This window comes from Niastella vici (assembly GCF_002077945.1).
GTDB classification, from domain to species: Bacteria; Bacteroidota; Bacteroidia; order Chitinophagales; family Chitinophagaceae; genus Niastella; species Niastella vici.
The window spans coordinates 173015-288357 of sequence record NZ_LVYD01000002.1; the positions used below are offsets into that span (position 1 = coordinate 173015).

General features: G+C 46.0%; 74 protein-coding genes and 1 riboswitch (1 of these 75 cut by a window edge). Of the genes, 16 read left to right on the forward strand and 58 right to left on the reverse strand.

Annotated features, from left to right (window positions below; genetic code table 11):
- Positions 1–332 precede the first annotated feature (332 nt).
- The 5 genes from A3860_RS04205 to A3860_RS04225 form a co-directional block, all read right to left on the reverse strand.
- On the reverse strand, positions 333–1520 hold the full coding sequence (locus tag A3860_RS04205; protein ID WP_081145306.1) for a TlpA disulfide reductase family protein: 1188 nt from the start codon (positions 1518–1520) through the stop codon (positions 333–335).
- Between the two features lie 11 nt (positions 1521–1531).
- Complete coding sequence (locus tag A3860_RS04210; RefSeq protein ID WP_081145307.1) at positions 1532–2941, reverse strand: RagB/SusD family nutrient uptake outer membrane protein; 1410 nt, start codon at positions 2939–2941, stop codon at positions 1532–1534.
- 28 nt (positions 2942–2969) lie between these two features.
- A complete protein-coding gene (locus tag A3860_RS04215; RefSeq protein WP_081145533.1) occupies positions 2970–6530 on the reverse strand; it encodes a SusC/RagA family TonB-linked outer membrane protein in 3561 nt (1186 codons plus the stop codon).
- Positions 6531–6796: 266 nt separating this feature from the next.
- On the reverse strand, positions 6797–7996 hold the full coding sequence (locus A3860_RS04220) for a FecR family protein (protein ID WP_081145308.1): 1200 nt from the start codon (positions 7994–7996) through the stop codon (positions 6797–6799).
- 89 nt (positions 7997–8085) lie between these two features.
- The gene (locus tag A3860_RS04225; protein WP_081145309.1) at positions 8086–8682 is read right to left on the reverse strand and encodes an RNA polymerase sigma factor; all 597 of its coding nucleotides are present in this window, start codon (positions 8680–8682) and stop codon (positions 8086–8088) included.
- 263 nt (positions 8683–8945) lie between these two features.
- Between A3860_RS04225 and A3860_RS41465 the strand changes: the two genes are divergently transcribed.
- Positions 8946–9092 (forward strand): hypothetical protein, encoded by a 147-nt coding sequence (locus A3860_RS41465; RefSeq protein ID WP_173820161.1) that lies wholly within the window; start codon positions 8946–8948, stop codon positions 9090–9092.
- A 51-nt stretch (positions 9093–9143) separates the two neighbouring features.
- Here A3860_RS41465 and A3860_RS04230 read toward each other — a convergent pair whose 3' ends face one another.
- Positions 9144–9632 (reverse strand): GNAT family N-acetyltransferase, encoded by a 489-nt coding sequence (locus A3860_RS04230; RefSeq protein WP_081145310.1) that lies wholly within the window; start codon positions 9630–9632, stop codon positions 9144–9146.
- 426 nt (positions 9633–10058) lie between these two features.
- Between A3860_RS04230 and A3860_RS04235 the strand changes: the two genes are divergently transcribed.
- The gene (locus A3860_RS04235) at positions 10059–10793 is read left to right on the forward strand and encodes a hypothetical protein (protein WP_143773933.1); all 735 of its coding nucleotides are present in this window, start codon (positions 10059–10061) and stop codon (positions 10791–10793) included.
- Positions 10794–10930: 137 nt separating this feature from the next.
- On the opposite strand, the gene A3860_RS04240 is transcribed toward A3860_RS04235, so the two are convergent.
- A complete protein-coding gene (locus tag A3860_RS04240; protein WP_081145312.1) occupies positions 10931–11776 on the reverse strand; it encodes a metallophosphoesterase family protein in 846 nt (281 codons plus the stop codon).
- 99 nt (positions 11777–11875) lie between these two features.
- Positions 11876–13915: a glutaminase family protein gene (locus A3860_RS04245; RefSeq protein WP_081145313.1), complete on the reverse strand. Its 2040-nt coding sequence runs from the start codon at positions 13913–13915 to the stop codon at positions 11876–11878.
- 235 nt (positions 13916–14150) lie between these two features.
- Between A3860_RS04245 and A3860_RS04250 the strand changes: the two genes are divergently transcribed.
- Positions 14151–16745 (forward strand): cation-translocating P-type ATPase, encoded by a 2595-nt coding sequence (locus tag A3860_RS04250; RefSeq protein ID WP_081145314.1) that lies wholly within the window; start codon positions 14151–14153, stop codon positions 16743–16745.
- Here the strand turns inward: A3860_RS04250 and A3860_RS04255 are convergent.
- From A3860_RS04255 to A3860_RS04265, 3 genes are all read right to left on the reverse strand, one after another.
- The gene (locus A3860_RS04255) at positions 16730–17818 is read right to left on the reverse strand and encodes a sialidase family protein (RefSeq protein WP_081145315.1); all 1089 of its coding nucleotides are present in this window, start codon (positions 17816–17818) and stop codon (positions 16730–16732) included. The two genes, A3860_RS04250 and A3860_RS04255, sit on opposite strands and share 16 nt — an antisense overlap.
- Before the next feature lie 2 nt (positions 17819–17820).
- Positions 17821–18570, reverse strand: a complete 750-nt coding sequence (locus A3860_RS04260) for a hypothetical protein (RefSeq protein ID WP_081145316.1) — start codon at positions 18568–18570, stop codon at positions 17821–17823.
- Between the two features lie 374 nt (positions 18571–18944).
- Positions 18945–19160: a hypothetical protein gene (locus A3860_RS04265; RefSeq protein ID WP_081145317.1), complete on the reverse strand. Its 216-nt coding sequence runs from the start codon at positions 19158–19160 to the stop codon at positions 18945–18947.
- Between the two features lie 86 nt (positions 19161–19246).
- On the opposite strand from A3860_RS04265, the gene A3860_RS04270 reads away from it, so the two are divergent.
- Positions 19247–19879 (forward strand): phosphoribosyltransferase, encoded by a 633-nt coding sequence (locus tag A3860_RS04270; protein WP_081145318.1) that lies wholly within the window; start codon positions 19247–19249, stop codon positions 19877–19879.
- Here A3860_RS04270 and A3860_RS04275 read toward each other — a convergent pair.
- The 10 genes from A3860_RS04275 to thiS form a co-directional block, all read right to left on the reverse strand.
- Complete coding sequence (locus A3860_RS04275; protein WP_143773934.1) at positions 19876–20229, reverse strand: HPF/RaiA family ribosome-associated protein; 354 nt, start codon at positions 20227–20229, stop codon at positions 19876–19878. The genes A3860_RS04270 and A3860_RS04275 overlap by 4 nt on opposite strands.
- Positions 20230–20431: 202 nt before the next feature.
- The gene (locus A3860_RS04280; protein ID WP_081145320.1) at positions 20432–20989 is read right to left on the reverse strand and encodes a flavodoxin domain-containing protein; all 558 of its coding nucleotides are present in this window, start codon (positions 20987–20989) and stop codon (positions 20432–20434) included.
- Positions 20990–21009: 20 nt separating this feature from the next.
- A complete protein-coding gene (locus tag A3860_RS04285) occupies positions 21010–21849 on the reverse strand; it encodes a universal stress protein (protein WP_081145321.1) in 840 nt (279 codons plus the stop codon).
- Positions 21850–22043: 194 nt separating this feature from the next.
- The gene (thiH, locus tag A3860_RS04290; protein ID WP_216823372.1) at positions 22044–23174 is read right to left on the reverse strand and encodes a 2-iminoacetate synthase ThiH; all 1131 of its coding nucleotides are present in this window, start codon (positions 23172–23174) and stop codon (positions 22044–22046) included.
- Positions 23158–23931, reverse strand: coding sequence for a thiazole synthase (locus tag A3860_RS04295; protein WP_081145322.1), 774 nt, complete (start codon positions 23929–23931; stop codon positions 23158–23160). The genes thiH and A3860_RS04295 overlap by 17 nt, the downstream gene beginning before the upstream one ends.
- Entirely contained in the window at positions 23912–24553 is a 642-nt protein-coding gene (locus A3860_RS04300) for a thiamine phosphate synthase (protein ID WP_081145323.1), read from the reverse strand. The genes A3860_RS04295 and A3860_RS04300 overlap by 20 nt, the downstream gene beginning before the upstream one ends.
- Positions 24547–25302 carry a hydroxymethylpyrimidine/phosphomethylpyrimidine kinase gene (locus A3860_RS04305; RefSeq protein WP_081145324.1) on the reverse strand — a complete coding sequence of 252 codons (756 nt, stop codon included), beginning with the start codon at positions 25300–25302 and terminating at the stop codon, positions 24547–24549. Before A3860_RS04305 ends, A3860_RS04300 begins: the two co-directional genes overlap by 7 nt.
- Positions 25303–25305: 3 nt before the next feature.
- Positions 25306–25923, reverse strand: a complete 618-nt coding sequence (locus tag A3860_RS04310) for a thiamine phosphate synthase (protein ID WP_216823373.1) — start codon at positions 25921–25923, stop codon at positions 25306–25308.
- Positions 25924–26083: 160 nt separating this feature from the next.
- Positions 26084–27970, reverse strand: a complete 1887-nt coding sequence (gene thiC / locus A3860_RS04315) for a phosphomethylpyrimidine synthase ThiC (RefSeq protein WP_081145326.1) — start codon at positions 27968–27970, stop codon at positions 26084–26086.
- A gap of 172 nt (positions 27971–28142) precedes the next feature.
- A complete protein-coding gene (gene thiS / locus A3860_RS04320) occupies positions 28143–28346 on the reverse strand; it encodes a sulfur carrier protein ThiS (RefSeq protein WP_081145327.1) in 204 nt (67 codons plus the stop codon).
- 70 nt (positions 28347–28416) lie between these two features.
- Positions 28417–28511, reverse strand: a riboswitch (TPP riboswitch).
- 333 nt (positions 28512–28844) lie between these two features.
- Between thiS and A3860_RS04325 the strand changes: the two genes are divergently transcribed.
- From A3860_RS04325 to A3860_RS04340, 4 genes are all read left to right on the forward strand, one after another.
- Positions 28845–29675 carry a LamG domain-containing protein gene (locus A3860_RS04325; protein ID WP_081145328.1) on the forward strand — a complete coding sequence of 277 codons (831 nt, stop codon included), beginning with the start codon at positions 28845–28847 and terminating at the stop codon, positions 29673–29675.
- 389 nt (positions 29676–30064) lie between these two features.
- Positions 30065–30436: a hypothetical protein gene (locus A3860_RS04330; RefSeq protein ID WP_143773935.1), complete on the forward strand. Its 372-nt coding sequence runs from the start codon at positions 30065–30067 to the stop codon at positions 30434–30436.
- Positions 30437–30637: 201 nt separating this feature from the next.
- On the forward strand, positions 30638–32935 hold the full coding sequence (locus A3860_RS04335; protein ID WP_245843471.1) for a TonB-dependent receptor: 2298 nt from the start codon (positions 30638–30640) through the stop codon (positions 32933–32935).
- A gap of 151 nt (positions 32936–33086) precedes the next feature.
- The gene (locus A3860_RS04340; protein WP_081145331.1) at positions 33087–34649 is read left to right on the forward strand and encodes a hypothetical protein; all 1563 of its coding nucleotides are present in this window, start codon (positions 33087–33089) and stop codon (positions 34647–34649) included.
- Between the two features lie 140 nt (positions 34650–34789).
- Here the strand turns inward: A3860_RS04340 and A3860_RS04345 are convergent, their stop codons facing one another.
- Positions 34790–35698 (reverse strand): AraC family transcriptional regulator, encoded by a 909-nt coding sequence (locus tag A3860_RS04345; RefSeq protein ID WP_081145332.1) that lies wholly within the window; start codon positions 35696–35698, stop codon positions 34790–34792.
- Between the two features lie 113 nt (positions 35699–35811).
- On the opposite strand from A3860_RS04345, the gene A3860_RS04350 reads away from it, so the two are divergent.
- The gene (locus A3860_RS04350; protein ID WP_081145333.1) at positions 35812–38151 is read left to right on the forward strand and encodes a DUF5703 domain-containing protein; all 2340 of its coding nucleotides are present in this window, start codon (positions 35812–35814) and stop codon (positions 38149–38151) included.
- A gap of 20 nt (positions 38152–38171) precedes the next feature.
- Entirely contained in the window at positions 38172–38867 is a 696-nt protein-coding gene (locus A3860_RS04355; RefSeq protein WP_081145334.1) for a hypothetical protein, read from the forward strand.
- Positions 38868–39000: 133 nt separating this feature from the next.
- On the opposite strand, the gene A3860_RS04360 is transcribed toward A3860_RS04355, so the two are convergent.
- The 17 genes from A3860_RS04360 to A3860_RS04440 all read right to left on the reverse strand — a co-directional run bounded on the left by A3860_RS04360 (position 39001) and on the right by A3860_RS04440 (position 69994).
- The gene (locus tag A3860_RS04360; protein WP_081145335.1) at positions 39001–41019 is read right to left on the reverse strand and encodes an aceric acid hydrolase; all 2019 of its coding nucleotides are present in this window, start codon (positions 41017–41019) and stop codon (positions 39001–39003) included.
- 16 nt (positions 41020–41035) lie between these two features.
- On the reverse strand, positions 41036–44509 hold the full coding sequence (locus A3860_RS04365; RefSeq protein ID WP_081145336.1) for a glycosyl hydrolase: 3474 nt from the start codon (positions 44507–44509) through the stop codon (positions 41036–41038).
- A 142-nt stretch (positions 44510–44651) separates the two neighbouring features.
- Positions 44652–45998 carry a bile acid:sodium symporter family protein gene (locus A3860_RS04370; protein WP_081145337.1) on the reverse strand — a complete coding sequence of 449 codons (1347 nt, stop codon included), beginning with the start codon at positions 45996–45998 and terminating at the stop codon, positions 44652–44654.
- 136 nt (positions 45999–46134) lie between these two features.
- Positions 46135–46794 carry an aspartate/glutamate racemase family protein gene (locus tag A3860_RS04375; protein WP_081145338.1) on the reverse strand — a complete coding sequence of 220 codons (660 nt, stop codon included), beginning with the start codon at positions 46792–46794 and terminating at the stop codon, positions 46135–46137.
- Between the two features lie 29 nt (positions 46795–46823).
- A complete protein-coding gene (locus tag A3860_RS04380) occupies positions 46824–48158 on the reverse strand; it encodes a four-carbon acid sugar kinase family protein (protein ID WP_081145339.1) in 1335 nt (444 codons plus the stop codon).
- A gap of 128 nt (positions 48159–48286) precedes the next feature.
- Positions 48287–49531: a ribulose-bisphosphate carboxylase large subunit family protein gene (locus A3860_RS04385; RefSeq protein ID WP_081145340.1), complete on the reverse strand. Its 1245-nt coding sequence runs from the start codon at positions 49529–49531 to the stop codon at positions 48287–48289.
- Between the two features lie 3 nt (positions 49532–49534).
- A complete protein-coding gene (locus tag A3860_RS04390; protein ID WP_245843472.1) occupies positions 49535–51727 on the reverse strand; it encodes an alpha-L-rhamnosidase-related protein in 2193 nt (730 codons plus the stop codon).
- Positions 51728–51775: 48 nt separating this feature from the next.
- Positions 51776–53356 (reverse strand): sodium:solute symporter, encoded by a 1581-nt coding sequence (locus tag A3860_RS04395; protein ID WP_081145342.1) that lies wholly within the window; start codon positions 53354–53356, stop codon positions 51776–51778.
- Between the two features lie 36 nt (positions 53357–53392).
- Complete coding sequence (locus tag A3860_RS04400; RefSeq protein WP_081145535.1) at positions 53393–54460, reverse strand: Gfo/Idh/MocA family protein; 1068 nt, start codon at positions 54458–54460, stop codon at positions 53393–53395.
- A gap of 104 nt (positions 54461–54564) precedes the next feature.
- A complete protein-coding gene (locus A3860_RS04405; RefSeq protein WP_081145343.1) occupies positions 54565–56436 on the reverse strand; it encodes a right-handed parallel beta-helix repeat-containing protein in 1872 nt (623 codons plus the stop codon).
- A 21-nt stretch (positions 56437–56457) separates the two neighbouring features.
- The gene (locus tag A3860_RS04410) at positions 56458–57345 is read right to left on the reverse strand and encodes a sugar phosphate isomerase/epimerase family protein (RefSeq protein ID WP_081145344.1); all 888 of its coding nucleotides are present in this window, start codon (positions 57343–57345) and stop codon (positions 56458–56460) included.
- A gap of 28 nt (positions 57346–57373) precedes the next feature.
- Positions 57374–58762, reverse strand: coding sequence for a DUF4974 domain-containing protein (locus tag A3860_RS04415; RefSeq protein ID WP_173820163.1), 1389 nt, complete (start codon positions 58760–58762; stop codon positions 57374–57376).
- A 118-nt stretch (positions 58763–58880) separates the two neighbouring features.
- Positions 58881–62672 carry a family 78 glycoside hydrolase catalytic domain gene (locus A3860_RS04420; RefSeq protein ID WP_081145345.1) on the reverse strand — a complete coding sequence of 1264 codons (3792 nt, stop codon included), beginning with the start codon at positions 62670–62672 and terminating at the stop codon, positions 58881–58883.
- 7 nt (positions 62673–62679) lie between these two features.
- Positions 62680–65472: a glycoside hydrolase family 2 protein gene (locus tag A3860_RS04425; protein WP_245843473.1), complete on the reverse strand. Its 2793-nt coding sequence runs from the start codon at positions 65470–65472 to the stop codon at positions 62680–62682.
- 14 nt (positions 65473–65486) lie between these two features.
- Positions 65487–67037: an MGH1-like glycoside hydrolase domain-containing protein gene (locus A3860_RS04430; protein ID WP_081145346.1), complete on the reverse strand. Its 1551-nt coding sequence runs from the start codon at positions 67035–67037 to the stop codon at positions 65487–65489.
- A 106-nt stretch (positions 67038–67143) separates the two neighbouring features.
- The gene (locus A3860_RS04435) at positions 67144–68994 is read right to left on the reverse strand and encodes an exo-alpha-sialidase (protein ID WP_081145347.1); all 1851 of its coding nucleotides are present in this window, start codon (positions 68992–68994) and stop codon (positions 67144–67146) included.
- Positions 68995–69160: 166 nt separating this feature from the next.
- Positions 69161–69994: a glycoside hydrolase family 43 protein gene (locus tag A3860_RS04440; protein ID WP_245843474.1), complete on the reverse strand. Its 834-nt coding sequence runs from the start codon at positions 69992–69994 to the stop codon at positions 69161–69163.
- On the opposite strand from A3860_RS04440, the gene A3860_RS41470 reads away from it, so the two are divergent.
- Positions 69993–70196, forward strand: a complete 204-nt coding sequence (locus A3860_RS41470; RefSeq protein ID WP_173820159.1) for a hypothetical protein — start codon at positions 69993–69995, stop codon at positions 70194–70196. The genes A3860_RS04440 and A3860_RS41470 overlap by 2 nt on opposite strands.
- On the opposite strand, the gene A3860_RS04445 is transcribed toward A3860_RS41470, so the two are convergent.
- The 8 genes from A3860_RS04445 to A3860_RS04480 all read right to left on the reverse strand — a co-directional run bounded on the left by A3860_RS04445 (position 70187) and on the right by A3860_RS04480 (position 87663).
- Positions 70187–71575: a glycoside hydrolase family 140 protein gene (locus A3860_RS04445; RefSeq protein WP_245843475.1), complete on the reverse strand. Its 1389-nt coding sequence runs from the start codon at positions 71573–71575 to the stop codon at positions 70187–70189. The two genes, A3860_RS41470 and A3860_RS04445, sit on opposite strands and share 10 nt — an antisense overlap.
- Before the next feature lie 58 nt (positions 71576–71633).
- A complete protein-coding gene (locus tag A3860_RS04450; protein WP_081145350.1) occupies positions 71634–74759 on the reverse strand; it encodes a DUF6298 domain-containing protein in 3126 nt (1041 codons plus the stop codon).
- 210 nt (positions 74760–74969) lie between these two features.
- Positions 74970–76622: a polysaccharide lyase gene (locus A3860_RS04455; protein WP_081145538.1), complete on the reverse strand. Its 1653-nt coding sequence runs from the start codon at positions 76620–76622 to the stop codon at positions 74970–74972.
- A 592-nt stretch (positions 76623–77214) separates the two neighbouring features.
- Positions 77215–79179: a RagB/SusD family nutrient uptake outer membrane protein gene (locus tag A3860_RS04460; protein ID WP_081145351.1), complete on the reverse strand. Its 1965-nt coding sequence runs from the start codon at positions 79177–79179 to the stop codon at positions 77215–77217.
- Between the two features lie 34 nt (positions 79180–79213).
- Positions 79214–82564, reverse strand: coding sequence for a SusC/RagA family TonB-linked outer membrane protein (locus A3860_RS04465; RefSeq protein WP_081145352.1), 3351 nt, complete (start codon positions 82562–82564; stop codon positions 79214–79216).
- A gap of 167 nt (positions 82565–82731) precedes the next feature.
- Positions 82732–83442, reverse strand: coding sequence for a DUF3826 domain-containing protein (locus A3860_RS04470; protein WP_216823374.1), 711 nt, complete (start codon positions 83440–83442; stop codon positions 82732–82734).
- Positions 83443–83980: 538 nt separating this feature from the next.
- Complete coding sequence (gene galB / locus A3860_RS04475; protein WP_081145353.1) at positions 83981–86410, reverse strand: beta-galactosidase GalB; 2430 nt, start codon at positions 86408–86410, stop codon at positions 83981–83983.
- Positions 86411–86559: 149 nt separating this feature from the next.
- Entirely contained in the window at positions 86560–87663 is a 1104-nt protein-coding gene (locus A3860_RS04480; protein ID WP_081145354.1) for a glycoside hydrolase family protein, read from the reverse strand.
- A gap of 179 nt (positions 87664–87842) precedes the next feature.
- Between A3860_RS04480 and A3860_RS04485 the strand changes: the two genes are divergently transcribed.
- Positions 87843–89258: a hypothetical protein gene (locus tag A3860_RS04485; RefSeq protein ID WP_081145355.1), complete on the forward strand. Its 1416-nt coding sequence runs from the start codon at positions 87843–87845 to the stop codon at positions 89256–89258.
- Positions 89259–89372: 114 nt separating this feature from the next.
- Here A3860_RS04485 and A3860_RS04490 read toward each other — a convergent pair whose 3' ends face one another.
- Together A3860_RS04490 and A3860_RS04495 are read right to left on the reverse strand one after the other, a co-directional pair.
- Entirely contained in the window at positions 89373–92966 is a 3594-nt protein-coding gene (locus A3860_RS04490; protein ID WP_245843476.1) for a malectin domain-containing carbohydrate-binding protein, read from the reverse strand.
- Positions 92967–92974: 8 nt separating this feature from the next.
- On the reverse strand, positions 92975–95794 hold the full coding sequence (locus A3860_RS04495; protein ID WP_081145356.1) for a glycoside hydrolase family 95 protein: 2820 nt from the start codon (positions 95792–95794) through the stop codon (positions 92975–92977).
- Between the two features lie 583 nt (positions 95795–96377).
- Between A3860_RS04495 and A3860_RS04500 the strand changes: the two genes are divergently transcribed.
- Positions 96378–97223 (forward strand): tetratricopeptide repeat protein, encoded by an 846-nt coding sequence (locus tag A3860_RS04500; RefSeq protein WP_143773937.1) that lies wholly within the window; start codon positions 96378–96380, stop codon positions 97221–97223.
- 22 nt (positions 97224–97245) lie between these two features.
- On the opposite strand, the gene A3860_RS04505 is transcribed toward A3860_RS04500, so the two are convergent.
- Positions 97246–97728, reverse strand: a complete 483-nt coding sequence (locus A3860_RS04505; protein WP_081145358.1) for a hypothetical protein — start codon at positions 97726–97728, stop codon at positions 97246–97248.
- A gap of 53 nt (positions 97729–97781) precedes the next feature.
- On the opposite strand from A3860_RS04505, the gene A3860_RS04510 reads away from it, so the two are divergent.
- From A3860_RS04510 to A3860_RS04520, 3 genes are all read left to right on the forward strand, one after another.
- A complete protein-coding gene (locus tag A3860_RS04510; protein ID WP_143773938.1) occupies positions 97782–98243 on the forward strand; it encodes a MarR family winged helix-turn-helix transcriptional regulator in 462 nt (153 codons plus the stop codon).
- 1 nt (position 98244) lies between these two features.
- On the forward strand, positions 98245–98736 hold the full coding sequence (locus A3860_RS04515) for a GNAT family N-acetyltransferase (protein WP_081145541.1): 492 nt from the start codon (positions 98245–98247) through the stop codon (positions 98734–98736).
- Positions 98737–99785: 1049 nt separating this feature from the next.
- A complete protein-coding gene (locus tag A3860_RS04520) occupies positions 99786–100394 on the forward strand; it encodes a hypothetical protein (protein WP_081145360.1) in 609 nt (202 codons plus the stop codon).
- 442 nt (positions 100395–100836) lie between these two features.
- Here the strand turns inward: A3860_RS04520 and A3860_RS04530 are convergent, their stop codons facing one another.
- The 8 genes from A3860_RS04530 to A3860_RS04570 all read right to left on the reverse strand — a co-directional run.
- A complete protein-coding gene (locus A3860_RS04530; RefSeq protein ID WP_081145362.1) occupies positions 100837–101133 on the reverse strand; it encodes a hypothetical protein in 297 nt (98 codons plus the stop codon).
- Positions 101134–101835: 702 nt separating this feature from the next.
- Positions 101836–102273 carry a hypothetical protein gene (locus tag A3860_RS04540; protein WP_081145364.1) on the reverse strand — a complete coding sequence of 146 codons (438 nt, stop codon included), beginning with the start codon at positions 102271–102273 and terminating at the stop codon, positions 101836–101838.
- Between the two features lie 10 nt (positions 102274–102283).
- The gene (locus A3860_RS04545; protein ID WP_081145365.1) at positions 102284–106711 is read right to left on the reverse strand and encodes a DUF6443 domain-containing protein; all 4428 of its coding nucleotides are present in this window, start codon (positions 106709–106711) and stop codon (positions 102284–102286) included.
- 11 nt (positions 106712–106722) lie between these two features.
- Entirely contained in the window at positions 106723–107316 is a 594-nt protein-coding gene (locus A3860_RS04550) for a thioredoxin domain-containing protein (RefSeq protein WP_081145366.1), read from the reverse strand.
- A gap of 11 nt (positions 107317–107327) precedes the next feature.
- The gene (locus A3860_RS04555; protein ID WP_143773939.1) at positions 107328–111041 is read right to left on the reverse strand and encodes a DUF5977 domain-containing protein; all 3714 of its coding nucleotides are present in this window, start codon (positions 111039–111041) and stop codon (positions 107328–107330) included.
- Between the two features lie 353 nt (positions 111042–111394).
- Positions 111395–112792, reverse strand: a complete 1398-nt coding sequence (locus tag A3860_RS04560; protein ID WP_245843477.1) for a hypothetical protein — start codon at positions 112790–112792, stop codon at positions 111395–111397.
- A gap of 479 nt (positions 112793–113271) precedes the next feature.
- Positions 113272–115008: a RagB/SusD family nutrient uptake outer membrane protein gene (locus tag A3860_RS04565; protein ID WP_081145369.1), complete on the reverse strand. Its 1737-nt coding sequence runs from the start codon at positions 115006–115008 to the stop codon at positions 113272–113274.
- Between the two features lie 32 nt (positions 115009–115040).
- A protein-coding gene (locus A3860_RS04570; protein ID WP_216823375.1) for a SusC/RagA family TonB-linked outer membrane protein crosses the window boundary here: on the reverse strand, positions 115041–115343 show its 3' end. It continues 2709 nt past the right edge of the window; 303 of the gene's 3012 nt are visible here — the last part of the coding sequence; its start codon lies beyond the right edge, outside the window; it ends in the stop codon at positions 115041–115043.

Genomic DNA, 115343 nt, shown 5'->3' on the forward strand with positions numbered 1-115343 from the left:
GAGAGGCTGTAATTAGCACTTATTCATCGGCCACAGTGGTGTACATGGGATATACAGGAATACGATCATGCAGTTTCCGGTGTAAATAGTTGTTCATAAAGGGCGTTTTAGGTCTTAAAGGGGTTACAGTTTTCATAGTCTACCGGAAGTGAACGGGGGCGAAAGTACAACAGGACAATAGTATATGCAATAAATTGTATGTGAATTGCAGAAATTTGTATGTGAAATCAGTGTTGGCGGGCCAATTTGCGGACTAAAGTATTGACTTGAAAAAAAAGCGAGCCTTCCGCCAATTGGTGGAAGGCTCGCCCTGAAAGCATTTATACTCCCCTTTAGGGGGCTGGGGGGCTGAGCTTCGTTTTGATCTCTTCCAACGAAACATTTTCGGCTACTACTTTCCCTTCCCCGGTGAGCAGGAACATGGCAGGTATTGCTTTTACATTATACGCATCGGCCAAACCGGCACGGTCGAGGTAACTGTGCCAGGGAAATGCCTCGGCGGTATTGGCTTTCACCCAGTCGGCTTCTTTTTTGTCGATCGATACGCTGATGATCTCTATCCCATTGCTGCTCATTTCCTGGTAGAATTGCTTTAAGGCAGGGATTGCTTTGCGGCAGGGATTACACCAGGAAGCCCAGAAATCGATGACCACATATTTCTTTCCTTTGGCGATGGAAGCAAATGAAACCGGCTTTTGTGCTGAATCTACAAACGCCAGCGAAGGCGCTTTCAAACCAACATAACTTTTAGGATACAGGTCGGCCTGCACAACTTTACCATAATAGCTTTCCTTCGCTTCTTTCGAGAACTGTTCAAAAATAGCTTTCTCTTTTGGGGTGAAATAGTTCAATTGATCCAGCATCAGGAAGGGCCCCCACCAGCTGTCTTTGTTAGCGAGGATCAATCCCTTTATAGAATCCTCAACAGTAGTAAAGAATGCCTTCTCATCGTTAGCAAATTTTTTATAGGCATCCGAAGCAGCCAACTGCTTCTGCAGTGTGGTATCTTTCTTTACCCGTGCCGAATCCAGTTGCGCCAGTATTTCTTTATTATTGTCGTGGTAAGCTTTATACAATGCCTCCAGCCTTTCACGTAACGAAGTCTTGCGCAGGAATTCATCGTGCGCCTTGCTGCCAATAACCTTCAGGTCATTGAACTGATGTGACGTAGAACCATTCATTTCTTTCGCCGTTACACGGCCGGTCACATGAATAGCTGCATTCTCTACCATCACGCGGAACCGGCTGTAATCTTCGCCCGCTATTTTTATGACAAAAATCCGTGGCTCACTAACATTACCGGTGAATACAAATTTGCCGTTCCTCACTATCGTTTCTGCCACTGGTTTTTCGTTCTTATGCGTACCGCCCGGTATCAGTTCTATTTTAGTACCATCGGCCAGTTCTTTGAATTCGCCGGTCAGCGTGTACTTTGCTGCCCGTTGAAAGGCGTACAACGACCCCGCCACCAACAAGGCGGCCATGGCATACCCTACTTTTTTGATTAATGCTTGTTTCATTGATAAGTGTATTATTGGTTTACGTTCTGCTGAATAGTGCCGTTACCGGGGTTCTTGATAGCGCCCAGGGGGAATGGCATGGTGTACAGAGGCGATGCTGGTTTCAGGCTAACCGTAACCCCGTTCTCTGTTTTAGTGTATGTTCTGGCATACAGCGGGTCTTTATTATACCGGCGCAAATCGCCAAACGCTACAATGCCGAAAAGCGTTTCATTCTCTTTGCTGCGGCGGATATAGCCGATCGCTTCCTGTGTGCTGCTGGCTGTTAACGCAACATAACTGGCCGGGAAAATACGTTTCACCCGCACGGCATTCAGGGCAGTCATAGCGCCGGCGAGGTCATTCTTACGCGCCAGGCATTCGGCTTTTATCAGGTACACTTCTGCGGTAGTGATACCGCCTTCATTATACCGGCCGGTTGTTATTCCGTAATAGTATGTATCGGCGCCCACCGTTCTCAATTTCCAGCGTGATGCCAGCTGGGCATCGCCGGTTTCAAAACGGGCAGCCCTGTCTACTCGTAACGGCCAATCCCTTTTACTGTAAATAACTTCCCCATGCATCATGATGTAGTTCTCGATATAATCATACCCTCTGGGTGATGGCAAACTGGGATAAACACCCGCCTGCTCTATCTGCGTTTTATAGGAAGTGTAAAAAGCAGGATAATCGAACAGTTGTGCATTCTGGGCAAGCGCCTGGTCGGCATATGACAGCGCTTTATCATAATCGCTCATTTGCAGGTATACCCGGGCCAGGAAAGCATATGCGGCCCCTTTTGTACCATGTATTATGGTGGCGCCTTTCACCGGCAGGTCGGGAATAGCTTCCGTTACATTTTTGATGATATAATCATACATTTCCTGAATCGTGACCTGTTTAAACGGCGCATTGATATCAGCGCTTTCGATCAGCGGCACAGCCAGTTTGGAAGCTGCATTGGAAGCTTCATACGTATCGGCATAATAGTTTACGAGAATGAAATAATGCATGGCGCGGCCCAGTTTGGCCTGTGCTATCAGGGTGCTTTTATCGGCATCGGTTGCTTCTGTTGCCGACGGCGCATATTGTAAAATAAGATTGAAAGTAGAAATCGCAGCATACGCGGTATAATAGGTGCTTTCATCAGCATTATTCAAACTGACCCTGTTAGCGCTTTCATCCCACATATAGTTGGGCTTCCACAATGTGTAATAATTCAGGTTCGACTGGCTTTCCCAGCGATCATTCAACAGTAACACCGATTGTGTTACCGGCGCCCGGTGGTTTGTGTATTCATCCCTTACAAGGGCCTCAAAATCGGCCAGGGTTGTCGGGATCTTCTGGCCTTTAGGCAATACATCCAAATATTTTTTACAGGAGGAACCCAAACCAACCACTAACAGCAACAGCACAATATTTATAGTTATGTTAGACTTCATAGCCTTTCTTTTTAAAATTGTTTACAGATTAAAACCCGAGGTACAATCCCCATACATAATTTGGCCTGTTATAACCATTTAACAGGTACTTGGCGTTTTTGTCGGCCGCAATGGTGAACGCATTCTCCACATTAAATTGCAACCGCGCGCTTTCAATAAATGCGGGTCTGGTAATACGCGAAAGCAGATTGTAGGCCAGGGAAATATTACGCAGGCGGATGTTACCGGCATTCAGCACATTAATGGATGCCCGGTTATACATATCGTATACACTGGAGCTAAAGCCAGATGCTTCTGCAAACAGGGCTTTGGGCACATCGGTGGTAGCTTCATCGCCTGGTTTCATCCAACGTTGCGTGATGCGTTTGTTCACAGGACCAAACTTGGTCAAATAAGTGCCTGCAATACCGCTGTACTGGTAGCCCAACATAGGCAGATCAGTGGTATTTCTTATTTTATGCCCACCCTCATAAGTGACCAGGAAGGCAAACGTAAAGTTTTTGTAATCGAGCGAGCTGCTGAAGGAACCGCTGTATTTGGGCACGGTGGTACCACTGTATACGATCGACTGTAAGGTGGTTGGTGAAGTAGTGACCTTATCGCCTTTTTCGTTATAAACCTGCGGCAGTCCTTTATCACTTAAACCCGCCCACTGATAACTATAGATCGAGTTGAAAGGATCGCCAACCCGGGGATAGGCATTCGCGTAATCGAGTTGCAGAAAGTATACCGGCGCTTCTACATTCACATAGGTCACTTTGTTCTTGTTAAATGCAATGAGGCTGGTAAGGTTCCATCTCCAGTCTTTTGATTTTATGATATCGGCACTGATAGTAGTTTCGATACCGTTGTTGGTCATTCGACCGTTGTTGATCGTATAGGTAGAGTAACCCCAACCTTCGGTGGGCACACCCTGGGTACTTGCCAGCAGGTCTTTGCCCTGCTTGTTGTAGTAATCTATAGAACCGGTGATGCGGTTGTTGTACATGGCGAAGTCCACCCCGATATTACCGGTGAAAGTGCGCTCCCACGACAACAGCGGATTGGGCCGATTGCTAATAGAGCCTTGCGTACCACCGAGCAGTAAATTGGAGCTGTAATACGCTGTCATATACGGTGCGGAATTTTTGGCAATATTTCCGCCAATACCATACGAGCTGCGCAGCTTCAGGAAGCTAACAAAACCGGGCGTAAAGAAACCTTCTTTATAAATATTCCAGCCAGCACCAACTGACCACAATGGTTTGTTCTGGTATTTTGAATCGGTTCCCCACAGGTTACTGCGGTCCCAGCGAAGGCTACCCGTTAACAGGTACTTATCATTATAGGAGTAGCCTACATTACCATAAAAAGATACAAAACGGTTCACCAGTTCCCGGTCATATCCCAGGTCGCTGGCAGCAAAAGTACCACCCAATAATAACCCGCTGGCGCTGGCCAGGCTGGCAGCATTCACCATAGTATAGTTAAGCACACTGGGATCATAGTTATACTGCGTTTGGTTATTGAGCTCCAGCTTCATGTTCTTTGTTTCGGAACCAAGGATCGCAGTAATATTATGATGCCCGCCAAATGACTTATCAAAGTTCAGCTGCTGGCGATAGTTGTACCCCGTACTCTGCTGCGTTTGCCGGTTATAAATATTTCCATAAGGCAACAGATACTGGAAGCCACTGGCAGCTGTATATTGGGCAAAGCTGTTTACGCGGTTGCGTACATAATAACTATTCTTATCGTACAGCAGGCTATACCGCTCATTGTTGTTCTCGTACTGGAACGACACCTGATAGGTGAGCCATTTTGCAAACTTTATATTCAGCTTTGCATAACTGCGGCTCATAAAGGTTTTGGTATTGCCGATGTTCCTGCTGATCTCATCGAGCGGCGTAATATCCATGTTGTACAACTTGTACGTGTTGATGATGTTCATGGTATTGGCACTCAGGCGCGATGCTGCGGTAGACGTGAAATGAGAACCATCATCATATGCCAACTGATCATAGGGCATATAATTATAACCGGGCAACAACGGGTCGTAGGTTTGTTTTTGCTGATCGATGTATTGCAGATAGGAGCTCAGCTCCAGATCGAGCCATTTGGTGAGGTAGGCGGTGTTACGCAGGTTCACCCCCAGGTTCTTGCTGGCTGAATATTTATCTTCCAGCGCATTGTTGCGATAGGTTACAGAGGTATAAAATGCGTTTTTGTCGCTGGCATTTGCTACGCTGATATTGTACTGCTGCAGGAAGGTATTACGCTTGGCATATTTCGACAAGTCGTCGTAATATTTATACCCGTTTTGCGAAAGCTGGTCAAGCGTGTTGTTCAGGTCCTGCTGACTGGTCTTTCCCGCATAGTAATTAAGATATGCTTTTACACCCTGGTTCTGATATATATTATTGGTGAGCATGTTGTTTGCATAGGTAGCCGCACTGGCGCCCTGTAAATTGGTATTATTGGCCGCCCATTCTTTTTCCAGGTCGACCATATCGGCTGAATTCGCGAGCCGGCCGGTATAATAGTTATAGGGTTGAACCGTAAAAGTGCTGCTGGCACTGACCTGCGGTTTTCCCTTCTTTGCTTTTTTAGTAACGATGACCACTACTCCATTGGCAGCGCGGGCGCCATAGATAGAAGCAGCCGCCGCATCTTTCAGCACGGTGATCTTTTCTATGTCTTCCAGGTTAAGGCCTGGTAAATTTTCTGTCAGTGTATTGCCGTTGTTGGTATACGAAGTATTCTCAACCGGAAAACCATCGATCACATACAGGGGGCTGGTAACACCGTTCATAGAAGTGGTTCCCCGTATAATGCCATTGTTATAACCGGCAACGCGACCTTCGAGCAGGGAACTCAGCGAGCTGAGGCGTTGTTGTTTAAATGAACCGGCGGTAACGGTTGCAAAAGCGCCGGTGGCGCGTTCCTTGCTCAGCGTTTGGTAGCCGGTTGAATAGTTATTGATGACGATGGCATCGAGCGTATCATCGGTCCTTGTCAATACCACTTCAAAATTGATGGCGGTATTGTCGCCTGAAAGGTGTTTCACACCGGGTATTTCATTACCCGACCGCAGCCGGGCAATGGCAATTTCCTTTGTAAGGAAGCCCACTGAGGTGATCTGGATCACGGCATTTTCATTTACCTCGTTCAATGTAAACATGCCGCCTTCGCCGGTGGAAGTACCAATAGCGGTTCCCTTCACCCCCACCGAAGCCCCGGGTACAGGTTGCCTGTCGGGCGAAAACACGATACCCGATACTTTTACATTGTTGATCTGTTGTGCATTCACTGGTGCAGGCGCCCCGGATAAAAAAATGGTTTTGCCCTGAATAGAATATTTCAGGGGCTGGCTTTTCAGCGCCTCTCTCAGGAATTCCTCGAGCAGCATATTTTTTGCCGAAATGGTAACAGGCCTTGTGCCCTTCAACAGGTCTTCATCAAAAAAGAAAACATATCCGGTTTGATCTTTCACCGCATTGAATACATTTTTGAGCGGTACATCTTTACCGGAGAATGTGACCGATTGTGAAAACACCTTTGCGGATACCTGTAAGCAGGTGGCCAGTAAAAGGATTGCCGTGAACTTCATAATGAGCAAAGTTTTGGTAAAAAGCTTCCGCCTTACGCCATGACGGAATAGCGCATCAATTTGCATAGATTTGCATTGTTTGGGTTATGTAATCTTTAGTCCCGATCCCGATAGCTATCGGGACGGGAAAGCAGTCCTCCACAACATACTGCTACAAACTCAAACGCCGGCCAGGATCCCGCCCCAGCGGGATTCTGGCTTTTGTTTGGCAGCACGTTGAACTTTCGTTCAGGCAAGGTTATCGATCATTCAATTAGTGTATTCATTCATTTTTGTCGCACGATCATTGTGCGGCCTTCAATAGAGAATTTGATGCCCAATGATTGCAATCCATTCATTAGTTGAGATAAGGTAAGGTCGTGGGTAATTTCTCCACTGAATTTGCGAACAGGTATTTCGCCTTCATATTTTACCTGGATATTGTACCAGCGCGACAACTGCCGCATTACGGTCTTGAGATCGGCGCTGGTAAAACTGAACAGGCCGTTCTTCCAGGCCATAACCTGTTCAGTCTGTACTGGGATAGGTTGAGATAATTGGGATGATTGGGAAAGGGCGGCCTGTTCACCTGGTTTCAGCATTGACGATTGACCATTCACCATTGACGACACTTTCACCGATCCTTCGAGCAAAGTCACTTTTATAGCGGGCTCGTCGTCATAAGCGTTGATGTTAAAATGAGTACCCAGTACCTGTACTTCCATGGCGCCATGATGTACCCTGAAGGGCATGGCGGCATTATGGGCTACTTCAAAATACACTTCACCGCTTATGTCAACCTTGCGTTCATTTCCAACAAAGGCAACCGGATAGGTAATGGATGAGCCGGCATTGAGCCAGATATGGCTTCCGTCAGAAAGCTTCATATCGATCACTTTGCTGCCCATGGGATTGGTAAGGGTATTGTAAACTATTTCGTTGGCAGAACCATTGTAGGCAATTTGTCCGTCGGCCAGTTTCACCAGCTGCACATTTCCCTCGGTGGCCAGGGAACCGCTGGCGGCGCTGTCGAGATAGATCGTTTTTCCATTTCCCAGCGTAATGGTGGCGCGATTGTTTTGCGGCGCGGCCACATCCTGTTTGTTGGTTGTACCTGTTTCCACAATTTTGGCGGAACCGGAAGGCTTATTTAATAGCCAGTAGCCCGCCATTCCTACAGACAAAATTACTACTGCGGCGGCCACCCAGCGAATAATACTACGCTTATGTAAAGGCACTACTTTTTCTGTTGCCTCAGCTGCATTGGCGCGGGCATACACCTGTTGCAAAACAGGTTGCCACCCTATGGCCGGCGTATCGTTGCCCGCCTGTGACTGCGTCCACAGGTTTTGCAATGCTTCCTGCATGGGGCTTTCATCCTTTAAATCCCTGATGTGTTGCCAGAATTCCTGCAACTCTTCAGGCGTACTTTTGTCGCTCAGGTACTGGTTTACCAGGTATTGCAGCCGGTCGTTTTGTATGCTCATGGCAACAGGTTATACCATTACGACGGCACGAGCGAAGAAAAAGGGCTATCGAATGATTAACTTTTTTTTATTTTTTTTTTGAAAAGGGCCTAAACAAGCAGTAAAAGGCAGGAAAGCGCGGCATTGCCAGGATAATTTTTTTGCAGGTATTCGCTGATTGAGCGGGTGGCCGCCATAATTGTACTTTTGACAGTGTTGCGGGAAAGATGCAGGGCCTGGGCTATTTCTTCATAGGTTAATCCCTGTTCGCGGCTTAGGGTATAAATGAGCTTGCGTTGCGGAGGTAATTGATTTATAGCATTCTGTAAAATGCGGCGGCATTCTTCATCAATGAGCCAGTCTTCGAGCGAGCGTTCGGCCTGATCGCTTAAACGTTGTGCATACACCTGTTGAAGACGGGCATGACGGGCGGTTGTTTTAAAGAAATCCATGGCTTTGTTGTAAGCCACTTTATGCAGGAACCCTTCGAGGCTTTCGATGCGGGGAAGCATTTCCCGGCCAATCCAGAGTTTCATAAATACGTCGACCAGAATATCTTCAGCTACTTCAGCCGCTTTGGTGATGCCCAGCAGGTAGGTGTACAGGCGTTGCCTGTAGGTTTCAAAAATGCGGGCAAAAGCATCCTGATTGCCGGCAGCCGCCTGCTGCAACAGATCCCGCTCATTATATATTGGTTGGTCTGACACTCAGGGCTAAAAATAATAAAATCTTATATGATAGCCGGGCAAAAAATTGGGAGAGCCAAATGAGTGGTGCTGGAAAAAGGGGTTGAAATCCAAATTGTGCGACAAGCTGCCGCAGAAATAATGCTGTCTAAAATAAGCCATTTAAATACATCTATTGATTATAATCAAGTTAGAACCAGTAGCCTTTGTCCTGATCAATAATTTAACCCAATGATTTTTAGAATCCAATTAACCGTTACTTCGCGGGTATAAAATCAACTAGAATGAAAAAACAAAAAGAAACTCAAGTGAAGGTTGATAAAGCTATGAGAGATTATAGCAAGGAGGAATTTTTTGTTAAAAAGATGGAAAAAGCCCGAGAAATTTTCAAAAAATATGGAGTCCCCAAGGAATTCATCACCACCAAGTAAAAGTAGTTAGAAAAAATATAGAAAACCCTCCCAGGGCTTTTTTTATTCCCCCTACTCCACCCCATACCTGTAAAACTTCACATCCACCTCCATCCTGGGAAATTGCACAGGCAATTCAGCGATGGTCACTTCTTTAAAATTATTCTTCTCATAAAAACGATGCGCGGCGAGGAACTTCACAGTTGTGCCGAGATATATTTCGGTATACCCTTTCTCCTGCGCCCATGCAAGCAGGGTATTTAATAACAATTGCCCGGTACCATGTTCTTTGCCGCGGTAATTCCGGTGAACGAACATTTTCCGTAATGCTCCCTGGTGATAACCGATATCTAATAACGAAATGGTGCCAACGACTTTTCCATCGGCAATGGCCAGCCAGAAGTTCCCATTATCTTTCTGATAAAAATCGGGTATCTGCTGCAGATCGGGCTGGTCGGCTGCGGTTATAGGTATATTAAATTCTTCTTGCTGAATTGGCACTATCAGATCAATGACTTGCTGTTTATACTGATCAGTATAAGGTTCTATTCTTATTTCCATTGTTTGTAAATGTACATAAGATCTTTTTACGCCATCCCCAATATCTTAGCTCCTCCTGGCATTTAACGGACCGGTAATGTTATAATCTGCGATAAAATTAAGCAGGCGCAACATTCTTCTTCAGGTTACCATTAAGGCTCATATCAATAATGTTGTAGTACAGGCCGGGGGAAGTCCAGCTCTTATCAGTACAAAAACCACCAAATATTACACCTTATGATAATATAAGCCTATAACCTTATAATTGCTAATTATAAGGTTATAGGCTTATAATTCAAAAAACGTTAGTTGCCGTTACTCATAACCGAAATACAAGAAGTCTTCTGTATTTATTGATAATGATCAAATTAAATGAAGGTATTTGCCGGCTTGGGGTGGAACCAGTTCTAAAGTGAGTATATTAGTTGCTTCATTGTTATCATGGTTATGAGACGACTGCTTTACACGTGGATACTATTTGCCCCTTCCCTTGCGCCCGGCGCGCTTTGTGGTCAAAACATCAGCCTCACTAAATTATTATCGCTGCAAAAAGCTTCCCTCATCAGCATACAGGATTATGTTGAAACCGGCTCCTGGAAGCTAAAAGGCACTACTTCATTAAAAGAGGTTGACAGCAGCATCTTTCAATTGCGCGTGAGACATTTCCTTGATTCCCTGGCCCTCAACCTTAAAAAGGAAGGCAACCCCAATACCTTGCTTTTTCAAACCCAACTGCTTGAAAACACCAAATTCGATGCCCCCGCCTGGATCGAATACCTGAGCCAGGTAGATACCAAATTAAACGCCACTACCCTGTTCACCAATTCCATTACTATCACCCTGCCCAAATTCTATTTATTCAGCACCATCGCCCTGCAATTAAAAAACTACGACAAACATACATTCTCTCATTCCCTCCGTTTCAGTTTCGGCGACCTCGAAACGTTCAGGTCAATCATCAATGAGATCGGCATTCTGCAAATTCCCGAAAAGGATTCTTACGTAATGTATAATGCCCCATTGATAACCCGGGTGTATAAATTAAATGACCAGGTCATCAACCTCACCACCATGAACGCATACACCACCTCCTATTCACTGGAAATTTATTCCCGGTCAGATTACGACTACCTGCACAGCGCCGAGCAGGACCTGAAAGGCAAGGTTGATTTTATTCACTAAACACCCCATCCGGTTCATTCACTTTATTTTACAATTCATGTAACACCGGGTTCCCCATACCGGCCACAAAGCGCCCGCCGCGCCCGAAAAAAAGGGATCGATAAACAATTGATAGAAAAATACTGGTTCAGTTAAGCTCACGCATCAATCTCAACAATGTTCCTATGGGGCAGTATATGTTCGTTCAGTTTGGTTTCGGGATTTAAGATATACGTGGCAATGGTGTTGTCGTGCATTACTTCTACCATGCGGAAGCCTTTATACGTAGTGCCCCAGCTGCCACCGATATGCGAATCGAACAGGAAGGGAATGCCTTCTTTTTCTTTCATATCGTCCTGGTCGTGGTCGTGCCCGTTGAACACCGCCCGAACATTTTTATAATCTTTCAGCAGCGTGATAAACTCCGGACAATCCTTGCCATTGTCGGTCCATTTAACCGGGGTAATATGGATGGCGATAAAGACATTGGGCGCATGCTTGTATTTCTCGAGCTGGGAACGCATCCAGTCAAGGTCTGGACAAAGATATTCGCCCTTTTCATTTGAAGTGGTGGCCAGCAGGAACACCTGCTTGTTTATAACGAACGAATGATTGAATGGCATGTTCCAGGTCTTTTGCCAAACTTCCTCATTCACCATATCATGATTGCCCTGCGTAACATAGTAGGGCATTTTCAATTGATCGAGTTGTTTTTTGGCCAGCGGCAACATGGCCGGGTCGTTATGAATGATATCGCCGTTGATGATACAGGTTTTCAGCCTGTGTAGCTGATGTTGCTGGTTTATATGCTGAACAACGCTGTTATAATCATTTTCCCAGGTGGTTTGGAGTTGCCCAAAATGCCCATCACTCGCCACGGCAAAACGAAACTTCACTTTATCACGTTCACCCGCCAGCGATAAAGCAGAACGATATAACGACTTGCCGTTTGTCAGTAACAGCAACACCGGTGATGTGTTTCTAAGGAACTGCCGACGATCCATGTAAGTTTTTCAGTTTTTGAATTATTCAGTTAATGAGTTTGGTCGCAACCACTTAAGAACTTACGAACTTAATAACTTAATAATTCAATAGCTCATTAATTACTTGTTAAATCTACCTTCCAACATCTTCATAAAATACCCTCCCACTACACTGCGGGCCTGAAACCCAACCTGTTTTCCATCGGTGGTTTCGTGCCAGTCGCTCAGCGGCACCCGGGTTGGCGTAGCTGTAAGATACGTATAAACCGGTTTTATGAGCGCTTCAAAATCGGCCGGTTTGCTGGCCAGCGTAGCCGTCCACAGGATCCAGTCTGACTTGGTATAGGTTTTCCGGCTATCCAGTGGCAGGCCAAAGGTATTTTGTTTGGTGAGATAATACCGCACCTCTTTCTCATACACTTCGGCCGGGAACAAATGCAGTCCTAATATTTTATCCCAGGCCAGGTTGTACTTCTGGCTCCAGGTGTTTTTGTCAGAAAAGGTCAACGCGTAGTGATCGCCATCATTGGCCAGCTTCATCCATTGGGTGACCATGTATTTTGCCATGCTGAGGTACTTTACAGCCGTATCTTTTTCATTCAGCATATCGGCCAGCATAACATAACAACCCAGTGCTACAATGGCTTTTACCGATAAGTTCGCGTTGCGTGCCAGATGGCCGGCAAAATCATCGGTGCACAACTGGTTGGCGGGGTCAAGCCCTTCCCGGCTTAAGTAGTTGGCCCAGGTTGTAAGCGATTTCCAATGCTTTCTGGCATAATTGGCGTTGCCTTCCGCTTTGGCGATGGCAGCAGTGAGAATGATCATATTGCCCGATTCTTCCACCGGCATATCTTCACCATAGGTTTGTCCATTTGCAATGGGATACGTACCCAGATCATGCGCTGCAAATGGTTTGGTGAACTTACCGCTTTCGCTGTAATAAAAAATACCATTCAACATGCCCTTTAACAGGTTGGGATTGTACAGCAGGTACAAAGGCGCCGATGGATAAGTTACATCAACCGTATTTATTGAACCATTGCTGAAATTCTCTTTCGACAGGAATAATAATTCGCCATTAGGGTCTTTTACGATCTTGTGCGCCGCAATACTCTGGCGGTAAGCCGCTATGCACAGTTGCGCATATTTTTCGCCACCGGCTTTTTTGGCATCGTTATATAATTGCTGATCGAAGGCCGTGCATTGTTGCATGATTGTTTTGTAGTCTGCTGCTGCCTGGGCCAGCTCCTTCTCAATAGTGCGGCCTTCGGCCCGCCATACCGGCGGCAGGTTCTGATTAAAATATTGAACGGAATAAATGTCGTCGTAGCCAAGCATAATGAACTGTTCCTTCGCGATATTGTTCGTTTTAACAGGCGGTAAATTCGTACCTAATACCAATTGTTTACCGGCTACTGAAACCGGCTCGCGAACAAGAAACGGCACGGCCACCTCTTCTTCTGAAATAGATTGTTCCGTTTTGGCCAGTTTTGGCGCAGCCATATACAGGTATCCCCAATCGATGCGCAGATCATCGCCTTTCTTCTGTAATACCGGTTGTGCGGCGGAGCCCGCCTGTATCACCTGTAACCCATCGTTGATAAGATATTTTTTAGCAGTAACCTCCTGTTCTGGTTTATTAACACAAGCGTTGGTTGATACACCCAGGTACACCTGCACATCGTGCACCTTGCCATCGTTCGATTTCAGTGTTACCGTAATATAAGATATGGGGCGCGTTAACACCGCCCAATTATTCAATAATAAGGGCGAAGTAAATTGTAACTGCAGATCGACCATACCACAGCTGAACTGGTAGCTGGTTCGCGTGGCTGTAATAGTTACTTTTTTTTGTGTTGCGGCAGCAATAGGTGGCCAGTTTTCTTTTGCCAGATTTTCATTAACTACATCTTCCATCTCCTTTTTGCGCTGCCCCATAAAACGATAGGTAAAACTGTCTACCCTTATCCACCCCGTCAACGGCTGTTCAGCCCCCGTCCAGTGTTTGGTAGAACCGCTAGTGAGGTCATCGGTAAATGACCAAATGCTGAAATAAGGGTCGTGCGTAATTAATGGATAAGCAGGCGCTTTTTGTAATTGCGGATAACTAATAACTGAAAAAAGCAGGAAAACAGGCAGTAAAATGGTATATTTCATATGCAGCACAAATAATTTAGTGTATTGATTTCAATCTTCAGATGACTATAATCAGGCCGGAATATTGCATGTGTTAGTATGCAATTTAGATCAATGGCCTAATTTAAGCGTTCAGCAATTCAAAACTGTAATAATCAGTAATGAAACGTGAAATAAGTTCATCTGGCAGACTCCTTTTATTCCCTGCGTTTCAGAATTTGCTCAATTTGTTACATTTTAAAAATTAATATTATAAATGAACTGGCATACATCCACTATAGAAGCCGTTTTTAAAGAACTGCAAAGCTCCAGGGATGGTTTATTGGCCGATGAAGTTGCTAAACGAATTCAGCAATATGGCCCCAACCAGTTGCAGGAAAAAAAGAAGAAACCGGCGTGGCTGTTGTTTGCCCTGCAGTTCAAGGATGTCATGATATTGATATTGATAGTAGCCGCGGTTGTATCGGCTATAGCCGGTGACATGAAAGATGCCATCGTAATATTGGTAATCATCATCATCAATGCCATTATTGGGTTTGCGCAGGAGTTCCGTGCCGAAAAAGCGATAGACGCCTTAAAGAAAATGGCGGCTGCTCATGTTCGGGTAAAAAGAAATAAACGGGTAGAACAAATTGCGGCAACAGCTCTTGTTCCGGGCGATATAGTATTGCTGGAAGCCGGTGATATGGTGGGCGCAGATCTCCGCATCCTGGAATGCCATTCCCTGAAAATTGAAGAAGCATCACTGACGGGCGAGTCGCATGCCATCGATAAATCGGCCGATCCATTGCAAGCTGAAGATGCCCCCCTGGGCGATCGTATCAACATGGCCTATAAAAGCACGCTGGTAACAGCCGGTAATGGTAAAGGAGTGGTGGTAGCAACCGGTATGCAAACCGAGATCGGAAAAATTGCCGGCATGCTGCAGGAACGTGAAGGCACCACGCCATTACAAAAACGCCTCGCCGACTTCAGTAAGAAATTATCGTTCATTGTACTGGGTATTTGCGTAGTGCTATATTTCATAGGCATACTGCGCGGCGAAAAACCATTGAACATGTTGCTAACGACCATCTCCCTGGCCGTGGCAGCCATACCCGAAGCATTGCCGGCCGTTATTACCATTGCGCTGGCCCTGGGCGCTAAAAAGCTGGTGAAAAAAAACGCATTGATCCGCAAGCTGCCCGCTGTTGAAACCCTTGGCTCTGTAACCTACATCTGTACCGATAAAACCGGTACGCTTACGCAAAATCTAATGACGGTGCAGGACATTTGGCAGCATGATAAATTCGATCTCTCCATTCCCGGGATACAAAAAGAACAGGCGCTGCTGTTGTTGATGGCATTGAACCACGACTCAAAAGAAGATCATAACGACAACAACAAACGAAAAGGCGACCCCACCGAGGTTGCCCTGGTTGAATATGCCAGCAAGCAGGAAGGCTATAACGACAACTGGAAACAACACTTTCCCCGTAAACAGGAATTACCGTTTGACAGTGACCGTAAGATGATGACCACTGTTCATGCAACGAATGGTGCATTTGTAGTGATCACCAAGGGCGCCCTGGAGTCAATATTAAATATCTGCCATACAACAGATCACCAGCCTGTTACCCAACGAAGCGATACCATGGCCGAAGCCGGCCAACGGGTGATTGCCTATAGTTGTAAACTCATAAAACAATTACCATCAGCCGGCGATGCCGTAGCGCTGGAAAGCGATCAACAATTTTGCGGGCTGGCGGGCATGATAGATCCACCGCGGCCCGAAGCCCGGCAGGCCATTGCAGAATGTAAAACAGCCGGCATTGTGCCGGTGCTTATCACCGGCGACCACCCCATAACAGCAGCCGCTATTGCCCGCGACATGGGCATACTGAAACAGGAAGGAGATAAAACGGTCACCGGTGTTGAACTGGGGAAGTTATCCGACGAAGACCTCAATGGTGGCATCACCCAAATGAAAGTATATGCACGCGTATCGCCTCAACAGAAATTGCGCATTGTAAAAGCCTTGCAAAAGCAGGAACAGTTTGTGGCCATGACCGGTGATGGCGTCAATGATGCCCCCGCATTGAAACGGGCAAACATTGGTGTGGCCATGGGCATTACCGGTACCGATGTATCGAAGGAAGCGGCGGACATGATATTGCTCGACGACAATTTTGCCACCATTGTAAAAGCCGTAAAGGAAGGACGGCGCATTTATGATAACATCAGGAAATTCATCCGGTATGTGCTGGCCTGTAATTTTGCTGAGATCCTGACCATTTTTATGGCCCCGGTGGTGGGCTTGCCGATGCCGTTATTACCCATCCATATTTTATGGATCAACCTGGTAACAGATAGTTTGCCGGGCCTGGCACTGGCCAGTGAAAAGGCCGATGCACAGATCATGAACCGGCCGCCACGCAGTCCTGCCGAAGGCATCTTTGCACGGGGCCTGGCAATATATACGGTTTGGGTGGGGGTGCTCATGGCCACCGTAACCCTGGTAACCCAGGCATGGGCCATTTATATTGGTGATGCGCACTGGCAAACCATGGTGTTTACCGTTCTATGCTTTAGCCAAATGGGGCAGGCAATGGTATCGCGCAGCGAATACGATTTCATTTATCGAATGGGCATATTTACCAATCGACCGCTCGTAGGCGCTATTGCGCTTACCTTTATTTTACAACTGGCAATAATTTATCTTCCGGTGCTGAATAAGATATTTAACACAGCCCCGCTTACCTTAATAGAATTAGGATTATGTATGATCCTTTCCACCATCACTTTTCATGCAGTGGAACTGGAAAAATTCATTAAGAAGAAAACAGGCAATAAAGCCTATTCATTTATATAAGAATAGGGATACAACAGCACTTTCCAGCTGGAGCCCCCGTCGGCGGTGATATACAGCTTCTGGCCACCATATATGATACCGTTCTGGTCGTCCTGGAAATGCAGTTTCTTCATATTCTGGAATTCGGAATTGGTGCTGGGCACGGTATTCCAGGTAACCCCGGTATCGATGCTTTTCCAAAGCGTTGAACTGTCCATCCCAAAAATAACCGACTGATTCAGCATAAAGGCATCGGTGAGTTTGAGCTCAGTTGTTGGCTGCTTCCAGGTTTTTCCGCTATCGACCGACATATAAGCCTTGCCAAAATCTTCCGTTGCACACAGCGTACCTTTTGTACCGGTTTGCAAACCTGTGATCACGCGTTTGGCAATTTCTACTGGTGTGCTCCAGGTACGGCCGGTATCGAGTGTTTTGGTAATGAAAGTGGCGTAAGAAGCGTTCCTGTACAGCAACATATAACCGGTTCTGTAATCAGTGAACTTTATGTTAACGGGATAAAAAGCATCGTCGAAATAAACTATGCGGGTGGCCACCTTGGTGGTAAGGTTTAATTTATAGAATTTGCGGCTATCGGCCGTTGTATACGCTTTTTGCTGATAAGCCAGCATCAGGGTATTACTGTCGATAAAGCTGGCGCAAACCAGGTCGGTAGTATAAAAACCGGTGGTGCTGATAACCGGGTTAAATGTTGGCGTAACAGCTGTAAAGGTATTTCCGTAGTCTATTGAATAATACAACACAGGTGCTGCAGAAGTACCGGAAGCTATTACAACCGTATTGCGGTTATAACTATACGGCGCCAGTTTGGTAGTGGGCAGCGACACGCCGTTATAGGAAAAATTCTGGAACTGGTTGCTGGTGGTAAAGAAATTACTCGTGCTAAAACCACGGATAACATTGGTGCTATCGAGCCGCACATTTATTATACTGGCATCCTTTATTAATACCTTGGTTTCCACGTTCAGCAGCGGTGTAGCCGGCACCTGGTTAAAAAGGAACCGGTCCTTATCGCCACAACCCCACACAACCACACCCGTAAGAAAACCCATTATAAAAAAGTATAGTTTCTTCATAGTTATTTTTTGAAATTCAGATTAACGCCTACACTAAGGTTTATTGAACTGCAATCAAATACTTTATGATCGGGTATTGAGTAACCGGCTGCCAGCATTTCCTGCACGAGGTCAGGATTTACTTTCAGATCGGGTTTATAATATTCGTAATTGAGCTTAACATACAGATCACCTGAACGTACGACCATGATACCGGCAGCAAATGAATAACCGGAACCTGTTAATACATTGTGCGTTGTTTTAAAGGGAGCAGTAGCATCTTTATTGGCCACCAGTTGAGTAAGCTGGCTCGATGACCAGTTCTGATCGGCTCTGAACAGGGGGAAAAAAGTATAATTCTTAACCGCAAATGCATTGTATTGCAATTCGAGACCGGCTTTAAAAGTTCGGAACGCCTCTCTTCCGGTTCCACCCCAATTAATGTTCTTAAAATAATATTTCATTCCGCCTACCGGCCGTACCCACAGCTTGTTTTTCAGGAAAGCTGTTTTTACACCAATAGAGGCGTTAACCCCGCCTTTGAAAACATCGCTTAATTCTCTGTTGTTGGGAGATGCAAATCCGGCGTCAATATCAATGGCATACTTCCATTGTTTTTTGACCTTTGGCTTTTTAGCCTGATGAGGTAAAACAACATCCGGGGCAGCCGGAACGGGTTGTTGCGTTGTGGGAGCAGCCTGAGCCTGTGCTGCCTGCTGAATAAACAATACAGAAAAGACCCATAGGATACAACGGATACAAAGGGTTTTCATTGGATATTTTTTATAAACTGCTACAAAATAAAACAAATGGGTACGAACCCGGGGGCTGTACACAATTGCCGCGCCGTACATCTACATTAATAAATATATAAAACCGGCATCAGTAATAGTACTATATGCACGGCCTCCTGTTCAAACGCTGATTACTAGTATTTTGAGCCAGGGCGCAATGTAAAACGCTAATATCCATGCTGGTATTGTAGTGATACTCAATTTCAGGGAGTTTTATTGTGAAATAGAGTAGGTTATGTTGAAAAGGGTACCGGTTTCCAGTTACCGGTTACTGGGTCTCAAATTTATTGCAGGCTGATTACAGGCAGGCTTCCGCATTAAAGGCCTGGTAACCGGGAACCGGGAACTGGTAACTATCCGGTAACCGGCTTATCGCCCTGTTTTCCCGGCCCTTCATCTGGTTCGGGCACAGGGATCTCGCCGGGCGAAGTTCCGCCGGGATCATCCTCAGGTACGATCTCAGGCTCTTCGAACGGACCAGTAGGATTATCGGGAATTATTTCGGGGGTTATTTCCGGCGTTTCAGGATCAGGGACCTCTGGATTATCGGGTTTCTTTTTCTTGGCCATAGTAATTCATTTACACCCTGAAAATGCAAAAGCCATTCCAGCACACCGTAACAAAACAGCTGGCACAATTGTTCCATAAGTAAGATATGGCTAATAGTATGTTCCAGGACCGGATAGACGCAGGCCTGGCATTGAGCCGGCATTTACAACATTACAATCATGTTGATGGTATAACGTTGGCCGTTCCCCGTGGTGGCGTACCCGTAGCTTTTCCGGTTTCAAAAATTTTACATCTTCCCCTGGAGATCATTCTGTCAAAAAAGATCGGTCATCCCATGCACAAGGAATTTGCCATTGGCGCGGTAAGCCTTACGGGGCAGGTTATTGCGCCCAACGCATTTGCCACTGATGAATATATTCAACAGCAAACCGTGAACATCAGGGAGCAATTAAAAGCCATGTACAGAAAGTATATGGGCGATAAGAAACCCACGCCGGTAAATGGCAAAATCGTTATCATTATAGATGATGGCGTGGCCACAGGGCATACATTATTAAGCACCATTGAAATGATAAGGCATGATGCGCCTAAAAAAATAGTAATTGCCGTACCCGTAGCGTCGCAACAGGCTGCAGAAAAATTAAGCGAAGTAGCCGATGAATTTATTTGTACCTGGATACCCGCCCATTTCCGTTCTGTGGGGGAATTTTATGCTGATTTTACGCAGGTGACAGATGAAGAAGTTATACAAATGCTGCATTCACCACCAGGTTCTTAAACTTTTACCGTACTGGTTATTTGATCGGGCAGCCCCTGTTGCAGCCTGGCCTGCTCCTGCACTGCTTTTTCCAACTCTTCTACGGCCAAACAGGCGCTTTCGCCAAAGCTGGCCGATCGCCGATGCACAAACAACGAATCACCATACAAGGTGAGCCTGAGTTCACAGATCTTATTCTCCTGTGGAGCGGCAGCAGCATCATCACGCAGTATAATTTCGGCTTTTACAATATCTTTTATTAGATGAGAAAATGACAGCACTTTCTCTTTCACTGGTTTTAATATGGATTCATTTACTTCAGAATGCGGGGCATGAATCTCAATTATCATTGACTCAAATCGGAATGCCATATAAAATGTTGTATATTCTAAGTTACGAACATAAATGCAATTAAACACGAGCCCATATTGGGGTTTAACAGTAGGCTATTTAATCAACAACAATCACCCTTCCCTTATAACATCATGATACATAATACGTAACATTTTGAGATTTCGAGATTTGGGGATTTTGAGATTTGTCGAAGGCCATGAATTAAAAGAAATCTCAAAATCACGAAATCCCTAAATCAGCAATCTCATCGGCTACCAGGCCCGGCGTATCTGTTTGCAGCGCTTTCAGCGCATTTATAAGCGGAACCGCATTTTCCCGGTTCACCGCATCAAAGCCATATAGCATCCGTTGTTTTTCATCGGGGTCTTTGGTGCTTTTGGCCGCAAACTTCAGCATCAGCTTATCGAGCCAGTTAAGGTCTTTAATGACCACCCGGCCGCGCAGAAAGTGTACAACAATATGCTCACGCAATGCAGCCGGTATATTATTATTGGCGATCTGCTCAAGCACATTTTTCTTATCTGCCGGCGTGGCGCATACGATAAACAGAAAAACTTTCTTATTCTTTAATTGCTCCGCATGTTTCTTTAACCAGCCATGTAACAGTAAGCGACCCTCATATACCGAGCTGCCGATAACCAGTACATCTGCGGCAGCCAGTGTTGGTGTCAATAATTGTTCGGGGGTATACACCGGCCATTTCAATGCCTCACCAATAAACCCGGCATAGTCACGGGTAGCGCCGTATTTCCCTTTATACAATACCAATCCTTTCATAAAATATTTTTTAGCGGGAATTAATAATGTGTAATAAAGAAAGGCAGGTTGATGGCCTTCAAAAGCAATCCGGCAGTAGCGGGTTTAAAAAGTTCCGACAACCAGTTGCGGCCATAGGCACCCATCACCACTATGGTATTTTTTTTGCCAAGGAGGTAGCCGAACAATTCATCAGTTGGTTTTCCCTGCAACACCTGGAAGCCGATGCTTGAGTAATGCATCCGCAGCCATTTTCCCAATTTCTCTTTTTCTGTAACAGGCAATGTGTCGTCCTTATTCACCTGCAATACAATGGCTTTTTTATCGGCCAGCTCGGGGAACAGGTAAGTGAATTGTTTGATGGCAAAAACAGCCGCCCGGCTGCCATCATAGGCAAATACAATTTCATTGATATCTTCCAGGTTCAGCGGCGCCACCAATACCGGGCATTCGGCTTCAGCGAGCACCTCTTTTACAAAACCGGTAGGCGCTTCTTCGAGCTTATCTTCAAACGTCATGTTAGCCTGCATGATCAGGAGGTCGGCAAACCGGCTTTCCTCAATTATAGATTGGGCAGCGAACTGCGTATTGCTGCAAACAACATTACAGCGAACACCCTTCACCGCACAGGTACGCTCAAACTGGCTGATGTGCAGTTCCAGCTTTTCTTTAATGGCGGCCATGCCAGGCAGTTCTTTTACCACCAGGTTTTCAACGTACGGCATCCCAAATGCCATGTTGATCACCTGTTCTTCTTCCCGGTAAGGGGTGATAAAAAAACCGGTGAGCGCAGAATGGGTTTGCGTGGCTATATTACAGGCAAAGTGAATGATCTCGGTGTCAACGTGATCGGCATTTATTGCCAGCAGGATCTTTTTCATGGTCATTTATTTGACACCAAAGCTATCCTGCAAACTATGAGTAAGGGATGATATTTATTAGTTGGGAAGATGATTATGGTCAAAGGGTGAGTGTTGAATCAGTCACCGGTTACCAGTTACCAGGACCTTAATGCGGAATGCCCGCCAATATTTAACCTGCTGTTAATTTGAGCCCGGCAACTGGCAACTGGTAACTAAAAATGTTTCGACAAGGTCTTGTCCCAATCCTTCCACACAGGCTCATAACCTATTGACGAAATAACGCGGGCCATTTCGGCCGGTGTGCGTTCATCCGCTATTTCAAATTGCTCCAGCGATCCGGGCTCAACGGCATACCCACCCGGATTGGTCTTTGATCCGGCACTGATAGAGGTGATGCCCAACCGCATTATATGATCACGAAAGCGGGGATGCTCGCGGGTTGATAATGACAATTCCACTTCCTGGTTAAAGATGCGCCAGGCGCAGATCAGTTGCACCAGCTCGCGGTCAACCATTTCCACTTTCGGTTCCAACCCGCCCGAGAACGGGCGCAGGCGCGGAAAGGAAATGCTGTACTTTGTTTGCCAGTACGTGCGTTCCAGGTATTGCAAATGCAGGGCCGTAAAGAAAGAATCGGTGCGCCAGTCTTCCAGTCCTATCAGTATGCCCAAACCGATCTTGTACACCCCTGCCCTGCCGAGGCGGTCGGGCGTTTCAATGCGGTATTGAAAATTCGATTTCTTTCCTTTGGGATGATGTTTTTTATAATCATCGCGGTGATAAGTTTCCTGGTACACCAGCACGGTGTGCAATCCTTCATTCACCAGCTCGCGGTAATCGGCTTCATCGAGCGGTTGCACTTCCATGGAAATATGCGCAAAATGATCTTTCAAAAGACCGATGGCATTTTTAAAATACGGCACATGCACGGTATGGTTAGCCTCGCCCGTTACCAGCAACACATGCTCATACCCCATCGATTTTATGGCCATGGCTTCCTGCACGATCTCTGTACCCGAGAGTGTTCTGCGGCGCACTTTATTATCGAGACTGAACCCGCAATACGTACAAATATTATTGCATTCGTTGGAAAGATACATGGGCACATACATCTGTATCGTTTTCCCAAACCGCTGCTGCGTTAGTTGTTGACTCAACTGCGCCATCGGTTCCAGGTAAGCTGCCGCTACGGGCGAGATCAACGCCATAAAATCATCGAGCGTTCTGCTTTGCCTTACCAGCGCGGCTTCCACATCGGCAGCGGTTTTGCTGTAAATGCGTTCCCTGACCTCGTCCCAGTTATACTGATCGAATATATTGATAAAACTATCCATGGTATTCATCTAAAAAAGCCGTTAATGGACTACTTGCAATTGCGGTGTTCAAGGGTTTGGCCAGCCGGGCTTCATATGCTATTCGTCCGGCTTCCACTGCCATTTTAAAGGCCCTGGCCATTTGTACCGGTTGACCTGCTACGGCAATGGCCGTGTTCACCAGCACGGCATCGGCGCCAATCTCCAGCGCTTTGGCGGCGTCGGAAGGAGAACCGATACCGGCATCCACCACCACGGGCACTTTACTTTGTTCAATAATGATCTCCAGGAAATCAATTGTTTTTAAACCTTTGTTGCTGCCAATGGGAGAACCGAGGGGCATTACCGCGGCAGCGCCCGCTTCTTCGAGCCGTTTGCATAATACCGGATCGGCATGAATATACGGCAACACCACAAAACCCAGCTTTACCAGTTCCTCGGTTGCACGTAAGGTTTCTACCGCATCGGGCATCAGGTATTTGGGATCGGGATGAATTTCCAGCTTCAGCCAGTTTGTTTGCAAGGCCTCCCGCGCCAGCTGTGCAGCAAATACCGCTTCTTTAGCCGTACGAACACCCGAAGTATTGGGCAATAAGTTTATATGCGCATGTTGCAGGTGACGCAGGATATCATCCTGCGGATTGTTCATATCAACCCGTTTTAACGCCACCGTCACCAGTTCAGAACCCGATGCCAGCAAGGCGTCTTCCATTTGATCGGCAGAACTGAATTTGCCTGTACCGGTGAATAATCTTGAATTGAATGTTTTATTTGCGATCGTTAACATGTTCGTAATTTTTGTTGATCAATGTAACCACAGCGGCTGCATCAACCGCATTGCTCATAGCCCCGGAAACGGCTACGCCATATACACCGGCATCTCTTAAACCAGCTACATCATCGGCCACAATGCCACCGATGGCCACAATGGGCAATTGAAAACCCGCCGCCCGGGCCTGGTCCATTATACGTTGAAAGCCTTCGAGCCCTAAGATGGGACTTAACTTTTCTTTGGTTGCAGTAAACCGGTACGGGCCTAACCCTACATAATCAACGCCTTCATTCACCCGTTGCTTCAGCTGGTCAAAAGTGTTGGCGGTACCGCCCACGATCATTTGCGGGCCCACAATGGCGCGCACTGCATCCACCGGCATATCCTGCAAGCCCACATGAACACCCCAGGCGCCCACGGTTTTGGCTACCTGCGGATAATCGTTGATGATCAGCTTCGAGTTATAGTGGTCACACAGAGCTTTGGCAGTTTTAGCTTGCTCCAGCACTTCTGCTTCAGATTGATTCTTTACGCGCAGCTGCACCAGCTTACAACCTGCCGCCAGCGCTTCTTCAATGGCCGCCAAATGCGTTTTTGCCGCTGTTTGCTGTGAAATGAAATACAAACGTTCTAACATATTGAATGATATCCCAGCAATGACTGGTTACTGTTTAAAAAGTTTTCTACATATTGTTTCGCGCCGCGGCATGCCCCGGGTAAATTTTCTCCCTTCGCCAGCCGGGCAGTAATGGCGGCAGACAATACACAACCCGATCCATGTTTGGGGAATACTTGTTGTACCCCTGCCAACAAGGTGGTGCTGCCAACCGGTTCATACAACGTATCGATGCCCAATGCATCGGGCCGATGCCCGCCTTTTAATAGAACCGCACAAAAAGCAGCGCGGTCCTCTTTTATCAATGGCTCGTCGATGATAGATTGCAGTTGCTGCAACTCATTGTAATTGGGCGTTGCCAGTGTGATGGCCGCCAGTATGGCTTCCAGGTTGTGAAAGGTATTCACCGCATGAAAATCGTAACCGGCGCTTGCTTTCAGCACGGGGTCCCACACGATGTGTATGGCGGGATTGTATTCTTTCAAATATCTGATGATCGTTAGCAGGGTTTCGGGCGAATTGATGATCCCGATCTTGCAGGCCGACACCACAAACTTACTGAGCAGCGGTTCTAATTGTTCAATGATCCGTTCAGCACTCAGCCAGTGAATATTCAAAAAAGTATCATCGTTTTGAACCGTTAAAGCACTGCAAACCCCAAAGCCATACACGCCATGCTGTTCAAAGGTCTTGCAATCAGCCAGCACCCCTGCCCCGCCGCTGGGGTCAAAACCCGCTATTGTCAATACATATGGTCGTAGTGATTGCATTTTTTACGATTGTCCTTTCTTTGATTTGGGACAGAATTGTTGCCGCCAGATCAATTCCTGTTGCTTTTTTAATAATTTAAAATTGTCAACTGCCTTCGCCGGTTCATTCCAGATGATTCCCAATACCGCCGCTCCATCAAAATTCATGTCGGCCACCTTTTCCATATTATCTGCATCGATACCGCCCAGTGCAATCACCGGCACCGGTTTATATTCCTGACTGAGATAAAAACCATCTTCTGCAAATCCTTTATAACCGGGTTTCGACAAACTATCGAACACCGGTGAAAAAAAGGTATACCAGAAATAATGCGATAACGTTTCCAGCTCAGAAAGCTCATGTACAGAAGTGCTCAGCCTATAATCTTCGTCTCTCAGTTGCGACAATCTTGCTGAATCTGTTTCCCGGCGGTGTTCTTCTGTAAAATGCAAGTGGCGAATATCATATTCCTTTGCCAGCTGATGAAAGCTATGCAAGGCAATGCGATCATGATACATAGATGGAATGGCATCGAGCAATGCTCCTATTGCCCGTTCATCTGCATCGGGTTTGCGCAGGTGAAAAATTTCCAGTCCTGCTTCAAACAATTGCTGAATGATGGCCGCTTCACCAGGAAGCATAGTTGGTTGTGATATGACTATTAATGAAAACATAGCGCAACAAAAGGTACAGTTACCGGTTGCCAGTTACCAGATACCAGGGCTTGAATGTCGATCACCCTGCCAGGAGCCGGGGTCTCCGATTTTTTTTGCCCGGTAACCGGAATCCGGTAACCGGTAACTACAAATACAGTTGACTTCCTTTTTCAGCAAACTCCTTTGACTTCTCTTCCATTCCTTTCTGCAACGCATCTGCATCCTGCAAACCGTTCTCTTCAGCATACTCCCGAACATCCTGGGTGATCTTCATAGAGCAGAAGTTGGGTCCGCACATGGAACAGAAATGCGCCACCTTGGCGCCATCGGCCGGCAGGGTTTCATCATGAAATTCCCTTGCCGTATCAGGATCGAGCGAAAGATTGAACTGATCTTCCCAACGGAATTCAAAACGCGCTTTGCTCAATGCATTGTCGCGGTATTGCGCACCGGGGTGTCCTTTGGCCAGGTCAGCGGCATGGGCGGCGATCTTGTACGTGATCACACCATCCTTTACGTCTTTTTTATTGGGCAATCCTAAATGTTCTTTAGGCGTTACATAACATAACATGGCGGTTCCAAACCAACCGATCATGGCCGCCCCAATAGCAGAAGTAATATGATCATAACCCGGTGCAATATCGGTGGTTAAAGGTCCGAGCGTATAGAAAGGCGCTTCATGGCAATGTTGCAACTGCTTCTCCATATTCTCTTTGATCAGGTGCATGGGCACGTGACCGGGTCCTTCGATCATGGTTTGCACGTCGTGCTTCCAGGCGATCTTGGTGAGCTCGCCTAATGTTTCGAGTTCGGCAAATTGCGCGGCATCATTGGCATCGGCCAAGCTGCCGGGACGCAATCCATCGCCCAGGGAAAAGGCCACATCATACGCTTTCATGATCTCGCAGATCTCTTCAAAATGCGTATAAAGGAAGCTCTCCTTATGATGGGCAAGGCACCATTTGGCCATAATGCTGCCGCCACGGGATACAATGCCGGTTACCCGTTTGGCGGTTAAAGGAATATAACGCAACAGCACACCCGCATGAATAGTGAAATAATCAACGCCCTGTTCTGCCTGTTCAATTAATGTATCGCGGAACAGTTCCCAGGTAAGCTCTTCGGCTTTTCCATTCACTTTTTCCAGTGCCTGGTAAATAGGAACGGTACCAATGGGAACAGGTGAATTACGGATGATCCATTCGCGGGTTTCATGAATATTTTTTCCGGTTGAAAGGTCCATGATGGTATCGGCGCCCCAGCGGCAGGCCCACACCGCTTTTTCCACTTCTTCTTCAATGCTGGAAGTAACAGCCGAGTTACCAATATTGGCATTGATCTTCACCAGGAAGTTACGCCCGATGATCATGGGCTCGCTTTCGGGGTGATTGATATTGCTGGGAATGATGGCCCGGCCGGCAGCCACTTCCTGCCGTACAAATTCGGGCGTAATATGTGTTTTAGGTGTATTGGCGCCAAAGCTGTGGCCGGCATGTTGTTGCGCCAGCATGGCATAGCTGCCGTTCAATTGTTCTTTCAACAGATCATAGCGCTGGTTCTCCCGAATGGCGATGTATTCCATTTCCGGTGTAATGATGCCTTTTTTGGCATAATGCATCTGGCTTACATTAGAACCGCTTTTGGCGCGCCGGGGTTTGCGAAGGTGTTCAAAGCGGAAAGCATCGAGCTTATCGTTGTTCAACCGTTCAAGGCCATACGAAGAAGATACCTGTTGCAACTGCTCCGTATCCTGCCGATCGATGATCCATTTCTCACGTAAAGGAGACAACCCCTTCTTTACGTCGATGACCACATTGGGGTCGGTGTATGGACCGCTGGTATCATATACAGTGACCGAGGCATTTTTTTCGGTAGCGCCCTTTTTGCCATGTAAGGCAGTATCGGTGAGCGAGATCTCGCGCATGGCCACTTCCACCCCGGCATGCAATGATCCTTTTACATATATCTTCCGCGAAGCCGGAAAAGGATCGGTCGTTATTTTATTTTGATTAGGAACAGACTCTTTTTTCATAATAATATTTTAAGTCGTGAATTGTGATTGTTGCTGTTACCGGGTACCAGTTACCAGTTTCCAGTTTCCAGGCGAAAAATTTGGGGAGCCCGATTACCTGCAGAGTGCCCGAAATTTAAATCCTGGCAACCGGCACCCTGTAACCGGAAACTGTATTCCATTATCAAATTACTTATCCTCCTTGTGTTGCTCTTATTAACATTACATTATCTGCTTCACATAACATATATGCCGGCCATTCGGTGCTGGGAATAACGGTTTGATCAACCGCTACCGCCAAACCGGCCACCGGTATGCCTAATACCTGGGTAAGCAATTGCTCCAATGAACAGGAATCGGGAATGTCCCTGGATTGTTGATTGATAAGAATGTTCATACCTACGAATTTTAAATACACTTCAGGGAATGAACATGCAGCAAAAGAGAGTAAAAGAGAAAGAAAATAAAAGAAGACTTTCACTTTTCCCTTCGGCAGTACGAACTGCATCAGGTTCAAAGGGTATTATCTCAGTCCGCTTAATGGACACCCCTAAAGTGCCGTAAAGGTAACCAAAAATTGGAATTACAAAACTTTTTTGCTGGCACGGTTATTTTTAGGCCCAAAATCAACGATCCTGTCATATCTGCGTTCATCATGCTGATGTTACTAATTTATAACCCACTGAACACAAAACAGCTATTTAAATGAGAGGACAACAGGTGTACAAATGACATTTTTATTTATCCACTTGAGGTTCCGGGGCATAAAATGAGTTATATTAGTGTACGCTTAAGAGTTACAAGCATAGGAATTAACGATTGCCAATTGTCATTAGAGCCGCATAAAGTGGGCCGATTGACCATTGACCATTCACATTTCACCCAAACAAGTCATATGAAAAAAATGAGACCATTCATCCTGGCCATTCCATTGGCATTACTATTGGTTCAATGTAAAAAAACGATCAAAGAACCCACAACATCCGGCGAAAACAGAACAGGCATCCCCGAAGCTTTTGAAACCGTTATCGACAACACCTTCGCCAATTACACCACGTTTGAACAGTACTGGAATTATTTGTATCCCTGGGGATCCGATCACAATGGCACGGCCCGGATGTATGGCAGTTCAACCGATCACAATCACATTTATCTCGATGCATCGGGCGTGCTCCATATTAAAGCAGCCTACATAACCTGGAATGAAGGCAACAGCAGTTCATCGCCTTACCTGCCCATTCATTATCATTCCGGGGCCATCAATGCCAAATTCCAGGTGCTGGTGAACGACCAGTTCCCCAATTATGAGATCAGGGGAGAATTTCAGGCGCCCTCTGTAAAGGGTTCCTGGCCTGCATTCTGGCTTACCGGCGTAAACAGCTGGCCGCCCGAAAGCGATATCATGGAGTTCAAGGGAAATACCAATGTATGGCAGAATACCTTCCGTACCTCAAGCGATGTATCTTCTATCATTACTAATGTATCATCACCGGGCAGCTGGCATCAGTATCGCATCTGGATGACAAAATCCACTGCCACCGATGTAACCATTCATTACTATATCGATGGCGTTTGGAAAGGCCAGCACACAGGCAATTTCGTAGGCAAGCCCATGTATATCATAATCAATATGCAAATGGAAGGATCAAGTGGTTCGCCGGGCCCCACCGCCGATACCTACCTGAATGTGCGGAATGTGTATGTGGGAAGAACAAGAGCTTTCTAATATCAACCAATACATAGAACACCTGAGAGTCGGGAAGTCAGTAAAGTCCGGAATAAGAAAGTTAGTTACAGAGAGGGTTTCTTTCGAACCTCCGGACTTTCCGACTTTCAGCCCTGGCCTCCATCAGTTTGGCAGTACCCCCCGTCGTTATTGACTGCCACTCTTTTGGTTGCCCTTCGTGTCAGGGTTGCCAGGCTTTCCCGTTTCAATTTCACCGATTACTTAAAAATCTATAACACACTAACAATTACAATCCAAAAGTACATACACCTGAAAATGATGCCCCTGATATAAGACAGGAAATTATATGACATATATCAATAGCTAATCTGATAATTTTCAACCATTTTATTCGTTTACCTGATATCTTTGCCGGAAATTACCGTGTTTTGAACAAATGGTGGACGATAGTATTTTTGATTGGCATGCTGGGGCAAACCTTTAGCAAAGGCCTGATCGTCCTGAATTTCAGGATGAATCAAAAGACTATCGCTGCCACTTTATGTGTGAACCGCACCAAGCCAAGATCCTGCTGCCACGGTAAATGCTATTTAAATAAGCAGCTGAATAAAGACGAGAAATCACAGGACACTCCACTGAATGGTGGCTCCAATCTCAAGTTCGAGGTTGTACTGTATAGTGAAAAGAAAGCCGAAACCATCCACCCTGTTATCAACGAACAACCGGTACATATATCGCGGTATACCGAACCCATCTCTCAAAAGGTAATAGACGCCGTTTTCCATCCGCCGCAACTATAGTTGCGCACCTTACTTCATCTTAACAACACATTCCTGATCTTCCTGTAAGCATTGTATGCCTTTTATTGGCATGCTGTAAACTTTACCTGAATAGGTAAACCTGTTCCTGCTTCGTTCTAATACTTCAACCAACGCATGCCCAGGCATTGGCAGGCTTTTTATTGCCCTGTACAACCTGCGGTATGCACCAACGTTATGACTATGAAACTCTTTATAAACTGTGTGATCGCATTTTTGATCATATTGACAGGCACCCGTTCCTATGCCCAAACCAACTGCACCGGCAAAGTGATCGATGCCGCTACGCATGAACCCGTGGTCAATGCATCTGTGATGATCAGAAACACCACCCAGGGCACTGTTACCAATAATAAGGGAGATTTCAATTTACCGCTTAACAATACCGCGAACGACCTCATTATTACTTCATTAGGCTATCAACCAGTAACAATAATGAACGCTGCCGTCCAGAACCGGTTGCTGATCAACTTACAAACTACCAACAACAGCCTGCAGGAAATTGTGATCAGCGCCAGCAGAACCGCGCAGAAACGCAGTGAAGCGCCGGTAGCCATTGCCACCATCAGCAAGCAAACCATGGAAGACGCCAAAGCCATTCGCATAGATCAGCTGGTGAATAAAGTAAGCGGTGTAAACATGGTAAACCTCGGCAATGAGCAGCATGAAATGAGCATCCGCCAGCCCATGACCACCAAAAGCCTGTTCCTGTACCTCGAAGATGGAATTCCCATTCGCACCACCGGCGTGTATAATCACAATGCCTTACTGGAAATGAACATGCCAGCCGCCCGCCAGATAGAGATCATTAAAGGGCCCTCTTCTTCTTTATATGGAGCCGAAGCTATTGGTGGCGCCATAAATATTATTACACAAGCCCCGCCGGCTGTTTTTACCGGACAGGCAAGTGTACAGGCAACCAATACCGGTTACAAAAGAGCCGAGGTGCAGGTGGGACAAACCTTTGGCAAATTCGGTTTACTTATAAGCGGTTATTATGCCAACCGCCACAATGGTCCTGTTGACCACAGCGATTTTCATAAGACCGGCATTACCCTTCGCGGCGATTACGCCATCAGCGAAAAAACAAAGTGGGTGAACGACATTACGTATGTGAACTATTACAGCGACATGCTGGGCTCGCTCGACAGCGCTCATTTTGCCAATAAAGATTACAGCACACCACAAACATTTACCTATCGCAAAGTGCCGGCCATCCGGTATAAATCTCAATTATTCCATCAATGGAATAGCAACAGCACTACCCAGGTATCGTTTGTATACCGCGATAATTCGGTGCAACAAAACCCCTCGTATCGCGTAAAGAATTCCGCCACCAATCCATCCCTGGCATTCGGAGAAACGAATGAAAGCTCGTTCAATACGTATATGCTGATTGCCCAGCATCAGCAATCATTCAATTTTTTGAACAGCAAATTGATCACCGGTATCTCTGTCGACAACAGTCCATCGAAATACATCAGTAATTTCATCAACATTCAGCGTGACGGCCGCGGCTATTATGTAAGCTATGCCACCACCGACTCTGTGCTTAGTAAGTATACAACCGGCATCAACAACCTGGCTTCCTATATTCATTATGAAGCAGCGCTGGTGAAAGGGTTGAAACTGACTGCCGCCCTGCGGTACGATTTCTATCATTATGATTTTGAAAATGCCCTGCCGCCTTCTGCCTATACCGGCGCGCCTTCCACCAAAAACAATTTCAAACGCTTTTCACCCAAAGTGGGCGCTACCTATAATTACAAAGGCACCGGCCTGTATGCTAATTACAGCGAAGGCTTTGTACCCCCGCAGATCAGCGAGTTGTACACAGGTGTAAAAGTGCCCTACCTGGGCCCCCAAACGTTTTATAATTATGAAGTAGGCGGCTGGTTCTCTTTGTTAAAAAATAAATTGTATGCCGACTGGAGCTGGTACCTGCTCAATGGCACCAATGAGATCATCAGTGTAAAGAACCCCGACGGCTCCACCGAGAACCAGAATGCCGGCAAAACAAAACACACCGGTATTGAATATGGTATCACTTACCGGCCCGTGAGTGGGCTGAGTGTACGCTTCAGTGCTGCCAACAGCAAACATACCTTTGGCGACTATGTTGAAAAAGGCGTTGCCTATAACAACAATGAGCTGGCGGGTGGCCCGCGGTTTATTGCCAATGCAGAAATAATGTACAAACCTGTTTTTGTAAGAGGTTTGCGTGTAGGCGCCGAATGGCAGCATATTGGCTCTTATTTTATGGATAATACCAATACCAAAAAATATGGCGGTTATGATCTGCTGAACCTGCGCGCAGGTTATATTATCAGGCAGTTTGAAATTTGGGTAAATGCCATGAATGCCACCAATACCTATTACTCTACCTATGCCAGCAAATCGGGTAGCACGCTCAGTTATAACCTTGGCGATCCAAGGGAGTTTAATGTGGGAATTGCGTACAGATTTGGGGCTAAACGATAAAGGGTTCCCGGTTACCAGTTTCCGGTTACCCGGCCCTTATTGCAAGGCGCTTGCCAATAATCAGACTGCCCTTAATTTAGGCCCCGGCAACTGGTACCAGGTAACTGGCAACCGGCAACTTTAATTACACTACCTATTCTAATCAACACAAATGTTTCGTAAGAAAATATACTCTCTCCATCGCACCTTATCGTTGATCGTTGCCATACCGGTATTGCTGTGGGCCGCAAGTGGGTTCATGCATCCGTTGATGACAAACATAAAGCCCCAGGTGGCTACACAAAAATTATCACCCGTAGCAATTGACAGCAACGCCATAAGGGTACCATTGACAGTTGCCCTGCAGAAAAATAACATCACCGCTTTTCACAGTGTACGGCTGATCCATATTGACACCAAATTCTTTTACCAGGTACAACCCGAGGTAAATAAAGCGCCTGTTTATTTAAGCACCGTTAACGGCAAGCTATTACCATCGGGCGACTGGTTGTATGCGCAATACCTGGCCCGGCAGTTCCTCGATGGGCCTAAGGACCCAACCCCTGCAGCTACTGCCATTCCGGTGGCAATGGTGGAAGAAGGCCATGATTGTTGCAATGCAGCCACTTCCTGTGTGCTGAACAACAATACCGGCAGCAAAGTGGCCAATGTATCACGACTAACAACATTCGACAAAGAATACAAATATGTGAACCGGTTATTACCTGTTTACAAAGTGGCCTTTCGCCGACCCGATGGCATCAGGGTGTACGTAGAAACAACGCAGGACCGGTTTGCATTTGCCATGGACAATAAGCGGGCAGTGTTTGACACCATCTTTCAATGGCTGCATACCTGGTCGTGGTTAGATGCATGGGGGAATTTCAAACTGGTATTGATCATTGCCATTGCATTGATGGCATTTTTTACCGCAGTGCTGGGCATCTATATTTTTTGTATCACCAAAACAAAAAAAGCAAACGGCCATGCGTTGGTAAGGGCCCGGCGCAATCACCGGTATACCGCTATTGTTGGGGCACTGTTCACCCTGGCCTGGTCGTTCAGCGGCGCGTACCATGCATTTGCAAAATTCAAAACAGATGACCGGGATGCGTTCTTTATCAGCAATCAATTTGCCCCGGATGTTGAACTTAACTTTGGGCAACTGCAAACGATCATTAACAAACCGGTCAGTAATATTAGTCTGGTAAAAATGGATGAACAACCCTGGTGGCGGGTTATCACTATGGCTAACAAACCTCCTGCCCTGCATGTGAAAGTCATGAAAAACATGGAGGCGCCCATGCCGGCAGTTACATTCATTAATGCAAATGATTATTCCATACTTCCACAAGGCGAAGAGAAATATGCAGCCTGGTTAGCCGCACAATTCAGCCATAATGCAGCCAGCAGCATACGATCGGTGACACCCGTTACCAAATTCAATGATGAATACAATTTTGCCGACAAACGTTTACCGGTTTGGAAAGTAAGCTATAACCTGCACAACAATGAGCGGTACTTTATAGAAACTTCAACAGGTAAATTATCGGCGCGGGTCAATGACAGCGAACTGGCCGAAGGCTATTCATTTGCCCTGTTGCATAAACATCATTTTATGGATTGGGCGGGAAAAACGGCTCGGGACTGGAGCACGATGGTATGGGCTTTTGTTCAAATGGCGATCATTGTTATTGGATTGGTCCTTTGGTGGCGCGCGAAAAAACCGAAGTAGGAAGTAAGAAGTAGGAAGTAGGAAATACAGTTTTCGAATTCAGTTATTAAGTACGAATATCGGAGGCCCTCTTACTTCTTACTTCTTACTTCTTACTTCTTACTTCTTACTTCTTACTTCTTACCTCCTACTTCTTACTTCTAATCTTTCTTCTGAGATCTATACTGCTTAGGTGATAATCCAATTATCTTACGGAACCGCTTTGAAAAATAATACGGATCATCAAACCCCATGCTTAAGGCGATATCTTTCACCGAGTTGGTACTGAAATCGAGCTGCTGGCTGGCCTTTTGCATTTTCATCTGAATAAAATAATCAATAGGCGCATAACCCGTTTTTTGTTTGAACAGGCTTGAGAATCGCGAAGCGGAATAATTGTAATGACTGCTGAGGTCCTGCAGTGAAATATTTTCATTAATATGCTCCTGCATATACAAAATGGCGCTGTCGACCACATCGAGCTTGTCGTTCGGACTAACGGTTGTATGCTTCGAATTATAAATGAACAGGCTCAAAAAATGCGGCAGGCACATATTGGCGAAAATGAGGTTATCGGTACTGTAACCCAGTTCCAGCGCTTTGTACATGCGGGAGAACATGGTAACAATTTCCCCGCTGCTCTTTATATAAAATGGTTTGAAATGTTTTTGCACCGCGTGCAGCTCATTAAACTGCGGTAATGATTCACCACCAAAATGGATCCAGTAAATGCTCCAGGGATTGTCTTCGGTGCTGGCATAAGCATGCTCCACATTCTGCGGTAAAATAAAAAACTGATTGGGCCCCACTTCCGATTTCTTATCTCCTATCTGGTACCAACCCGCGCCATCGACGCAATAAAATAAAAAGTTCTCGGGCAACCCCTTCTTACGGTATGTATAGTGACCACGTGCATTCGGATAATAACCCAGGCTGCAAACGTATAGCTGATTCAACAAAGCGTTAGGTTGTACCTTTTGCTTCAGTACTGTTTTCGGTATCTCAATTCGCTGGCGGCCTATGCCATACCAGATGTTCTTATGGCTACCCTCTTTATTTTTTGCGTTCATATGGTATAACAGTAGAATTTACGGCAAGATACTTACATTCGCTGATTCTCAGTTCCCGGATTTATCAAGATGTTAATATCCCGAACCGGGAATATTGAATTGTACTACAGCCCATGAATACAAAGAGCCTACTTCTTGTTACTGGCATTTTCGCATGCAGCCTGTTACCGTTGGTTGTGTTGGCGCAACCTGTTCTCCCCTCCTATAACATAACCTGGAATTCGCAAAGCGCGAATGCAGGCAGCTCAATGCCCTGCGGCGGCGGTGATATTGGTTTAAATGTATGGGTTCAAAATGGGGAACTGCTGCTATACATTGCTAAAAGCGGCAGCTTCGATGAAAACAATGCTTTATTAAAATCAGGCCGAATACGTGTCAAATGCACACCGAACGCCTTTGAGGGTGAATACTTTAAGCAGGAATTAAAACTGCAGGAGGGCTATATACAGATCGATGGCCGCAATAACAAGCTTCAAACAACCATAAAAGTATGGGTCGATGTTTTTCGACCGGCGATACATATTGATATTACAGGTAATGCACCGGTGAAAGCCGATGTGGCTTATGAAAACTGGCGTTATACCAACCGCACCAATACCGGCAAAGCCAATAATGCCAACTCGTTTAAATGGGCCCCGCCCGCCCCGGTCATTACTAATAAAGATAATATAAGCTTCGATGGTAATATAGTCAGGTTTTATCATCGTAACCGAACTGATACCGCAACGGTTTTTGATGTTACGGTAAAGCAACAGGGCCTTGAAGGGGTAAAGGATAAGTTATACAATCCACTTGCCAATCTTACTTTCGGCGGCATGTTATGGGGCGACAACCTGCAGACAGCCGGAACCTATACCGGTACTTATATGGACACCGATTTCATGGGCTGGAAATTGCAAAGCAGGAAAGCCACCCGCGACCATCGCATTACTGTTCTGTTACATACTGCCCAAACCCCTTCTCCCGAAGACTGGCTATCCGGACTTCGACAGGTAGCCGCTGATGCCGTAAAACAAACAGCTACCGCCTGGCAGCAAACCCGCAACTGGTGGAAGCAATACTGGGAACGCAGCTTTATTTACATACAACCCAACCGGCCCGATACCGGTTCTGTCCTTTGGCAAAGCGGCCGCAATTACCAGCTGTTCCGGTATATGCTTGGTTGCAACGCCGTTGGTAATTATCCTACCAAATTCAATGGCGGACTGTTCACGTATGATCCCGCATTAACCGACAGCAGCTTACGGTTCACCCCCGATTTCCGGAATTGGGGTGGCGGCATACATACCGCCCAGAACCAGCGGCTTGTTTATTTTCCCATGCTGAAGAGTGGCGATTATGACCTTATGAAACCGCAGTTTGATTTTTACCTGCGCCTACTGCAAACGGCCGAACTCCGCAGTGAAATTTACTGGAACCATAAAGGCGCCTGTTTTGCCGAACAACTCGAAAATTTCGGTCTGCCCAATTGTACAGAATATGGCTGGAAGCGGCCTGCAGATTCCGACAAAGGCGTTGAATACAATGCCTGGCTCGAATATGAGTGGGATACCGTGCTGGAGTTTTGTTTAATGATGCTGGAAACAGAACGGTATGGCGGCAACAATATCGCAGCATACATTCCATTTATTGAAAGCTGTTTGCGTTTCTTTAATGAACACTATCAATACCTGGCCGGGAAGCGGGGAAGAAAAACACTGGATGGCAATGGCCAACTCATCATTTATCCCGGCTCCGCTGCTGAAACTTATAAGATGGCTTATAACCCCAGCAGTACCGTGGCTGGTTTGCGAACGGTATTGACAAGGTTACTGGAATTGCCTGCAACCTACCTCAGCGATTCAGCACGCTCCCAATGGCAATTGATGCTGTCGCGCATTCCGCCCATCAGTTTCCGTCAAATGGGTAGCTATACCACAATTGCGCCGGCCAAATTGTGGGAACGGGTGAACAATACAGAATGCCCGCAGCTGTACCCGGTTTTTCCCTGGGGCATCTATGGCGTTGGAAAACCGGGGCTCGACACCGCCATCAATACCTTCATACATGATACGGATGCCATCAGGTTCAGAAGTCATGTAGGCTGGAAACAGGATAATATTTTTGCAGCCCGATTAGGTTTAGCCAGTGAAGCCCTTGAACTCACCACAAAAAAATTACAGAACAGCGGCCGCCGCTTTCCGGCTTTCTGGGGACCAGGCTACGACTGGACACCCGATCACAACTGGGGCGGCAGCGGCATGACCGGGTTACAGGAAATGCTACTGCAGGCCGATGGCAGAAAGATCTACCTCTTTCCTGCATGGCCCAACAACCAGGACGTGCATTTTAAATTACACGCCCCCTATAACACAACCGTAGAAGCATCTGTTGTAAATGGCAAACTGCAATCACTCATCGTAATTCCGGAAGAAAGGAAGAAAGATGTGATTGATCTGTTGCCGGCACATTAATAATTAAAACGGGGAAACCAATGCGATCGCTATTCACTACATTATTGTTTTGTTTGCTGCTTGGCATGGCGCAGGCGCAATCGCCCTGTGAAAAAATAAAGTACCTCGATAAGCTGGCGATGGCGCCCGGTGAATTGCCTATCCAGGATTTCAAACGGTTCGACTATAACCAGATCCCAGACTCCGTGAAGGCGCGGCTACAAAGCGAGATCATCAAAGAAACCTCGGCGGCATTTTTTAAAAGCCTTCAGGTAAAAAGCGTAAAGTACCTCGACTCAGCCATCAACGAAAAGTTATTCTCGCCGGTTGTAGTGTATGACACCGACAACAACCCCGTGAACTTTATATATGTCATTTTTTATGAAATGCAATTCAAAGGAAATATTCCCTTTGTGTTCAAGCTGGAGATCAAACAGAATGGGGAGCTGTTAAAGAAAGGACAGTTTGAAGGAATTGTTGACCAGAAAAAAAAGATCATTCCCTGCACCAAAGCGTTGTCAATTGCAGCCACCGATAAAGAAGCACCCATTACCAAACCGGGCGATATTTATATTTACTACAATCAAAACTTTAAAACCATTGTGTGGCAGATCATGGAAGCCGATAACACTACAAGCGATAGCCAGCATGTAACCGTGATCAATGTGTTTGATGGGGAGATACTGGAGCGGAATGAGTTTTTGAAGGGTATGTCGGAGTTTGATAACGACCAGTAGGGTCGTAATTATATGAAGGAAGTAAAATATCAATTTCTGATTTTGAGATTTAGAGATTTTGAGATTTCCACAGGTTTGAACTTCCCGACAAATCCCAAAATCTCTAAATCCAGAAATCTCTAAATTCCTGGTTTTACTTTCTCACCCACACCGTCATATCAGACTTTCCTCTATTTCCCCAGGCATAATACGGGATCAGTGTAATTTTTACCGGTGTTTCGGTTGCACGCACTTCTTTATACAATGCATTTGACCAGTCTGTTTTTGGTTGCAACAAAGCGGTGCCCTGCAACGTAGCGATCTTACTGTGACTAATGGTTGTAAATACCGGTTTCAGATCGTTCTTTACAGGCAGTGTTATATCAAATACGTTTGTACCCTTTGGCAGGTCGGTCGATTCCAGGCAATACACGATGGGCCCGCGTTTTACAGCCAGCTGGTTCCGGGTTTCTTCTACCAGCGGATTGCTTTCAATCAACGTTACCGGCATGCTAAGGTTCAGCTCCACTACATCACCTGTTTTCCAGCTGCGGTTTATTTCAGCGTATTGCGCCGCTTTTGCCGTAACAGCTACCGGTTTACCATTTACCAGTAAGCTGGCTTTTTTACACCAGCCGGGTATGCGCAGGAACAAGGAGAAAGGAGCTTTCGCCGCTTTGTTTATAGTGAATTTAATATGTCCATCCCAGGGATAATTGCTCACTTGCTCTACTTGCACCTCACTGCCATCTTTTAATTGGGTACTTAAATTATTGCCGCCATATAAATGCACCCACACCCCTTTATCGGAAGTGGTGTACGCATAATCACTCACCTCGGTCATAGTGCGTACCGTATTGGGCGGACAACAATTTGACAAACTGATATAAGGGATGCGGCCACCGGCCCAACGTAAAGTATAAGGAAACTCTGCTGATGCACTCAGCGGATTGGTATAGAAGAAATTATTACCATCGAGGCTGATGCCCGACAAGATAGCATTATACAATTCCAGCTCCATAACGTCAGCGTATTTTGCATCGCCCGACAATAACAGCATGCGCCAGTTCCATAACAGGTTACCAATATTGGCGCAGGTTTCGTTATGCGCTGTCATGTTCGGCAACTGGTAAGCCCGTCCATAGGCCTGATGTGTTTTTTGAATGTAAGGCGGTTGATAAGAAATGCCGTAGGGCGATACGCCATCATACAGGGCGCCACAACCACCGGTCACATACATTTTACGGTACACCACATCGTCCCAGATATGATGTAAACAATCCATCAGGGAATCATCACCGGTTTCAGCATATACGTCGGCCACACCGGCATATAAATAGTTTGCCCGTACCGCATGCCCCATCGCCGTTTTTTGTTGACGGAAAGGAACCCGGTCCTGGTTATCATCGGTACCACTATCAACCAGCCCGCGAATATTGATGAGGTTGATGGCCAGTTGCAGGTATTTGGGGTCTTTGGTGGTGCGGTATAGTTCAATAACGCCCATATAATGGGAGGGGCAGATTGCATTACGCGCCAGTTCAGGGGAAGAACGCTTGTAGAAAGCGTCCAGATAATCGGCTGCTTTAATGGCGATGTTCAGCAATGTTTTTTTACCGGTGACACGATAGTGCACACAGCCGGCCGTCATCAGGTGACCTAAATTGTAGGTCTCAAAATTCAACCGGTCTTCAAAGGCTTTTGTTTTACCTGAGTTTTTTTCCGCGATAATTACGGGTGTATGAATATAGCCATCTGCCCGCTGACATTGCGCAATGGTGGCGATGGCGGTATCCATCATTACATCCAGCTTTGGATCTTTGGTAACTGCATACAAACCGGCTACCGCTTCGAGCAATTTATAAAAATCACCATCATGAAATGGCGGGCCTTTATGGGTGCCGGTATCCTTACCTGCTGCTATTTCAAAGTTCTTATAGGCATGGGCCACATTGGCATCGGTATAAGTGCGCCACAGATGCGGCACCATGGAATCTTTACATACCTGCATGCGTTCGCCCCAAAAACCACCCGTCCACTTTACCGAGTTGATATCAACCGGATGCAGTTTTACATGCGCACTGTTGCTGGTATTCACCAGGCTGTTGTTCTGGCTGTACACACAATCTCCCGCTACCAACAGGACGAGGAAAAGATGAATACGTTTATACATAACTCAAATAAAATTTTCAATTTTTAATACTATGTTCTATTTGCAAAGTTACCGGTCCCAGCAAACCCGCCGGCAACAACGGTTTATTCTTTGGATATAAAGACGCCGCATTAATCCAGGTAATGCGTGCTGACTGTGGCAATGCAGCATCACCTTTCAATCGATTGAACCAGGTATTGGTTACTTCAATCCTTAATTCATTTTTACCAGGGCGCAACGCTTTCGTAATATCAACCTGGTAAGGAGCAGTCCACACTACACCGCAGTCAATTCCATTTACGTATACGGTTGCCAGGTTGGCAACTGAACCCACATTCAGCCGCACTTTTTCTTCTGCTGCTTTCGTAAAATCCAAATTCGTTGTGTATGCAGCTGTACCGGAATAGTATTTAATAGCATTGTTGTCATCGGTTGACCAGTCTTTCAATTGTTCAAAAATCACGGGTTGTGCAGGGCCACCTTTTGTGGTATCGAAGCTAACGGTCCAGGGATTGTTTATAGCTATTGTTCTTATATCCGGATCTTTCCCATGCGGAAGAACGCCAGCTAATTCTATCTTTTTCCGCAGCACAATGAAGGCAGAACCATTTGCAGCCAGTTGCAATGGCGCTATCATACAACCGTTCTGAGAATTAAAGGTTGCAGGAATGGAATGCTCTCCAGTAACCGGGTCCCAGATCTCCGGCAAACAGTCTTTTACCCGCAACGTAACATCTATCCTTCTTTCTTCATTACGCTGGTTGCTTATAAAGTAAATATCAATACTATCCTTTTTCCTATGCGTCCAGGTAATATCTTTAGCCGGTTTGCCTGTAGCATCCATAGCGACCAGATCTTTTGGAATTCCAATAGGCTCAAAAGAACTTTCTTTATACGGCCCCTGCACCACCGTCCCCTTCCCTACTTTCCATTTCATCAATTTGCCGGCCGGTACTTTTTTCCAGATTGTTCCCGCAACAGCTTTCACCTGTTTATCAGCAACAGCCGCCTGTTCCAGACTGTACGATTTTTCAGGCGCATCATTTACTATTATGGTTGCACCGGCCTGAACCAGTTCCGCAATTTTTTTTGCAATGGCCGGCGTCATGCGTTTAGCAGTGGGTGATAAAGAATGCGGTTGTGGTAATACGAGCAGCTTATAACTCGCACCACCCGGCAACTCGATCCGGCCATTGCGAACAGCCGCTTTTAGCAATGCATCGGGATTAATACAATCATAAGCATAGCCATGCAATGGATCAACCCAGTTTTCAGGATCGGCCATATTGGCTGTATGTGTAACGCCTTCGGGCATTGCCCTTAATGGATTACCGGCATTGGTCAATCGCTTTTTTTCTGCCTGTACAATAGAGTCGCCAAAAATTCCCGGCAACGTGCTTACCAGGCGATCGGGCAATACAGAACGGCGGGGAATTTCTTCACCGGTAAACACCGCTACATCCACTACCGGTTTTCCCTGTTGTAACAACGCCTGGCAGCGTTGCGCATATTCAACCCAGGCTTTTGCGGGCTTCCACCAGGTTTGATCGCGCTGAAAAAAACTTCCCACCCCACCTAAAGTAATCCCCGGTTGGCGGTTAAGCCAGGGGTTGTGAACGAACACATGATACACCAGCCGGTTTACACCCATTGCATAATTCCTGTCGCCCAGGGTTTTCATAAGTCCGGGATGCTCGTCCCATGCCATGCGCAATTCGGTAAAGGCTTCGGCCTGTATCAACTGCTTGCCATAGATATGCGCGCCTGAAATGGCATCGAACATATCATTAGGTTTATCGTGTGTAGGGCTGCGTAACCAAAATTCACCCATGGGGATATCGGTTACCTGAAAATGCAGCAGGGCGTCGCTGGTCATGGTGGGCGCTACGTTTTCGGCAGTCATCACACAACCTTTTTCAGCCGCCAGCTTTTTAAGGGTCACAAAGAAATTATCTTTTACGAGCTCAGTAATTGTTTGGCGAACATCATACAAAAACCGTTCAGATACATCGGCGCTTTGCACCGGCACGCCCGTCATGGCAATAAGATACGGCAGGCAATCATAGCCGCGGCGCTTTTTAAATTCTGCCCTGAAAACCGGCGACCAGTTCTGGCTGCCGCACTCCCAGCTATCAATATAAAATGTCTTTAATACTTCTTTCGTTGTTTCGGTTCCAACCTGGCGAATAGCTGCTGCAAACCAACTATCAAATTGAAGGCGCACTGCTTCCGGATTGAACTTATCGCACTCCAACCCTTTACCGCCCCCACCGGTTGCATTGGTATGGCCGGTTGATGTATGACCTATCCGCATAATGGTCCAGTTACCATCGGGCACCTCCCATACCAACCGGCCATCGGGGGTCATTTTGTTGGTAAGATCAATGATGCGGTTCAATGGCACGCATAATGAATCGGGCGCCTGCGCAGCAGTTGTTCGTTCACTCACCCGCCAAACGGCACCACTCTTTCCTTCATATTGGTGTATCACCGGTTCGCCATACAACAGGATGCTATTCACCTTCAAAACAGGTTTCCATTTGGCGGCGTCCAGGTCTTCCGAGCCCGGTTCCAACCCTTCTTTATTATATTCAAAGCGAAAATAACGGGCGGTGGTTGACTTAATGGCATAAGTTACATCGGCATCGGTATCCTGCCAGCCATGCCGGGGCGATTGCATCCGTTCAATTTCATGGAACTGTTTGCCATCATTACTCACCAGGATCTTTAACCGGCGCGATGAATAATTGTTACCTCCAGTTTTGATCACAATCGACCGGCAGGTGAACGGTTTAAGATAAGTATATTGTATCCAGCAGGTGCTGTCACTTTTGAAGCTCTGCCGGCTGCGCTTGTCGGTGAGGAATTGTGGCGATATCCCCATCACACTGCTGGTGACCACCGGCACCAGGGCGGTATCGGCAATGCTTTTTTTGATCATGGTAGGATACGCGAACACCGCTATATCGCGATAATAGTTTTCATTGCTCTCCGGTTGAGGCAAAATATCATTGAACGTTTTTTTACCTGCCGTGTAAATCTTTGTACTTACAACGCGCTGCATCGACATTTCGGGCTTGATCCACGGCCCGCCTGCCAGTGCAAAGCCATCGCTCATATGCAGACCCAGTTGCAAATTCAACCGCTTCGCTTCCTGCATGGCAAATTTTACCAGGCTCCACCAATGCGGCGTCAATTGCTGAGCGGGCGGGTTTATCAATGGCACGCTGTCGGCCCCTTTTATAAACACCATATAGGCGCCGCCAATACCATTCGATTTCATGGCTTCCAGATCGGCCGTAATGCCTTCTTTCGAAGCGGCGGCCTGCATCCAGTACCAGAGCACGAAAGGCTTTGCCTGTTCGGGCGGATGACGGAACAGCTCATCGATCGAGGTATCTGACAAGCGTGTTGCATCGTTCAATGCAACACGTCCTGGGAAATTTGTTGCGTGCGGGAACATTAATAATGCGCCTAAACAACTTAGTAATATGATCGTACTTTTTTTCATTCTTTTTGAATACAAGTGAACCCTACGAAATAACTGGAACAAGAAGTAAGAAGTAGGATGTAAGAAGAGTTTGAATTTTATAACTCATAACTTATACTTTTTAGTTCCTAATTCTTTCCTCCTACTTCTTACTTCTTACTTCCTACCTCATACTTCCTATTTCTGCTACTTTGTGCACCTCTGGCACACCGCTTTTAATTGATAATCCTACTTCCTCAACATTCACCGGCCGCCTGCGCCAGTAATTGGCAAGTATAGAACCGGCGATATTCATCCAGGGACTGAATACGGCCGCAGGCAATCCCAGCGTACCGAGTTTGCCCATGCCCGCTGCAATGCCTGAAGCCATGCCTGCATTTTGCAAACCCACTTCAAAAGCAACGGTACGGGCCGAGTTCTTATCGAGCCGGAACAACCGGCCTAACCAGTAACCAAAAAAGAAACCGGCGGCATTATGAATTACCGAGCAAAGGAACAACAATAAGCCTGTTTTTAACAGGTTATCGTGCCCCGCTGCTGTAGTAACAGTGGTAAAATAAATTATACCGAACATGGAGCACAACGGCATAATGGAATCCAGTTTTTTATACTGCTGCGCCAACTGGTGATACAAGACACCCGCAATGATCGCGCCCAATAAAAATCCAAATATTTCCAGCGATTGCAGGAACGATTCTCCGGCAAAATGAGAACTCAAAAAATTCCACCAGCCTAATGGCAATGCGGCCAGCCAGCAGGCAGCGATGACAAACAATATGGTAACAACCCGCACCCCTTTGGGTGAAGCGCTTTTTAAAAAATCGTGCAGCAATGCGGCGCCAATTGGCACAATAACGATCTTGATGATCTCCATCATCATATTGAGCACTTTCACCTGTACCAGGGTACCGGCCAGTAATTTCATCAACAGCGGCGTAAAGAAGGGCGCTGCCATAGTGGCCATGGCCGTAACCACTACCGATAATACGAGATTGGCCCGGGCCAGATATACCATTACGTTAGAAGCCAGTCCACTCGAGGTAGAACCAATGAGTATAATGCCGGCTGCGATCTCCGGTTCAAAATGAAAGATGCGCGTGAGCAGCAATCCCATCAGGGGCATAATGGAAAAATGGCACATTAAACCAATAACCACACCCCGGCCGGTCTTTGCCACCCCGGTGAAATCTTCCAGTTTCATTTGAATACCCATACCAAACATCACCAGTTGAATAATGATCAGCATTAACCATTTATTCCGCAGGTCAATGGGTCCCCAATGTGTAAACGAAGCCGGATACATCATGCCCGCCACAACGGCGGCAATGATCCAGGCAGTATACTGATATCCCTTTAAGGCCGGCACGGCGCCCAAACCGATCGCCACACATACAGCCGAACCAACCGCTGCAGGTTTGTACAGGAACGGCAGCTGCATTAATACACCGAACAGCAACGCACCGAGGCCCGTTACACCAGCCATTAAGAACAAATGGGATATCTTTTTCATATGGGTTTAATTGGGTACCGGGTACCAGTTGCCAGTTGCCAGTTGCCGGTACTCAAATTAATAGCCAGCTGATTACAGGCGGGCATCTCGCACTAAGTTCCGGGTAACAGGAAACCGGTAACAGGTAACGTTACTTTTATAAAACTGAAGCGATGTGTTGTATCGCAATGCCTGGACTGGCCAGAATAGGTACCTTTTTATCTTCGGGCGCCAGGCTATCGGCAACACGGGCCATAGAAGCCTGGGCCAGTACAATGACGTCGGTTTTGGCGGATAATTCGCGCAATGCTTTTGCCACCATGGCATCATGCCTGGCTGCATCACCGCTCATCAGGGCGTCAAAAGCGCCTTCACATAAAACGGTTTCCAGCGCTATGGTTTTACCGGCAGCGGCGGCACGGCGTTTTACCAGGTCGCTGGTCGGTTGCAGCGTGGTTGACAGGGTTGCCACTACGCCGATCCTTTTTCCGGTTTGCACGGCTTTATCGGCCATTGGCTGATCAACCCGCAATACCGGTACGCTGGTCAATGCGGCAGCAGCTTCCACCGCCGCGCCAATAGAAGAACAGGTTACCAGAATAAAATCGGCCCCGGCCACTTCTGCCGAACCCACATAGTTCACCACCCGGCGGGCATTGGTGGGCGTTAACCCGCCACAACTGATCACGTTTTTGATGAGGCTGTCATCTACAATATTGAACACTTTTACCTGCGGCAAATACTCACTGCACAATTGCTGAAATACCGGTACCAATGTGGCAGAAGTGTGTATAAGCCCTAATGTTTTTTGTTGCATACTATACTATTGTTTTACTTATGTTCAAATCAATTCAGGCTGCCGTTCATCAGCACCTCAAAATAATTTTCACCGCCTACCTGTCCGCCCTTGAAATTCACCTGCAACCCATTGATCGAAGAACCGGGCGCAGTGGCTTTACATAAGGGTGCACCGGGCACCAGCGGCGCTATCATTTCCACCGCTTCAATGCCCATGGCCCTTGCCGCATAACTACTGGTGTCGCCCCCTGCAATTACAATGCGCTGAACGGTGCTCTGGGCCGCTGTTTCACTGGCAATAGCACCCAATGCAGTGCCCAGTTTATCGGCAGGCAGGTTAGCGGTTTGTTGATGCCCCGCGCCACCTGTATGAATAATTACGTGCTGTCCATTATTCAGGCATTCAACCGCTTTATCAATGGCAGCGTGAATAGACTCAACATCGTTATCGCATACTGCCGGTGCATCGATCAGGATCTCTTCAAATCCTTTTGCCTTGGCGCAAATGATCTGTCCGGCAGTCACCGGCGAGCAGCTTCCTGCTATCACCAGTAAGGGCGTTGCCTTGCCGGGATGTTTCCATTCTTTCACTTGTTGCAATTTATCAGAAGCATTCCAGTATTGCCCCAGGGCCATTTCAATGCCTGATGAACCTGCCGAGAACAAAGTGCCCTCGTTCGCCTGTGCATCTATCAACTCACCAATGGTGGTTAACTGCTCCTGGTACAAAGCATCGAACAGCACAATATCAAAATCCTGCTGAACGAGCTGCGCCCAATCGTTTTTGAGGGAAGCTGCGTTGCCTGATAATTGCAAAATATCTATCAACCCAATTTGCTTTGTGGTTTGTTTTGACAAATGCACCCGCAGATCGCTTTCACCGGCCGGGGTTACCGGGTGACGGCTCATGGAAGGATGGCGGTCGAGCCGGTAGATCTTTCCATTGCTGCCAATACCCATGCGGGCAAATAAATTACCGAACATACAATAGCGGCCCAGCATGGGTGCAGCCACCAGCAACGGTATACATTTATTTTTAAAAACAGCCGCGCCGGTATCGATGGCTTTTCCAATACTTCCGGTGGTTGGGGAAGAATCGAAGGTGGAGCATACTTTATAATGTACGTGACGCGCACCGGTCAATTTTAATTTTTCAAATGCCGGTAATAAGGTTTGTTCCATTTCACCGGGCGCCATGGCCCGCGTTTTACCGGCAACGCCAAACGCATTGAGACCGGGATATTTCTTCAACTGTTCAGCAGTTGGCGGCTCAATGAACAGCGCTGTCTTCGCCCCTGCCCTGGTGAGAAATTCCAGGGCATCGGTTGAACCGGTGAAATCGTCACCGTAAAAGGCCAGTAATATGTTTTTACTTGAATCCATTGTGATGAAGTGTTCCTTCATTGGTGAATGTGATCTGTTACCGGTTACCTGTTTCCGGTTACCGGGAAATACAAGAGCATAGACTTCCGCGCCCCTGGTAACTGGTAACTGGCAACCGGCACCTAATTCTATTTCTTGCCGAATTGCTTCACTGACTCTGCAAACTCTTTATACGTTGCAGCAGCCTGTTCTACGCTCAACCCTTCAACCGCGGCCTGCCATGCCTGTTGTAAGGCTACCACTCCCGCAGCGGCACCCATGGGATGGGCCATAATACCCCCACCGGCCATATACAACAGATCAACTGTATTTGTACGGCGGTAGGTTTCCGGTGCCTGTCCCCCCCACTGCCCTGAAGACACTACCGGTAATACCGGCTGGTGGTTATAGAAAGGCGTGAGACATGCTTTTATAGATGACACTACCGAATCGTCTGATTCCCAGAATTTATTTTGAATACCATTCACATGCAACTGATCAACCCCGGCCAGCCGCCATACATGCTGATAGGCCCTGAAATCAATACCCAGCAAGGGATGACGCGTCAACATGCCCCAGCCATTGCGATGTGCATGTATGGCAAGCTGCCGCTGGTCACAGATCTTTTTAACCCCGGACATGCCTACACTGTTTATGCTTACCATGGCGCAGGTTCCCCCGCTCTTTACTATTTTCTCATAGCGTTGCAGCATTTCATCTATTTCGCCACTGATATTAAATGCATACATCACTTTTTTACCGGTTGCATCGGCATGGGCATTGATCACTTTCATAATGGCATCAACGCGGTCATTGAACAATGAATTGGCCGACTCGGCCAACAGTTCATCATCTTTTATAAAATCAATGCCGGCGCCCACCAGCGTTTTAACCATGCCGGCAGTTTGCTGTGGCGTTAACCCAATGCTTGGTTTTATGATGGTGCCAATCAATGGCCTGTTTTGTACATTAGTGAGTTTACGGCAACCTTTGATCCCAAAGGCGGGGCCTTTGTAATACCGGGCATAGGATGGCGGCAATTCAATATCCATCAGCTTTAAACCCGTAAACTGGCGCAATTCATACAAATTCCCCTGCAGGGTACTGATCAATACCGGCAGGTTATAACCGAAATTCTCCACACTCCAGGACACCTTGATCTCAGCCCGGTTGTATTGCCCGCTGCTGCTGGCGGCGCCGGGCATGGCCGGTGTTGATACGGTTTCCAGTGGCGTTACCTTTTCAACCCTTGCGGCAAACCGCTGTTTCAGTTCTTCCGTTTCACCCGGAACCGCTATGAAGGTGCCTGACGATTGTTCGCCGGCCAGAACTTCCGCGGCTTTTTCCGGAGCCAATGGTGTTTCTATATAGTATGTAGCTAATATTCTTTCCATAAACTAGTTCTTATAATTGATCACGTATTCCTTACCTGCTTCAACAGTCATTTCATACGCATTATTTCCTTTACTGTTTATCACCACGCCTTTACAAACCGGTTTCTTCTGACTTTTGAACCGCAGTGTTCCGGTTCCTTCACTCCCCTTTATTTTTATTTGCGTGGTGCTGCAATATACCTCGATGTCGCCTTGCGGTGTAGGCACTTTTCCATCCATCCATTGCAAGCCACCCAATACCGGCTCGGCCACCCAGGTAGCATAACCCGGCGAGGTTGGTTGCACGCCAAGGTAATATTTACCCAACAGGTAAATGGGACTGGCGCCCCAGGCGTGGCAAAGGCTTTTATCAAACGGACGGCCATACATGGCATAATGTTCTGCGCCCTGTTTGGCCGGATTGTATTCTTCCCAAAAGGAAGTAGCGCCTTCTTTCAGCATGCCACCCCAGTAACTTTTCATTTCATTCAACACATATTTTTGCTCACCCATCGCGCACAATGCTTCCAGCTCATAAAACCGCATATACGGTGTGGTGATCTTTTGAATAGCATCATTTAACAGCACGTGCTGTTTCACCAACTGTTTCTGCGTTGAATCAAAATAATTAAAGAAGATGGCAAACATGTTGGCGTAGCGGGTCACGTTATCGGTTGGTTTTCCATCGACCCGGCTGTGCACCAACGCATGTTTGGCATCGCTCCAGTAAATGGAAAACAATTTCGCTTTCATATCGGCAGCGAGCTGTTTGTACAACGCTGCATTCTTTGTATCATTCACCATACCGGCGCAAAGCGCCATGGTTTCGAGGCTGCGGCAGAAAAGCAATTGCTCAAAACTCACCTCTCCTTTTTTACTTAAGCCGTTGGCCCAGTCAATAAAGATCCAGTCACCGGGCAATCCCTGCATCATACCGGCTGCATTTCGCCGGCTGAGGCAATAGTCCATCAGGCTTTGCATGCGCGGGTAAAATTGCCTGATGAAAGTTTTATCGCCTGTGTACTGGTAATAATCATAAATGCCCAGAAACCAGTAAAAAGTATAATCCATGATGGTATTGATATGGCTGGTCACCGGGTCTTTACCGCGCAACGCCATCAGCGTGCGGGAAACCGTGGGCCTGTCAAAGAACAGGTAATAGTTCATCAGGTAGCTCTGATACGCATCGCCACTCCAGATCCATCGGTCGCGTTTAATGCCATCGATGAAGAATTCACGGGTATTAAGGTGCAAAGTGTATGCAGCCACATCCCAGATCTTATTGATAGCTGAATCTGAACAACGGAAAGAACCGCGGTTCGCCACCGGTAAATACTCGTATAACATCGAAACAGAATCAACCGTTGCACCACCTTCGGCCTGAATATTCACAAAACGGAAAGCTTTTGTCAACGGCATCAGGGAATCTGTTTTCGATCCCTGGTTCACCTCCAGCCGGTCGAGGGTTTCGCAGGTACCGGTGGCCAGCGCCTCTTCTTTCGATTCTCCATAATATAACGACAGTTTTCCTTTTCCCTGCAAGCCGTGTAATTTTATAAAGCCGAATGTTTCTTTTCCAAAATCTACCAGTAAGGACCCGTTATCTTTTGTAGTGGTCACTGCTGATTGGGGTTGAACCGCCAGCCTGAACGCAGAAGGGCGTTGTGCGGGTTCATTGAAATTCCAGCTGCCGGCATTCAACCAGGTAGTGGCGGAAATATCAGACGTTTTCCCGGTTTCATCGATCCATTCCTTGTCTTCATACGTTACCAGCCATGACGAATCAGATGCGATGGTTTTTCCCTTCACATAAATAGCCGGCACATTATCGCGGCTGAATACTTTTACATTGATGCGGTGTTTACCGGCAGGTATGGTTACCTGTTGCGGCATGCCTTCATACCCTTTCCCATCCAGTTTAAGGATATACTTCCCTTCTACCAATACCTCGATCTGTTCGGCTTCGGTTACCTCAACATCTTTATGAAAATCCATCAGTACATAATGGTTATCGAGTTTCCAGAAAGGCGGAAAGAAGGAACCACGTTCTGTACGGCGGTTCTGCATATTGTTACCCAGCCAGATCTCAAAATCGCCGGGATACCAGATCCAGGTAGCCTGGTTGGTTAGCTTTGGCGCTGCCTCCCCTTTATAAGCCGGTTGCGCCCCGGCCGTGCCGGCGATCAATAATAAGAGTATCCAAATCGAGTGTTGCATTATGGCATGCCTGCAATTCATCAAGGTTAGTTTTATAGAATGCAAAAATTAATGTCCGTTAAAGAGTATATACAATCCCAACATTACCGCGAACAATAGGCCCCACATAGCCCATACCTGTTTACCAGGTTTGGCCAGGCTTTTATAATAAACGGCCTGCTGTATTTGCAAGGCGCCTTTTTTATCAAATAGGGAGACCAGGTATGTCATGGCGCTTAATACCACAAACAGATAGAACGACAGCAACAGGAAGTGCGGCCAGTTGCTGGATGGGATCACCCATAAATTCAGGATACCCACCAGCAAACAAAAAGCAGTTCCTGCAGTCAGTACATAATTGATGGCTTTGGGTGTTGTCTTTTTCCAAAGTACACCAAATAAAAATGCCACTGTCATCGGCGGCGCCAGAAAGCCCAGTACCGACTGAAATACGTTGAACAGGTTCAGTCCTTTTATATTATCAATGGCCAGGGTTACCGTTACCGATATCAGGGCTCCGGCCACTGTAACGATACGGCCTATTCGCATGATCTCCCGGTTGGAAGCCTGCGGCCGGTATTTTTTTACATAAATATCCATGGTAAAAACCGTACTCACCGAATTAAGCGAAGCGCCGATCGTACTTATTAAACAAGCCACCAGCACCACGATGATGAGCCCTTTCATCCCCGGCGGAAATAAATTGGTTACCATTACCAGGTAGGCTTCGTCAGGATTTTTTAAATGCGGATATAGTACAAAACAGATCACGCCCGGAATGATAAACAGGGGCACATCCAGAATTTTCAACCAGCCAATAAAGTTAGCGCCCAGTTGTCCCTGTTTTAAACTTTTGGCGCCTAATACAGATTGCACCATCGATTGTTCTGTACACCAGAACCAAACGCCCATGATGGGATAACCCAGCAGAATAGCCGGCCAGGGACAATTTTTATCACTGGCAGGCTGAAACAGGTTCCAGAAATTTGAGGGCGTTTTTTCATAAATAGCGGAGATGCCGCCGGCTTTTGACACGCCGAGCACCACGAGTATCAATGATACAGCGATCAATAACAACATCTGGAATACACTGGTATATGCAATGGTCTTTAAACCACCCGCTACTACAAACAGCGTGGATACTACTACCATGACCATCACGGAAAGCAACATATCCAATCCCAGCAATTGTTTGATGAGCACCCCACCGGCAAATAATCCCAACGACAACCAGGAGATCAAAATGGTGATCAGGGTATACCAGGCCAGAATATTACGGGTATGCTCGCCAAACCGTTTTCCTAAGAACTCAGGGAGTGTTGATACATTGGCGCCCAGGTAACGGGGCGCAAAAACCACGGCCAGCATAAGGATAAACACAAACGCATACCAGGCATAATTGCCCGCCACTATACCGGTTTGATAACCGGCGCTGGCCGAAGCTACCAGCATGGAGGGACCAACATTGGTTCCCCACATGGTAAAGCCGATACTGGCCCAGCCCAGTGAACGGTTGGCCAGGAACAGGTTTTCTTCCTTATTCTTTTTTTGCATGTAACTTACCCAGAACCCGATAGCGATCAGGATGAACAGGTAAATTCCCACTATAACAAAATCGACCGGTTTTAGCAGATCATAGATGGCATTCATCGTTATACCCCCCAGCCCCCTAAAGGGGGAGTTTTATTAAGACAATCCATGCGTTTTTAATATTTCACTCACTTTTACCGGCGCACCCGTTTTCAAAGATCTATCCATTGCCTGCAATAAGGCGATCGTTCCAATACCTTCTTTCAGATCAGGATAAGCCGTGGTATTGTTGGTGATGCTGTCGGCAAAATATTCCAGGTAATTCTGGTATTCACCGGCATGATGGCTTTGGCCTTCAAAACGGAAATAATATTTAATGGTCTTATCGCCCCATTGCACTATTTTTTCTTCACCGGTCTTATCAGTAATTGCGTAACGCAGTTCATGATAATCGGCCTGGGAGGCGCCTTCGGTGCCCCGTACGATCACGCTCATGCCGCTATCTCTTTGTGCAGGTTGTATAGGCCCGGTGTAAGCGCCGCTTACCCGCGCAATGCGGCCATCTGTAGCCCTGAAGATAAAATGCATGGTATCTTCGTTCTTCAATCCGGCTGCTTTTCCATTACTACTGATCATTCCATATCCCATTACTTCTTCAATATCGGGCAGGTACCAACGAATAAAATCTACCGGATGGCTTAACCCGCCATAGAGCCATTTGAACGAACTTTCCAAGGCCCATGATTTTTCTAAAAACCAGCGATGATCGGCGTGGTAATGACTTTCCACGGTAATGAGCTCACCCAGCAAACCAGCTTCAAAATCTTTTCGCTGTCTTTTGGCCGGCTCAAAGAACCGGGAGCTTTGACCTACAAATAGCTTTTTGCCGGTTTTATTCTGCAGATCGAGCAACTCTTTTGCCTTTGACAGGTCATCGATCAGCGGCTTGGTACAAACCACATGTTTGTTAGCCAGCAAAGCCTGTTTTATATGTTCGGCATGCCATTTATCAGGTGTATAAATGGCAATGCTATCAATCTCCGGATCGTTCAGCATGTCTTCATACTTTGTTGTATAATTGAAGAATTGAAACTCTTTGCTCCGGTGTTTGCACAGGTCTTCATTGAGGTCGCAGATCGTTTTTAATTTCACCTTACTGCTGTTCAGTGCGGCAGACATGGTGCTGCGGCCTTCGCCTAATCCCAGTATTCCCAATGTAAGCATATAATTTGTTTTACCCCCAACCCCCTGAAGGGGGCGAGCATTCATTGATTGTTATTGTTCCTTTTTAACCCCACAATTTGTTATGCCCCTCCATTTTTATACGCCTAATCCTTTATTCCCTTATACCCCGCTTCCAAACCAGCCGCATTCTTTATACTATCTGCCACCATTGGCCCATTGTTCTCCCAGGTATTACCAGGCCCATTGGAATTCTTCATGAACTTCTCCACTTCACAATAATTATCCTTTAAAGTAATATAAGCCGACCCTTCATCGAGGTACATATAAAAGAAATGGTTGGGATCATGCGCATACGGCGCTTTCAGTATCGTATGTATGTAGTTTTCACTGATCACCGAACCGGGTTGTGCCGATAGCGTATATAAACCGCCCACATCATACATATGCTTTGCATAGTGATGCACCAGGTTGGCATGCACCCGGTTATTCTTCATGGCGTTGATCGATTTCGTCCACCCCCAGCCCACGCAAATACCGCTATAAGCGACATCGCTTACTTCGTTGTGATCGATATTAATGCCCTGCACATAACCGGCACTAATGCCCACACAACCCCAGTCTTCATTGGCGCAATTGGTGATGAAACAATTGCTGATGGTGAGTTGGCGGCATAACTCGCGCGCATCGGAGGGGTTATAGGGCAGATGCGTTTCAAAAGCCGGATCAGAAAATATGCCTGCCTGTATGCCTGTTCCGGCAATGTCGCGGAAGGTGCAGCCGGTGATGGAATCATCCTGGGTGCCCTTAATATAATCCAACGCCGTGGCTGCCATGTGTGTGAAATTGCAACGTTCAAAACCGGTGTTGTGTACAAACTGCAATTCAACACCAGCCGGTTGACGGCCGATCCAGGCCTGGTTCTCCAATCCTTTTTTATCGGGTGTGCCGGGGATCTTTAATTTGTAGGCATCCAGCAAAAACATGCCGGCCTGTAAGGGCACATGCCCGGCCTGCGAAGGCCGCAACCAGGTAGTATGTTTAAAATCGATGCCTTTGAAATATACATGCGATACGGGGTTATCGATCATTCCTTCAACCCGCACAATGTTTTGCAGATAAGGCGCTACCACCTGTGCAGTACGCATGTCTTCTCCATTCCGCGGCCAGTAAATGAGTTTTTGTTGCTGTACATCGAGGAACCATTCGCCCGGTTCATCCAGGAATTGAATGGCATTGGTTAGAAAGAAGGCCGAGTTACCGGTCTTTTGCGAGATCCACGGCGCGGGCCAGGGATGTTCACTCTGAATACGGCTTTCAGGTTGCTGAAAGCTGAGCAGGGCACTATCACCCTTTACTGTAACCGATCTTATACGAAGGATGGCAATTGCCCACCACTGGTGAATGACCATTTCCAGGCCGGCCGCTTTTTCCCAACCGGCCACAGCCGGTTTGGGGATCCAGCATTGTTCGGTTTGGTGATCCCAGGAAAGAATGCGGTTCATGCTATCGGCGTTGCGGTCACGTGCGCGAATAGCTTTTGCATCGTTGATCCATAGCTGCCTGAAATCGAGCAGGCGTCCCGCTTCTGCAGGCGCCTCCGTTACCCATACTTTTCCCTGCGCAACAGCCGGCAATCCGGGTATTTTTTCCGTGGCCCTGTGCCAGCCTTTGACCGGCAATCCACCGCTGAACACGGGTTTGGCGCCCGGTGCGGCTTCTATAATGGTAGGGCTGGCTGGCGTTCCGGAATCTTCGGGCCGTACAAATAATGGTTCATTGAATGTATATACGCCGGCTGCAACAATGATATGAATACCGTTTGCAATAGCCGGATCGTTCAACCGGCGCATTTCCCGGGCTTTGCGCAAGGCCATGGCCACAGTAGCCATGGGCTTTTCCTTTGTACCTGCATTTGCATCGGAACCACCGGGCGCCACCCAAATATCAGCTGCCCGGGCCGTACTACAGCAGGCCAGCAACAGCAACGCAAACGCGCAATTAAAAAGTTGTTTCATGTGTATCTAAAAAATAAACGGCTATTGAAAGATCGATTTCATATAGGCGGTGTTAGCGCCAAAATTCTTCTTTACGTTACGTGGATCTTTTGCATCTCTTGACCGCTCGATCACCAGCCAGCCTTTCCAGCCCATGTTATCCAAAGTTTGTTTCACCCGTTTCATATCTATCTGCGGGTCGTTCTGTAACCACACACTGTCTTTATTGGTGCAATGGATCTGACAAATACGGTCCCTGCCTAAAATGGCCAGTTCATTATACAGATCCCGCCCAGCCTGCAATGGGTTCGAAAAATTGAAATAGATCCGGATGGCAGGCGACCCAATATCTTTTAACAGCTTCACTTCTTCCGCAGCGTTCAGCGCCGTTTCAATGCCAACGATCACGCCTGCTTCTTTAGCTATTTTCCCTACTTCCTTCAAACGGGCTACCACTGCAGGTCTTAATTCGGGGTATTTGATGAGGTCGCCTTTTACGCCCAATGGCAGGAAAGCAACTTTTACATTCATTTGCTTCATGGTATTGATGCAATCCTGTACAGCTCTTACGGCAGTAGGTCTTTCAGGAAATGATTGCGCATAAAAACCCGTCATCCCCAGCGAAGGGATCTCGAGGTTCAGCTCCCTGGCTTTAGTTAAAAATTGCTGGCGTACCGAATCTATCGCCAACTGATTATCGAAGGTTTCGCGTTGCCCAAGCCCGCCCATATCAACTTCTACCCCATCGGCGCCAATATCTTTTGTCAATTGAAAAGCACCCAGCTTTTGCCGTTTCAGGATCATAAGGTCAACCACGGCAATTTTGTACCCCTTTTCATCGTTCTTTGTTTGCTTTTGCTTCGAAGTAGTAGCACAGCCAGCCAGCAAAGAAGCCAGTAATCCAATAGTAAATAATCTTTTTTGAGTCATACTATGAAAGGTTAACGGGAATGGTCAATCACTTTTTTACCTCAAATATCGCTTTCAGTTTATCAAAACCATGGATGGCATTGACAGGCAGTTTTTCTCCATGCTCCCCGAATACATATAATGCGGTTTGAGGCTCAATGGTCACTTTGCTTTCATCTATTTTACCGGCCTGGTCTTTTACCGCTTTCATATCGCAATGAAAATACTTTCCGATAAATTCATATAAGGCAATCCGTTTGTTAATGCCAAAGTCATGGTCTTCTTCGGGCAGGTGTACATTCTCAACCAGTTCCTGTTTACCATAATATCCATACATCTTTTTCAGATAGGGAAATTCAATCTCGGGTACAGTAGCCGTCCAGTCCTTTCCGTCTGAGATAACCAGTTGCGGGTGTGGGGCCGCCATGGCAGCCAATTCTGCATTATTGGTTCCTCCACCGCAAAAATGCACCGGCATGCCGCTTTCGCAGGGACAACCGCCGCTGTGATACGATGACAAAGACACTACCGGAGCACTTAGTTTGATGCGATCGTCCAGGGCCGCCATCAGGATGGTATGATTGCCGCCACCCGATCCACCGCTGATGGCTACGCGGCTGGTATCGGCCTCTTTTAACTGTAGCAAATAATCCAGGATGCGAAATGCACCCAGGGTTTGCACCGTCATGGCCAAACTATGCTGGTGATCTTCATATTTGAACTGCAGCATTGATTCGCCCCAGGCAAACAGATCATAACTGATGGCGATACAACCCATACGGGCCAGCGTAGCGCAACGATACTGGCAATCGGCCCGGTACCGGTGCTTGTCCCAATGCCCGTCGGGACACAATATTACCGGCACCTTCCCTTTTATTTTAGCCGGGCGGTATAATGACCCACAGGTGTATACACCAGGCAGTACTTCAAAGGCAATGTTTTCTACTGTATACCCATCCATTTTACGCACCGGGGTGACAATGGGTTTCGACGCAGGAGCTGCCGGCATGGGTGATAACTGCAATGCCGAATACATACAGGCACGCATGGCGGCTTTGCGGTTTTCCCAACTGGCCACATCATGATACAAAGAAGAAAGATATTCGAGCTGCGCCTTTCCTTCTTCCACCGTCTTTAAATGATACTTATACGTGTTGAGCTTATAACGTTTATCGCCTAATTTGGTGAATGAAAGATCCTGGGAAGCCAGCACATTCTCCAGCGTCTTCTCTACATCGGTCCTGAAACGCCAGCGGGCATAGGTTACCCAACGGTTGCTCACCATCGTGTCCTTATATTTGATCTGGATGCCGTATTGTTGTTCAATCTCCGTCAACACCTGCTTCAACGGCTCGCGATAAGCTTCGTCTGAGGTCTGGCTGAAAGAGTGTATGCACACGACCAGACTACAGATGAAAAAAATTAGTTTTTGTATCATTACTATTTTTATTAAACGTGAAAGATACCAGTTACCGGTTTCCAGTTACCGGTTACCGGGAAAGCCAAATACCGGCCTGGCCAACTGGCAACCGGTAACTGGCAACTGACTTTTTCTATCACAGGTCCTCACCTCCACGCTCATTGCCGCTTTTAAAACTTTCAATTGGCATTAATTCCAGCTTCGACGGATCTATTTTCACATATTTAATACGCTGGCGGCGCCAGGTGTATACAATGTGTATCATGCCATCGGCTGATTGTATCACGGCGGGATACGAATACTGGCTCACCGGTGAATCTTCCAACACCAAGGCCGCGCTCCATTGTTTACCATCGGATGAAATGGCAACATTCAACGGTGTACGGGCGCCCTTGGGAGCTCCCTTTGGCGTTTTTACATGATTGTATACGATCAACTGACGGCCATCTTTTAAAGTCACGGCATCAGTACCTGAATTATTGTTCGGCAACGTTGTTTCAGCCAGTGGCGTCCAGGTCTTTCCGTTATCAAATGACCAGGATTCCACCACCGCAGCGTTCCTGCTACGGCACAGGATCTGCAGCCTGCCATCTTTATATACCAGCACGCTGGGTTGAATGGCATTGATCTTTTTATCGGGGTTGATGGGCCCCACCATTTTCCAGGTTTTGCCAAAATCGGGTGTTACTTCAAAGTGAACCGTCCAGCCATTGCCCTCCTTACTCGAAGGGCAAATGAGCTCGCCATTGTTTAACAACACCGGTTTGTTCTTTACGGGTCCAATGAATCCATCGGGCATGGCTTGTGGCTGGCTCCAGGTTACACCATTGTCGGCAGACCGAAGTATCCAGGCTTTCCAGCCGGCAACATTAGGACCTACTTTATAGAACAATAACAGTTCGCCATTGGGCACCTGGTATAAAACGGGGTTCCAGCAGGCATACCGCACCGTATCATTGACTTTGCCATTGGCCACTTCTACCGGTTCCGTCCATTCGTTATTTACCTGGCGGCTTACCCAAATACCTACATCCGGATTTCTTTCTTTGGTTCCGCCAAACCAGGCAGTAACCAGTCCCTTTGGCGTTTCTGCAATGGTAGCCGCATGGCTTTCGGGGAATGATGTTTTATTGAAGATGAATTCATCTGTAACAATTCCAGCTCTCCATTTGTATCTGGAAACAAAAGAATATTCGCCTGAACCGGCTTCAAACACTGCTTTCTTTCCTTCCATGCGGATAAAGCGGATGCCTTCTGATTCTGTGACGGGTTTATTATTTTCAAAAATGTGTTGCACATCATCGGCCGGAATATACAGCAAGGCGGTTGTATTGGCGGGGATGGTCACCTGCCAGTTGAAACGGTCAAGCTCATTCTTCCAGGAACTTTTTATTAGCCCATGCACCGAATTGTAAGCAGCATTTACATACTGCAACCCATCTAACGGTGTGGGGCGCATGATGATCTTTTTGAACGCGGTAGCCGAATCATCTGATCTAATTCCTGCAGCGTTCTCATACATCCATACCAGCAGATCGCCCAGCAGCATCACATGGTTCTGTGAATTCATACTGGGGTTCGCCGTGTTGCCATTCCATAATTCCCAAATGGTGGTAGCACCCTGCTTTACCATATAGCCCCATGATGGATAGGTAGTATCGGAGATCAGCGTATACGCCAGATCGGGCAACTGATACTCACTCAAACAACGCATCAGCCATTGGGTGCCAATAACCCCGGTGCTGATGTGGCCATGGTTTTCTGTCCAGATCTTATTTGAAATGTTATTAAAAACCCCTGCCCGCAAACTATCGGGCGTTATTCCAAAATACAAAGGCAGCAGGTTGGCAGTTACTGTATTGTTGCTATAGCGCTTATTTTTCGCGTTGAGGAAACGTTTGTTGAACGCATCCCTGATATTGTTACCCAGCGCTGCAAAAGCGTTGGCATCTTCGGGTTTGTTCAGCAAACCGGCGAAGCGCTGCATATACCCTAACAGGCGGTAATAATAAGCGGTTGCAATGAGGGCGCCGTCGGTGTTGCGCAAACTGTCTTTTGAATGGATGAGTTCCGGTGATTCGGGCGGCACGCACCAATCGCCATATTTATCTTTGGCAATGATGTAATCCTTCATGAACTTATTCTGCATATAGGCCAGCCATTTTTTCATGGAAGCATAATGCTTTTCAATAACCCGTTTATCGCCATACTGTTTGTACAGCATATCTGCAATGATCAGGTAGGTACCGGGCCAGGTGATATTATCGCTGTAGTAATTCCAGTAAGCGGGGGTAACATCCGGAATTGAACCTTCTGCCGTTTGCGCCTCTTCAATATCCTGCAGCCATTTGGCATACAGGTTTCCATTTCCAAATAAAAAGCTTTCGCCTAATGAACCTGCTGCATGATCGGCCAGCCAGGGCATGCGCTCGTTGCGTTGCGGACAATCGAGCGGCATGCCCTTGTAATTACTGCTTATACCCCACCAGGCATTTTTATGAATGCGGTTTACGATCCCGTTGGAGGTTTCAAAAGTTCCGGTTGTTGCCAGGTCGTCGTAGATCACCTTGCCTTCAAAATCATTTACGTTGGGAGTGCCGGGATAACCGGTGATCTCCACATACCTGAAACCATGGTATACAAAAGTGGGTTGCCAGGTTTCTACTCCATTCCCATTAGCGGTGTACCGGTCGGTTACCCTGGCATCGCGCAAATTGGCCACATACAATTCTCCAGTGGGTTGCAGGCTTTCTGCAAAACGCAATTGCACCTGCTGGCCCTTGCCGGCCTGTACACGTAGCTGTAACCGGCCCACCATGTTCTGCCCCATATCCATAATGAACACGCCCGGCTTTAGCCGGGTAATGTTCACTGGTTTTATGGTTTGCATTATTTTAATGGGTTCGTTCATTTGCGCAGTCAGGCGGCCACCGGGCGCCTGCACCAACTGCGGTTGCTGCCAGCTGTTATCGTTGAACCCGGTATTGTTCCACCCGGTCATCTCCTTATTGGCATCATATTCTTCCCCATCATATTCGTTATTGGTGCGTATGGGACCATCGGCGGTCATTTTCCAGGAGCCATCGGTGACAATACGTTGCTTTGTTCCGTTGGTATATTCAATTTCCAGTTGTAACAGTAGCTTGGGAAAACCAAAGGTCCTGATCTTTTTGGGTTTGTAATTCTGCCGCATGGTAAAGAAACGGCCATTCCCCAATACCGCGGCAATAGCATTATTCCCTTTCTTCAATTGCGCAGTTACATCATATGTATTATACAATACAGACCTGGTGTAATCGGTGGCCCCCGGCGCCAACACCCGGTCGCCTATACGCTGTGCGTTTATGTACAGCTCATACAAACCCAAACCGGAAACATAGACCGTTGCTTTCTTTACTGCCAATGGAGAAGTAAATGATTTCCGGAAATACCGGGCGCTTAACCGGGAGAACTGGGTAAGGCTATCCCAGGGCATGCCTTTATCGAGCCCGATCCATTTCGCCTTCCAGTCATTGGGCGATAATAAACCCATGCTAAAGGAAGCGGCTTCACTCCACCCCGTTTCGCCTTTGGTGGTGAAGCATTTTACTTTCCAGTAACAGGCGGCGCGGCTGGTGAGTGGTTTGCCTTTGTATACTATATGGATGGACTCATTTGCATTTACCTTGCCTGAATTCCATAGATCTCCTTCCTGTTTGGCCAGCTTCTCCCGTGAAGAAGCTACTAATATCTGATATGCGGTCTGTTGAATATTGCGGGCCTTCCCGTTCAACTGCCAGCTCAGCCGCGGTTGCGTTACATCGATGCCAGCCGGATTGTTCAGCATTTCACATTGCAGGTGCTGTACGCTTACCTGTGCGTGTACAGTAGTGACAGCTATCAACCATGCTGCAGTTAAAACAAGCCTGTATTTATTTAAGCTTTTCATTGTTCAATTACTCCTTTCCAGAAAAATCAAAGAATAAGGTTATATCCTTTGCATACATCGGGTCTTTGCCATAATCATAGAACATATGCTTCTGCCCCATGGGCCCCATCTTCTCTGGTTTCTGCGACTTGGTACCAATGGGTGAAATGCCATGCATAAACGACAGATCGCCGGTTGGGAAAACAGGCGCGGTGTTGAATGGCGTTACCGAAAACTTCGGCGTAAATAACCGCAGGAAAATGTCTTCATTATTGCACACCACTGTCAACAGCTGACCGGTAGTATTCAATTTCATCCAGTAGAAGTTTGAATAATAGCCCTTGAACTCGGGATAGATCAATGTGCCTTCACCGGTTGATGTATTGTTGTAGTCCTTATTCCAAACATTCAGGGTACCGCCTTTCATCCGGTTCTTCCAAACGCGGTAAGGCCCGGCGCCCATCCATTGTACTGATTTCACCATGCTTTCAGGGAACGAAAAGTTAATGCCCACCAACGAGGTCTCATATTCTTTCGGGAAATACTTCACCTGCATTTTCACCCAGCCCGATGGATATACGGTCCACTCCAATAACTGGCAAAGACTTTTCTTTTGAAATTCGGCTGCAATCACCTGGGCATTTCCTTCTTTGCGGGTATTCCATTTTACAAAGCCGGTTTCGCCTTCACACAATACCGGGCCATTGCTCAATGGAATAATACCGTTGCCGTTTTGCACGGTTTGTAATAAGCCGGTCTTTGTATGAAAAGTAAGGCTTACATCACCGGCAGTAGCTACGATCAGGGAATCCTTTTCAGCAACCGTAACTTCAGTTTTGCCTTCTGTTTGTACGAAGATCCGCGCAACGTCAACAGGCAATTTAATTGGCCAGCTCCAGGTATATATTTCATGTTGATTCACGTCGTATGCAGTTACATATAGCACACTGTATTGTTGCCAGTTAGCCGGCAGATTACAGGTGATGGCCCCTGTTGTACCCGGCTTAATATCCGGTACAGTCACTGTTCCGATAGCGTCGCTATTGAGGCCGTCCAGGGAAGTAAGTTTAAAGGTGAATTTACATTGATTGAGGTTGGTGAAATGATACCGGTTCTCAACACGTAATTGTCCGGTAAATGCGGGCGTAATGTCTTTCTTTTCAAAATGTACCGGCGCCCATATTTCTTTAATAGCATAATAACTGCCTTCTTTTTCATGATATGGCCCTACAATTCCATCGGGGGCATGATTGCCATCGGTATCAATACTGTCGTTTTTGTCTTTCCGCACCACGCCTTCATCGGCAAACACCCACAGGAAACCGCCGGCCGATAAGGGATGATGCCACATCAGCTCCCAGTAATCTTCCAGCGCTGCGCCTAAACCGCCATCGTATAAGCCATGTAAGAATTCAGTGGGGAAGGTGATCTTATGCCCGTGCAGGTGGGTTTCATTGCCATAATCGTAATTGATATAATGCTGGGTATCGAACTGGCGAAACACCTGCCAGGGATGGATCAATGGCCGTTGTTGAATGTCCAACTCATCGAACCAATGATCGAGCTCAAAATTATGACCGCCTTCATTCCCATTATCCCAAACAATAATGGAAGGGTGATTGCAATCGTGCGCGATCATCTCATGCACCAGCTTTGTTCCTACCTGGGTATCGTATGCTTTATGCCAGCCGCCCAATTCATCGAGCACCATTAAGCCCAGCGAATCGCAGGCATTCAGGAAATGCGCATCGGGCGGATAATGCGACATGCGCACGGCATTCATGTTCATGTCTTTTATCATCAGCACATCTTCAATGCTGCGCGTTTCATTCATGGCCCGGGCGGTAGTGGGCCAGAAAGAATGCCGGTTCACGCCTTTGAATTTTATTTTTACTCCGTTTAAATAAATGCCATCGCGTTCGCGCACTTCTACCGTGCGGAAACCAAACTTCTCCTGTATGGTATGCACCGGTTTGCCATTGGCCAGTAAGGTAAATTCAACCCGGTACCGGTTGGGGAATTCGGGCGTCCACAACAAGGGCGATGCCAGGGTAGTTTGCAGGGTGGCTATGGAGTCGCCGCTTTTTATTTTAGTAGAAAATGCATTCCCTGCCTTTTGGCCATCCATGGTATACAGCTGGGCAGTTACTTCATTTGCCTGCGCTAAGGCGGCCAGTTTTACTTTGGCAGTAAAAGCGCCGGTTGCTTTTCCATCTACGGCTACATGCGCCATATGTTCAACCGGAAGCGCCTGTAAGAAAACCGGTCTGAAGATGCCGCCGAAGATCCAGTAGTCACCCCGGCGCTCGGCCCCATTCACCGATTCATTGGCAGAATGCTTGCTCACCGTTACTTCCAGCAAATTCTTCTTACCATATTTCAACAGCTTCGTGATATCGTACAAAAAGCTATAGAAGGAACCCTGGTGGGTTTCGCCGGCCGATCTACCGTTGATCTTCACCTCGGTATCGGTCATGGAACCTTCAAAAACAATATTGATCGTCTTTCCCTGCCAGTTAGCGGGAACCATAAAGTTGTATTTATATAAACCCTGTTCTTTTCCGCGAACAGAATCTTTATCGAGCCCGTAATTGTATTTTCCAAAACCCTGCACTTCCCAGTTGGAAGGCACGGGAATGGTTGTCCATTTACCCGAATTGCGACCCGCTGTACAAAAGAACTGCCAGTTAACGGTTTTGTCGCTGCCCGTACCCGACAGGTATTGGATAGCGGTTTGTTGAGCGAATGAAATGCTGCAGGCTGCCAACGAAAGGCCACCAACCAACCCTTTTAATAAATTCCTTTTAATATTAGATTTCATGATCATCATAGCTATTATTCTATTGTTCCGGTAACGCGTTGCAGGTGCTCAGCCGAAGCCTTTTTCTTTCCATTCACCCATACACTCAGCCCCCTGCCCTTTTTATATTTAGCGCCTGTTTTGTCCCAGATGATGGTCACCAGTTTACCGTGGTACGATACATTGTCGAGACAAAACCAGTCCCATTTTTTTTCAGGGACCAGCGGGTTTACTTCTATTGTATTATCTGCACGCGGGCGCAAGCCTACCAAACCGGTTATCACCAGGTCGTTATAGGTGGAGTGGTTATAATAGCGGCTGCGCTCCTGGTCGCCTTTTAACCAATAGCCGGTCTTTTCATCGAGGTACTCGCCGATGTAAGGACGGCCGCGGTAGTATTGCGATTCTACATACAACTCCATCAACCGGAAATACACCGAATCATTTACTACGGTCTGTTTGTAGTTGTTCATTAAATTGGCCATGGCAGTCATGGTTTGCGCGGTGGCATAGGGCCAAACGGCGCCATCCCATTCGCATTTGCAACAACCATGGGTACGGAATTGCGGATGACTTCTTTCAGCAGTGGTAAGGCCAAATGGTGCACAGAAGCCGCTCTCCTCGGTTATCTTTTTCCAGGCCGCTTCATAACCCGTATCGGGCAGGTTGAAATACCAGGGAATAAATCCTATTTCTTCGCGCACATTGGCCATTGTATCGGCCTGCTTGCGGGTTTCAAAAAATGTATCTTTCGCATTCCAGAGAAGTTGCTGAACCCCTTTTTTAATACTGTCGGCCTTTGATGCATACAGCCCGGCCTTGGCTTTGTTACCGGCCAGGGTTTCCATATACGATAATGCCATTGCATTGCCATACATATAGCTGTTGATGGTTGGCCGCGCATTCTTTTCCTTTCTACCGCCGCTGATGGTTTCTTCCATACCATCTCTTACATCCGATTGCCAGAACAATCCGTTGGGCAAACGCTTTTCCATTTCCCATTTGGTATAATCTGTTTCCAGATCGGGCAGCAGATCCAGTAAATAGCTGCTGTCGCCATTTACCAGGTAGCGGTTGTACAACGCATAGCTGTTCCAGCTGCTGAACCAATGCAATTTGTTCATGGCTTTGCCCTCGTTACCACGATACCAGATATGCAGGTAATCATTCAGGTATTTGTTATCGCGCAACCAGCGGGCTTCATATATATGATGGCCCAGCGCACTGCCAATGAGGTTGTATTTATCGGCATAGTTCCGGTTTATCAGGAATTCGGTAAACGCGTAGCCTGCCGGGGTTTGTTTCAGGTGTTTGCGCAAGGTCCACCAGCGGTAATACCAGATCTCTTCAAAGTTCTGTTGCGGACATTCAAACAGGGGAATATTCACTTTCAGCCAGTCCCATGCCTGTGCATTGGGAACTGCCTGGGCAATATTCTCCTCTTCCATGGTATTGAAATAATCCACATAATGACGGAACTGCTCCGCCTTCAATACAGCGCCGCCCGCAGCTTTGCTTTTTTGCGCAACAACGGTGCTTACACATAAGACAAACAAAAATGTTAATATACCTGCCCTTTGGTTCATTTGTTTATTATTTCATTCAAACAGGTGAATGGTCAATGGTCAATGGTCAATGAATATCTGCTATTTGGACTCGCGACTACTATTCACTGCTCACTATTCAAGCATCCTACAATTCTTTTTTAGTTTTCAATGACTTAATACAATACGCTGCCGGTTTGGCCTGCACGCCGGGGTTGGCCAAATCGTACATTTGATCGGTAGGCGTATCGGCATCGGGAAAGCGGCGTATATCGCCGGTCCTGAATGTAATGCGTTGCACATTTTCGATGGGCGCAAAGAAGATCTGGTTGCCCCCCTCCTGCTTTCCATTTACGGTTACAGTATAAAACCGGTTTGTGGTATTCAACGACACGGTGATCTCATACTGTTTTCCGGCTTCGTATTTAATGATGTTCCTGTTCCTGTAGCCGGCCTTTACGATCAAAGTGCCTGTTGAATCAAATACCAGCCTGATGCCTGCATTGCCTTTTGCATCCTGAAACTCAATGTGCAGGTTACCATGGTCATTTTGTTGGGGAATAACCGTAAACGTAGCCTTCATTTTTTGGGCAGCTGGCAATACGTGCTCGGCTTTTCCATAATCAAAGGGATCTTTGTCTTTTATAGCCAACACCTGTGTTCCATCAGCCCCTTTTTCTATTGCTACCGGCGCCCACAGCGGACTGTAAATATTCCATTCTTTTAAGGCACTGGCAGCCGGCAGTGTGGTGAAATCATCATTCACATCCTGGTCAACTTTATCTTTCACCGGAATGGGAATGTTTGTAACCCAAATATCTTCTTTGTTCATGCTGTACGATACCCAGCAATTGCCATCGGGTGACTGGGCGCCTGCTTCGAGGCCACGTACATATTGCGGTCCATAACTTTTGTAGTTGCCGCCATAACGCATGGAGGTGATATCGCCATTCACCAGCAACAGGTTCTTATAGTTCAATCCATCGTCACTTACCGATAATGCCAATGGCCAGCGGAACTCGGAGGGATTGTATACAGTGAGGTATTTTCCATCTGATGTACGTTGTCCCCAGATCTTGGCATTGCTGTTCACGAAATGCGGCGCCCGTACCGGATTGTACAACCAGCTTTTGCCTTTATCGGTACTAATGGAGGTTAATGCAAGCTTCCACAAACCTACCGTGCGGCCATCGGGCAACTGGTAAAAATTGAATGCTTTATAATTGTCATTATGTAATGTGAGCAATGGATCATTGCGGTCTGCTTCTTCAATCCATTGCAGCACCAGCAGGCTATTGCCCAACACTTCTTTACAGGCCTCTACAAATCCTTTGTCCCTGCTTTTTTCAAAGAATGGATACGCGGTATTTTTTTCATTGAACGCATGGTTGTAGCGGATGAAATAGATGGGTCCCAATGTGCCGTCCTTATAAATTTCCCGTACCACGCGGCCAATACCATTTCCATCATTGGGATCATCGTGGGGGCCCAATACCAGGCCATAATAACCCAACATCAGCAAACGGTTTTTGGTGGAAATATAAAAACCCATGCGCTGGTGCATCACTGCCGAAAGGTTGTTGGCCACGCCATTGTATCCTTCTTTGGTAGTACCATCGGGAATTTTATAAATTGGAAACGAGATCTTTGGCGCCGTCCAGTGATAACCGTCCTTAGAGGTCATCAGGAGCGATTGGCCCGGTGGCACGTGTTCGCCCACGGGGTTGCTCAGGTATTCGAGGTAGAAAGTATTGTTCCAGTACGTAAGCAGTGGCTGATGGTTATACGTCCAGCCAAAACCGGTGGTCGAATCTTTGATATCGCGGTTGGCCCGCATTACCTGGATGTTGTGTACGCCAACAGCCGGTGACAACTGGCCATGATGATAATCTACATTCGAGAGGGTAGTTCCAATATAACGCACGGTATCCTGGGCAGTAAGTTGTAAACTGCTCAGGACTATAAAGGTTGCTATTGATATTTTATAAATACAATTCATTTTAAAAATTCCTTTTCGTGAATCGGCAATCGGCAGTTCCCGACAGGTCGGGACATGCTGGCAATCGTGAAATCAGTTACCGGTCGCCGGTTCCCAGTTACCAGGGGCGCGGCCTTCATTGTCTTTGTATTTCCCGGTAACCGGCAACTGGTAACCTGTAACCCACTCATTTCCCATTCAACATTCTTTTCAACTCTTTCTTTGTTGCCATAAAAATGGTCCCATGTTTATGACCCACAGGCACTGATACGGCGGCTGAATCAAAATGGATAAAATCGGTTGTCTTTACGGCTTCATAGGTTTTGTTGCGATACGCATCGAAATAGATCAACCATTCGTTACCCACTTTTTCCACTGAAGGGCCCTCGGTAAAATTTTCGGTAAAGGGTGCGCTCACCTTATTCCAGGGGCCTAGCGGATTGTTGCCAAACGCCACTTTTATATTTCTGTTAGGGCGGGTATTGTCTTTATGCACCAGTACATAATCTTTCGGGCCTCTTTTTACGATCACTGCATCGATCACGCTGAAGCCGGGATCGAAATAAAGTTTCGAAGGGGAGAAAGTTTTGAAATCTTTGGTCACCGTATAATACAGGCGGTGGTTATTGTTCTCCTCTTCCCCGCCTTTGGGGAACCGGAAAGGAATGGTAGAAGCCCAAACAATGATGAACTGATCGTTCTCCTCATCAAAGAACACTTCCGGCGCCCATACATTCACCACGTTCGAATCGTTTTCCATAACGGGAATGAATGCAGGAGCTGACCAATGTACCAGGTCTTTTGAATGGGCATAGCCAAAGCCTTTGTCCCTGTTCCAGCCGCTGGTCCATACCAGGTGGTATTCGCCATCGGCGCCTTTGGCAATGGAAGGGTCGCGCATTACTTTGGAACCTACTTCGGGTTTTACAAAGCTGCGGCCCACATCGGTCCATTTATAACCATCGTAGCTATATAAAAAACGTAACCCGTCTGTAGCGGGTTCGTTAAATGACGTGAACATGTACACGGGTTTGCCCGCCGTGCAGGAAAGAAGAAAGAAACAGGTTACGTATAATAAGTGTCGCATGATCGTTTATCAAGAATCAGTTACCAGTTACCGGTTGCCAGTTACCAGGGACTGCTCATATTTTGGTTTTCCCGGTAACCGGAAACTGGTAACCGGCAACCAGTTTCACAAATCAAAACCAGGATACTACAAGTAATCCAGTACCAACACCCAATCATTCCCCTCTTTCACCTCCCCCGGTGCATCGAACTCCTGCACGCCTTTATTCGCAAAGGAACCGATAGTCGTATACTTTCCGTCGCGAGGATTGTACCACGATGCTTTGATGCTTTTACCGGTGAGTTTATCCATCTTTACTGAAATGTTTCGGCCGGTATAGGTATACACCATCGCATAATGCCGGCCACGGGTAGCAAACAGGCGGTCATATTTCTCCCCAGCCTCTCCTGCTATCAACGACTGATCGGGCACGCGGTCGAAATATGATCTCGACAGCATCAGGTCTTTGAGATATCCCATTTGTGCGGCGCCGGGCGCGTTGATGGCTTCATACCAATAATTGGTCACCCCATAATTGCCATCGGTATCGTTGGGCCGGTGCATTTGCATTACGGCATTGTTGCCATACGTATAACCACAGCCGCCGGCAAATACACTCCACCAGGCATACCGCCGTACATCATTGGCGTTCCACCTTACTTCAAGCGAGTCATGCAATCCCTGGGGGATCTCTTCATACGATGGCTCTCCATCGAATGTTGGCTTCGCCGGCTTTTTACGAAGATCCATTTCTATGTATTTCCAGTTGTCTTCGCCATAATGCAGCTCACCGGCGCTGGTGTCCTGGTTATAACGGCGGTGACCACTTTGAAACATGTTGAACTGCAACCAGGGCTCATTGTGGAACCAGATAGAGGAGGTGGTGCGGCCACGCGGATGAAAAGTGATCAAATGACCGGGATCTTTTTCATGCAATGTTTTACCGATCATTTGCCATACGGCCATAGAATCTGAACCTTTGATATCGCCGCCATTCATCCACACTATATTGCTTTGCGACCTATAGCGGTTTGCCAGGAAGGTTGCGTATTGGTTTGCCTGGGCCGGTGTTACCTTGCCTGCTTTTACTTCGCTGCCCCAAATAGGCACCATCGCTATGTAAATGCCTCTTTCTGCGGCGGCTTTGATCACAAAGTCTACATGGTCCCAGTAGTCGTATTGCGCGGCATCACCGGCATTATTGCCCGGTGTGGTGATGGGCATGGCCACATTAGCTTCTTTTAAAGCAGCGTCGCCATAGGCATTCACTACTTTGGTGGTATGCAGCACCATTACCTGTATCACATTAAACCCTTTTTGTTTGCGATCATCCAGGTATTTAATAACTTCTTCCCGTTTCAGTTTTGAGAACAATAACCAGCCGGTATCGCCCAACCAGAAGAAAGGCTTTCCATCGGCCGTCATAAAATAGCGGCCATTGGGCGACACTTTCAATGGCTGCAGCTCAGCCAGCGCCGTTGAACAAACAAACAACAATAAAACCGGGATGATCCTTAACATATTTGTACGCTTCACGTCTATGCTGTTTTAATTTTTCGAGGTGAGCCGCCCTACAAGGGGGCCCACCGTTAAACTAGGCCTTCCGTATCCACGCTACCACAGTTCCTTCTTTACCACTTTTCAACGTAACGGGTTTTCCGCCTTTTACTTTTTCTTCTTTGCCGATCAGCTGTCCCGTAGCGGCATCGAACCATTTTACTTTGAAGCTGGCCGGTACATTGGTAAGATCAACCTGCACATCGCCTTTGCCGTAAACGATATACCCATTGCCGGCATTTGCTAACGTATATTGATCTTTAAACCCATCAACCGGTTTCATGGTAGCTGCGGCCGTTACAAATGCGGCGTCGGCCATCACCGGAATATTTGCCAGTGAGCCCCCGGCCATAAATACGGCCCAGCCCAAATTGTCGTAACTGTCGCCGGAATAGATGACCGCTTTGCCGGTAAATTTATCGCGGTATTCCCTAACTGCCCGGTATACCTGCTCAAAAGAGGTCCTTTTTGGTTTGAACTGGCGGGCCTGCTGCCGGGGAGCCAGGCTTTGTCCGCCCAGCGGCGCATATGCCGAACCATCCTGCTGATAATGCCAGTAGCGGATATCAATGCAATCAATAACCGCTGCGCGGGTGGCATCGGCTAAAATGGCATCCTGTACATCTTTGGTAGCGCTTAACCCGATCAGTGGCTTTTTACCCGTTTCCTGTTCCCATTCTTTTATTACATCTATCCAGAACTGTACAAAATGCAAAGGACCGGTGAATTCGGCCCCGGTCAGTTGTATCACGCCATTGTTGGCGGCGAAGTTATTCAAACATTGACGAATATACGCCCGGTGCAACGCACGGCGTACGGGATGGGTAACATCATAAAATTGTTCGGCCATAAACACCCGCTTATCACCGGCAAAGGGTACCGGTTCGGGGAAACCGGTATTGTTAATGTTATTCACCGGCCGCCAGGGAAAATCGGCATAATGGGCGCCGGCTTCAATAATATTATGTTGAAAATAATTTTGATGTACCAGCACCAGTCCTTTCTGATCGGCCAGATCGGCAAATTGTTTCAGGCGGCTCCAGTACCAGGTATTATACTTTGTAAGATCGTATTTGCTTAAACCATCCCAGGCCGTGTCTTTACCGCTGCGGGCAAATGGCAGTTCATAAAACGGTAACCATACATCGCCATCCATCCGGCGGATGCGTTCGTGATCATCGCGGCGGCGCTCATACCACAAAGCATAATTCTGTTCAAATGCCACTTCGTGATTTGCCTTCATGGAATCGGTCAAAACGCAAAGGTCATCAGTTAGTCCGGTACCGGTTTTGCCGGGAATAAAACGCGTGATGGCCGGTTTGGCATCTGCCATGGCATACGGCCTTGCGCTGCCGTTCCACCAGGGCGATTCGGCCCTGGTTCCGGTAAGGATAGCATTGCCGCGCACCAGCCAGCTGTTTTGCACATGCATGGCAGCCATGGGTTGAACCGGCGCGGGTTGTTTGAACCCGAGCTCATCGATGGTTTTTACACCGGCCGCTGAAACAGGTATGGGTTGCCGTTTGGCCGCATCATCAATATATTTTGAAACGGTTGGCTGCGGAGCTACCGACATGGCCGTTAACTCAGCGGCCTGCGCTACGGTTGGGCTGCTGGTAGCATCGGAATTAATCAGCAGCAATTGCACCCTGCCGGTAATATCTTCTTTTAACCGTTCTTTTAATTGCGCATAATACAAACTGCGGGGCTCTATGGTGTTGTTTGATTCGCCCCAGTAACCATCACCTGAAAACTGCGCCCAGCTGCCAAATGACCAGTTCTGCGCGGTGGGTGGCTGATAACAATCAACGCGGGCGGCCGTACAATTCCAGAGTACGCTATTGGCCACATTCCACCCTGCCCCATTGCCCTCCATACCACGGTTCATAAAACTGATCGCCTGCCCGTCGATGGTCACCATATCGAACAACACACCGGAAGCCCAGCTATCGAGGCCACCGCTGAAACCATACGGTTTGTAGGAATCGCATTGTACAAAAGCGTTCGGGCCGGGTGCACAAAACCCCGTGGCAAAATCATGATTGCCATATTCAGTATACAGGCGTTGGAACAGGGTTTGCTGACCGGTGGTATAAAATGTATACCGGCGAAAACCGCCGATCTCCGAAACGGGGGCCAGCGATTTACAATCTTCAACCGTAACGCGTTTACTGGTTTCTGTTACAAATACCGCAGAACCGGCAAAGTGTTCAAATACCACCTGCCGTACCCAGGCATCGGTGCTATTCTCTATAGAGATCGCCATCCAGCGATGGGCTTCGTCTTTGGGATTGTTTACATCATATTCCGATACACAATGGATATTTTCAACGCCCACATCCTGTATACGGCCGGGCCAGGTATAAGCAGCGATGAGGCCGCCACCGTATTGCTCATCGAGCGCGGTTGTCACCGGCGCATCCAATTCTATGGTTCCTCCATTTACAGCCACCACAGTGCGGTCCCAGAAAATATCACGCTGACCGGGTTTCCAGGCCAACGCAGTAATGCCACCGCCAAAATGAGCAGTGTGCAGGTCATGGATCCAGTTGGCGGTTGATGGCCGGTGTATTATTACTTTATCGCCGGTTTTGAAATTATGGGGTGTTGCTACGTTGAGCGTAACACTGTTTACCGGTATATATTTATCGGTGAGTTTGATTTCGGTGGTTGATTGCCGGTCGTTCTTTCCTGCTATGGCAATAAGGGTTTGCCGGTCGTTTCCGGTTCCCTTCAATATTGTTCCCTGGTCGCCGTAACCGCTGCCGCGTAACACCACGCCAGATGCATGAATGACCAACTGGCCGGCTACTTCATAAAGGCCTGGCTGTAATAGAACAGCACCACGCAAATTGTCTTTCCCTGCAGGCAATGCCGCTACATAATCAAGTGCTGCCTGAATGCGGCGGGTAGCATCGCCTGCTTTTACAGGCACCACTATACGAACGGGCGCATCGGGGATGGCCTTATCGCCGGCCTTATAACCACAATAAGAAAAATCGGGGACCCGGTTACCGAGTGAGTCGGCGGTATAGTTCAGCTTCCCTTTTTCGGCTGACAGGGGAAGAACCGGCCGTTTGCCTTTCTGGGAATAGCCTGTACCTGCCAACAGCAACAGGCTGATAATAAAAAATGATCTTACTTGTCTGATTGTTAAAAACATGGTTCCCGGATGATTAAATGATAAATGAGCAAACCTGAAAGAAGTGCAAGGTCGTATAATAGGTTTATGAATTAAGAGGTAAGAAGTAGGAAGTAAGAAGCGCCTGAATTTCTTACCTCTTACTTCTTACTTCCTACCTCAAACCACTACATTCTGTTCATTTCACAAGTCACCCACATTCCTGTCTTTCATGGCTAAACTCGTAAGAGCTTATTTCCTGGCCGTTTTATTGATCCCGGGTCTTACATTGCTCATGGGTACCACGCTGTTCAGATACTCTTCGATATTCGTATATCCATCCTTGTCTTTATCCTGAGAAGCATCTGCTGCGTTCTTCGGGTTCAACCCATGTTTTATCTCATAATCATCGGGCATGCCATCGTTATCGCTATCCTTATAGGGCGTGCCTTTGTATTCGGGGTAACCGCCTACCTGTATGGGATCGGTGATAATACCCATTTTGTAGGAATCAATAGGCAATTTACGATGTTCAAATTGTTTTGTGGGCAGGGGTACGCCTTCTTTATAAACGATCTTCCCGGTTCTTACCTGCTCGGCAATACGCGTGTCAACCGCATCGCGTTTGGGTAAAGTAGCGCCGGCATTCTTAACTACATAGCCATAGGCTTCGTTGGCCGATACAATGGTCATTTTGGGCATGGGCAGGGGCTCATTCCATTTGATGAAATCGGTGTATTCGCCGGCAGTATTCTCTTCTTCAACCTGTACACCACCAGCCCAGTTGTTTTTAGTGATCTCATCGTAGCCTTCCATTACGTTGCCATGTACATAGGCACGGCCATACACTTTGTATTTTAATTTGCTGCGGCCGCTCTCCGGCTTCAGGAAACGGTGGCCTACAGGTGAATTTTTAGGCGTAACCGGCCCCGGCTTATAATAGTTGTTGATGAAATTATACATAGCGCGATAGTCGCCGCCATCGCTTGAACGGTGCATCCAGTTGAACACTACGTTGTTTACGAAATTGAAGGTACCGTTCCAGCCTACTGAAGGGTTACGGCCGGTATTGTTCGCCCACATATTGCGCATAAAGGTGCAATTTTCACCACCCAGTGTGCTGCCGAATGAGTGGTTATAGGTATCCAGCGCTTCTGCAAAAATGGAATTCTGGATGGTGATATTCACCGTTCCCAGTTTTTGCTCAGGAATACCGGTGCTGTCGTTGTACATATGACGGTACATACTCATATTTTCATCGAGGCCCCAGCTGGCCGATACGTGGTCGATCATGATATTGCCCACGGGGTTGCCACCGATGGCATCATCGCGACGGCCCACATTGGTTTCGCCCCTGCGGAAGCGCATATAGCGGATCACTACGTCATGGGTATTGAGCCACACCGACTCCCCGGCGATACACACGCCATCGCCAGGCGCTGTTTGTCCCTCAATGGTGATATAGGGCGCCCTGATGATAACAGGCGTTTGAAGATGAACGATACCGGCTACGTTAAACACCACAATACGGGCGCCACCGGTTTCGCATGCTTCGCGGAAAGTGCCCGGACCTCTGTCTTCCAGACTGGTGACAACAATTACTTTACCACCACGGCCGCCAAAGCTGTAAGCGCCGCCACCTTCTGCACCGGGAAATGCGGGAATAGCTGCCTGGGGAAGATCGTACGGACGGGCAGCCCAGGGAATATAGGGTTTACCGGCTCTTGCTTCTTTTTCAATAATGGGGAATGCTTTGGCCCATGCTTCATCAGAATGTTTGGCTTCTGCTTCCAGTAAAGAATCCGACCACTTCTTCACATCTGCCGGAATGGTAGGATATTGCGCCAGTGCCGGCTGCACCAATCCCAGTGCTGAAATCAATAATAAGTTGTGAAACGTTTTCATAATCTTCATTAACTTTTTTCAAATCATGGTGTGTAAAAGAACCATTACCGGTCGATCTTCTTTCGGGTCAACAAGGTTTACATCAAGGTAAGGTATCTTAAAAATACAGGGAGGATAAAATATCCCCCCTGTGCTTAATTTATTTAAAACTGCTGATCCGTTTTTTTCGGTTGGTTTTTCAAGGACAGTTCCCGATCAATTAAAAGGGACCAGCGGTTATGAGCCGGGACGATGCAATTACCAGACGTTCAATTAGTATTCGGGGTTGCACCCAATCAATGAATTAATCACTTTTTATTCATAAATCTAAATATATGTTTAAATGACAATTACCTTATCGTACCATCGTTTCGGCAGCAAATGAATACTAACGTCCACTGGCCGGCCTGCAAACATCAAAGCCCATCAAAAGAGAGCACTTACAAACATTTAATTGACCGTGTTGAACTAGTATGTTAAAGAACTTGAGATCTAATTTAACAAGTGTAAAATTTATTTCAACAGCTGACATTTAATTTACAAAAAACGGCCGTTAATATCAGAGGGCATTTTGAAATGCCCTCTGATGTTAGTTTTTTATTTAGCGTACTGATCATTGTTTATAGTCGAATGTTCCCATTGCACTATTATAATCCTGCCAACCAATAGTTTGAGTTAACCATGGGTTATTCGATAAAACGGCAGATGACAATCCCGAAATGTAATAATTCGACCTGAACAGGAAATTCACTGGTGTTGAACCATCCTTATCCCAGGCTGCGTCAAGCGGCGTCATTACAAATTTATTCTGATATAATGTTTTCAGCGATGCTATTTGTGTATTGAAATCTGATGCATCCGGATCAATAGAAATAGCCCTGTCTGCAGCAGTTAACGGATCAGCGCCATAAGTTTTCGACTGCCAGTAATATCCCTGACGGCTTGTGCCGTTGAGAATGGGTATTCCCAACCTGGCATTCGTATTGTCTCCTATAGACGCATCGTCGTCGTATAACATCCAGCGCTGAAGGTCCCAGAAGCGTTTGCCTTCATACGCCAGCTCCACACGGCGCTCGTACAGGCAGGCTTCCAAAGCAGCATACCTGCTAGAAAGCGTTCCAATACCATAGTTATTCGCAGATGGAATACCTACCCGACTACGTATTTTGCCGAGATAAGTGATACAATTACCGATATCGCCTTTAGCGGCATAACACTCCGCTATATTCAATAATAATTCACCATAGCGATAATCGAAGATATCTGTGCCGGAATAAACAAAAGTTGTGCTATCTGCGGCAGGATTAGACATTTTGCGAACCAGGGCCGGACTGCTTGTCTGGTTATTCGCATAGTAAGTAACAGTACCGGTTGCACTGGCTCTCCATCTGTACAGCCAGGTGACTTTATTTTTGTTGTTGGTATAAGCCCATTTGCTTCCTGAGAAGGCAAACGTGCGATAGAAGCGGGGGTCCCGGCCTTCAAAAAAGAAAGTATCGTTATAATTGGTTCCTATTACAGGGCGGCTTCCATCCTTCATCGGAAACAGATCAAGCATAGCTTTCGGCACAGAAATGCCACCACCGCCGTTTTGATCTTTCGGCCTGATTGAACTTTCCCAGCCATTATTAGTGGCGGTTGAAGAATTCGTACTGGAAAGAAGGATCAAAAAGATGGCCTCTCCATTAAACGAGTTGTCATTTTTAAACGTTACTTCGGCCCAGTCTTTTGCAGAATTGATAGAGGCGCCATAACCAGCGGCTGTTAATGCGGTTTCGGCGGCGATACCGGCATCGAGGGCTTTTTGCCAGTGTTGGTCGCCTGCATTATCCCAGTTAGCGTTAAACAGGGGGCTTGCAGCGGTCAGCAACACCCGGCTTTTCATAGCCAGGGCGGCGGCGGCCGTAAACCTGCCATAATCTGTAGATGAAGTAGTCCATTTCATGGGTAATAAGGCCGCAGCCGAATCAAGGTCCGTTATGATCTGGTCAAAAACCTCGGAAGATTTGGCACGTGGTACTTTAATGCTTTCATCTGTTGAACTGGCATTTTGCACCGTTGTAACGATGGGAACGCCACCATAAATGCGAACCAGGTCAAAGTATTGAAAAGCCCGGAACATATACATTTGTCCTTTTGCTGTTTTACGAAAATCTTCAGAAAGCACCTTCCCGATCCCGTCAATTTTCTCCAATAAAAAATTCGCAAGCCGTATCCGCGTATAGGCGTTGTTATTAACACTGCCCGATAGCACCGCGCCATAATACCCATCAGCCTGTGAAGCCTGCACCAGTAATTTATTGGGGTTAGTGTAATCTTTTACGGTTCCTCCAATTTCCTCAGTAAGATTTCTCCTGGTATCATCATACGAACCTACCACCGTCAGCGTAGGATTTTTATAATTTACAAAATAATAATTGTAAAGCCTGTCGATATACCAACCGGTTTGCACCTCGTTGGTAAAAATGTTTTCATCGTATTTGTCATAGCTCTTCATTTCTTCCAAAAACTTCTTATTGCAACCCGACGCCGCCACAACAACAACGAAAAACAAGAGATATGCTATTCTATTTTTCATATTGACAATATAATCAGTTAACAATTTTGGTACATTAGAACCCTAAGTTTACGCCCATCGCCCAGGTCCTCAATGTTGGGTAATTCACATTTGGCGCATCATACATATTGCGGTAATGGTTTGGATAAGGATTATAGAAATCCCACAAATTGTTACCGCTCAGGTATACCCGGGCGTTATCCAAACGGGCTTTTCTAACGAGCGTTCTAGGCAATGTATAGCCAACACTCAGCGAACGCACATACATGCGGAAGTTAGATACCTTAAAGAATTTAGCGTTAGAATTGGTTCCGTTGAACGCATCATAATATGCCAGATTCGGGTATTTACCATTTGGATTATCTGTTGAATCATACATATCATTCAAATAAACCGGCTGCGCCCACAGGCTGGCTGTGCTGCTGGTACCCTGTTTTATTAAATCGATCGTGTTATATCCTCCCCAGCTGGTAACAATCTGCGCAAATAATGATATTCCCGCATAAGAAACACTCAGGTTGGTATTGATACCATACGTCTTACTATTCTTTTTCAACACAACAAAATCCTGATCTTTCTCTATGTCCCCGTTCGGGCCGGCATATGTCTTGTCAGTTGAATTAAGCGCACCGCCTACATCTTCATAGGCAATCATGCCCTTTTTCATCCCTGCCTTGGTTATAATGCCCATGTACTGTGGCGCAGCTCCGGTAACACCCGATTTGTTTGCATTATCAGTGAGGTATTGCCAGTAATTATCGACGTCTGCATCAGTACGCAAGATACCGTCGCCGCCAGAGGTCTCGTTCCAGGTCCTGAAGCCATAAACAGCCGGGAAACCGGAATTACCCGCCGCTCTCCTTGTGTTCATTTTGGATGGATAGTCGAATGGTTGATCCAGGTATTTGGTGGTTTTATTGTCGCCGATACCAAAGTTCATGCCTATTGAATAGTCAACCTTTCTGCCGATCTTGTCTTTCCAAGTAGCTGAAATTTCAGTACCCCAGGCTTTTATTCCTGAAAAGTTTTCCTCTGCATAACCGCCACCCACTGAAATTGGTACGCCAATCGCTCCCGCCATAACTGTCAACACATCTGAATAAGTATAAAAGTACTGGTCAAGGTTTACTGTGAGCCGGTTTTTCAGCACACTGAAATCAAGACCGAAGTTGCGCTGAAAGTTTTTGTCCCATTGAATATCTCTGTTAGGTGAAACTTCCGGTGTAATGCCGGTTGTAATGGCGCCACCGTTGCTTCCAAAGCCCATTCCTGCACCGGTTTCTGCTTTATACAACTGCATCCATTTCCATGCCTTTACGTTATTGTTACCTAATTTACCAACTGAAGCACGGAGCTTCAGGAAATCGACCCAGGGTACACTTCTTCTGAAAAAGTCTTCATCACTCATAACCCAGCCTGCCGATAAACTCGGGAAAAAGCCCCAATAATGTTCGGGCGCAAAAACTGAGGATGCATCTGAACGGAAAAGTAACTGAAGCATGTATTTGCTCCTGAAATTATAGCTGATACGGCCTAAATAAGAAAGCGTTCCACCCACCAGTTTAGAAGTATAGCTGTTACCGGTATTTAATGTACCGGCAGAAACCGAAGTACCGTTGTACGCACCAAGAACAGGCTGGTCATAGATCTGGTATCTGTAATCATAGGTATTTTTTTCCCGCTCACCTGAAACTACCGCCGAAATGTTATGGTCGCCAAAAGAGCGATCATAGTTCAGAAAAAAGTTTATTTGTTCGGTGGTTCCGGTACTGTTACCATAAGTAACACGGGTGTTCGACTTATTGACTACAGGGTTGTCCCATACTGCTGAATCATATAAGTGATGTTCGGCCTTATTTCCCGAGCCATTCCTCGACAAGGTAACCGGCATCAGGTCCTGTTCGGTAGTACTGGTAGTAGATTGTATGGCATAATTCATTTTCACAGAAAGGCCTTTGATAAAGGGCATTTCGTATAGCAGTGAAAAATTAGCATTATAGCCAAACGTCTTATTGGTTGTTTTAGACCCGTTGTTCAACAGGGCATAATAGTTCGTATTGGAAAGCGAGTTATTACCACTTACGTTCCCTAATTTATTGGGTCCCATGGCAGGAGAAACATACCTGTCGACCCCGTTAATATTGTAGATCCACGGTATGTATTTGGGCATATGGAGAATTTGGGAATAATCCGATTGCTCACTACCGTTCGATCCGTAGCTACCGTCGCTGATGCCAATTTTTGTAAATGATTGTTCCAGATCAGAGTTGTTTGCGGCAATGGTAGCCGACAATTTCAAACCGTTCGTCACAGTTACATCTGTTCCGGCCCTGAATGAATATTTATTATAATCCTGCGTTCCCAAATTAGGTCCCTGCGTGTAGTAAGATCCGCCGGTGAAAAATGTGGCTTTGTCAGATCCGCCGCTAACAGTCAGCGAATGTTGCATCGAATTCGCCCGTTTCCAGTCGTTCCTCAACCAGTCATAGTTCAACGATTTCATGCGCTCCAGTTCCGCAGGGCTGAAAAAAAAGTCATTAGACGTCCAGCCACTTGCCCGGCCAAAACGATTGGCATATATACCATAATCATAGGCATTCATCACTTTACCATGGCTTACCGCATCATTGGTCTCAAATTTACCAGCGTAATTGATCTTTGGCGCACCACTCTTTCCCCGCTTTGTTTTTATAACAATAGCTCCCTGCGAAGCCCGGGAACCATAAATGGCAGCAGCCGCATCACGCAGTACGGTAATGCTTTCTATCTCAGAAAGGTCCATCAGGTTTAAACGGTCCATCGAAGACCATCCTGTTGAGGGATCGCTCTGTATCACATCATCTATTACGATCAGGGGTATATTATTACCGTTGTCTTTACCCCAGTTGAATTGCTGGCGAATGCTTAATTGGGGCAAATTTCCGGGACGTTGGCTCCCGCCTGTTACGCTTAGCCCTGGTACCTGGCCTCTCAACGCTTCTGTAACAGTGGCCACCGGCATATCTGAAAGCTTACTCAGATTGACGTTAACCACAGACCCGGTAACAGTTTTCTGTCTTTGCGTACCATAACCAATTACAATAAACTCATCTAACTGGTTGTCGCCTTTTGCGAGGGATGTACTGATAGTGGAATTGCTCCCTACCTTAATTTCTTTGGTGGCAAATCCAACATATGTAAACACCAATGTTTGCTCAGGCATGGCCTGTAACTTATATTTTCCATTTGCATCAGTAATAACATTACCACTGACGCCTTTAACGGAAACAGTTACCCCCACCATTGGCTTGCCATCAGGGTCGGTAATTTGCCCCGTTATGTCGCGTACCTGGGCAAAGGCACCCGCTGTTATCATCAACAGCAGGAGAAAGGATAATGAATTTTTTTTGAATTGTTGCAGATTCATACAGCATTAGTTTTTAGGACTGATAAAACTTTTTAGCAATCTTTTTAATGATGACCAGTTTTAGTGTTGAGGAGTATAGCATACAATATTAAGTGCGATACATTGTGTTATTAATACGAATCAGGCGATCTATGTGTCAGTATTGATTACTACTTATTGTTTGATAATTATTTACTTTGTTTGGCAGCGGCCTCCTTTCTTTCCCGGATCCGTTGCTGCCAGTCGGCTTCCGCTTTCTTCATGTCGATTCCCGCTTTTGATAAATAATTATTGATACGGCCTTTGTATTTACCAAACCAGGCATGCTTTTTTTCAGCCGATTCGGCATCCATCGCATGCTCGCGCGCTTCGGTTAACCAGGCCAGTATTTGCGTTTTCTGTTCTTCGGTCAATGTTGGCAACATATCCTGATAAGCAGTGTATGTAACGTTCAACACATTAAACGTCATTCCATTTTTTATTTCATCAACCTGTTGCGGGGTGCAAAGTGCGTTTAGTTTTGCCAGGAAAGCAGTATGTAATTGCGCCAGTTGCTGATCGGCGTCTGTTTCCAGTTTTTGAATGGCCGCTTTATCATCAGCAGTTAATTCTGTGCCTTTTGCTTTTATATTTTTTATCTGTGCATTACGGCCATCATGTATGCGGCCCAGCTGCATATACTGGTCTGCAACAATGGCCTGCACCTTTTTGTTAAAGACAGTATCAGTAGTATGTAACGCTGCAACGATCTTTGCTGCTCTTTTTGCAATTACTTCGTTATACGATTCTGTTGTGGCAGTGGCAGGTGCTGTTTGGGCAAACACCAGGGTTACCGACAATAACATCATTAATAAGGTAAGCGCCAATAACATTAAATACAAACCACCGGTACGTTTCATAGAAGATATATTATATAATGAACTAACGGTCATGGCTTATCCATTCAGTGATCGGTAGCCAATTACTGTATTAAATACTTTATTCCAGTCTTTTGTTTTAATGCGCGTGAACAACAAAACCTGTATATCCTGAACGGGTTGCTGTCCAATGGATTTGGTTTAAAAACCAGTAAAATTCATAGCGTGGGTACTTAGCCAGTCTTGTTGATTAGTGTGGATTGCGCCAGGAGAGTTTTTTGTTTGTCCGGATATTTCGCCTGATATTTCTGCCCGAGAAGGCGATATCATTCATTGCGAATAAGGAAGACCGGGCAAGCAAAAACGCTTCATATGCTCAATCGTTTAAAATTCCTCAGAATACAATGGATCATCAGGGATCACTTAACCATTTTTTTCAGAAACATTGTTATCTGTTCGTTATTCATTTACCGTAATAAAGGTACATGTGACCCTATCTGTAAACAATGTAAGGTTTCACTAAAATGATGGAATATTTTACTATTTTTCTTTTATCACACCCTAATTAAAATCAATCAATTTATTGACTTTGAAGCAGGATGGTACCGGATGGCAAACCCGGTGCATGAAAAGTTACGCGAATGGGACCGGCTTTTTGTTTTGATTGGATGATAGCGAGACAAAGCCCGTTGTAAGCCTTATGGGACGGCACTTTAAACGATTCAAGGCTGGCGGGGTAGCCATTGTCCATTCCGGCCAAAACGCCTTCGCCTGAAATTTCAACGGTCAAATTATTGGCAGCATCAGGCACCAGGTTCCCGTTTTTATCTACAATACGAATGGTGACAAAAGAGAGGTCTTTTCCGTCGGCATGGAGGATTTTTCTATCTGGCACCAATTCCAGCCTTGCAGGTTCCCCAGCCGTATTTGTCATTTTTACACTAACTATTTGTCCATTTTTGCGGGCTAAGGCCTTCAACGTGCCGGGTTCATATTTTACCCGCCATTGTACATGAATATCAAGCGGTTGTTTTCTTTTTACGCCCAGCGAGCGGTTATTCAGGAACAGTTCTACCTCATCGGCATTATTATAATAGGCCCATACATCCACTTCTTTACCTGGCGTCCAGTTCCAATGCGGAAACAAATGCAGCACGGGTTTGCTGCTCCATTCGCTCTGATACATATAATAGGCATCCTTCGGAAAACCGGCCAGGTCAATGATGCCATAATAAGAACTTCGCGCCGGCCAGGGATAAGGCACCGGTTCTCCCAGAAAATCAAAACCCGACCATACAAACAGACCCGATAAAAATTCGTACTGTTTAATGATCTTCCAGGTTTGTTCATGGGTACTTCCCCAATACGCGGCTACATGATCATATGCGGAAACCGTAAAATCGGGGTTGCCTTTCTCTACAAACTTTTGTCCTTTTAATGGCCAGAACCGGATGCTGTCGGATGGCATATCGTAATGCCCCCGGCTGGCGAGGGCCGACATTGTTTCGGTGGCCAGGAATTTCTTACCCGGATACCGCTGTAAAAACTCAGGATATAGCTGCTGATTATAGTTCATACCCATGAGATCCAGCGCATTGGCCTGGTAAATAAAATTTTTAGTGGTATCGGTCTCGGTGAGGGCCGAGGTTACGGGCCGCGTGGTATCGAGTTGTTTTACAATATTTACCAGCTCTTTTGTAATAGGTATGCCTGTACTGTCGAACTGTTCGCGGATCTCGTTCCCAATGCTCCAGATGAATACGGAAGGATGGTTGCGGTCCCTTCTGATCTGATCTTCCAGGTCCTGCTTATGCCATTGTTCAAAATCAACATTATAATCGAACTTATTCTTTTTCTTGCGCCACATGTCAAAGGCCTCGTCCATAACCAGGAAACCCATTTTATCGCAGAGGTCAAGGAATTCCGGCGCCGGCGGATTATGCGCCGTGCGGATGGCATTACAACCCATTTCTTTCAGTAGCTGTAACTGGCGTTCCATGGCGCGCACATTTACGGCTGCCCCCAGGGCGCCCAGGTCGTGGTGCATACACACGCCCAGTATTTTCAGTTGTTTTCCATTAAGAGAAAACCCCTGCTGTACATCAAAATTAAAATAGCGGATCCCGAAAGGAGTAACGTATTCATCAACCACTTTACCATTCACCATCACCCGGGTTACGGCCTTATATAAATAAGGGGTTTCCACCGACCACAGTTTTGGCGCATTGATGGCTGTGGAATAGGTATAGGTACTTTTGCCTGAGGGCCAGCCGGGCGCACCATTCAACGAGGAATAGCCTTTGCTTACCAGCGTTCCCGCGGCATCGTATATATAGGTGTACAGGCTCCCCTGCCCTATATTACCGTTCGTGTTGTTTATGGTGGCCTGCACCCGAACAATGGCTACATGTTTGCTTATGTTTGGTGTGGTAATGAAGGTACCCCACTGATCGATGGCTATTTTATTCGCCACCACCAACCGAACATTTCTGTAAATACCCGAACCGGTATACCAGCGCGAACTGGGCTGGGCCGAATTATCTACTTTCACGGCGATCACCTGCTGTGCAGCGCCGGAATCGCACCAGGGAGTTATGTCGTAGCTGAATGAAATATAGCCGTTGGGGCGTTTACCTAAATAATGGCCGTTGATCCATACTTCGCTGTTGCGGTATACGCCATCAAATTCAATAAATACATTCCTGTCTTTTGCGGTTGCCGGCAACGTAAATGTTTTGCGGTACCAGCCAATTCCTGTTGGCAGGGCAGCCTGGTTGGGCGTGCCCGGGTGTTTTTCGCTGAATTCGCCTTCAATGCTCCAGTCGTGTGGTAGGTTAAGCGTTCGCCAGCTGTTATCATTATAACCCGGTTCTTTGGCAATAGCGGTATCGCCCAAAAAGAATTTCCAGTCGTTGTTAAAATCGATGATAGTACGGGGAGAAAGTTGTTGGGCGTTCGATACACTTCCTTGCAACAAAACCAACAATATTATAAAAACTAACTTCTTCATTCTAATTTTTTAAAATCGTGAATGGTGAAATAGTTACCGGTTACCGGGTCCCGGTTACCAGGGCAAAAAATTCGGAGACCCCGACTACAGGCAGCATGATCGACATTATAGGCCCGGTAACTGGTAACTGGCAACCGGTAACAGCCACCTTATTTAACAAACTCTACATTGCTAACACCCAGATCCTTCGAAGTGGCCACCGCAATGCCACGTTGCTCTTTGTTATTTACGCCGCAATAGAAGTGATATACAACACCGTTATGCTTAACAACAAATGATTTATGGGCATACCGTTCGTCATACGGAGCGGAAGATTCAATCAGGTTATCGCCTTTCCAGTCGGTCCAATGAACGAGATCGTATGAACAGGCAAAGCGGTTAAAAGCGCCTTTGCGATCCTGCCAGAAAGCGCCGAAATAAAATAGCACATACACATCGCCGATCTTTTGAATAACGGCATCACCGGTGATGCCAGCAGGATGGTGCATGACGGGTTCTGTGTTGAACCGTTTCCAGTGCACCATATCGTCAGAAACAGCCATCCCAATACGCTCGTACCAGCGGGTTTTCCTATTGTCAATGGCCGTATCGCCATTGGCATTGTAATACATCACAAAGGGATGACCGGTAACTTTTTGTTTATCCCAGATAACCGAGCTTTTAAATTGCTTTTTATTTTCCCACCAGCGTACATCGGCATCCTTACTGGTCAATACGGGTTGAGGCAGGCGCTGGAACTCATGCGGTTTTGAAGGATCTTTTGTGGTATACGCGATACCCAGCGATAACAACCCCGCTTCATACCCACGCTCGCGGCCACCAAAATACGATAGCCAGTATTTTTTATTGTAGGGCTGCCATTGATAGCTTCCCCCCCATTGAATATCTTCCAGGGCTACATAGCCGGCTTTTTGATTGGCATCCCATAAAGTGGTATCCGTTGAAAATGATAACAGGCGGCCTTTTGTTTTCCAGTGCAACAGGTCGTTGCTTTGCGACAGCCAGGTTTCATAGCCACGGCCATCAAAAACCACATAGGTCATGTACCAATTGTTCCCCTTCCTGAAAACCGTGGGGCAATCCAGCTTTTTTCCATTATCGGCCGGCACCACTACCAGGCCATATTTATGCGGCGTTCTTACCTGTTCGTAGATCTGTTGCATCACCTTTTCCAGCACTGTTTTTTCGCCGGTTTGCGTCCATGCAGAAAGTATACATACCTGCCAAAAAATTATAGCTATACTTTTTTTCAAGATCAATGTTTTAGTCGGTAATTAGATGTGCCCTGCCTGTAATTAGTGGCATTAGCCATCAAATTTTGCAAAGATATAAGCGTACGCCATACGTTTTATACAACCAATGCCATTTTGAAAGCGTCTTACAGTTATTTATTACTTTTAACGCCGAAACCGTGCACAATAAAAAAGCCGTCATGAAGAATAGCTTCAAAAGCCCTACTATTAGAACAATATTTCTTGCTTTCCTTATACTATCAGCGTTTAAAAATACAAAAGCTCAGTTAACTGCATTTCCCGGCGCCGAAGGATATGGCAAATATGCCACCGGCGGACGGGGTGGCAAAGTGGCCATTGTCACCAACCTGCAAAATGACGGGCCGGGCAGTTTTCGCCAGGCCCTGGCTGCTTACCCCAATGATCCGCTCACCATTGTTTTCCAGGTTTCGGGCGTTATTGAACTGAACGCCCCGCTGGTGTTAAAAAGATCGAATGTGACCATTGCCGGACAAACCGCGCCGGGCGATGGCATTTGCCTGAAAGGCCATTCATTTATCATCAATGGAGCAGGTAAACCCGGGAACCAGGGAAACATCATTATCCGTTACATTCGCTCAAGACCCGGCAGCAATTATTCGCTGGGCGTTTACGGCCTCGACATCGAAAACTGCCACGACATCATTATTGATCATTGTTCTTTCAGCTGGGCGAATGAAGAAGTGGTGGCTGCCTACGATTGCCGCAACATCACCATTCAATGGTGTATAGTAAGCGAAGGACTGTATGAAGCGGGGCATCACAAAGGACATCGGTCATACGGCGGCGTTTGGGGCGGACAATACGCTTCTTTTCATCATAACCTGCTGGCTCATTTGAACAATAGAACGGTACGGTTCAATGGAGCCCGGGCGCACGATACCATGGCGATCGTTGATTACCGCAATAACGTCAATTATAACTGGGGCAGCAAAAATGCCTGCTATGGCGGCGATATAAAGATCCCCGGTGGCATTTCGCGGGTGAATATCGTAAACAATTATTATCAACCGGGGCCAGCCACCGCCGACACCCTGCAATTCCTGCATGCGTTGTACGCCAAAAATCCGGATAACCGTGTGGGGAAATGGTTCATTGCCGGCAATTATATGGCGGGCAACAAAGAGCTCACCCAAAATAACTGGCTGGGCGTTGATCTCACTGAACTGCCCGACTCAACCCGTAGTATGGCCAAAGCCGATACAGTTTTTCCGGTCATGCGCATCTCCAATAACCAGGTTGCCAAGGAAGCATATAAAGCCGTACTGGCCGGCGCCGGCGCCACGCTGCCTAAAAGAGATTCCACCGACATCAGGGTCATTTATGAAGTGCAACACAAAATTGCTTCCGGACAGGGCGTGTTTGGCAAAGCAGGCATCATTGACAGTCCGGCCGCAGTTGGCGGTTGGGCCACTTATCACACAGCCACACCTTTACGCGATACAGATGGGGATGGAATGCCTGATGAATATGAAACAAAGAATGGATTAAACCCTAATGATGCGGGGGATGGAAATACGGTTACTGCTTCGGGATATACCAATCTGGAAGTTTATTTGAATAGTTTAGGGCAATGAAGCAGGAAGTAGGAGTTAAGAAGTAGGAGAACCTCCGATATTCGCACTTAATAACTAAAATCAAACTGTATTTCTTACTTCTTACTTCCTACTTCCTACCTCTTACCTCGTCAGTTATTGCACATCAACCCCACCAATGGCCACCCCCTCCGCATCAACCGCGGTTATGCGTACGGTATACCTTCCGGCGTTGATCATGGAGCCGCTGGTAGCAGTAAAATAATTCCATTTCCCTTCGCGGGTAGTGGTAAATTCCATTGGCTCTGTTTTCATTACTGTACCATCTGCGGCAATCAGTTGCCAGCTGGCTTTCTTCGTTTCTGCGGAAGGATTAAAATACCTGAACGTGATCGAGTATACATCGCCTACACCGGTGTTAATGGTAACATCAACCTGCGGGCCGACAGGCTTTGTGAACACCACTGCGTCGCGTTTATTGACGGTTTGCCTTACAGCGCCTTCCCCTGTTATTTCGGCCTTATCCATTTTATAGCTCGTAGTGGGCTTTTGATCGAAAGGTGGTTGTAAGGTGGTTACGGGCATTACTATCACTGAATACATCTCCCCGCTGTGGCTGCCACCATTCGAACTTAATGCAATTGAAGCATTTGCAGGATAGCGCTTACGATATAGTTTAAACGTATGGGCCTTTCCATTCTTTACCGTTCGCAGTGACATCTTTGTATCCTCATATGTCTCCAACCAGGAAGGCAGTTGCGCACTGCTATCCGCAGCACCAAACACATCAGCATCGGCAGTAACGCTGAATGAAGCCCAGTTGCTTATCTCTTCAGATGACCTAATATCAGGCATCTGCAGCCATTCAGCACCATATAATGTAGGGGGCAATGCGGTAAATGCACTAGTGCTGTCGATATATTGCTGATCACCTGCATTCAACCAGGACCTTGCTCTTATCTCAGTGTTTTCGTGCCTCTTTACAAGATTAGAGATCAATGCAGGTGACGGTTCGGCTGCTTCCGCTTTTTGACTGGCCGTTGCAATGGCAATGGCCGAAATAATAGCCTGGCCGGCTGCGCTATGCGGAAATGAAATGATTAATTGGCCGCCGGTAACATATGCATTCACCACTTTCTTCAACGCCCGGTTGTGCCCGGCTTCTGCCCAGATATCGAGGTCTTTAATAAGTGTTTTATTATTGATAGCCACATCAAACATACGCCAGCCTTTGCAGTTCATTCCACCGCCGGTTCCCCACCAGGGTTCAGTAAAATATAATTCCACGCGGTAATCGCCATCGGGTACCAGGAACTCATAACGCAGTTGTTGCAATCCGTACCGGAAAGGCTGGAACAGCGGCCAGTCGACCGTACCGGCAATGGGATCATAGGTTTGGCGTTGGCTGGCAAAGAAAGCCGGCATGCCGGGGAATTGATTTGTCCAGGAAACAGAACCCCAGGTATTGGCAGCACTTTTTTCACGATCTGCCAACCAGGTATTTCCGTTACTGTCTTTGTAATCGGGGCCGCCGCAATTCACCCGGTACAAATAATTATACGCCGGGTTGGGAGCGACAATACCAGTTAACATTCCTTCTGTAGAGGGCAAAGACGAACCTTTAGCTAACCGTTTTATATTGGGCGCCTGTGGCAAATAGTGTAATACGATATAATCTTCCGCCACTCTTTTCCTCTTTACATACCCAACAGCATACAATACATTGTATTTGATATCAACACTGTCCCATTGAAAATGGGTACCAATGCCCTTTCGGGTACGTTTACCCAGTGACACATTATTTACATCATTGAACAGTTCTACTTCATCACAATTGGAGTAAACGACAATTCCGTCTTTTTTTCCGGGTTCCGTCCAGCGGCCAGGCCAGGTGTGCGATACAATGTACACCATGGGCGATGTGGCTGCCGGGGCATAATTGGCGCGGAACATATAGAAAACATCCAGCGGTTCTTCCCAGGGCGTTAGCAGCCCTTTGTAGTTAACCGGACCAATACGGTCAAGCTCGCGGTACCCTTCCCCACTCTGCACCCGGCCGGGATTATCGTGCGAGGTATAGAGCCAGAAGAAATGACCGCAGGTGCTGTCTTTCACCGACTCGGCCAACCGAACTTTCATTTCCATCAATTGGGTCATGCGGTCTTCGCTTAAGGCCCCGTTCTGGTCAAAGCCGCCTTCGGTATGCAAATCAAGCGTGCGCCAGGCGCCATACTCGCCGATCAACTGTTGCCGTATGACATCGCTGGCATAATTGGCGGGATTGCCGCCATAGGTGCCCGTCCAGTTTTGCGGCACATCCCAATCGGTTCCTTCACCGCCGTTACAGGTGGTTACTTTTCGTTGGCCCGAGGCAGTGGGGTCCAGCTCACGAATGAGTTCAGTGCATTCCCGGGCAAAATCCTCCGGAAGCTTGCTTTCGTTCTGCAGCCCCCACAGTACCAGGGACGGACTGTTGCGCCGTTCTATCACCCATTCTTTCAATAAGGTTTTAAAGTTGTTTTTAAACTCCGGCGTATTGTACCATACGTGGGCGCTGAGCTGTGTCCACCACAGCAGTCCCATACTATCGAGCAGGTGTTGATACAGCAGGTTATGCGGCTGATGCGCATCGCGAAAAGCGTTGAAACCAACTGCTTTTATCTGCTGTACGCGGGCGCGTACTTCCGGCTCGTTGAAGGCATGACTGGCGCCTATTAAATGTTCATATTCTGCAATGCCATTTATGAAGACCGGTTTTCCATTCAGCAGAAATTGTTTGGAACCGCCTGACCTGCCTACCGGCCAGCTAATCCATCTTATACCATAAGGCGTTTCCGTAACATCGATCACCTTACCATCTGCTACCACTTCCGTAACCAGGGTGTAACAATACGGATCGTTCAACGACCATAAATGCGGTGTCTTTATTTCGGGCAACTGCTGTATTGTTTCCGCTACAGCACCTGGTTGCAGGCTGCTGTTAGCCGTTGTTGTGGCTACCAGCTGCCTTGCTTTATTCAACAATCGTTGCCTGATAGAAATGGTAACCGGTTTATCGCTGTAATTCTTAACCGTAGTAGCCAGTTGCAGGCGGGCCGATCTTTCTGACACCGTTGTATCATTCCAGAGATGCACGCCAAACGGTTCCACCCGGACTGCATTCGTGGTGATCAAATGCACGGGCCTGAAAATACCCATTGGCTGCGAACCTTCGCTGAAACCCCGTTCATCGGAACAGCCGCCACACACCCAGGGCAGGGTGCTGATATTGGCCGGATGATCGGCCCGTACCGCCAATATGTTGGGTTGGTTATTGTCGAAAATTAAATCAGTGACATCTAAGGTAAACGTTGTTCTGCCACCGGCATGCGCACCTGCTTTTTTACCATTCACCCATACCGTTGCAAAAGAGCCAACCCCTTCGAACCATAAAAAATAGCGCTTGTCTTTTTCCTTGCGGGCCACCGAAAAGGTACGGCGATACCAGGCATACCCATGGCGGTTGCCATGATGCAGGCGGCGATACCCTTCGTAGGCATCCCAGTTATGCGGAACACTCACCTGCTGCCAGCCGGTGGTACCGAAAGCAGCATTTTCAAACCCATCATACGCATGCTGATTACTGTCGCTGGCGATGGAGTACCAGGAATCGTTTAGGGAAACATCTACTCTTCCCTGCGCGGAAGCCTGTTGCGCACACAAGAAGATATAAAGAACAAGAAAGCTTTTTATTATGGTTCGGAACATCATGTTTTTATTTACTTCAAGCTACCACTAAACGTATAACTGCCTTTTTTCTTTGTAGCCAACTCAATCTCCTGTGATCCATATTTCAGGTGACAGGTATTTCCACTTTTTGACAACACTTTCACCAGTTGCAATTTTCCAGCTGACCATTTCATATCCAACACAAAACCACCGCGGGCGCAAATACCTTTCACCTCGCCATCGGGCAATTCGGAAGGTAAGGCCGGCAGCAATTCAATAACACCGGTATGGCTTTGTACCAGCATTTCAGCAATACCCGAAGCGCCGCCAAAGTTACCATCGATCTGAAATGGCGGATGCGCATCGAACAGGTTATTATATACGCCTCCCCTTTCATACCCCAATTCATTAATGGCCGGGGTGAATAAATTCTTTATCATCTTCAATGCATGATCGCCATCTTTAAACCGCGCCCATACATTCACTTTCCAGGCCAGGCTCCAGCCGGTTCCCCCATCGCCGCGGTAGAGCAGGGACTGACGGGCAGCTTTCATCAAAGCAGAATCTTTCCAGGTAATATCAGCGCCCGGGAACACGCCCCATAAATGCGAGATATGCCGGTGCTGGTCTTTTATATCGTCAACATCTTCCATCCACTCCTGCAGTTGATCGTGTTTGCCGATCGTATTCGGCGCAATTTGCGGGATCAACGCTTTCAGCGTATCCGAAAAAGCCGCATCTGTTTTGAGTACAGCCGCGGCAGCAATGGTATTCCTGAACAACTCCCGAATGATCTGGTGGTCCATGGTTGGCCCTGCCACCAGTCCACCATGCTCCGGTGAGTTCGACGGCGTACTGATGAGGTAACCGGTTTTAGGGTCTTTTACCAGGAACTTATTAAAGAATTGTGCAGCGCCCCTCATAATGGGATATTGTTCCCGCAGGAACGCTGTGTCCTGTGTGAATTGAAAATGTTCCCAGAGATGCAAACACAACCAGGCCCCGCCGGTAACCCAAATACCATGGTTACTCGCATTGATGGGCGCCGTGCCCCGCCACAGATCCGTATTGTGATGCAACACCCAACCCGGTGCGCCGTAATGTTCCTGTGCAGTTTTTTTACCCACCTCCGCCAATTCCTTCATCATCGCAAACAGCGGTTGCGTACAGGCCGGCAAATTCAACACCTCAGCCGGCCAGTAATTCATTTGCAGATTAATGTTAGTCGTGTATTTACTGCCCCAGGGCGGCGTTAACAGATCGTTCCAGATACCCTGCAAATTGGCGGGTTGGGTACCGGGCCGCGAAGAAGCAATCAACAGGTAGCGGCTGTACATTACAAATAACGACACCAGCGAAGGATCGTCCTGCATATTGAATTGGCGGATGCGCTCATTGGTGGGTAATGCAGCGTTTTTACCAGCGGGGACAATAAAGCCGAATGAATTGAATAACTGCCGGTAATCTTTCACATGCGCCGCTTTTATGGCACTATATGGTGTACGCTGACTACGCGCCAGTGCTGTTCTACAGGCGGCAACCGGATCGCCGGACACCTCTTTATAATTTTTAAAATTGGTGGCCGCAACAAAGTAAAGATCAGCTTCTGTAGCTTGTTGTATGCTGATGGCAGTGTCGCTCACCGTTAATTTTCCGCCACTGGTCACCGCATACAAATAACCCACGCCTTTCAATACCCCATTGCTTACCTGTAATGAAACAGACAGCGTATGCGCATCTATTTTCTTAACCACATACTTTCTATGCGGGGTATTCAATAAGGCCTGCATTGATAAAGCGCCGGGTTTACTGGCTGTAAATCGCATGGCAAGGCATTGGTGCGGCACGCTGATAAAATATTCGCGATCATACGTTACACCATTTACCGTGTAAGAAATTTTTGAAAGGGCGCTGTCGAGGTCAAGCGAACGCTTGTAATTACTGTAATCATTGCCATGCACAAACCGGAAATACAGATCGCCGAAAGGCTGATAATCGGCTTCATACCGCGGCATGGCTGGTGGGTTATCATCCTGAATGAAATATTTCCAGGAGTTATTAAGCGCTGCCGAATCTACATCACCACCTTCCGGATAAACGACAAGGGTACGGCCGCTTTTCACCCCGGTAAAACCACCCTTATCAAAAAAATTAATAACCTGTATGGCTACTGTGTTTTTTCCTTCCTTTAACAAAGTTGCGGGAATGATATATTTTCTTTTTTTGCTGATGCCTTCATCCGACCCAACCAATTTACCGTTCACATAGGTAAAATCCATATCTCGAATGCGACCGAGATCGAGCACCAGGTTCTTCCCCAGCCATTTTGCCGGTACTTCAAACGAAGTGCGAAACCACAAAGCGCCATCTGTACCCATGAGACTGGTGCGCTCCCACCCCTCGGGCGTGGGCAATTGCATGGCGGGCCAGCCTGTATCGTTATAACCGGCAGCTGCCAGCGCTTCCTGCGCCCTTACCTTTTTAAACCAGGCATCCTTTTGTATGTTATAGGCGCTATCGTCGGGATCTTTCAACCCCATAAAATATGTTGAGGCCATTGCTTCGGCTTCGGCTTGTTTGCCTTCGGCCAGTAACAGGCGAATAGGTTGCAGGTATTGCACCGCGCCGGGATGGGCATAATTACGGGGACGGCCATTCCACAACGTTTCTTCATTCAGCTGTAAATGTTCTTCTCCAACACCACCAAAAACCATGGCGCCCAAACGGCCATTCCCAAGCGGCAGGGCATCGGTCCAGGCAGCAGCAGGTTGTTCATACCACAAAGTGAGTGGTTGCTGCGCACAGGTTTGCGAAAAAGGGCTTACAGCCGCCAGTAAGAAGGAAAAACGAATAATTGTTTTCAGGTGCATACTTTTATGATAAAGAAAGAAATAATGAACAAGATTTATTAGTATGGAACCACTGGCAAGATACAATCAAAACCAGTTATAGTTTAAGTTTACAGTTACCGGTTACCTGTTGCCGGGGACAACCAGTTTGAGGGTCACCTTTTATAGTTCAGGGCTCCTGGTTTCCAGTACGCAGTTCATAGTTATCAGTTCACAGCTCTCAGTTTCCAGACACCAGTTACCAGTTCTCAGTGTTGGGGCTGACTCAAAATAATACAGCAAGACGAAATTTCCCGTTAAAAGGTGGGCAATGCAAGAAACTTAATAAAAATGTCAGGAAGATAGTTCACAGTTTTCCAGTTCACAGTTCACGGGCCCATAGCCCTGGTTGAGTAAAATAGGCTATTGTTTATAATTTTATTTACTTTGACAGCAATTTTAATGTAGGCAGATGAGCTTTTTCAATAATCATTTCAACAGGTCAGCAGCAGAACCTTCTCAAGGTGCCGGAGTATCCCCTACCCCAGCAGAAATTTTTGAATGGGAATTCCAGTCCACCATTCCGCGGTATCACTCCAAACCCGGCCTGAATACGGGCCTTAAAATGCGGAACAAAGAAACCAATGAGGTAATGACCTTTGCCGTGGCCTTCCCCGAACAATTTGAAACCTGGAAAACGATACAATCGAAACCCGACAGACGGGGCCTTATTTATTCCATCCTCGATAGTATTATGGGGAATGACCTGCAACTGTGGCAGATCATTGAGCGCTTTACCGACGACCGGTATGCACCACGCGCATTGGAAATTGCCAATGCGCATGCCAATGAAAACGACCGGTACAATGCCAATTACTGGGCAGCACTGGCAAAGACCAACCTGGTCCTTACCAATTATACAGAAGCAGAAACCAATGCCGGCAATGGATTGGTCCTCGATGCAGGCAATACCCGGGCTAAGATAATACTGGCAGATGTTTACCATGTTACCGGTAAAACCGAAGCGGCACATGCATTGTATAATGAAGTGTTGCAGGAACGGTTGCCACGTACCGGTGAGTTATCCCTTTCATTTGCCCAATTGGTGGGTTTTGATGGAAATATTCTACCCTCCCCTTTATATGCGCTCGACTGGCTGCAGCAACACCCCGATACCACTGACGATACCTGGAACTGGGCAAATGATGAGTTTTATTATAGTCCGCACTTCAGAACGCAACATGCGTATTACCTGTTAAAGCAAAAAGAAGCACTGAAAGGATTTGTAAAACTGTTCACACTGGCCAAAGAAATGCCCTGGTTTAAAGAGGCGGTGATCAACAGCTGGCAGCTGATACACCAGTTAGGTATGGCCGACAATGCACCCAATGAAAAAGCCTGGCTGGAAGAGGTGATGAAAAGTAATAAATGGGATGCGGAGGATGCGGGGCAATATAAAATAGAAATTTAAATTAATACTGCTGCAAGGCGGCTCAGGTATTATCGAACCAGTTTTTGAAATGTGCTATTCTGTTATTTTTAATAATAAAGAAAAGATATTCATCTGAATCGCCGAACTGCAATCGAAAATAACCCGACTTCTCTTTTAAATAATCCTTATAAGATCCCGGGAACATCTTTTTAAGAATGGCAATGGAGTCCCCCACCTTTATTTTAGTTGATTTATAAGTCAGCACAAAGTTGGTATCATAGATCTCAAACCCCTGCAAATAGCCATCGGGCGACACCTGAATGATGGAGTTTTTGTAATGATAAGCATACCACTCATCATCCATGGACTGTACTTTCTCAATTTTAGCCGGTTTGCCAAAAGTTTTTATAATTGTCGTCTTATGATCACCTTGCGACAAATGGTTAATACGGATATAATCCCAATCTATCTTATCATCCTGCTGGCACCAGCAGCAGGTAACTGCGGATAATAAAAAGGAGCAAACAAATAACAATATTTTCATAAGTAAGAAAGAGTACTAAAATACAAAATTTTGGGCAAAATTTTTAGTTGACTTTGTCAACTATTTACGACATTTGTACCATGAATCAGGAAAAAGTAAATAAGATCAGGGCTTTTAACAGGTTCTATACAAGGGTCATCGGGTTGCTAAACAAGTACCTGAACGACAGCCATTATACGTTGCCGGAAGTACGGGTGATGTATGAAATATATCATCACAAACAAATCACCTCCAGGGAAATAACAGAACTGTTGAGCATGGACAAAAGCTATTTAAGCCGCATGCTTTTGAGTTTCGATAAAAAAGGATTGATCAAAAGAAAAACCGACAAAACCGACACCCGGGCACAGGACATCTCGCTATCGGCTAAGGGAGAAAAAGAATTCCTGGCCATCAATAGATCAACCGAAAATCAGATAGCGGAGCTGTTATCAGGATTAAACAATCAGGAAGTAGAACAACTGATCGTGCACATGGATGGTATTCAAAAAATACTTTCAAAAATCAGTAATTAACATGCAACAATCAACCGACATTACTATACGAACTGATATTCGCCCGGGCGATCTGGGTATGATGATTTACCTGCATGGCGTTCTTTACCAGCAGGAATATGACCATGGCGTTTCCTTTGAATCTATTGTGGCCGGTGGGTTACATGAATTCTACACTACTTACAACCCCGCCAATGAACGCCTCTGGATCGCTGAAGATAACGGCAAAATGATTGGTTGTCTCCTTTTAAAGAACCGGGGCGAGACTGCCCAATTACGTTATTTTCTTATCCTGCCCGAATACCGGGGAATTGGATTAGGAAATAAACTGCTTCGGTTGTTTATAGAGTTTGCCAAAGCCTGCAAATATAAGAATGCCTATTTGTGGACTACAAACGAACTGGACACAGCGCATCATTTGTACCAGAAGATCGGTTTTACGCTAACCGAAGAAAAGCCTTCCACCGGGTTTGGCAAACCGCTTATTGAACAGCGGTTTGATATGGTTTTGTAGGCTTATTTTCTTTCTTCAGAACTAACTCCATAACATTTTTGTCCTGCGCTGAGGCGTTTTAGCCCGATTATGGGTCATTACACGCATGCAATGCCGGGTTCCTTATTGACTTTCTACCATTACCCGGCTACTCCTGATCATTGCCCGCCGTTGTTTGCTGCGTTTACTCGCAAACAACGGCGTAGAACCTCGCGTAATACCAACACAAGAACGTACTTTAGAACATAAATCACCTGCAATGTAGTATTACACAGCAACTCTGTAGTATTACTCGCCAACTTTGGTCTGTTGCTCACCAACTCTGGACTGTAGCTCTGTGACTTTACAGAATAACTCGCTAACAACGGAATATAACTTCGCGTAACGCCAACATAAATCACGTACTTTGGAACATAAGTCACTTACATTGGAGCATTACTTAGCGACTTTGTGGCATTGCTCACCAACTTTGCTGTGTTACTCGCTAACAATGGTATATAAGTTCGCGTATTGCTAACATAAGTCACGTACTTTAATTCATAAGTCACTTGCAACGAAGCATTACAGAGCGACTTTGCTTCGTTACTCGCCAACTTTGGTCCATAACTCAGCAACATTGGTACATAACTACGCGACTTTAGTGCAATACTTCGCGACTTGTATTCCTATCTCGCAAAGTAATTATCCAAAGTCACGTACATTCAGATCAAAGTCACGTACTTTCTATCCAAAGTCACGTACTTTCTAATAAAAGTCACGAAGCTATGATCCAAAATCAGCAGGTAATAATAAAATGTCATGAAGCTATATAAAAAAGTTCGTTAGCTATGCAGCATTGTAAGTAAGTAATAAGTCATTGTAATGCATTAACAGCAAAGAATACGCGAGCAATACACCCTGGTTGAGCAGAAACGCCCTGCTTTCAGTCAGGGACATACTAAAATAGATGACGGAAATCAGTTTCTCCCCCTGCTCTGTGTAGAAAACGCACATTTATAGGCCAATAAACTTATAAGGTCCTGAGAAGTAGCCATTGCAATTCAATCTTTAACCTTGCAAAGTTTATTAATATGAAAAACAGGATCTTAAGTATCAAACGCGAACGCGACAGTGAACTGATAGCCACGGGATATCGGGTACGTGATAAAATGACCAACAATCCCTTCTTTCCTGCCCCACCTGCCGCCCTGGAAACAGCAAGCCAATTATTGCCTGAATTCATATCCCTGGTAGGCCATTCAATGAACCGGGATAAAGAAGTTATTGAGCGTAAAAAAAAGCAGAAACTTATTCTTACCTCCTTACTAACAGAAGTGGCAGATTATGTAACCCTCACCTGTAAGGGCAACAGGTTGATGTTATTAAGCAGCGGTTTTACGATTTCAGGAAAATACAACAACAGGGAAGAGCCGGTTATTAAGCTACTGAAGGTTGAGTTAGGCCCGCCCGGTATAGCAACCACCCGGGTGAAGCGGTTACGTGGCGCACGGGTATACATACATCAGTATACTGACCAGGAACCCTCCTCGGAAACCGCCTGGACTCAGGTATTCAGTAAGGACGCGAAACATACATTCAGGGGGCTGCAATCGGTGAAGAAGTATTGGTTCAGGGTAGCAGCCATTGCACGTGATGGGCAATTTGTGTATTCGCCGGTGGTGGAGCGGGTGATACAGTAGGTATTTAGCTGGAATTTAAAACTTCATAAAAAATTACCCATTTCTAAAAGTACAAAAGCCGCTGGTGAAAAGCGGCTTTTGTATTATCGGAATTCATAACATTTTTACAAACTGACCTTTTCTCAAAAAGGTTTTATATGCATTGCACCTTGAACGGAGCCAAGTCTTGACAAGGAATCAATAATTCTAAAAACATCACTCTTTTTATACTTATTAATGACTCCTAACCCAGGAGGAGGAACAAAAAAGAGCCCGCTTTTCTGATTGAATATAGTTTCAGGATCACCGGAACAAGCAATTATTGTATCAGTTTGGCATTTGTAAAGAACGTAGGGCATGGTATCGAAATTCAATCTTTTACATTTGGGCATTAAATTTCCATAATTTATTAGTTTACTTTTCTGAGAATCTGAAACTACTTGAATATACGCATTAGTTTCCGTTACAAAAACCTTTTTGAAAAAGTAGATCTTATGCTATCAAGAACCTTATTGATATTTGGCAATTCGCTTACTACTTTTCCATTGTCAATAAAAAACCATCCCCAATTTGCTTTGCCCTGCTCCTTTACTAAGGCAATATATTCATTCGACAATCGAATACCTTTTTTCTTATCGTCAATTTTATAAACAAGAGATTTACGCCCGGGTATTCTCTTTATAATTACTAAATAAAATTCCAATTTCGCCAACGCTTTGGGATTTGTAACATGGGCTAAATATATCCCCCCCTTTTTCATTTTTCTCTAATGTATCAATGCTGGCATAATGTAAGCATTTCAATGATGAGCTTTCTCTGCACGATTGTCCAAAAATATTTTCTTAATATGGCTTTAATCCATGGTTACTAATTTTATTTAATCTTTTACATTTTTCAGGTACACTTCAATTAGCAGTTATTGTGTTTGTTAAAACAAAAAGCTGTAATGTCTTATCAATGATCAAACAAGATGTCTATATTCTCGGCGAACAGTCAAATCGAGGAAAATGCTGCAATGCTTACTCAACGGATTACGCCCTTAAAAAGTCGTAATCAATATTTTTGTAATTATATTTTGTCAGACTAAACGTACCCGGGCAATGCTGGCGAGCAACCCGGTAGGGATAACCTGATACTGACGGAATATTTCTGTTGACGAAGGCAATCATTTTGGTTGCCTTCGTTATTTATTCCAGAAGTCCTATGCCTAAATAACGCATAGCAATCAGTTCAATATACAAATTTCATATTTTGTTTGCTTCAACCATATTGTCCTGATTCGACTAAGTAAATGTTTGGCTATCTTTATTATAGCCTTATTCGGTATCATACGAGAACAGTATTTCTTGTATAGTAGTAGCACTGCCGGATCTTTCCGAATAATAACCCAACTACTTTCCACAATGGCCATCATTGAAATGCTTACTTTTGCATTTAATACATCCACTTTCTTAAACACAATTTAATAAGTTACATTACAATCTGGAGTATAGATTGAATCTATAACTACTTTTTTAATTTCATTATTTTTATACATTTTTTCATACTGCTCTTCTTCTAAAGCTGTAATAGACTTTTGCACAACAATAAACCCAAATTTAGCTGGTGGTATTGCCGGTGTCCCTGTATAAATAAATACTGTATCCGTTTTGACTTTATAGTAAATGAGAGGATCAATAACCATGAAATAGAAATCTTCTTTATTGTTAAACCCCCTGGATATATCATTTTTCATACTCAAAAAATAAGCATCGGTACTAAGGCCATTTACTACTCTATAAAAATACAGCCCCCTCTTAGAAGAATCGACAACATTAAGCTTGCCGATTTTTAAAGAAAGTTCATCAGAATTACAACACACAATCATAAATGATACAAAAACAAATAAAAATAGCTTCATTTTCTAATTATTAATGATCCATTTTATACCCATCTATAGTCAAACTTTCTTTAGTTTCTTGTCCTAATCCTACACGATCTTTATGAATACCATAATAAAACCCACGTTCAACCATGCGTCCTGTATAAGGCAGCTCTCCGTAATAAGGGGCATTACCATATCTAACTCCACCAATTACTATTTTAAAAGCTTTCCATGCATCGTGACCATCCCAATCTTTCGTTTGTAAGGCCCCAGCCAGCCCCATATATTGATCAAAAGAAAGATTAGCTGCATACATCATATGCGTAGCACCATTGTACCCTGCTAAATAGTTACCGGCCGATCTTGCAGATGCGTATTTGCCATTTAACAATTTACCTGTATATGGACCAAAAGGTGCATACTTAGTATTCACTTTCAAATCAAAATCCTTTCCTGTTGTAGACCTTGCAGCTACTTCTTTTAAACTCATACCCTTTGATTGTTCATGTAGTTCTTTGATATCTGGCGACCATGATGCATTAAAAATTATTCTTGCATTCTTTGCAATAGTGGGTTCCGTTTCTCCTGTAGAATAATTAACGTTCCGGAATTCATCCCAATATTCTGTTACACCCATTTTAACTCCATCTTTTGAACTCAATCGTTCACCTTTATCAGCTTCAGTAGCAGCAAATGACTTCGGTAATTCTTTATGCATATATACACCGTTATCACCATCGTCATATACGGCAACAACTTTTCCGTTAGCATCCGTGTGAGTAGATTCTGAACTATGCCCATCAGGATCAATAAATAGTACAGGATTATTTAACGCATAATGATAAGGCGAATAGAATAAATACATTTCGGATTTAGCATCCTTAACACTCCACCTCCCTATCTGTGCATCATACATCCTCGCCCCATAATCATACCACTCTAACCCACTGCCATCACTAAACTCTTTTTCCTGCTTTTCCTTTCCATTATACTCAAATTTATTATCCATACCACCAGCTGCCTTACTGCTTATTCCCGCCATCGTTAACCCGAACGGATAATAATGCGTTTCTTCCAGTAATGGCCCTTTCGTATGGATCACCTGTAAGTTATCAAAAAATACATCGTACTTACTTTCATTGCTACAGTACACATAAATGTATCCATTTTTCGGAATATTAATAGTAGGAATAGTACTATTATCATGCGTTTTATATGTACCATCGGGATTAACTGCAGTTCCCACCATATCGAAGCCTCCACCTAGCCATTTGAATTGCTCATCAAGGATGATCCAGTTTATTGCTGCTTTTGGCCTGTCAGAGCTTTGGTCAGGCTTGTTACCTATCAACTGGTTAACAGAAGTAGGAAATCCTGGTTGGCCGGTTATTTGAGAACCGGTAACACCTTTTGCAGATATTAACGATGAACCTGCAAAACCATTAATTAATTCAGACACAATAGCTCCATTCACAGGTAAAGAATACCCTGCTACCGGCATCCTATGATAAGATCTGCCAAAAATGTTAATGGCATCGCCGGCCATCACTTTCAATATAAAACCAAGGCCGGTTTTATCAGCAGGAGTATTTCCTGAAGCGTTCAGTTTATACAATCTAGTACTGTTAGCCGACGTATTACTATAATAGTTATTATTATAAACCCCATTATTGTTTTGATAAACAGGCATGCCTGCGGCAGCAGCCTGATCAACTACTTTTGTAGCATCAATAGTATAAAAATCGTCTTCCACTGAAATGGCTGTGCCATTATTATAAGTGACATTCTCCAGCGTAGCAGCCGGATAAATATCCTGTTTTTGCTCTTCCGTCAACACCATACGCACATTACCCAGATGATCTTTTATAAAATAATCATAATCGAATCTGGCAATTGTGGCTCCAATGGCCGAAGTAAATCGTATACGACCTTCTTCCATCCCTACAAACTGCAACACATCGTTTTCATAAACCAATCCTCCAGCATATAGCGTGGTAGTTGTTTTGGCAGGGGAGATAGTGTTGTCTATCGTTACTTTCTTTATTTTGTTGCCTGCTGCATCATAAGTATACGTAATAGTTCCTTTGCCGGTAATGGTAATAATCTCTGGGAGGTTTAAAAAATTATAAGTAATACTGCTGATACCTTTGTTCTTATCATATTTCAGATTACCGTTTACATCATAATCATAATCATCATTCGTAGAGTTCCTATCTGTAAAGTCTCCCAGCTTGTTATCGGTTGTTCCCAGGGTGGCCTCACTTACTGAGAGCAATTTGTTGCTGCCGGTAATATATTGATAGGTAAGGTTGTCTATGGGGCTGCTACTGCCTACCTTTAATCCCCACTGTGTCATATTTTTAATATTGCCATTATTATCATAAGCAGTGTTTACGTTATAATTAACTATAGCATTTCCCCAATTGGCGCCATTGTCATTTTGCTCAAAACCGCCTTTCAGCAAACGGTTTGCTGCATCATATTCAAAATCATATTTTCTTCTTACCTGATCGCCTTTGCTTTTCCAGATCATGCCATTGATGTTCCCATTAAACTCTCCGTTATTACTTCCAGCCAAAAAACTCTTGCCTGTTTTATTGGTCAGTTTGTCATAACCCAGTTCAAAACCAAAATAATTATTAGAGGGGTTTGTTTCCAGCAAATAATCACGGTTCATACCCAGCAGCCAGCCTCGAATATTATACTCAAAGTTTAATGTTTCGAGATTGTTCGCGCCCAGCCTTTTATTCTTTAACTGTCCAAGTCTGTCATACTCATTTTGTGTTATGGCGGTATAATTGCCTGGCATAACGCCATTGTTCACCAAACTATTACTTGTTTTCTTTTCTATTTTAGTCACCCGGCCAAGATAATCATATGTCATTTGGGTAACCACCACCGTAGTTTGCGGAGTACCCGTTGCCACCTCTTGCTTTTGTACGATCACTAAAGGCTGACCAGACCAGTTGTATTGGGTAGTGACCACATCCAGGCTGCCGGTTATATTGGTGCTCTGCATTTGTATCACCCTCCCTTTGTCATCATAATACTTTACATTGTATAAATAATTATTTGTTCCCAGTATCTTTGTTTGTCCCCACGTGACCATACCTTTTATGTCAAGGCTTTTTACCGGCATTTGTGGATAAGGCCATGCACCATTATTTGTCGATGAAAAATAAATATCCCAGGAGTGCATATAATCTAACAAACCACCGGGAAGACCAGCATAATCATCATAATGGGTAACAGTAAGCATTTCATAGCCACTGTTGGTAACCGGATATTCTGTCACAGCATTATTCGCCAATCCTAAATGGGTGTCAAAGGTATTTCCATTATTATCCCACCTGCCCGTTTCAACCGGTCTGTTCAGGTTATCATATTTAGTTACCAGCCATTTGCCGATCGCCCGCAGATTCGCGTCCTGTGTCATTACCAACCTTTCCCTTGCATCATATACCATATACATGGCGCCTGCGCCGGGTACCTTTTTTCTTATTATCCTGTTCTGTTTGTCATATTCGTAACGGAAGCATTGTTCATCGGCCAGTCCGGCGGAATTATAATCAATTACCCAGCTATTAGCGGCCAACGTCTTTACGCCTTCCGGCTGTATTACACAGCGCAGATTATTTACTTCGTCATAGATATAATAAGTACATAACCAGCCATCGATATCTCTATCGCCTGAAGGGGAATTGCCGCTGCCATCATCTGCATTGCCGGTCAGCTGCACTCTTTTTAAAACTACTTTACCTGATTTATCCTTAAACTCAATTATCTGCTTGCCATGTTCATCTACTGTTACATTCTTATATAACGTTCCTGCCGGATAGATGCCAGAGCTTGTATAAGTTCCAAAATCGCTACTTACATTATTTACAGTCCAGATCCTCACAACATCGGTTGCGGTATTCATCCAATACTTCACCTCTACTCCTCTATTAGCCCCTACCCAGTTGTTACCGGCGGCATAGGTCTTCAAGGGCCTGTTTAGTGGCGATGCCTCGTAGTCGGTCTTTTCGTAGAAGTAGGTGTCGCCCTGAGTGTTGCCATACTGCACTTGCATGAATGCCTGCTGCTGGACAAAGGGATCTGTTTTAAACAGACCATTGTTTTCTGTTGAGGAATAAGGTTTCCACTTGTACACTTCACGGCCCAGGTCATCATATTCCACAGGCGTCACCATATCAGTGGGGTTGTTTCCGGTTGCCAGTGAGCCGTTGAGCATCACTGTTTGCAGTGGCCTGCCCAGTCCATCAACATAGAGCGTTGTCTGCTTTACATCGCTCAAAGGGCGGGTTATAATTGTATTGGCATCTTGTATAGGTGCAGTGGCCGACCAGGTTCGAACAAAACTGGTGGTATCTTTACCCGGATAAGCGCCCGGCCGGTGTTGGGCATATACGGCAACCGGTATCGTTAAAATTATTATTCCTATAATAATCTGAAAATATGTCCTGTTTTGCATGCTCTTGTTTTTTATGGTTTGATCTTCTCTTTTGCAGGATCAGGCCGATCGTTGCCTGCTGTGGCATTGACAATCTTGTTAATAAAAGGAGACGACAGAGATAATTGTCCGAGAACAGCATATAGCCTTCCCTGTTCGTTCACAAAGAACTTCTGTCCTGGTCCTTTTGCATCCATATTAAAGTGACCATTTTCATTTTTGTTGGTCAGCCATTTCATCAACGGCGATTGATTATTTCCTTTCCTGGAACCCATCATATCCGTAACCAGGATACCGGTGTTCTGATAGATAGCCTTTATATCAGCTTTCATACCCTTAGAATATCCGTCTTCCTGCGATAACACACCGATAACCTGCACCCTGTCACCATAGATTGCCACAAAGCTTTTCAACTGGGCGGCAACTGAATCGACTGCGCTCACCGGTAGTATGATGAAAAGGAGTTTTTTGCCGGTGAAATCTTTAAGGCGGACATTTTTACCATTGATGTCCCTGAACGAGTGATCGTAGATACGCTGGCAATCCGCGGTATACGTTGCCGAGAGGCACAGCAGCGCCAGCATGTATGTCAGAAAATGTTTTTGGTGTTTGTATGTTGCTTTCATAAAAATATAGTTTAATGGACGGTTATCGTATTGCAATTGGCATTGATCTGGATCTCATAGAGCGAAAAGTCGCCCTTTGTTTCGATATAATCATCGCAACCAACCTGGTAGTACATCCACTCATCATAGTTAGCAGGCTCTATGTAAACGTTGTAAGAGCCCTGAGGCACGTTTTGCAAGTAGGCATCAGCTCCATTCACCGAACTCAGTGTGTAATCCTGACCTGTGTTTACATCGTAAAGCGTCACACGAACGCCACCACCATGATAATTAAAGAAACTGACTGTAACAGGAGGCACCGTGCAATTCCCGTGCTGATCGGCATAGCTTTGGGCCCATTCTCGGGCCTGTATGTCGGCATCAAGAACCGAAATAGTAGAAGTGAACAGAGGTACGGTTACATAGATCGGGTCAGGCTCAGCGGGAGATGTACACACAGATGAATAATAAGTACCGCTGAGGTCATGGCTTGTAAAGAGCGGTGGCAGTGGGCAGGCATTAGTATTCATGCCGGTATTCTTCCAGCGAAGAGAATTTTGACTTATGCTACAGGGATTTGCGGCCTTGTACACTTGCTCATGCTCCTGCTCTCCCGTATTCTGTCCGTTATTCTGTATGCACCTTGGTATAGTAGACGTGTTCACCCAACCCTCTTCGTATGTGGTATAAAGGGATACATCATATAGCGGATCGTTCCAAGGAATTAAGTAGTCTATCCAGCGGCTCTGGTTATAAGTAGAACTGGCCGGGTTGAGATCCTTCTCTTCCTTTTGGCCATAGAGACCATTATAGGCAAAGTTAGCCTGGCAGGGTAAGTGGCGCGTGTTGCCGGTCGTGTGCCAGTTTGCACTAGTCATGGCACCACAGGTTGTACACAGCCCCTGGTAATCATACACATATTTTTTTAGAATATTGTTATCCTTGTCCCGCGTAAGTGCAAGCCTACCAGCCACGTCATACTCGTAATAAATAGTCCGGCCGGCAGGGTCGGTCTCACTTGTCATGCCTGTAAATGGCTTATACGTGTAGGTACTAATAAAACAGTTTGACAGTGTCCGCAATTTATTTAACTCTGCTCTGATCGTACCATCAGGCAACGTTCCGTTATTAATGATAGCCAAATCAATATAACTTTGAGTTACTGCATCGCCGTAAGATCTGCCAACAATCTTCGCTACAGGATATTTCTGATCGTAGCCCCATATGTAGGAGGTAATTATTCCATCTTTACCAGTAACCTGTAGAATATTACCCTTATTATCATATTCATTAATGGTGACTTCTGTTTCCAATGCATTGCCCAATAATGATTTTTGCATAGTTGCAGGCAATATCAGCGTATTGGCCTGCCACAAGTTGTAGTTGGTCTTGGTTCTTGCTAACTGCTTATTTAAAGTAGTATTTGTTTGCACCTGTTCAATTACGGGGCTGATAAGATTTCGGTTTACCATTTCGTTATAGGGGGAAACAGCCGCAAAATCTTTCGGGTAACTGTAGGTAGTTGTTACTACTTCATTTTTACTATTTGTTATCATTTCGCTGCGTAATAGATTGTCGTCATTATAATCCATATTCTTTTGCGTAACAATTGTTCCGGCCGGAGTATATTCTTCAATTGTAGTATTGATCAATACCTGAGAACCGGTTGTGTATTTGCGTTTTCCCCATCCGTAAATACTACAATGCTGCTCATCATACGCTTTGGCCGTTAAATAGTTATCGAGTGAACCACCGCCGTATCCGCTGTACCCAGTGCCTGTGATGCCATACCCTATACTGGTGTGCAGGTAAGTGGGTAGATCCCATGCATGATCTTTTTCCAAAGCGGAATAGGTATAAGTCTCGGTCTTAATAGGGGCAAACTGTCCGTTATCGTATTTATAAAAGGTCTTACCTGTCATAACAGGTGTAAGCCAAGCATTTTCTGGGTTAGAAAATTTTCTTGGAAAATACAACACCTCATCGCGATCCGTTATGTTGAATGTGGTTACATCCACATCATCTCCCCAGCTATAGAGGGTCTGCATTTTTTGCCTGGGAACGGTAAGACCAAAGGATTCTCCATCAGATTCATATACATACTCAGTAACAGCATCATACTTTATGTTATTTCCCGATAAGTCAAAACTTATATAAGGGTCCGCCAAATACCTGCGGGATCTGTATCCGGCTTCATCTTTTCCTTCCTGACCACTGCCGTCACCATTCATAGTCCAAAAGTGCATGGTATTACTTTCCATTACTTTCAACTCAGTAAACGAAGTGGAACCAGGTCGTAAATAGTCATTGATAAAACCTTTTCCATCTTCATTGATCCCGTATTTATACTCTTTGTGAACCACCTTACCCTTTACAGGTGTTGAGATCACTTCTTTAATTCGTAATCCAGGACCATCTAATGCATAACCGTACTTGTTATTTTCATAAACAAATTCAGTTTGCCCTCCGGTGGGATAGGTAATAGCTTTCAACATCCCGCCTATTCTGGCGCTTTCATTTGCATCACGGTTTACCCATTCAAAACCAAGGACCTGTGTAAACGAAGTTCCTAATGGGATACTCACGATTGGCGCAGTTTGTTTAAGAATTAATCCCTGTCTTCCTGCACCTGCCATGTATCCCCACCAGTCTTTCGTTACTGCCGACTCAGCCACCGATAAAGTAGTACCATCATAGTAGCTGAAATCATACTTTTCTGCAAGAGTAGCTTGATCTTCTCCATAAAAAGAAATATTGTTAAGATAATGCATACTCCCGCCAGTTTGTGTTGCGAGGTTAAACAAGACTTTTTTATAGGGAACAGATCCGCGATTGATAATTATGTTCGATAATAAATTAGACGATGTATAATTTAAAGACGCGGAACCGTTGTGGAACTGGATCGAACTAAGCACAGGTACATTATTCTTATGCAAGGACTCATTCAACACATCGGTTTGATCGAAATGCCAGGATACGAGATCAGATTTCAGATTCAATATATACGGATCTAAAGAAGTATTCGTCCACATATTCATATCAAATTGCCTGAGCCTGTCCCTGATCGTTGCAGTTTGGGTAGGCGCGTAATATTCCATCAACCGGGTATTGTAAAAGAGTGAAATTTCATCGGTGGCATCGCTTGAAATAATTTTCGACAGGTACCATGCGGTTGATACATTACCCAGCCTGTTGTCAACAATATCCCATTCTATATTGCTTTCAACCGCATTGCCTGTAGCTCCATCGATCTTCCCGAATTTATATTTGGTTCCATCCACGTCTGTGATGGTGAGGCTCTCAATATATCCATTTTCTGTTTGGGATTTTACAAATTCTATTTTGATGGGATCATAGGGGATTGTCATAGCGATCTTGGAACCAGGAGCACCTTTCAGGATAAAATGCCCTGACTTTCCATTGGGCAAGGAGTAATTAAAAATATCAAATTCGCTATCGTACAATTTCACATGTTGGGTTCCCTGAATATTAGTACTAGACAGCCCGTGTATTTTCCCATCTGTGCAGGCATTGTACAACAGGTCAAAGTTTATCCCATTATTCCCATCACCAGGCGGGTTTTCTATAAAATTGTTAACATCAAACGGGTCTAAATAGTTCCATTCATCAGGTGTACCTTTCATGGTGCGTGTTACTAATCCACCGCAATTCAATGTCCACCTCATACCCAACGCGCCCTCTGTTTCACCTGCCAACGTTCCAGAGGCATGGAAGCTGATTGTCATTGGGAATGAAAGTGTTCTTCCAACAATTGTGTGAACAGGAATTGTGATATCAGTTAATCCGTTGCACCCTGTCATTGGATAGTCACCATACCTGGTGAAAGCCATAGACTGTGGAGAAGGTTTCACGACGGCAGGTAAACCTGCTTCCTGCGCAGTTGCGTTACTCCAAAACAATAGCATGGTACAGAACAATAGCAGGCTGCTAATATGATATTTTTTAGCAGGTTGTGGATGTAAAGGGAAAAGAAAGCCCGTTCTGGAACCCTTCTTAAATAATTTAGACATTTGGAAAATTGATTTTTATCGGTTCATTGTTCCCGTTCAAACATTTTTGAAAAAGTTGTATACGGTGTTTAGAAATTATAACCCACCCTGAACTTCACCGGTTGGGTGCGCGGGATCTGCTGATAACTGAGGAAATCCCACATCAACTGCAGTTTGGTCTTTTTGAAGAATTTACTTTTTATAGAGATTATCTTGCTGATGCCTATCAATCCACTTTGTTGCCAGGAAGAGAGCTCGTCCCAATGCATACTACTCGTTGAAGAAAGGCTGTCAGCATTTATAGGTTGATAATTATATTCAAATCCACCACTGGCGAAGAAGCTGCCTTTGAGTTTTATATCGAGGTAGGAACGAAGGCCCATGCCCTGGTGCGTGATGGCAATATGTTTGATATCCTGCCCCCACCCCATTTTATAACTGGCGCCTACTCCAACTGTACTTTTATCTGTAAGCTTATATCCTACCGATAAACCAAGATCTGTTGTAGTGGGAAAGAAATTGTTTTTAGCTGTCTGAAAGTTGGTTCCGTATTCAAGCCGTTGCCAGAAGGCCTTTGTGCGCTGATTATTGGGCTTGAAATCGGTTATATCCATATCACCGCTGCCACCGCCACCCAGATTATTTATTTTATCTTTTAGCGTATTCAACTGTGCCTGCGCCGCCTGCAGGTTTTGTTGCAGATATTGCTGCGCGTTGGGTCCGCCACTGGCCAACTGGTTTTGGATTTGCTGTTGCACCTGTGCCCGGGTTTGCAGACCGGCGAGGCTTTGAGGAGTGCCGTAATTATCAGGCAATCTGAACAAACTGGCCAACTCACCGTTCTGTTTCATGAACTGTGTGAAGGCTGGGAGTTTATTTAATAAAGACAGCCCCTTCTGGATCATTTTGTCCGGGTCGTTCAGCATGTCTCTATACTCTTTCAGCTGGGCGCTGTAATAAAAGGCTTCCTTGCTAAAATCAGCGAATTCGTTGGTAATGCCTTTTGGAAGACTGGTATAACTTCCAAGCGTTTCTTTTATCTGTTGCTTACGTTGCTGAATAAATGCCTTTACCTGCTCGCTCTGCTGCAATTTTCCCTGCAGCTGGTTCACCTGGGAAAGAGAGCCCTTTACTTTTTCCTGCATTTCTTTCGACTGAGTCACCACGCCAGTATTCTGTGTGAGAAAGGCCAGACTGGTCTTAACAGAATCTACCATCGGCAGGTAAGCGCCCCTGTTCTTTTTTACAGGCAGACTGTCTGACCGTACTGCGGCCAGCATTTTATCATATTGCTGATCTACATCGCCAAATAGTTGTTGGGCTTTGACAGAATCGACCTTTGCCAGTTTCTTTTTTAATTTCTTTTCCCGTTTGGCCAAACGTATAAGGTATTTTTCCGTTTGCCGGGTAAGGCGGTCTTCCAGATTGGTATACTTGTTCTGGACCTTATTCAAAAATGAGGTAGGAAAATTGATAACCTTGTCCACTGAGGAAAGGTTGTCCTGGGCTTTTACTGTCTTACACAGAAAGCATATGACAAATAAAAGGATAAGCGTTAGGTTTGGTTGCATATGGTCGGGTATTCAGGTAAAATGCATCAAAAGGCTACTAAACCGTAAATCTACTCGCTAATGGCCTTTTGATTAATACTATGGTAAAAATCAAGAATCCTTTTTGATTAGCAAAATACATTTTGACACACGTGCAGTTTTGCCAATAGACGTGTTGTTTTGGGCGATAAGTGTGTAAATGAAGTTTAACCAATACCCCCCCTAAACGCAAAAATCCCGCCTCGCGGCGGGACTTTTTTTCTTCCATGACTTAAAGGTTACTAGATCTAGATCAAATTACTGCTATGTGTGTTGTAACGGGTTTTCGTTTTTTAATCCTGCCCGGGAGCTTTCGGCTCCCGGGTACGGATGATTGAACACATCTTCAGAGGATAAGTAACTATTTAAATGTCTTATTAGTAACCATCATTTTGACCAAATGCATCTCTGTTGGTCAGTGCACTCAGTTCATTAAGCGGTACAGGGCGCAGCATATGATACGGTTGAACAGCAATAATGTCAGGATTTTTACCCGTGATATATTTAACCCATCCAGCATTATCGCCCCTAAACATCCGCTTCAGATCGAACCAACGTTGGAATTCACCGCACATTTCACGAGCCCTTTCATCAAGAATGAACTGCAAATTAATGTCGCTGGCTGTAACCTGCATTGCAGCAACCTGGCCCGATTTGGCAGCTCTTGTTCTCAAAAAGTTGATCTGCGTTGCGGCAGCACCAGGGTTACCCAATCTGAATTCCGCCTCAGCGGCGATCAGGAACATTTCAGCGAACCGGATCGGAAAAATGTCATTATAACCCTGACGCTGATCTTTACTTGTACGGTTGGGATCTGCAAATTTATTCAACTGCACATACGTGTTTGAAAAAGTGGGAATGATGGTATCATTAGTTGCCAAATTATAGATATCAGCACGATCTAAAACAACGTAAGGCTTTGTAGCTTTATCGGATGCAGATATTGCTCTCCTCGTTATCACCATGGCTGTGTCGCCAACCTTCATTACTTTACCTTTAAAGACGGTGGAATCTTTCCCATACAACAATGAAGTGGGACCATCCCATGTATATGCAGTGTTACAGATCCATACTTCTTTGAATGACCCTTCATACCGGCTATCTTCATCTTTGAAAAGATCCAGCAAATAAAGGGTAGGCATAAATTTGCGGTCGTCTTCCCTGCCATTGGCGATGTCACGGGTCATGCCAGGCCGTTTAGTATATTCCGACATATAGAACATGTGCATCCGGCTGGCATTACCATCATAACTTGTTTGTGTATTAGTGCTCGAGTTACTCAAGGTAAATAAAGCTTCTTTATTTTTCTTATTATTGGCCGGCTTCCACATGTCGGCATAACTGGCCCAAAGATCAACACCAAATTCTGTTTTACGGTTAATGACTTCCTGGGCAGCATTTCTTGCTTTGGTATACCAGCTGGTGGCGTCACCAGAATACGAAGCCCGTGCAAGGTATACCCTGGCCAGTAAGCCTAAGGCACTTTTTTTGGTAGCCCGGCTATATTCAGCACCCCAGGTATTCGGCAAATTGTCTTTTGCAAATTCCAGATCACCGATCATTACATCGTAAAATTCTTCCGGCGTACTGCGGGTTGCCGTGAGTAATGCACCATCTGTTTCGGTGGTACGCAACATTACCCCGCCCCATTGTTCCACTATATGATAGTAGTAAAAAGCACGCAAAAAACGCAGCTCAGCCAACCTCGTATTCTTTTCAACAGGATCAGTAAAACCTGCCTGATCTATACGGTTAATGCCGGCATTAGCCTGGTTAACACCTCTCCATAAGTATTTCCAGGCATTAGTGTTTGTATTCTGGGCAGAAGTGAGAGCCTCATATTTTATTATCTCCTTGGCATATGGTTGCTTCTGCGGCGCAAACCAAATATCGGTTCCACCTTCAGCCATAATGGTTCCATCTTCTTTACCATACCAGTTACGTGTTTCAAAATAGGCTGCATTAACAGCAGTAATAAAACCGGCAGGCGTTGACCATACCGCATCGGCGGTAGAACCACTTGGGTTATATTCATCCAACTTTTTATTACACGAAGTGATCGTTGCTGACGAAACTACTACTGCAGCAAGAGCGATATATTTTAACATCTTCATAAAATCTTGTGTTTAATAGAATAAAAAATAAATTAAAAGTCTGCGTTTACTCCAATTACAATCTGGCGGCTCAAAGGACCATTCTCATCACCACCTCTTTCAGGATCATAATTCTTTAATAATTTATTTTTTGACTGGGTAAAGATGTTATTAGCAGTTGCATATATACGCAGTTTTTCCAGGTACACTTTTCTGGTTACTGCAACCGGCAAAGTATAGGCAGCCGTTACCGTTTTTACCTTCAGGTAAGAACCATCAATATAGTTCAATGCAGTATAACCGGTATAAGAGCCTATGGCGGCATCCTTCTTGGGACGGGGAAAATCGTTGGTAGG

Bases quoted from the DNA above. Each gene is read 5' to 3' on its own strand.
- A3860_RS04205 (WP_081145306.1), bottom strand. From the start codon at position 1,520: ATGAAACAAGCATTAATCAAAAAAGTAGGGTATGCCATGGCCGCCTTG.
- A3860_RS04210 (WP_081145307.1), bottom strand. From the start codon at position 2,941: ATGAAGTCTAACATAACTATAAATATTGTGCTGTTGCTGTTAGTGGTT.
- A3860_RS04215 (WP_081145533.1), bottom strand. From the start codon at position 6,530: ATGAAGTTCACGGCAATCCTTTTACTGGCCACCTGCTTACAGGTATCC.
- A3860_RS04220 (WP_081145308.1), bottom strand. From the start codon at position 7,996: ATGAGCATACAAAACGACCGGCTGCAATACCTGGTAAACCAGTACCTG.
- A3860_RS41465 (WP_173820161.1), top strand. From the start codon at position 8,946: ATGAAAAAACAAAAAGAAACTCAAGTGAAGGTTGATAAAGCTATGAGA.
- A3860_RS04230 (WP_081145310.1), bottom strand. From the start codon at position 9,632: ATGGAAATAAGAATAGAACCTTATACTGATCAGTATAAACAGCAAGTC.
- A3860_RS04235 (WP_143773933.1), top strand. From the start codon at position 10,059: ATGAGACGACTGCTTTACACGTGGATACTATTTGCCCCTTCCCTTGCG.
- A3860_RS04240 (WP_081145312.1), bottom strand. From the start codon at position 11,776: ATGGATCGTCGGCAGTTCCTTAGAAACACATCACCGGTGTTGCTGTTA.
- A3860_RS04245 (WP_081145313.1), bottom strand. From the start codon at position 13,915: ATGAAATATACCATTTTACTGCCTGTTTTCCTGCTTTTTTCAGTTATT.
- A3860_RS04250 (WP_081145314.1), top strand. From the start codon at position 14,151: ATGAACTGGCATACATCCACTATAGAAGCCGTTTTTAAAGAACTGCAA.
- A3860_RS04255 (WP_081145315.1), bottom strand. From the start codon at position 17,818: ATGAAGAAACTATACTTTTTTATAATGGGTTTTCTTACGGGTGTGGTT.
- A3860_RS04260 (WP_081145316.1), bottom strand. From the start codon at position 18,570: ATGAAAACCCTTTGTATCCGTTGTATCCTATGGGTCTTTTCTGTATTG.
- A3860_RS04265 (WP_081145317.1), bottom strand. From the start codon at position 19,160: ATGGCCAAGAAAAAGAAACCCGATAATCCAGAGGTCCCTGATCCTGAA.
- A3860_RS04270 (WP_081145318.1), top strand. From the start codon at position 19,247: ATGGCTAATAGTATGTTCCAGGACCGGATAGACGCAGGCCTGGCATTG.
- A3860_RS04275 (WP_143773934.1), bottom strand. From the start codon at position 20,229: ATGGCATTCCGATTTGAGTCAATGATAATTGAGATTCATGCCCCGCAT.
- A3860_RS04280 (WP_081145320.1), bottom strand. From the start codon at position 20,989: ATGAAAGGATTGGTATTGTATAAAGGGAAATACGGCGCTACCCGTGAC.
- A3860_RS04285 (WP_081145321.1), bottom strand. From the start codon at position 21,849: ATGAAAAAGATCCTGCTGGCAATAAATGCCGATCACGTTGACACCGAG.
- thiH (WP_216823372.1), bottom strand. From the start codon at position 23,174: ATGAATACCATGGATAGTTTTATCAATATATTCGATCAGTATAACTGG.
- A3860_RS04295 (WP_081145322.1), bottom strand. From the start codon at position 23,931: ATGTTAACGATCGCAAATAAAACATTCAATTCAAGATTATTCACCGGT.
- A3860_RS04300 (WP_081145323.1), bottom strand. From the start codon at position 24,553: ATGTTAGAACGTTTGTATTTCATTTCACAGCAAACAGCGGCAAAAACG.
- A3860_RS04305 (WP_081145324.1), bottom strand. From the start codon at position 25,302: ATGCAATCACTACGACCATATGTATTGACAATAGCGGGTTTTGACCCC.
- A3860_RS04310 (WP_216823373.1), bottom strand. From the start codon at position 25,923: ATGCTTCCTGGTGAAGCGGCCATCATTCAGCAATTGTTTGAAGCAGGA.
- thiC (WP_081145326.1), bottom strand. From the start codon at position 27,970: ATGAAAAAAGAGTCTGTTCCTAATCAAAATAAAATAACGACCGATCCT.
- thiS (WP_081145327.1), bottom strand. From the start codon at position 28,346: ATGAACATTCTTATCAATCAACAATCCAGGGACATTCCCGATTCCTGT.
- A3860_RS04325 (WP_081145328.1), top strand. From the start codon at position 28,845: ATGAAAAAAATGAGACCATTCATCCTGGCCATTCCATTGGCATTACTA.
- A3860_RS04335 (WP_245843471.1), top strand. From the start codon at position 30,638: ATGAAACTCTTTATAAACTGTGTGATCGCATTTTTGATCATATTGACA.
- A3860_RS04340 (WP_081145331.1), top strand. From the start codon at position 33,087: ATGTTTCGTAAGAAAATATACTCTCTCCATCGCACCTTATCGTTGATC.
- A3860_RS04345 (WP_081145332.1), bottom strand. From the start codon at position 35,698: ATGAACGCAAAAAATAAAGAGGGTAGCCATAAGAACATCTGGTATGGC.
- A3860_RS04350 (WP_081145333.1), top strand. From the start codon at position 35,812: ATGAATACAAAGAGCCTACTTCTTGTTACTGGCATTTTCGCATGCAGC.
- A3860_RS04355 (WP_081145334.1), top strand. From the start codon at position 38,172: ATGCGATCGCTATTCACTACATTATTGTTTTGTTTGCTGCTTGGCATG.
- A3860_RS04360 (WP_081145335.1), bottom strand. From the start codon at position 41,019: ATGTATAAACGTATTCATCTTTTCCTCGTCCTGTTGGTAGCGGGAGAT.
- A3860_RS04365 (WP_081145336.1), bottom strand. From the start codon at position 44,509: ATGAAAAAAAGTACGATCATATTACTAAGTTGTTTAGGCGCATTATTA.
- A3860_RS04370 (WP_081145337.1), bottom strand. From the start codon at position 45,998: ATGAAAAAGATATCCCATTTGTTCTTAATGGCTGGTGTAACGGGCCTC.
- A3860_RS04375 (WP_081145338.1), bottom strand. From the start codon at position 46,794: ATGCAACAAAAAACATTAGGGCTTATACACACTTCTGCCACATTGGTA.
- A3860_RS04380 (WP_081145339.1), bottom strand. From the start codon at position 48,158: ATGGATTCAAGTAAAAACATATTACTGGCCTTTTACGGTGACGATTTC.
- A3860_RS04385 (WP_081145340.1), bottom strand. From the start codon at position 49,531: ATGGAAAGAATATTAGCTACATACTATATAGAAACACCATTGGCTCCG.
- A3860_RS04390 (WP_245843472.1), bottom strand. From the start codon at position 51,727: ATGCAACACTCGATTTGGATACTCTTATTATTGATCGCCGGCACGGCC.
- A3860_RS04395 (WP_081145342.1), bottom strand. From the start codon at position 53,356: ATGAATGCCATCTATGATCTGCTAAAACCGGTCGATTTTGTTATAGTG.
- A3860_RS04400 (WP_081145535.1), bottom strand. From the start codon at position 54,460: ATGCTTACATTGGGAATACTGGGATTAGGCGAAGGCCGCAGCACCATG.
- A3860_RS04405 (WP_081145343.1), bottom strand. From the start codon at position 56,436: ATGAAACAACTTTTTAATTGCGCGTTTGCGTTGCTGTTGCTGGCCTGC.
- A3860_RS04410 (WP_081145344.1), bottom strand. From the start codon at position 57,345: ATGACTCAAAAAAGATTATTTACTATTGGATTACTGGCTTCTTTGCTG.
- A3860_RS04415 (WP_173820163.1), bottom strand. From the start codon at position 58,762: ATGATACAAAAACTAATTTTTTTCATCTGTAGTCTGGTCGTGTGCATA.
- A3860_RS04420 (WP_081145345.1), bottom strand. From the start codon at position 62,672: ATGAAAAGCTTAAATAAATACAGGCTTGTTTTAACTGCAGCATGGTTG.
- A3860_RS04425 (WP_245843473.1), bottom strand. From the start codon at position 65,472: ATGAAATCTAATATTAAAAGGAATTTATTAAAAGGGTTGGTTGGTGGC.
- A3860_RS04430 (WP_081145346.1), bottom strand. From the start codon at position 67,037: ATGAACCAAAGGGCAGGTATATTAACATTTTTGTTTGTCTTATGTGTA.
- A3860_RS04435 (WP_081145347.1), bottom strand. From the start codon at position 68,994: ATGAATTGTATTTATAAAATATCAATAGCAACCTTTATAGTCCTGAGC.
- A3860_RS41470 (WP_173820159.1), top strand. From the start codon at position 69,993: ATGTACACGGGTTTGCCCGCCGTGCAGGAAAGAAGAAAGAAACAGGTT.
- A3860_RS04440 (WP_245843474.1), bottom strand. From the start codon at position 69,994: ATGTTCACGTCATTTAACGAACCCGCTACAGACGGGTTACGTTTTTTA.
- A3860_RS04450 (WP_081145350.1), bottom strand. From the start codon at position 74,759: ATGTTTTTAACAATCAGACAAGTAAGATCATTTTTTATTATCAGCCTG.
- A3860_RS04455 (WP_081145538.1), bottom strand. From the start codon at position 76,622: ATGAAAACGTTTCACAACTTATTATTGATTTCAGCACTGGGATTGGTG.
- A3860_RS04460 (WP_081145351.1), bottom strand. From the start codon at position 79,179: ATGAAAAATAGAATAGCATATCTCTTGTTTTTCGTTGTTGTTGTGGCG.
- A3860_RS04465 (WP_081145352.1), bottom strand. From the start codon at position 82,564: ATGAATCTGCAACAATTCAAAAAAAATTCATTATCCTTTCTCCTGCTG.
- A3860_RS04470 (WP_216823374.1), bottom strand. From the start codon at position 83,442: ATGAAACGTACCGGTGGTTTGTATTTAATGTTATTGGCGCTTACCTTA.
- galB (WP_081145353.1), bottom strand. From the start codon at position 86,410: ATGAAGAAGTTAGTTTTTATAATATTGTTGGTTTTGTTGCAAGGAAGT.
- A3860_RS04485 (WP_081145355.1), top strand. From the start codon at position 87,843: ATGAAGAATAGCTTCAAAAGCCCTACTATTAGAACAATATTTCTTGCT.
- A3860_RS04490 (WP_245843476.1), bottom strand. From the start codon at position 92,966: ATGATGTTCCGAACCATAATAAAAAGCTTTCTTGTTCTTTATATCTTC.
- A3860_RS04495 (WP_081145356.1), bottom strand. From the start codon at position 95,794: ATGCACCTGAAAACAATTATTCGTTTTTCCTTCTTACTGGCGGCTGTA.
- A3860_RS04500 (WP_143773937.1), top strand. From the start codon at position 96,378: ATGCGGAACAAAGAAACCAATGAGGTAATGACCTTTGCCGTGGCCTTC.
- A3860_RS04505 (WP_081145358.1), bottom strand. From the start codon at position 97,728: ATGAAAATATTGTTATTTGTTTGCTCCTTTTTATTATCCGCAGTTACC.
- A3860_RS04515 (WP_081145541.1), top strand. From the start codon at position 98,245: ATGCAACAATCAACCGACATTACTATACGAACTGATATTCGCCCGGGC.
- A3860_RS04520 (WP_081145360.1), top strand. From the start codon at position 99,786: ATGAAAAACAGGATCTTAAGTATCAAACGCGAACGCGACAGTGAACTG.
- A3860_RS04530 (WP_081145362.1), bottom strand. From the start codon at position 101,133: ATGAAAAAGGGGGGGATATATTTAGCCCATGTTACAAATCCCAAAGCG.
- A3860_RS04540 (WP_081145364.1), bottom strand. From the start codon at position 102,273: ATGAAGCTATTTTTATTTGTTTTTGTATCATTTATGATTGTGTGTTGT.
- A3860_RS04545 (WP_081145365.1), bottom strand. From the start codon at position 106,711: ATGCAAAACAGGACATATTTTCAGATTATTATAGGAATAATAATTTTA.
- A3860_RS04550 (WP_081145366.1), bottom strand. From the start codon at position 107,316: ATGAAAGCAACATACAAACACCAAAAACATTTTCTGACATACATGCTG.
- A3860_RS04555 (WP_143773939.1), bottom strand. From the start codon at position 111,041: ATGACAATCAGCTTCCATGCCTCTGGAACGTTGGCAGGTGAAACAGAG.
- A3860_RS04565 (WP_081145369.1), bottom strand. From the start codon at position 115,008: ATGAAGATGTTAAAATATATCGCTCTTGCTGCAGTAGTAGTTTCGTCA.